Genomic DNA, 115,343 nt, shown 5'->3' on the forward strand with positions numbered 1-115,343 from the left:
TTCGTAAAGAAAAAATGCCATTTATCAGATGCTTGCGAAAGACAGTCTAAAAGGTCAACTGGAAATAGCCGATAAGCTCGGCGTTAAATATGTTTTAATTTTAGGTCAAAAGGAAGTTCTCGAAGGAACAGTGCTGTTACGTGACATGGAAGGTGGCGTGCAGGAAAACGTTGATCTGGATAAAATAATCCCTGAAGTCAAGAAAAGATTGAAGGAAAAATAAACATATGTGTATTTTTTGTCAAATAGCCAATAAAGAAATACCAACCGAAATGCTTTACGAAGATGCAACGATCATGGCTTTTCGTGATATTAAGCCGTCGGCTCCTGTTCATGTTTTAGTGGTGCCAAAAAAGCACATTGTTTCTTTGGCACAAATAGACTCTGGGGACAAAGAACTTTTGGCAAATATTTTTTATCGGGTAAAGGCTTTGGCACAGGAGCTTAGGATTGCTGAAAGTGGTTATAAAACAGTAATAAACACTGGTAAGGATGGGGGTCAGATAATCGAGCATTTACACGTTCATTTGCTCGGTGGCGGCAAGATTATCAGTCAGATTTAAGTGTTTTGACTTTTGGTATTTTTAGTGTTATTATTTAGTCAGTTAGAAGGTATTTGTTAATAATTATTTAAAAATAGAAAGGAAGGTGTATTGTGGCAGAAGTTAAGAAAAAAAAGAATGAATCTTTTGAGTCATTATTACGACGTTTTAACCGTCGATTGATTCAAAGCGGCAAAGTCTTGCAGGCTAAAAAGATTCAATTCCATCGTAAGGATAAAAACAAAAACGCTCAGCAAAAGAGCGCTTTGCGTCGTTTAGAGTTACAGTCCAAGAGAGAATATCTCAAAAAGATTGGTCAACTCAAAGACGAATTTGTGAGAAAATAAATTTTTTAGTCTGTGTCTTTAATAGAAACAATAGAAAAAGACTTTCTCGAAGCTCAAAAAGCCCGCAACGAATCCGTGGTGTCTACTTTGCGTTTGTTAAAGTCGGAAATCCAAAAAAAAGCTAAAGATCCGTCGATGGTAGGTAAGGAGATGAACGACGAGGTAGCGTTGCAAATTCTCAAAATCCAGGTTAAGCAACGCAATGAATCTATCGCTGAGTATCGAAAGGCAAATCGAGAAGATTTAGCTAGTAAAGAAGAACAAGAACTAAAAATTATTGAAAAATATCTTCCCGAGCAAATGTCGGAAGAACAAATAAGAGAAATAGTCAAAAAAGTCGTTGCTAATTCTTCTGCTAATAATTTTGGAGCGGTGATGAAAGAAGTAATGGCGCAAACATCTGGAGCGGCTGACGGTAAAGTGGTCAGCAGTATTGTAAAAGAAGAAATGGGTGCATAAGCAGTCCTTCATTACAAAATTTTATACGTCTTAGAAGCCAAGGGGTAAAATCTAAGCGAATCATAATGGTTAAACGCCATGAAGGGCATAAAACAAAAAAAAGCTTTAAAAGTTGCCAGCCTTATTTTTGCGCTGGCAATTTTTTGTTTGTTGCCAAAGGTTATTTTGGCGCAACAACAGCCGATAAGCGCTGATTCGCTTGGTCTGAATGTTATTGCGGAGAATACGGTTTTGCCGACCACTGATATTCGTTTGATTGTGGCGAGAATAATTCAGGTTTCTCTAGGGCTGGTAGGTCTTGTTTCTGTGGCGATGCTGATTTACGCCGGATTTATCTGGATGACTTCCGGCGGGGAGGAAGAAAAAATAAATCAAGCAAAAGCCACGATGCGAAACTGGGCTATTGGTTTAGCTGTTATTTTGCTTGCCTTCGCTATCGTTAGTTTTGTTATTAACGGCTTAACTAATTCGGCGAAGAATTATCAATTTGGATCGCCTAGTGTGCCGTTTACTTATGGTCGTGGTGCTTTAGGCAACGGCATTATCGAAAGTCATTATCCGCCGCGTGGGGCTCATTGCACGCAGCAACCGCCGTCAATCGAGGGTTGTATTCCTCGAAACACAATGATTATTGTCACTTTTAAGGAAAGAATGGATCTGTCTACTTTTATCAAGGGTAATCCCAATAAAAATAAGGTGACTGGTGTTGCTGACAATGATTGTCCGAATCTCGATGCTGAAAGTTGTATTAAGCAAAACAACGGTCAAACCGGAGCGGATTATAAAGAATGGTGGGAATACCTGCTTGATTATAATGCGGTTAAGATTTATTTACCGTCCAGTATTGAAGCTAATAAAAACAAAGAGTTACCGCTTGGTCCGGAGAATGCTTTGGGTATCGGTGATAATGCCGATAAAAATGTTTATTTTCGTCCAAGCAGTGATAGTAAAACGGTTTTATTTGTTCCTACTGAACCGTTAGGTACGGCTAATGATCGTTATTATTATAGTGTCAATTTGTCTAACAGTATTAGCAAAGCTAACGGCGAACGTGCTTTTAGTGCTAGCGGCGCCGATAGTTATTATGAATGGAGTTTTGAAGTCGGACCTTTTTTAGATATTACCGCGCCGAAAATTGAGAGCGTTTATCCTACTCCCAACAAAACCGAAGCGCGAAACGTGGTGATTCAAATGAATTTTAATGAAGCGGTAAATCCTTTGACTGTTTCGGGTTTAGCCAAAGTGGAAAACAATCAGCTAACAACAGAGAGTTTCAGAGATATTGTCGTTTCCAGGGTTGTGCGTGATAACAGCGGTAATATTACTTCTACCGTACCTTTGGGCGGAACATATACTTTATCCAATCAATATCGCACGGTAGAGTTTACGACGGAGCCGGAAGGTCTTTGCGGCACCAATTCTTGCGGTGACGATGTTTATTGTTTGCCGCAAGATAGTGAGATTGAAGTTAATATCAAATCAGCCACCCTTTCACCTAATCCGCCAACCGCTGCTTACGACGGCAGTTACGACGGCGTAACCGATTTGGCGGCAAATTCTTTTAACGGCAACGGTTTGGAGGGGGGTGTTTGTGAAATAAAGTCTTGCGTTTTTGTCGCGCCAAAAGTGAACGGTTGTGATTGCACTATCGGACCGGTAGAAGATAATTATTTTTGGTATTTTAAAACTAACAACAAAATCATTCTTGATCCTCCGTATATTACCAATATCGATCCGGGTATTTTGTTTAGTGACGTTGCCCCGGATAAAAGAGTGTCGGTTGTTTTTCAACGGTTGTTAATGGGTCGTAGTCTTAATTCTTCCAATATTGCCATTGCGACAAATAATAAGGTGACTTTTAACGGTAGTATTTTAAACGAAAATCTGCCGTTTTGGGTTGGCTTTAGTAATTTAGACAACGCTTCTGATTCTGACAGTGTTCCTGATAACCAGAGTCAGGTATTGATTGATCACGATGATTTTTTGGAAAGCAAAATCGGGGAAAGTCGTTATGATTACTCTTTGCATCTTTCCGCTGGGATAAAAGATATTTATCAAAACTGTTATTATCCGGCCGGCGCCAGTACGGAAGTGAGTGGCGGTTGTAATTATCCTTATCAGTCAGCCGATAAAAACACACCTTCTTGCTGTAACGACATTTTGTATAATACGGCTGACGGCGAAAGTGATGAGTGTCCCAAGCCTTTATGGATTGAATGGCCGGCTTCAGCATCGGCAACGCCATAATAGCTGGTAATATAATTTTAATAAAAATGAAAAAGACAGAAAGGTATAAAAAGATAATATTTACCGCCAGCATCGTTTTGGCGTTGCTAGTGAGTTTGTTTTGGATTAATTCGATCAATGCGGCTAACAGTAATGATTTTGGTTTGAACCAGGTAGGGCAGGTAGTCAATCTTCCGACAGCTGATATTCGAGTGACGGTAGCCAATATTATCCGTTATGCTTTAGGATTTTTGGGTATTATTGCCGTCGGTATTTGTTTATATGCCGGTTTTTTGTGGATGACGTCGGCCGGCGAAGCGGAAAAAATAGAAAAAGCAAAAAGAATTTTAATTGAAGGCGTAATCGGTTTGTTGATTATTGTTTTAGCTTTTGCCATTGTCAGTTTTGTTGTTTCCAAACTTTTAGAAGCTACCGGTACAGGAACGGAACCGGATAAAACTTGTTCGACGGAAAATTCCGGCGAAGTCAATGGCTGCTGGGTTTGTCAATCGTCTTCTTGGACTTACGACAGCAGTATCGCTGGTTGCGGTCGGACTGATGATTTTTGGGTTACCGACATTAAACCAAGAGAAAATGCCGTTGGACCAAAAGATACTGTCGTTAGAATTTATTTTAATAAACAAGTTAATTTTGATTCTATAGATTTGGACGATGGCGATATCACTATCTCTAAAATCGGCGAAATTGATCCAACGACCAAGGAAGTGACCACTACTTATTCTTCGCCACTAGCGGTTGCCGGAACAATACAGTTTAAATCCGGTGATAAAACAGTGGTGGAATTTCGTCCTAACGATTTGTGTGACGCTGCTTGCAGTGAAACTTCTGATAAAAAATGTAAAAAATGTTTTAGCCCCTGGGGTTTATATCAGGTTAATGTCAGGCAGGGATCGATTCAAGATGCCATAAAGGGTAAGTCAAACCAATGCGGTGTGGTTATTGATCATTGCACGAGAAAATTCAAAATAAATGATGTGATGGATGAGGAGTCACCGAAGGTTAGTATTACTTCTCTGGAACCATCACAAGGCAGGTATGTGCCGGAAAATTATGCGGTCGAAGTCAGGATTTCTGCCAAGGATAATTACGAAATTTCCGATGTTCAACTTTATATAGACGACATGAATACGCCGGTAGCAACGTTAACTAGTGAACCGTATGTTTATACTTGGCAAACTCCGGATGGTTTGGGGTTAAAACATACGTTATTGGCTAAAGCAAGTGATACCGACGATAATCCTGCCGGAGTTTCGGCGGAGCGAGAAGCGATTGTTCGCGCTTGGCATTGTTTTAATAATCAGAAAGACACTTTTTCTTCTTCGCCGGAAAAAAACGAGTTTGAAATTGATTGCGGCGGAACCGAATGCGGTGCTTGTGTTGGTGCCGATTGCGATGCGGCTGATAAGGATACTACCACTTGTAAAACTCCGACCAACGACGTTTGTTGGACTAATTATTGCGCGCCGGCTGATTGCAAATGCGAAGGTTGGCCGGAAATTCAGACAGTAGAGCCAGGTAGAGCGCCAAAAGGAAATTTTGTTACTATTAGAGGAAGGTTTTTTGGTAAGACGTCGGGACAGGTGGTGTTTTTGGGCGGGGCAGGAGAGGCTGATGATAAGATCGGTATTAAGCCGTCGCAGATTAACAACCAGTGCGATGACGAAAGTTGCTGGACAGATACTCAGGTGATTGTAGTGTTGCCAGACGGCGCTGTCAGCGGTCCGATAAAAATTATTACCACTGAGAATAAAGAAGATGCTACTAATGATAATCACGGTTCTCAGTTGCTTGATTTTGATGTTTGTACCACTAGCAACGGTAATTGTTATGATTATCCCGGAATTTGTAAATTGAACCCGGCGCAAGGAGCGGCGGATGCTTTGTTTAAAATTTACGGAATCAACTTTGGTACTACTCAAGGTAGCGCTCTGGTAAAATTCGGTGGCAAATACAGCGCGGTGATTAATTCTTGGGCAGATACCGGCAAAGAAGCAGAAGCGCGCGTGCCTAATATTCAAAGCGGGCGTCCGACGGTTACTATCGAACGCGGCGATATAAAGAGCAATCCTTTTGAATTTTTAGTAAAATCAAGTCCTTTAGCTAATCCGATTATTTCAGATGTGCAGCCAAAAAGCGGTGGTTTTGGTCAATATGTTACTATTACCGGTCAAAATTTTGGCAGAGCCGGTGTAGTAGAGTTTATAAATAAAAACGATACCAGTAAAAAATTTCCAGCTGATTTAAACTTCCCTCAGCAGTGTCAGGATAAAATTTGGAATAATAATCAAGTAATAGTAAAAGTGCCAGATACCGGCAGTGCATTACTTGGTGATTATTTTATCGTTATTAGTCGTTCTTCCGACAATGCTTCTTCGGCAGCAGCTGATTTTATCATTAATACCGATACACCCACTCCGGGAATTTGTTTGCTCAAACCAGATAACGGTCCGGAAGCAACCCCTGTTTATGTTTTCGGCGACAGCATGGGGTCACAGAACGGCAGTGTTAATTTTTGGCAAGCAACAGTGACCGCGCCGATTATTTCTTGGAGCGAAGTGGTAAAAGTTCAGGTGCCGAAAAATACTAAAACCGGTCCGGTGGTGTTAGTTAGTGCACAGGGTAAATCCAGTAATCCTTTGAATTTCTCCGTCGGTTCTTGCCGCGCGGATGATGATTGTACTGGTAAGCCGACGGCTGGCGAGTGTGACCAAGATCAGGAACTCGGCGTTTCACCAAAGACCAATTGTTGGGTTTGTAATAAAAGTGTTGCCACGGGGAATTATTATTGGGAATGGAGCGATACATCCTGTGGCGTTATCGACCAGTGTTGTCCTTCAGGCGTTTGTCAAACCAAAGGTACTTGTGTGGGGATCGGCGTGCTTTCTTCTTACGCTTGGGCTTTTTCTACCGGAGAGATTCCCCGCTATCCGAAAGTAGTTGAAGAATGTAATCGCGATGAAACTTGTCCGGAGGGAGCAAATACCCCCAGCCCCAGTCCTTGGACTCCTCGATGGGATATTAATCGCGGTTTTGATCTAGCTTGTCCCAATTCGGTTATTACTGCTCGATTTAATATGGATATGAACCCGGATGATCTCGAAGATGTTAATAATTATAATTTTGAAAAATGCGGATATCAGACCGACGTTAATGGCGACGGTAAAGACGATCATGATCCGTGTGTTTGCAGTCCAACGGCAAACTGCGCTTGTATTAACGGCGGCAATACCAACTGTAATCAAAAAATTAATATTACGGCTGATAATTTAATTACTTTCAACGACGGTTTTATTGTTAATTTTGCCGGAGTTGGCTTGCAGCCGGACAGCTGGTATCGCATGGCTTTACGCAAGGGGGATGCTTTGCCGGGCACAACCGGTTTTCATTCCGCCACCGCACAAGGAGGATATCAGTTATTGGCGGATTATATCTGGCAGTTTAAAACTCGCGTTGACAGCGCTAAATGTAAAATTGGCTGCCCGACAGTGGTGCCGGTTTCTTATACTGCTAATCGTTTGGCAAAGCTTTATTTAAACTGGGATAATCCTGCTTTCCCGCGTAATCCGGTCTATCACACTGCCCAGGCTTCGGCGGAAAATAATCCATGTAATTTGATTGATACTTATGACTATCAGTGGTCCTGGAAGGCTACTGAAGCGGACGGTGCGAATACCAATAAAGCCGCTTTGTACCAGATACCAAGTAATGGCTGTAGCGATAGTCGCGATAATGACAATGACGGAAAAAAAGATTATAAAGCCGGCTGTACCGTTGACAGCGTTGATTGTGATTATAAATGCGTTTCTTCCTATGATCGATCAGAAGAGGCGGGCGAGCAATTAGTTGCTTATTTTGGCAATCTGCGTCATGCCGAAGCAATCAAGCCTACTGGTGGAAACACTTATTCTTGCGATTGTGATATTGCTCCACAATGTTCGGATAGCCTAGAAAATGACGGTGATAATAAAGTTGATTATCCGGCTGATACGGAATGCGATACGCCTGGTGATTATAGTGAATTACTTTCTGGGTTGCAGACTCGCTCCGACGTTATTGTTGTTGCGCAAAAAGGCGTAATCACAAATTCTTCGGAAGAATGTCAGCTTTATTGTAAGGGTTTATCTAATAATACCTGGTCTTGGTATAAAACCGGTGGTTATCAAATAGCCGGTGATCCGGTTTTAATCAGAGCGCAGGAGCTGTCTTCCGGCAAAGAAGGAAGAGCTAATTTGTTTATTAATCTGGAAGACCCTAAGGTTATTGCTAAATGGCCGGATTGTTCACAGGCTTGTGTGAATAGTCAGGTTGGTGCTGCTTTTAATGTACCGATGGCAGAAAATACCTTGGTTGATGCTAAAAATGTCATGCTTTTTTCTTGCGGTGCCGACCTGGAATGTAAGAAAGAAAATATGTCTTCGGTCCCGATTGAAAATATTGATCCGGATTTAAGTATCGATTATCGTTACAGTGAAAGCGTTGATGACGGTCTTTATAATTCCGAGCTGACTTTTTATCCTCGCAGCACTACCCCGGGTGATTATAACGGCGGAAAACTTTTGCCAAATACTTATTATCGCGTGATACTCGGCAGTCCCGATAACGATCCGATACAAAACATCGATGGATTAAAATTGATCGGTTTAAATTACGATAATTATGCCGCTGACAATGTTCCGGATAGTTATAGCTGGATATTTAGCACCAAAAATGACTATAATTTATGTTCAGTTGATCATGTATCGGTTACTCCTAACAAGGCTTTTTTAAGCGCTATACCGGCGTATCAATCTTATTTTAGTCAGGCATTTGGTCGGTCTGACGACTGTAGTCCTTTTGGTCAAAAACTAAACAACAGTTTTTATAGTTGGAAATGGGAGTCGGAAAAACCGACAGTTGCCCAAACCATTGGTTATAGCGTTGGTTGCGGTAATGGTATTATTGACCGCGGCGAAAATTGTGATGACGGGGTTTATCCTCCGGTTTCCGGCGACGGTTGTTCAAATAAATGTTTACGAGAGGGTAGTAGCTATTCTGTTTTCGGCTTATGTGGTAACGGGGTGGTGGAAAGCTGGGAACAATGCGATTACGGGGTAAAAATCGGTAATCCTGCTTGGACGGAAAATAATTGTAATTCAGCGACTTGTCTATTAAATACGACCAGCAGACCGGCGGGTTCTTGCCGCGATGGCGTAATTCAGTCTTGGGAAAGCTGCGATTACGGTCCATTGATCACCGATTATTATACCGATCAAGAAGATAACCATGTTTATAATAATTACGAAGTAAATAGTTGTAATGCCAATACTTGTTTAAATACTGGCAATACAAATCAAGGTTTGGCGGTTTGTGGTAACGGCAGGCTAGAAGGCGGGGAGGCTTGTGATGTTGTTGATGAACCAAATAATAACAACACAGACGGTTGTGCTGACAATTGTGTCAGTTCCGGTTCTGTTGATGGACGGTCTTTGTGCGGTGATGGTCAGGTAGGTACTGGAGAAGAATGTGAATTATGTTGGAATGATGATAAAAGCGTGTTTTCTGTTATTAGAAACGGTAGTTGTTCCGCTAATAGTCTTTATGGTCATGGTGATATCGATTCCGGCACTCCAAGCTTTGCTGGTAAGACTAAAGATCCGGCGTCGGCTGAAGCCGGATGTCAGCGTGCCGGAGCGGATAAGGTTTCTTGTGTAATTTTAAATTCAAGCGGTGGATATAAATACGATAGAAATCGTATTGGCAATTGGTGGAAATCCTCTTGCCAAAACGGTATCGTCGACCGCGGTGAAGAATGTGACCTTGGATCGATAGTGGAAAATTATTATGGCGGTCAGAATAATTATGAAGTCAATAATTGCAATCCGACAAATTGTTTATATAACGGTAGTAGCGAAGCAACGCCGGATTTATTAAATCGCAAGGCTTATCAGCTAGCACAATCGGTTGGAGAGGGTCGGGCTAATATCACTGCCTTTACTGGCGGTGTTTGTACCGGCGATCCTAAATTTACTGCTTGCATTCAGACAAGCGATTGTCCTCTTAATTCCGTCGGTAATAAATACGAGTGTGATTTGTCTGGGACTAAAAAAGGATCCTCCGATCTGACGGTGGTTTGCGGTTGGACAGATGAAGCTTGTGCTCTAAATAACGCCGGATACGGCGCTGATGCCAGCGGTTGCTGTCGAACGCGACCGGTAGTTTATTCTTCTTATCCGCATGGAGATAATGTTTGTCGTAATACTTCTATTAGCGTTCTTTTTGACAGCAATCATCCGATGGATTTTACTACTTTTAATAGTAAAAATATTTCGGTTTCCGTTGATGGTTGTGCCGTGGCGGTAAATAGTGGCGCAAATAGGTGGTGGCATTATTTGGTGAATACTTATCAGAGGGTGAAGGATTGGGTGATTGGTGTTTTTAGTCATCAAGCAAATGCTGCGGAAATAAATGAATGTACGGTAAATTATTCCGTGACTGGAATTGAATATGTCGATAATGGCGTGGGCAGCGATGGTTTGACCCATAGTAAGATGGTAATTAATCTCTCCTCTCCCTTGCCGCCAAATAAAACGATTAAGGTTAAATTTGCCTCAGCGGTTAAAGACAGTCTGGGTGTGTCCGTTTTGCGCGGAGCAAATGTTTACGAATGGACTTTTAATACCGGAGAGGAAATTTGTAGTTTAAATTATGTTCGTCTTAGTCCGACCAGCAAATCTTTTACTCAGACCGATGAAGTAGAAAATTTTGTTGCCTCGACATTTAATGCCAACGGACAGGAAATAGAAATGGTTCCGGGATTTTATTCTTGGAACTGGAGTTGGTCGTTGACACCGGAAATAAATAATACCAGTGCAACTTTAAGCGCGGGAGTAGCTACTTATTGTTCGGTTACCAATAAGGCTTGTAACCCTGAACACGGTAATGCTGATTGTGTCGACCCGAAATATCCTAGTCAGGTTTGCGGCGCGCCGTATAATTATCCTTATGTTAGTCGGGTTACGTCTCAAAAAACTAACGGCGAAGGACAACTGATTGCCACCGCCACCATTACCTCGGATAGTATTATAGATGCCGGAAAAACTTTTGCCGCTCAGGCAGGAGTGGTGGTGTTTGTTTGTGAAAACCCATGGCCACAGGTTTGTAGCGCGACCATTGCTTCTGGTAATTTACTTGCTTGCGAAAAAGATGACGATTGTTATACCGAAGTCGGTCATCAATATGTCGGTCCGTGTAAATTCGATGCTGTTAGTAATTTTAGCGATTCGGATAATACCATAGTTTCGCAATTCAAAAACCCGGAAAATTATACCAATTTCCGTACTTATTATTGTCGTGACGCTGGGTCTGCTGGGTTTGATGACGATTTGCCAGCTTTAGTGTATCCGCCAATATTTACCCAAACTCCCGTTTTGCCTGCACAAAAAGGATTAATTCGCCACATTCTTTTGCCACGTGATAATTTTCGCCGTGGTGGAGAGACCGGTGGATCAAATGATGCTTTGATTATGAGTGTTGAAGCTAACCCGCAGCATATTTCCGCCGCGCAGTGGTTCTCTGACAGGTTTGATGCCAGCGCTACTGCGGCTAAAGCAGTGGGCGGTTATTCGGCGGTTAGCAAAGACAGTACATATTATATTAATGCCGCCAATTGGAGCCGTAGTACTAATACGATGTACACCAATATTTATATTTTGTCCCAAAGCCAGAATTCTAATGTTAATACTAAAAATATTTTTCAGCAGTTGCTGAATAATATGAAATTTAATGTTAATGTAGATGGTCAGGGTGTGGGTACTGATTTGTGCCGTGCTGGAACGGGGCTGGTAACTAAAAAACCTTTTGTTTGCAGCAATAACAAAAAAACCTCCTGTGTCGCTGATACTGACTGTGGCGCGGACGGTAAGTGTGAAATTTTAGGTTGGTGTAATAACGACAACAGTAAATCGTGTTCGACCTTAGATGTTGGTAATACCGTTGATAATGAATGCGGCGACGAGGCAGTGTTGCCAAAGGCTTTTTGCGATACCAACGCTTTCGCCGAGCCGATTTCTTGTTCCAAAGATTTCGATTGCTATCGTTGCAAGGATAATACCAATGTCGTTTGCGAACTAGATTCCGATTGTCCGAACGTCTATTCAGGCGCTTGTGCCAAAGACGTCAGTGGTAATGCCGCTTATTGTGACGCGCCTAGAGCGAAATTGATTCGTAATACGCAACGTTTGGCTGATTTGCATACCATGACCAGTATTTTGAATAATTACTATCAAAAAAATAACAAATATCCAACACTTGATGCCGGTTCTTATGTTTCTGGAAGAAGCTATAGTACCTGGCCTTCTTGGCAGGCAACTCTGGGTAACGATCTTGGTAGTGGTTTGCCCGTTGACCCAATTGATCAGTTTAACGGCTGCTATGACGCTAATTATAACTTTAACCGTCAGACTTGTTGGGATAATAAGGCGTTACTGTTTTCTTGCCCGCAAAATTCTTATACTTATTTCTATTCCAGTAATAATGGCGGTAATGAGGGTAGGGTTTTGGTGCATCTGGAAAAACCAGAAAACGGTGATATTAATGTGTATGAATCAGACTACGAAGATCAAGATTATTTTGATGCTGTATCGGATAATTGTAAAAATTTTTCCGGTTATTCGATCAATGATTCCGATCAAGACGGTGTCCCGGATTTTGGCGATAATTGTCCTTATGAGAAAAACGGATATGTCGGAAGCGATTGTCCGACGAATGCGCCGCAGTGCTGTCCTTTTACCGACAAAAAGAAATGTTGCGCTTGGTATGGTACTGCCGACGAAGAAAAATATTGCGGTCAGGCAAATACTGATGGCGATAATTTAGGCAATTCTTGTGATTGGATTTGTCCGGTCGATGGGAATAACGATTCTGATAATGATTTTGTTTGCGGCGGACAAGACAATTGTTGGTCGGTGTATAATCCTTTGCAGGTAGACAGTGATGGTGATTGCCAGATGATCGGTAAGCCATATTTATTAAATCCGAAATGCGGCGATGCTTGCGATGTTGATTGTTGGGGGACCGACCCAGACGACTGCAAGACAAAATGCAATGCTTTGGCAAATACTTGGTGGACCGGCTTTGGCGGCACTGCTAATTGTTGTGGTGACGACACGACTGATAATAAAGATTATGGCTGTGTAGTACAAAAGAGTTGCGGTAATGGCGTAATCGATCAGCGAAAAGACGGTGTCTGGGAGAAGTGTGATGACGGTGATACAAACACGGCTAATGTATGCAATAATAGCTGTACTTGGAACTGTAAAGATAACAGCAGCCAAGCAACAATTACTTTTACTCCGGAAGAAAAATCATTGGTTACACTGCAACCAAACGCCACCATGGTAAATACCACGGTTAATATTCCGGTTTGTCGTACCGCAAATAAAATAACAATGAAAGTTTATCAAGATGCTGGCGCGGTTGGTGGTAGCTCGGTTGCCTTGGTGTTTGTATCCGATCTATCTGGTAGTATGAATGAAATATTAGAATCACCAAAAACTCGTTTAGACGTTCTCAAAGAATCTCTTAAGACAGCTATTAGCACGTTGATTGATGAGGGCGCTGGTGTGGAAGTTGGGCTGGTTAGTTATGCTCTGACGTCCGGACCAGACACTCCTGGATTTTTACCGGTGCAAGAATCGCAAAATACTTTAAATGGCGTTATAGATAGTTATGTTGCTGGTGTCGGTGGTCTGCGGGGCAGCTCCACGTATCAGGATTTAGGGCTGCAGGAAGCTCAGAAAATGTTTAATGATTATCCCAAGGATTCTTCTGGCAAAGATTTTGACAAGAAGGTGGTTGTATTTATGACTGATGGCAATTTTAGCGGTAGTCACGATGCTATGGCGGAAGCGACCGTATTAAAAAATCCAAACATCGGCGTAGATATGTTTACCGTGGCGTTGACAGCTGATTTGGGTCTTCGTGCCTATATGAATGGGCTCTCTTCCAGTAATTGCATCTGCGGGGATAATAATTGTAAGAATAAAGTCAGCGGTACTAGCGGTGGAGATGGCGTAGTAACTTGTAGAACCGCTAATGATTTATTAGAGGAGTGTGATCTGACGCGAGACAGTATTTATTGTAAACAAGAAACAAATGAATTAAATTGGGTTAGTTCTGGTCGTAATAGGGCTTATAGCGCTACTACCGCCAGTCAGTTGCAGGGTTTATATGAAACGATTGCCGGTGCTATTTCCGATGAAACTGTCGCAGTTACTTTTAATGGCGGTCCGCAGCTGACATTTAATAATTATCAGTATAATCCGGTGAATAATAAATACGAAGGTACTTTGGAAATAACACTAGATTCGACATATTGTTCATCGACCATGCCGACCGAGTCAAGCGATGAGTTTAAGGCTTATAATATTTCTTTCCAAACACCTATTGTCAAACCGGTGGTCTTTAGTGCCGGTAAACTACTTTTCTGTCCTTGGAAAAATGGTTATTATGGAGAGAGCGAAATAATAAAATCAACACTTTAAGATTGTATGATAAAAAATAAGAAAGTAATATTAATATCGTCAGTGTTGCTTTTAGCGGTATTGCTTTTTTTTGGCTGCGCTCAAAAAGATGAAAATGGAACCGATGGTGCGCAAGTGAGAGGTGTGCAAATTGAACTAAAGCCAATCAATATTCAAAACGGTAAAATAATAAGAGACAGCAGCTATTTTGCTAACAAACAGGCAAAATGCGATACTGTATCTGATAATAAAAAAGATAACTGCTTGCAGAAAGTTAAGTTAGAACAGGCAATAGTTTTGAACCAAGTTAATCAATGTGCTGATTTGGGGGACAAAAAAGATGTCTGTTATCGTGAGTTTGCTTTTAAACAAAACAATATTGGTTTGTGTGAATCGATAAGTGATACCACGGGTAAAGATTATTGTAAAAATGCCGTGCTTAATATTTTAGCGGCAAAACAAAAAAAGGCTGATTTTTGTTTGCAGATATCCGACGAGCAAAAAAAGATTAGTTGTTTGAGTCAGTTGATTAATGAAAACACTAAAACTGCTTTTTGCCAAACCAAGATAATAGCCGACAACAACCTTGCGGAAACCTGTGTCAATTTCATTTACTATAAACAAGCCTGGGTGAAGAAAGATCGTAAATTATGTGATAAAATTACAGTAGCGTCAAAAAGAGACGAGTGTTATCAGCTTTTTGATGTTGAGTTGAAAATATCCGCACCTTCGACAACGACAACCACCGTTACAACCAAGAGTAATACCACGGTCAAATAAAATAATTATTATACCTACTATTATGTTCGACGATCTAAAAAATAATCAACAGCCAAATTCTAATCAGCCGGTCAAAGAGCCCGAAGACATTTTTTCGGGAGTAGACTCTTCGGTTAGTCCTCAGGTGAAACGACCGGTTAGTCCTATTATGTCAAATATGGAAGCAATGCCTGATCCGTCGGCTAATTCCATGATGCCATCAACGGAAATACCGATAGCACCTAATTTAAAAATGAAAAAAATTATTGTTATTTTGATCGTGGTTCTAGCTATTGTTTTTGTGGTTTTAGCCGGTTGGTTGGTATATGCCAAGTATTTTAGCGCTAATCAGTCGTCGCTTGGAGAAAATAACCTTAATAATGTTTTGCCGGAATTAAATTTGAATCAAGAGGACGCCAATTTGAACGAAGAAAACAAAAATATTAATCAAGGTACCGGTCTGATTGATCAAGTAAATCAATCACAAAACATCAGCCAACCAACAAAAGATTCTGATTCCGATGGATTGACCGATCAAGAGGAGGTAACTTTAGGCACTGATTCTTTTCTCGCAGATTCCGATTTAGACGGTTTATTTGATAAAGAAGAGGTGTATATTTATAAAACCGATCCTTTAAATTCTGATACTGATGGTGACGGATATAAAGACGGTCAGGAGGTAAAAGGTGGCTATGATCCTAACGGTCCGGGCAGACTGTTTAGTATACCGGAGTAATTATTAAATTATGGCTATATTTGATTTTTTAAAGAAAAAAATAACTGGTGATGTTCTGAAGGTCGCGCAAAAAAAACAGCCGGAAGTAAAAATTAAATCAGAAGACATTCATGTAATGCCGGAAAAATTTTTTATTGCGTCAAAACAAGGAATGAGCAGTAAAACAAAGATAATTATTGCCATCGCAGTGGTTGTTTTATTATTTGTTATTGGAGCTATATTTTTTAGTGTTGATTGGAGTGATACCGGCGGACAAAACGTTTTAATTAGCCCCAATATTAATGTTTTAAACACGAACCAAGATATTATTAATGGCGAAGTTTTTAGCGGATTAACAGAACAAGTCAATTCCAATCTTAACATAAATGAGTTGAATAGTAACATTAATATAAATGCGGAGCAGTCTCGGTCAAACGAAAACATTAATAATGCGCCGAGCGTTAGTAGTCAGTCTGGTAGTGCGGTGAATACTACTGATGATTTTTTGCCGCCGATTGTTTTTATCGCCGGCAAAGACACTGATGCTGACAATTTAACTGATTTAGAGGAAGCTATGTATGGTACTAGTCCCAATAAGCCCGATACTGATTTGGATAGTTATTTAGACGGTCAAGAAGTGGCTGGCGGTTATGATCCAATGTTAATTAATAAAAAGATTACCGATTCTTCGCAGATAAAAAAATATTTTAGTCAGCGTTTTTCCTTTGCTATTTTATATCCCGCCAAATGGACTTATTCTATTTCCGGAGTACGCGAAGATAGAATAATATTTTCTTCTGCCGATAATGAAACAATTAATCTTTCGGTTATTGACGGGCAGACTTCGCTTGAAGAATGGTATCGACAGAATGTAGATAATAAGCAGGTTAATATTCCTTTGCGAGTTTTACCAAACGGTGATCAGGTAATTACCAGTTTGAACGGTTTAGCAATTTACACTAAAAAGTCTGGAATAAATATAATATATTCCCTAGTTTATCAGCCGAATTCAGAGAATGAAGTTAATTATAAAACTACTTTTGAAATGATGGCGGGCAGTATTATGCAAGAAATCGGAGGTTAGAATGATTAACATTGATATTAACAATAAAGTTGTCGGAGTCAAAATTGATAAAAGATTAGTGGAAAAAGTTGCTTCAGCGGTTAGTCGTTCTTTGGTTTTAAAGAAAGAACGTTGTGTCTCTTTGGTATTAGTTGGCGATGCGGTGATTCGTAAACTAAACAAAACCTATCGCAAAAAAGATAAAATTACAGACGTTTTAAGCTTTGAATATTTAGATAAAAATTTTGTTGGTTCAACTGAAGACTATTTGGGCGAGATATTTATTTGTTATCCCCAGATAAAGCGTCAAGCTGTAAAAAATGGAAACTCAATAAAAAAAGAGTTTGCCTTATTACTTATCCATGGATTAGTCCATCTATTTGGCTATGATCATGAAAAAAGCGTCAAAGATGAAAGATTTTTTGATAAACAACAAAAAACTATTTTACAAAAAATTGGTTTGTAAATTAAATTTATATTATTATGAATCACGAAGAAATCATTGCGGGGCTCGATATAGGCTCGTCTGCTGTCAGAATGGTGGTGGGTCAGCGATCTCCTGAACAAAAATTGAATATTATTGCTGCGGCTGAAGTGCCGGCAGAAGGCATCACCAAAGGTACGGTAGTCAGTATTGAGGAGGCGGTAAATAGTATTTCTCGTTGTTTGGAGAAAACCGAAAAAATCGCTGGTGTAAAAATAGAAAGTGCTTGGGTTGGTATTTCCGGAAGCCATATTTTGTGTCAGGAATCAAAAGGAGTAGTAGCGGTTTCTCGCAGTGATGGTGAAATAAGCGAAGATGATGTCGATAGAGCTATTGAGGCAGCGAGAACAGTGGCAACGCCGTCTAATTATGAAATACTACATGTTATTCCCAAAAGTTTTACCATTGACGGTCAAACTAATATTAAAGATCCGGTTGGAATGAGTGGAATTCGTTTGGAGGTTGATTCGCAGATTATTCAAGGATTGTCCCCGCAGATTAAAATATTAACCAAATGTGTTTATCGTACCGGTTTAGATATAGACGATTTAGTCTTATCTATTTTAGCTTCTTCAGAAGCAGTGTTAACTAATCGTCAAAAAGATTTAGGCGTTGTTTTGGTCAATATCGGCGCGGCAACCACCAGTATTATCGTCTTTGAAGAGGGGAATGTGCTTCATACCAGTATTTTACCGCGCGGATCAGAAGATATTACTAAGGATTTGGCTATTATGCTACGGGTTTCCATCGATACTGCGGAAAAAATAAAAATAGATTATGGTACTGCGCTTGCTAAAGATGTTACTAAAAAAGAAGAAATCAATTTAGCTGATTTTGATTCAACGCTTAATGAAGCCGATGCCATAGCTTCTCGCAAGTATGTTGCTGAAATTATTGAAGCAAGGGTGGAAGAAATTTTTGAAAAAATTGATGTTGAGTTAAAAAAGGTTGATCGTTCCGGCAGTTTACCGGCAGGTGTAGTTTTAATCGGCGGTGGAGCTAAGCTGCCGGGAATAGTGGATGTGGCAAAAAGAAAATTGAGATTACCGGCTTGTTTAGGCTTTGCTCAAAATTTGACTGCCGCTATTGATAAGGTCCAAGATCTGGGATTTTTAACCGCTGTTGGTTTGGTGGCATGGGGTGATCAATTGACAAAAGGACAAAAAAAAGGGTTTTCTTTTTCTCGTTTTGGTGGCAGTGTTTCTCAAGTTAGGGAGAAAATTCGTGGTTGGTTTAGGGATATAATGCCCTAGGTTTTTTTCTTTTAGTTTTTTATGATATAATATTACTAGTTTTAAAGACTGTTGATAAATTGAGTAATAATAGTGTTCATGCAATTTTATGGCTGAAGTCAAACCAGATATTGAAACTTTCGCAAAGATTAAGGTGTTGGGCGTCGGAGGTTCTGGCGGTTCTGCACTTAATCGAATGATTGCCGCTAAAATCAAAGGAGTGGAGTTTATTGCCGTCAATACCGATGTGCAGGCTCTTTATTATTGTCAAGCACCGCATAAAATTCATGTTGGCAAATCAGTCACTCGTGGATTGGGGGCGGGCATGGATCCTGATTTAGGGAGGTCAGCAGCAGAAGAGAATCAAAACGATATTCGTGATGCCGTGCGCGATGCTGATATGGTGTTTATTACTTGCGGGCTTGGCGGAGGTACTGGTACTGGCGCAGCGCCGGTGATTGCTGAAATATGTCGCGACACCGGAGCGTTAACGGTTGCCGTAGTAACCAAACCTTTTGCTTTTGAAGGAGCGCAACGGCGGGCAATAGCAGAAAGAGGATTAGAAGAGCTGGCTGCCAGAGTTGATACCATCATTACCATTCCTAACGATCGACTTTTACAAATTATTGATAAAAAAACTTTGCTGCTCGATGCTTTTAATATTGTTGACGATGTTTTACGTCAGGGTGTGCAGGGAATATCCGAGCTAATTACTGTTCCTGGTCTTATCAATGTTGACTTTGCTGACGTGAAGGCGATTATGAAAGATAGCGGTTCGGCTCTTATGGGTATTGGTCAGAGCAAAGGCGAAAATCGTGCTGTTGAAGCGGCTAAATCAGCTATTGCTTCGCCGCTACTCGAACTCTCTATAGAGGGTGCTAAAGGTATATTATTTACTATTGCCGGGTCAAGCAATCTTTCAATGCATGAAGTTAGCGAAGCAGCGAAAATTATTACTAATTCAGCTGATCCTGACGCCAAGGTTATTTTTGGAGCTATTATCAACGAGGATTTGGGCGACGATATTAAAATTACAGTTGTGGCTACTGGATTTGAAAAAAATAAGAAATCCAGCGAGTCTTTGACTCAAGTAAACAGCTATAAACCAAGTAAATTTGTGGCTCGCAAAAAAGAGGAGGAAGAATATGAAAAAGAAGATGAGGAAGATGGCGAAAAAACCAGATTATTTGGCAAAAAGACAATAGATGAGCCAAAATGGGAAGAAGACGAAGAGGGTGAGATACCAGCGTTTATTAGAAAAAAAATAAAAAAATAGATAATAAAAAGACCCGCTAATTAAGCGGGTCTTTTGAAATTGTTACAATTATCTTTTGAAGTAAAAGATATGAACATTGCCATTATCTATCTCTTGCCAGCTATCGGCTTGAGTCATTATTTCGGAAGTTATTTTGTCAAAATCATTCCAATATTTATTGATTACAAAATATCCTTGGTTAACCCCAACCGTATCCATTGCTTGAATCATTTTTTTTCTGGTTGGTTCGCCATAAACCATTTCCAGATAAATTTTATAAAGTGGTCCGGAAGTAGGAATAGGATAGTAAAATATTTCTCCTTTTGTTGTTTTATAATATTTTTTGAAGCCAAAAATTTTTAAGACCGCAGCTGATGTTGACTGGTTGGCTAAGACAATATAATTTCCGGTAGTATTTTGTTCCATATAACTAACGGCGAGAATATCTGATCTAGAAGTTGAGTAAAAATGGCTGATTTGGTAGGCGTCGCTGTGCGGATAAGACAAATAAAGATTGGCGGTGATTAATAGGGCAAATATGATGCCAAAAAATATTTTGACTAACATCTTTTGGCGTAAAATTTTATGAGTGAGTTCGTAGAATGAATAAAGCGCTAGTGGAAAAAGGAAATAAAAAGATAAATTGAAAAGTCGCAAAGCATAGTCGTTTTGTTCATAATTTATTACTGATTGCCAGTCGATAAATATCCTAAGTGAAAAATAATCTGCAAGCAAAAGTAGGAAGAATAACGGGTAAAGATAGTATTTACTTTCTTTATTATCATCTTTTTTCTTATTGATCAGGTAGTAGCCGATTGCACCGAAGACGATAGTCAGCCATTTAACATTATCGCCGAAAAAATGGAAATAGTCGTCAAGTAGACGAAACTTGTTATCAAAAGAAGGTGCAAGAACGGAGAAAGCATTTTTTATTTCAGTCCAATTAATCTTTTCCAGTGTCAAGTTGTTAATAATATGAGGTGAGGAAAAGTTTTGAATAAAAAAAGCTCCAGGTAGCGATATTAATGATGCTAAAATGATAAAAATTATAACAACTTTGCGCCAGTAGTTGTGTTGAAAACGATAGGTGGAAAAAAATAAGATAATAGAAAAAAAGAGAATGGGAATGCCTGTTAGGGGATGAATAGCTACTGTTACAAAAGATAAAAATAGTAGCAGATAACTAAAGCTGTGGTCGACATTTTTACTAATTAATAGCGAGCTACCGATAATAATAATCAAAGCAAAAAAATTAGCCAATCCTTGTGGTGTAGTGGCAATAAAATCTGCTAAAGGGAAAAGTAGAATTACTAATGGTAAGAAGTAATATATACTGCGTTGCCTTATTTCTTCATGGTCAGGATCAATAACGGTTAGATTTTCTCCTGTGACTTTACGGTAGACCAGGTAGATAAATGTTGGAATAAATGCGGAAAAAAGTAATGGTAGTAAAAAAGCATCTACAACAGAGGTGGGCAGTTGCAGTAGGCGGGAAAGGTTTACTACAAGTGAATATTGACCAATGTAATAAACCGTCTTTGGCAAAATAATTCCGGTGACGCTGATAACTTTCTCTGCCGCTTGATGAATAAAAGGATCAAAGCCGTAACCAATTTGATAAATAAATAAAGCCAATCCTACAGTTAAAAAGGCATGGGAGCGAACAAGCATTAGATTTAGCCCTCTTTGTTTTTTTGTTGTAGTTATTATAATCAGGACTAGGGTGCAAAGGAAGTAGCCAGCTAAAAATTTTAGCGGGAGTACTTGCCAGAGACTATTAATAGCCTGATCGGTGATGTTGAGATAAACGATTAACCAACAGTAAATCATCAGTCCGGTATAAGTGGTTAAGAGTAGGCAATAGACTGAAAATTTTTTTAATTCGGTTTTTCTTTCTAAAGAAAAACGCCAGAGAAACCCTTTAATTTTTAGAGAGTATTTTGCGGCTTCTCTTAGCCAGACAGCTATTGCTGGGATCGGTAGTTTGTTGGTTTGTTGAGATATCGCTTTTTGGATGGCATTAATTATAAGAGGGATGATAAATAGAATAATGGCAGTTATTTGGTTTGTTAGTTTGTACGGGTAGTATGCTGCCGTTCCTAGTAGGGAAATAACTGCTAAAATCAGAAAAGAACCAACTAACAGTTGTATTGCTAGCTGTTCTCTTTTAAAAAACGCCTTGCCTAATAGATAACCGTTCCAGAATAAATAGGTGAAGCCAAAGATTATGCCAATCGTTAGAGATTTCCAGGTTAATATGTTAGCAATGACGATTAACGAGATAAAAGTGGATGTGAAAAGCATAGTGTTTTTATTGTACATTTTTTGGCTTAATTTTGCTATAATTATAGCATGAAAAAAATCCACAGTCACCAAATAATTTTGCTAATTTTGGGCATATTTTTTTTGCTGGTGTATAGCTGTGTTTCATTTTTTACGCCGGAGCGTTTTAATTCGCCCGATGAAGCGGCTAATTTTTACTGGTCAGAGAGAGTCGCCTTCGGCAATCGTTTGGCAAGTTTGGTTTTAGAGAATAGGGAGACCGGTAATGCAGTGCATTTACGTAGCGACAATGTTAATAATACAGGAGAGGTTGTTCCCGGTGGTTTTTTGGGTTTGCCGCTAGTTTATGGTTTTTTGGGCAAAGTATTCACACCAACGGCAATAAAATTTTTTACTTCAATATTTGCCGTAGCAGCCGTTTGGTGTTTTTATGGTTTAGTGAAAAAAATATTTAGCAGTAGTCGTGTCGCGATAATTTCCAGCATTTTACTATTTGTAAATCCGGTTTGGTGGTATTACGCTAGCCGAGGGTTATTGCCGAACGTTTTGTTTGTTAGTTTATTATTGATTAGTGCTTGGTTGGTTTTTTGTTGCAGTAAAAATATTTATTGGCGTTACGTTTTGGGCGGATTATTCTTTGGATTGGCGCTGGCTGCTAGAACGGCCGAAATTTTTTGGTTGGCAACAATTATCTTGGCACTTGCTGTCGTTTATCGTAAGCAGATAAATGGGCTAGCTATGATTTTATTTTTAGTTTTTACCGCCGCGCCGCTTTTGGTAGTTTTGTTTATTAATAAAGATATCTATGGCGGGTATTTTGTTACCGGGTATTCCTCTCTTGCTGCTCCCGTGGACACTACTGCTTTTATTACCGGAAACAGTATTAGTGTTTTACCATTTGGTTTTCATCCACGAACCGCTCTGATCAATTGGTGGAACTATCAAGTGCAAATGCTCTGGTGGTATTTTATTCCCATGATAGTTGGTTTGGTTTTTTCGGTACGTGATTTAGTCCGTCAGTATGATGTTAAAAAATGGTTTTATCTGATTATTTTTGTTGTTCTAAGCGATTGGTTGACTGTTTATTATGGCAGCTGGGCAATAAAAGACAATATTTCCGGGCATTATACTATTGGTACTTCTTATTTGCGTTACTGGTTACCGATTGTTGTTTTTGCCGTGCCGTTTGTTGCTTATGCTATCAATTATTTACTAGATTGGTTAAAACAAAAGTGGTCGAAAATTTTAGTCGGGATATTATTTTTTGGAATCATAGTTTCTTTGTCAGCTCAACTTGTTTTAACTTCAGAAGAAGGCCTGATATCGGTAGTGCAAAATATTAATCAGTATCAGAAAACAAATTTGGCAGCGCAGCAGCAATTTTCGTCCAGAGACAAGGTTTTAATTGTCAGCGATCGCAGCGACAAGGTTTTTTGGCCGGAGTTTAAAGTAGTGAAATTTATGGGCGATTTTGGTGTTTTCGAGCGTCTTAGCAGCGTCGTTAGTTCTAATGACGTTTATTACTATTCGCACAACAACTTAACGGCAGAAAATCTGCAGTATTTAAATGATAATATTAAGCAATTGGGCTTAGTGCTCGAAAGGCAAGGGACGCTAAATGGTGGGGATGAGCTGTATAAGCTGAAAGTTTCCGCCCAAGGCGGATCCCTGCCTACTGGACAGGCAGGCGCCTCTGGCGGAATAAAGTTATAAAATTAAAAGCCATATTATGCCACGTTGGTACAAAGTGTTTAAAATTATATTGATACTGGTTCCGGTCATATTTTTTATTTTTTTGGTTTGCCAGGATTTGGTGGTAAGCGGCAGGCTTGAAGCTGCTTATAATTTTTCAGAGCCATCTCCTTTTGTTATGCCATTAGCGCCAAAGGCGAGAATAAGCGAGGTTAAAAAAGAGTCTAGCGACTACTATCAAACTATGTTTGACGATCCGATTTATTTTGATGTTAGGCTGCCACGCAAATTTTCCACAATCACTTTTTGGGCTAAGTTTCGACCGACAGCCGGACAAACTGTTCGTCTGGCTGCTTTTAACAACAAAGACCAGTGGAATTTTGAAGCCAAAGATTTTTTTCAAGTAGAAGACCTGGGCGACGGTTGGTATTTGGGTAGCGTTGATTTCGACATGTCGGCTAAGAGGTTTGCCTTTCAAAAATATCAGTTTATGGTTTCTTTACCAGGGATAAGAGGGAGCGGTCGAACGGTTGATATCAGCGAGATAAAAATGCTATCCCAAAGGGAGCCGATGACATTGGGTATCTTTTGGCAAAAATTAAAAGCAAAGATTTTTAACTAAGGGATATGAAAGTGACGTTTTTAAAAATTTTGTATGACGTCTTCTCTGTCAGCGCCGTGTCTTGGGCTGTTTGTGTCGTCAGTGAAACAATTAAACCGGGTTTTGTGACTAATTATTTAGACATGAATATTTTTTTGCTTTGGACGGTAATTATTGGTATTATTTATACGTTGATGAATAAAAATTGATATGAAAATAGCTATTTGCGGCAGCATGGTTTTTGCGACTAAAATGATGGAGGTAAGAGATTTTTTAACTACAGCGGGACAAGAAGTGGTCTTGCCGGCTAACGTTGATAAGTATGCCAACAACGAAATGACAGTGGAAAACAAATGGGAAAAACTAGAACTGGACGTGATTAAAAGATATTATAATGAGATTAGACAAGCAGATGCGATTTTAGTGGTTAATGAAAGTAAAAATGGAACCGAAAATTATGTTGGTGGAAACAGTTTAATTGAAATGGCGTTCGCCCATGTTTTGGATAAAAAAAATTTTTTTACTCAATTCGATTCCTATTGGGATGAGTTATGCTGACGAGATAGAAGCGATGAAGCCCGTTATTTTAAACGGCGATCTAACAAAAATAGTCTAGTCGCTAGCTGCTAGCCACTAGTTCCTAGTTACTAATCAATATGATTGACGGAGTAGTAATAAAAAAAATAACTCGCTATAATGATAATAGAGGATGGCTTGGTGAGATTTATCGTTCTGATGAATTTGATTTCAAACCAGCTATGTCCTATATCTCTGTGACCAATCCCGGTGTTGTTCGTGGTCCACACGAACACCGAGCCCAAGCAGATCTTTTCGTCTTTGTTGGACCGGGGTCGTTTCGTTTGCACTTATGGGATAATAGAAAAGATAGCCAAACCTATGGCGAAAAGTATGAAGAGGAGTTTGGCGAAAATAATCCAGCGGCAGTGATAGTTCCGGCTGGTGTAGTACATGGTTATAAGTGTTCATCTGCAATTGCTGGTTGGGTGATAAATATGCCAGATAAATTATATAAAGGTGAAGGTAAAAAGGAAGATATAGACGAAATTCGTTGGGAACAAGATGTTAATTCTCCTTTTAAAATTTAATATAGCTAATACTATATGGAACTCTTCAAACCAAAACTTCAGCCGCATGACAAGATAATGAAATATACGGTCTTGCTTTTGATTCCAAAATTTTTGCGTCCGAACCATTTTACTTATTTACGTTTTGTTTTTACGCCGCTTGTTATTTATTTTATTTTAGTTTCTGACTATCGGGCAGCTTTAGTTTCTTTTTTGTTGGTTGCTTTTACCGATGCGATCGATGGATCACTGGCTAGAACCAGGGATCAAATCACTGAGAGAGGAACGGTTTTAGATCCGATAGCGGACAAAATATTAATCAGTTCAACAATTTTTGTTTTAATGCTTAAACATATAAATGTTTTTATTTCTCTAGCAATTATAATCCTGGAATCATTGTTTTTGGTTGGCTGGTATCTTCGTCATAAGTACGGCAAAAAAGAAAAAGTAAATGTTTGGGGCAAAATAAAGATGATTTTGCAGGTGGCGGGAGTGGCGATTTTACTTTTGGGATTATGCACGGGAAATCCGATGATGTTTTACTATTCTCAGACTACTTTGATTTTTGCTATTATTTTTGCCTTAATCAGTTTATTTAGTTACGGCATATAGCTTTATGGCTAGAATTTTGTACTCAGTCCAAGGTGTTGGCATGGGGCATGCGATGCGTAGTTTGGTGGTAATAGAGCATCTGTGTTCCGAAGGGCATGAAGTAATTATCACCGCCAACCACAAAGCTTATGATTTTTTCAAAACTCGCTATCCGCGAGTTTATGAGTTAAAAGGATTTGATTTTGTTTTGGATAAAAACGGAATGATGCTTTGGATACCAACATTTTTGCGATGGGTGGAAAAAATGCCGGTTTATTTTTTGCAGAATACCAGGAGGTTACGAAAAATCATCAATGAGTTTAAGCCGCAAATAGTAGTCACCGACTTCGAACCTTTTGCGCACTATATTGCTAATATTTATCGCTTGCCGCTTGTTAGTATAGACAACCAACAGCGGATAATTTTTTGCCCACTCAAATTATCAAAAGGCTATCGTGACGAAATTTTTCGTGCCAAAGCTGCGATTAAATCTTTTATCGTGAAAGCCGATTATTATATTATTTTGGATTTTGCCGGTTGCAAGTTAAAAAAAGAAAAAAATAATGTTTTTTTGACACCACCGATTTTACGCAAAGAGATAGTACGCGCCCAGCCGACCGATGGGAATAAAATTTTGGTTTACATGTGGGAGCGTTACGCCGATCGGGCGATACAGGTATTAAATAAAATACCAGAGCACAATTTTATTTTATATGGTTTAAATCGTGAAGGCAAAGAGGGGAATGTGGAACTGCGTTTATTTTCTACGGAAAATATGGTAAAAGACTTGGCGGCTTGTCACGCGATAATTGGCAACGCTGGCTTTACTTTGGTTAGCGAAGCGATGTTTTTACAAAAACCGTTTCTGGTTGTGCCGATGGCTGGTCAGTTTGAGCAGATAGTTAATGCCCTGGAGATTAAAGAAAAAAACTACGGTCTGACTGTTGATGAGCTGACGGTCGAAAACGTTAGAGAATTTTTGTCACGGCTACCGGAGTTTAAAAAATCATTACAAGGTAAAGATTTTTGTGGTAACGAAAAAGTTTTTACAATCTTAGACAAAATAATAAAAGATAATAGTAGATAATATGAAACTATTTATTACCGGCGGCGCTGGGTTTATCGGCTCCAATTTTATTCTCTATTGGGCTAAGAAATACCCCAAAGACAAGATCGTTAATTTTGATAAATTAACTTATGCCGGCAATTTGGAAAACCTAAAAACGGTTGAAAAAAATAAAAATTATAAATTTATCAAAGGCGACATCACTGACCCGGTGGCGGTAAACAAGGCTATGGCCGGCGCTGATATCGTAGTGCATTTTGCTGCCGAAACTCACGTTGACCGATCAATACTTGGTCCAGCAGTTTTTGTTACGACCAATGTTATCGGTACTCAAGTGTTACTCGATGCCGCTCTCAAACACAAAATAAAAAGATTTCACCATGTTTCTACCGATGAAGTGTTTGGTGCGCTAAAGCTTGGCAGTAAAGAAAAGTTTAGTGAAAAAACGCCTTACAACCCGCATAGTCCTTATTCTGCGGCTAAGGCTGCGTCAGATCATCTGGTTCGCGCTTACGCCGATACTTTTGGTTTGCCGATTACTATTTCCAATTGTGCCAATAATTACGGCCCCTATATGTTTCCGGAAAAGCTGATTTCTCTAGCCATTACTAATTTAATGGAAGGAAAACCGGTGCCGGTTTACGGTGATGGTAAATATGTTCGTGACTGGCTATATGTCGAAGATCATTGTCGGGCGATTGATTTGATTTTGAAAAAAGGCAAAGTAGGGCAAACTTATTGTATTGGCGGTATGACCCAAGACGTGAATAATTTGGAACTAATAAAAAAATTATTAAAGATTTTGGGTAAAGACGAAAGCAGTATTGTTTTTGTCAAAGACCGTCCTGGTCACGATCGTCGCTATGCTATTGATTGGTCAAAAGCTAAAAAGGAGTTAGGCTACAAACCACGGTATGATTTTAATACTTGCCTGAAGAAAACTGTTGACTGGTATGTAAAAAACGAAAAATGGTGGCGGCGAGTTAAATCAGGCGAGTATCAGAAGTATTATAAAAAGCAGTATGGAAAGTAGTTTGTTATGAAAATATTAGTCATCCACAATTCGGTCGCTGGCAAAAAAAGAAAAGTCGTGCGCACTGCCCGACGGATTTTGCAAAATTTTGATTATGATTGGGTGGAGACGAATAAAAATGGGGACTATCTGGAAAAAATTGACGGCAAAATTTACAATCGAGTAGTTGTTTTTGGCGGTGACGGCACGGTGCACCAAACGGTAAACTGGATTTTGAAAAATAACTACGATTTGGTTTTGGGCGTGGTGCCGGTGGGTAGCGCCAATCTACTCGCTAAAAGTTTTAAAATTCCAAGTAACGTCGGACTAGCTCTTGATCTAGCCTTAACCGGGGAGACAGAAACGATTGATGTCGGGCTGATAAATAAAGAAAAGTATTTTATAATTGCCGCCGGTCTGGGGTATGACGCTTGGGTAATAAAAAATACCAAGCGTGCCTGGAAAAGATTATTTGGTTTTTTTGCCTATACTATTTCCGCTTGGCATGGTTTGTTTCATTTACGGGAAACTAATTTTTCGTTTACTATCGACGGTCAGCGCGTACAACATCATGCTAAAACTGTTTTTATTATGAACTTTGGCAAGTTTCTTGGTTTTGAACTTGGTCCGGATATCTCTTACAACGATGGTTGTTTTTCATTAGCCGTAGTGCGACCGGTTAAGCCAATAGATTACGTTCGAATGCTTGGGCGGCTAATCGGCAGAAAATTTAATTGGGAAAAACGGTTGGATTATTATAAATTTAAAAGATTGCAAATAAATTATGATAAAAATATTTTGTTGCAGGTTGACGGTGAGGGTTGGCAAGCGGGAAGTCCGATTGAGATTGAAGTGGCGAAGCAGAAATTGAAAGTGGTAACGAGATAATGCTAGTGTGCCAATAGTATATAGAAAAAAAACGATTAATTTAATTTATTTAAAAATAGCATCTATGAAAGGTATTATTCTTGCTGGCGGCAAGGCAACTCGGTTACGCCCGTTAACCAAGGTGACTTCCAAGCAGCTTTTGCCGATTTATAATAAACCGATGATTTATTATCCGTTGGAAACACTGCTCCGAGCGGGAATTAAGGATATTTTGATCATTATTTCCCCAGACAATGCCGGGCAATTTTTGCATTTGCTTGGTTCGGGCAAAGAGTTTGGTGAGGACGTGAGATTTAGTTACGAGATACAAGAAGAGCCACGGGGACTTGCCGACGCGTTTATTATCGGTGAAAAGTTTATTGGCGATGATAATGTTACTATGATACTTGGCGATAATATTTTTGAAGACGATCTAGCCAAAGATATTGCCAGTTTTGAATCCGGTGGCCGGATTTTTTGCAAAAAAGTTAATGATCCAGAACGGTTTGGTGTGGCGGTTTTTAGTCAAGATAATCAGGTTATGAAAATTGTGGAAAAACCAAAAGAATGGATTTCTGATTATGCTATTGTTGGTGCTTATGTTTATGACAACCGAGTTATAGAGTTTGCTAAAAACGTTAAACCATCAGCGCGTGGTGAAATTGAGATTACCGATTTGCATAATGCTTATTTGGATTTAGGTGAGCTCGATGTTCGATTTATTGAAGGCGGATATTTTGACGCCGGTACTTTTGATTCGCTTTTGGCTGCTGGAAATTTTATGGCACAAAAAGCAAAAGATTAATCGGATAAAAAAAGAGCCGGAAAAAATATTCGGTTCTTTTTAATTTGAATTTGTTATTTATTCTTGGATGGTTATTTCGAATATGCCTTCTTTGCTATCAAGTTTTCCGTTATAAAATATTTTATTTCCTTTTGGTGTAACCAGAAAATTCTTGATTTTTTCACCGTTAGCAATGTCTATAGAGTTTCTTTTGTCGCGGGCGTCCAGCTCGATAATTTTTACAGCATTATCAGTAGTAGTAATAATATAATCAGTATTTGGTATAAATGAGGTTTGATTAATAATCTGACCATAGCGGTCAACCAACTGATTGGTGTTTTTTTCGTAATCATATATCCAGATTTCAAAATCGTTGTTATATAAGAGGGTTTTTTGGTTTGTTGACCAGGAAAAATTTTTTGCTTCTCCAAAAAGTAATATTTGATTAAAATTATTATTAATCAGATAAAATTTTTGTTTTTCCCTATCAATAAGGGATATGGTTCCGTTTTGATTTTGACGGAAATCGAAATCCGCCATGGAGTCTAACTTTAAAAGCTTAGTCGGATTGGTCTGGCTTATTCCTTGATCCAGGCTGATTTTTTCCAGCCAATTTCCTTGTTCTGACCGGTGAGCGTAGTAAATTTCATTATTTAAATATAAAAAATCTTTGCCGTAATAATTTTCAATATCTGGTTTCTTGGTATAGAGAAGGCGACTTTCTTTTGTTAAAGTGTTTATCTGATAAAGATTGTTGCCAGAGCTGGCGTAAAGCAGATAGTCGACTTGGTCAGACCATTTTAGATGGTCGATCTTTTTGTTGATGATTCCGCCTGGCAATAGTTTTTTATCAGGGTTATCAAAGTTGTAAATAATAAAATTTTTTTCTACGTCTTGAGCAATAAATTGAGTAGAGCTAATAGACCATGATGATAGTTGTAATATTTTTGTTTTTTCTTCAAGAGGAGTGTTTTGCAAATTGTTAATATTAAAAGCAAATAAGTTGTTATCAGTGATATAAGCAAATTTTTTATTATCTGGTGATGGTAGTAACTGACTGGTTGGTTCTTCAAAAATGTTTACAGCCTTTTCTTTTTTAAAAAGCACCACTTTGTTGATAAAAGTGTTGACACTGCTAAAAACTTCTATTTCTTTCTCCCATGAATAATAACCGTCGGCACTAATAGCTATTTTATATTTTCCGGGAAGAAGATTCATGATACGCAGCGTGTTGTCTGAACGCGACTCTGTTCGCAGTTCGTTGTTAAGATAAATTTTAGCAGTCGTTGGAGATGGTTGGACGGAAATCGAGCCAACTTTTTGGATGTCATTTTTTTTGAAATTATAACGATATCCCGCCGTGTAAAAGATCAAAATCGGGGCGACGATAAGAAAGACCGCGACAAAAATGATGGCAATAAATCTCCTGGTTCTTAAAGATAGCATAAGCAGTGTTTTTTGTGATTTTATTATAGTTTATTTTCTTAGTAGTGGCAATTTTATCAATAAGTGTTTAAAATTAAGCCATAAATAATGCCATTTGCCTCAGAGGGCGAGAGTGGGGTATAATCTATACAAGAATTAGCTTCTTTTTTTATGCCAAAATTTATTATCAGTGGTGGCGCAAAAATAGGCGGAGAAATTAAGGTCGGCGGCGCTAAAAACGCGGCTTTAAAAATTTTTCCCGCCGCTATTTTATTTAAAGAAAAAATTAGAATTACCAACGTTCCCGATATTGAAGATGTGCACCGTTGCGAAGAGCTGCTTAAAGATATTGGTGCACTGGTAAACAATTTAGGCAATGGCGTTTATGAGGTAGATGCAAGTAATATAAACAAAACAGATTTAAACCCAGAAATAGTAAAAAAGTTTCGTTCTTCCATAATGTTTGTCGGTCCGCTACTGGCGCGTGCCGGGCAGGCTCGCTTTCCTCATCCCGGTGGTTGTGTAATTGGTGCCGGCGGTCGACCCATCGATTTATTTTTAGATGGTTTTTCTAAAATGGGAGTTGAACTAAAGACTGAAGATAAATTTTATCATTTATTTGCAAAAAATATTTTTGGTACGCAATATTTTTTCTCTAAAGTTACTGTTACCGGTACTGAGAGCATAATGATGACCGCTGTACTAGCAAAGGGCACGACGGTGTTAAAAAATTGTGCTCTAGAGCCGGAGATAACAGCACTTGCCGATTTTTTGAATAGTTGTGGCGCTAAAATATCCGGCGCTGGTACACCGACTATTACTATCGAGGGGGTAGACGGTTTGCGCGGGGGAGAATATAGGGTTATACCAGACAGGATCGAAACCGGCACCTTCGCTATTATGGCTGCGGTTTTAAATAATAAATTAAAAATCACTGATTGCAATCCGGAACACGTAGGAGCGTTGTGGCCGCTGTTTGATAAGATCGGGGTAAATTATGAGTTAGGTCATGATTATGTTGTTGTTCATTCTACTAAGGGTCCGCTCAAAGCTTGTAGTATGCAAACTCATGAATATCCAGGGTTTGCTACCGACCTGCAATCACCATATGTTGTTTTAGCTACTCAATGTCAGGGGCTAAGTTTGATTCATGAAACTATTTATGATCGTCGGTTACTTTTTACCGATATGTTAACGCAAATGGGTGCAAATATTATTATGTGCGATCCGCATCGGGTGGTTGTTAGTGGTCCGACTAAACTTTACGCGAAAAAACTGGTTAGTCCCGATTTGCGTGCCGGTATTACTATGGTTATTGCTGGTATGATTGCCGAAGGGACTACGGAGATAGACAATATTTATCAAATCGAACGTGGTTACGAGAAGATTGTTGAAAGGTTGATTCGTATCGGCGTTAATATTAAAAAAACAGAGGAATAAATATTATTATGAAAAATATTTTTCAGAAATATTTTGTTGTTTATATAGTGGTAATTTTGGTTTGTTTAAGTTTTATCGGCGGATTAACCGTTGGAAGAATAGAAAAAGGTTCGGAGCAAGGAAGGGTAAACAATTTTTTGCAAGATAATAAAGACAATTCTTATTTAGTGAAAAATGTTAATTTTCAGATTTTAGACGAAATTTGGAAGACGATAAAAAGTGATTATCTTTATAAAGACAAGGTGTTAGACACGCAGATGTTTTATGGCGCTTTGCGCGGAGTAGTGGATTCCTTGGGTGATCAGCATTCGATGTTTTTTGATCCCAAAGAAGTAAAAGAGTTTGAAGATGAAATGCGGGGAACGTTTGAGGGTATCGGCGCGGAGCTGGGAATAAAAAATAATCAGGTAGTTATAGTTTCTCCGTTAGCCGATTCACCGGCAAATAAGGCTGGTCTAAAATCGGGAGATAAAATAATGGCGGTTGACGGAAAAATGACAGCGTCGCTTGCTTTAGATGAGGTGGTAAGCATGATTCGTGGACCGAAAGGCACGAAAGTAAGTTTGTTGATTATCCGCGAAGGCTGGGATAGTCCTAAGGAAATAGAAATTATCAGAGATGAAATTCGTATTGACAGTGTTCGTTGGAGTATAAAAGAAGGTAATATTGTTTATATAGAAATGTACAGTTTTAATGATGATACGACAAAATTATTTAATAAAGCAATTAACGAAATATTACTCAAAAATCCTAAAGGAATAATTTTGGATTTGCGTAATAATCCCGGTGGGTATTTTGACGGTGCTGTTAGTGTGGCAAGCGAGTGGATTGACGAAGGTAATGTGGTTGCCAAAGAATCGTTTGATGGTACAAAACAAAACGAATATCGAGCAGAAGGTAAGAGTCGGTTAAAAGGCTACCCCACAGTAGTATTGATTAACGGAGGTTCTGCTTCCGGCGCGGAAATAGTAGCCGGGGCATTACAGGATTATAAAATAGCCACCCTGGTTGGAGAAAAGAGTTTTGGTAAGGGGTCGGTTCAGGAATTCAAAAATATTTCTGACGGTTCGGCGATTAAATTGACTATCGCCAAATGGCTCACCCCCAATAATCGGGATATCGATAAAGAGGGTATTATTCCTGATATTGAGGTTGTGCCGACGGAAGAAGATTATAAAAATAATATAGATTCACAATTGCAAAAAGCCATCGAAATTATTAAAAGTAAATGATTTTAATAAATAATTCAAAATTTTATGGCCGCTGAAAAAGCTATCGGTAAAATAACCCATTATTTTCCCCATATCAACGTCGCGGTTGTTAAAATCGATGACGGCGAGCTAAAGATCGGTGATAAAATTCGTATCAAGGGAGAGAAAACTGATTTTGAGCAGGCGGTAGAATCAATACAGGTGGAACACAAGCCAGTAGACGTCGTCCAGGTTGGTGAAGATGCCGGATTAAAGGTAGAAGGGGTTGCTAAAGAAGGTGATGTAGTTTATTTAATAGAAGAATGATTTATTTAAATGAAAGTTATTTTGACCAAACAGATTAATGGTTTGGGCGGTATTGGAGAAATCAAAGAGGTAGCTGACGGTTATGCTCGAAATTTTTTATTAAATCGTTCTCTGGCCATAGTCGCTACACCGCAAGCAATTAATGAATGGCAGGAAAAAGTAAAAAAACAAGAAGAACAAAAGAGGATAGCCGGCAAAAACGCTTCAGCTATTGCTAAGAAATTAAGCGGTCTAGTCTTGGAATTAAAAGTAAAGACCAATGACGAGAAAAAACTTTTTGGTTCGATTCATAAAAATCAGATAATCATCGCTTTGGCGGAGAAAGAATATTTTTTGAATGCTAAAGACTTGATTTTACCGGATCATATAAAAACCGTTGGTGATTATTTCGTTGGCTATAATTTAAAAGACGGCGGCAGCGGTAAATTTAAACTGCGCGTCATTAGTGATACAGGTAATAAGTAATTTAAATATTATGCAAAAATTTATTTTCGTAGTTGGCGGTGTGATGTCCGGGGTAGGCAAAGGTATTTCCGTTGCCTCGATTGCTAAGATTTTACAAGGTAAAGGTTTTCGCACGACAGCGATCAAGATTGATCCTTATGTTAATGTTGACGCTGGCACAATGAATCCGATAGAGCACGGTGAAGTATTTGTAACTGATGATGGTGATGAGACCGATCAAGACATCGGCAACTATGAACGATTTTTAAATCAAGACATTCTGCGTATCAATTATATGACCACTGGGCGTGTTTATCAGTCAGTGATCGCCCGAGAAAGAAATTTGGAGTATGACGGTCGTTGTGTTCAGGTAGTGCCGCATATCCCAATAGAAGTAATTGACCGTATAAAAAAAGCCGCAGCCAAAGCTAAAGCCGATTTTACCATTATTGAGATTGGTGGTACGGTCGGTGAGTATGAAAACATTTTGTTTTTAGAAGCGGTTCGCATGATGAAACTAAAAAATCCCAAGGATATCGCCATAGTTTTGGTAAGCTATTTACCGATTCCCGGCAAGTTGGGCGAGATGAAAACCAAGCCAACACAGCATGCTTCGCGCGCGCTCAACTCGGTTGGTCTGCAAGCCGATTTTATTTTAGCTCGAGCTTCAGTATCGGTTGATAAGCCTCGTCGAGAAAAGTTGGCAGTATTTTGTGGTGTGCCAGCTACCAATATTATTTCGGCTCCCGACGTTGACTCTATATACGAAGTGCCGCTTAATTTTGAAAAAGAAGGTTTCGGTAATCAAATTCTTAAGCATTTTGGTATTAAAGCGCGTCAACGTGATCTAAAGGATTGGCAAAAAATGGTCAATCAAGTTAAAGCTGCTAAAAAAGAAGTTAATATTGGAATCGTTGGTAAGTATTTTAGCACCGGAAATTTTGTTTTGGCTGATTCTTATATTTCAGTTATTGAAGCAATTAAACACGCTTGTCGGGTAAACAACTGTAAGCCAAAATTGCAATGGCTGAGTACTAAGGACATTGAAGATCGTGGACCGCAAGAAGTTCTAGCCGGTTTAGACGGCGTGATAGTTCCTCAGGGCTGGGGTAAGCGCGGTGCCGAAGGAAAGATCGCCACTATTCGATATTGTCGCGAAAAAAAGGTGCCATATTTTGGTTTATGCTATGGCATGCAAATGGCGGTGATTGAATTTTCTCGCAACGTTTGCGGTTTTAAAGACGCCAATTCGGAAGAAGTTAATCCTAAGACCGAGCATCCGGTAATTCATATTATGCCGGAGCAACAAGAGTATCTCAAAAAACGGCAGTATGGCGGCACGATTCGTCTTGGTGCCTGGCCGTGCAAGCTAAAAAAAGACAGTCATATTGCCAAGGCTTATGCTAATAAATTATCTATTTCTGAACGTCATCGCCATCGTTACGAGTTTAATAATAAATTCCGTCAAATATTAGAAAAAAAAGGATTGATCGTTTGTGGTACCTCACCGGACGGAAAATTAGTTGAAGCCGTGGAAATTGCCGATCATCCATTTTTTATTGGCACTCAGTTTCATCCTGAGTATAAATCACGACCGTTGGCCCCGCATCCATTGTTTGTTGAATTTGTTAGGGTTTGTTCAAAAAAATAGCTAAGTAAGAGATAAAAGCTGAGAGTAAGAATTATGAATCAAAGCTTATTGCTGGAATTAAAACAAAGCGCAGAAAAGACTCTCGCTAAAAATAAAAGATTTCATGACTTTGCTCATGCGATGGAGGTTTTAAATAATGTTGTTGCTATTATTAAAAATGAGGGCGGTGATAAAGACATTCTTTACGCCGCCGCTTTGTTTCATGACGCTTCAAATTTTCAGGAAAAAGGGATGGAGGGCGTCGATGGGGCTAAGATAGCTCGAAAAGCATTAATTAAGATTAAGGTATTTCCTCGAAAGAAAATAAAAGGAGTAAGTGACTTAATTATAAGTCTAGATAGGCAGGCGATGAGTTTGGAAGAAACTATTTTGAGTGACGCTGACGAGCTTGCTAGTTTTAGTAGATTATCCGTTGCTCGTGGTTTTATGATTTATGGCTCGCGGGGTGTGACGGTAAAATCGGCAGTCGAAGATTTTTTACGATATATTGATAAACGTTATTACAGCTTTAAACGAAAGAAATCGCATACCAAAACCGCTAGAAAGTTAGCTGAGGTTAGATATCCAGAAATAAAAAAATTTTTGCAATCTTTATATTTATGTACCCGATCAAAGTAAAATTTAAAAATCAACTAGTGGGTTTGCAATATCGCGATGACGCCGACCAAAGCGTAATTAACGAAATCTATAAATATCAAGAATATCGTTGCGCGGAAGAGGCGATTATAACCGCCGTTGATTCAGTCGTTGATGTTGGAGCTCACGGCGGTTATTTTAGTTTTTATGCTCGTATTTTAAATCCGAAGGTAAAAATTTATGCGTTAGAACCGGAGCGGGAAAATATTAAGTTTTTTGCTCGTCAGATGAAGGATGGCGGTTGGAAAAATATTACTTTAATCGAGGCGGCTCTGGCGGAAAAAACCGGCAAACGTGAGTTAGTCAGAGCAACGGATAGTCATAATCATCGGCTGGCTTTGCCGGGAGAAAAAGTTGATGGCAAGATAAATATAGTACAAGTTTATTCTTTTGCGGATTTTTGTGTTTCTTATAAAATAGATAAAATTTTTTTAATGAAGATTGATATTGAAGGAGGGGAGCACGAGTTGCTTGCTTCATTAAAAGATGACGATTGGAAAAAGATCGAAGCCCTGGTTATTGAATACCATAATAAACGCAAAGATGATTTTTTGCGGCTAGAAAATATTATCCGTCAGCGCGGTTATGGCGTGCAGGTGTTTCCTTCGCGTTTTGACAAGAGTATGGGTATAATATTTGCTAGACGAAAAAAATAAAAACCCCCTGACAGGGGATTTTTTAAAAAAATAAGAATTTTTTAAATTATTTTTTTTCCGGATCAACAGTGACAAAATTTCTCATTTTAAGTTTGCCGTCGTAGCTGCGAGTCTTGCGACTGTAAAATCTGACGATTCCAGTTATTTTGGCAAATAAAGTGTCATCGCCGCCTTTATTGACATTAGCTCCAGCGCGGAATTTTGAGCCGCGTTGACGTACTAAAATAGAACCAATCTTAGCTTTTTGTCCGGCATATAGTTTAACGCCCAGTCTTTTTGCTACCGAATCTCGACCAAGCGATGTAGAGCCACCAGCTTTTTTATGCGACATATATTTTTTAGTAACTGGCAGTAGTCATCTGTCAGTAGTTTGGTATTAATATTAAGTGGCTGTATTTTAACTTATTATTTTTTGCTTGTCAAGGTTCTATGTACCGAGTATAATAAAGGTGTTATGAAAAGATTAATTTGTTTGTTTTTTTGCTTATTTTTGCTGGTTTTGACCGGTTGCGACTCAGAACGAAGTGTTAATATTTCCGATTTTAACAACAATACCGCAGTAAAGGTTGATGAGCAGCCCAGACCAGTTTTAACAGAGATAAAAGACAGCGTAAAAGAGGCAGTGGATGACGGTATTGAAATGGTGGAGGAAAAAGTAGCCGATTTTAATACTGATGAAAAAGAAATTGGACTGCCGGAGATATTTGACCAGAAGATGGCTTTTTCTCGCCAAGCTCCTTTTGGCAATTGGGACACGGTTCATGAAGAAGCTTGCGAAGAAGCATCTTTGATTATGGTTAATAATTTTTTTCAGAAAAAACCACTGGACGAAAAAATAATGGATCAAGAAATAAATAAATTATTACCTTGGGAAAAAGAACGTTTTGGTTTCGTCGAGTCAACCACTATTGAAGAAACGGCTATTATGGCGAGAGAGTATTTCGGTTTAAAAACAGAAGTAGTGGTCGATGTTACGGTTGATCGGATAAAAAAAGAGTTAATCGCTGGCAGATTAATCGTCTTGCCATTAGCTGGTCAAGAGTTGCATAACCCCAACTATACCGGTGCCGGACCGCTTTATCATATGTTGGTGGTTAGGGGTTATGATCGCGATCAGTTTATTACTAACGATCCAGGAACGCGAAAAGGAGGGGGTTATAAATATAAGTACGATGTTTTGCTGAACGCTGTGCATGATTGGAACGGTGGAGACGTACTTAATGGCAAAAAAGCAATGCTTCTCATTCAGTTTGAATAGCGTTATGATCAAAATATAAAATTTAATAAATAATTTAAAATTATGAAAGACCTTTTGTCGGGATTTAAAACAGTCCTTTTAGAGATGATTTGGTTTTTTATCTTGCAGGGAATTTTCTTTTTTGCCTTTGCAATTTTCACATTATTTTATCCGTTTGCTCTGGTAATAGTAGTGGCTTTTTTTCTGGTTTGTATGGCGGTACTTTATATTTATTTTGGCTGCAAGATTTGGTTGATCAGACATAAAATAAACAAATTTCTCAAATAGTTATTATAACGCTTGACAGGTTTTTATCATCTGCTAGTATATAAATACCTACCAATTAAGTAGGTATTTATCTTTTGTCAAAAATATGAAATTTTCTTTGGCTAGTAGCTATGGCTTACGGACGATGATTCGTTTGGCAAGAAATTACGGTAAGGGGAGTATTTCCTTGTCTTTTATCGCTAGAGAAGAAAAAATTTCTCTTGGTTATCTGGAGCGTTTAGCAGTTAGGCTGAAAAGCAGAGGACTGATTTCAAGCGTCAAAGGTGTTAATGGCGGTTATGCCTTGAGCATGGATCCGCGACGAATTTCTGTAAAAAAAATTTTGGAAGCGATAGAGGGGAGTCTTTCACCTTTTTATTGCGCTAGTGAAAATAACGTCTGTAAAACTAGTGACTGCTCGGCAAGAATAGTTTGGCAGAGACTAAATAGGGAAATCGATAAGACTTTAAATAAAATAAAGCTGCAAGACTTAATATAGGGTCTGATCCAAAATTATGGGTCTAACCACTAACCACTAATATGTTATATAATAAAACAATCATTGATCACTTTACTCATCCGCGCAATCAAGGAAAAATAAAAAATGCTGACGGTGTCGGCGAGGCAGGAAATCCTATTTGCGGCGATATCATGAAAATTTATCTCAAGGTAAAAAAACAAGGAAGTAAAGAAATTATTTCCAATATTAAATTTCAAACACTTGGTTGTGCAACGGCGATTGCCAATTCTTCGGTTTTAACCGAGATAGTAAAGGGGAGAGACGTAAAAGACGCCTTAAAAGTTACTAACAAAGATTTGATAAAAAAACTTGGTGGCGACGTGCCAAGGGCTAAAATTCATTGTTCTTTTTTAGCTAAAGAAGCCCTGGAGGCAGCGGTTAAGGATTATCAAAGTAAAAAATAATTATATGATTAAAAACAAGGTTGCGAAAAAGGTTAGAACTAAAACCGGGTCAAAATTGCCGACAAGTGATTTTAAAAAATACGTTCAAGCTGCCTTAGCTGTTGCGCGACCTAGTTTACAAGCCCATGGCGGTAATATTAAGCTAGTTTCTGTAGATGAAAAAAAAGGTTTGGTTAAGGTGAAGTTGCAAGGGATGTGCGTTGGTTGTTCTATGGCGCAAGTAACACTTCAGCAAGGTATTGAAAATTTTTTGAAAGAAAAAGTAAAAGGGGTAAAAAAAGTAGAAGGGGTTTAAATTATTTTAAGGTTTGTAGCTATTATTTATGGTGCAAAAAAATAAAATATATTTTGATCATGCAGCAACTACACCAATCGATCCCGAGGTATTAAGGGCGATGTTGCCGTATATGAAGGAAAATTTTGGTAATGCTTCGTCGCTTCATACTTTTGGTCAAGATGCGGTGAATGGTGTTGATCGTTCGCGTGATGCGTTAGCGCTGTTTTTTGGTTCTTCCGCGCAAGAAGTGATTTTTACTTCTGGCGCAAGCGAAGCTGATAATCTTGCTATTATTGGCATTATTAAAGCAAGTAAATTAGAAAAACCCCATATTATCACTTCCAATATTGAGCATCCGGCTGTTTTGGAAGTGTGTAAAAATCTGGAAAAAGAGGGTAAGGCTGAAATTTCTTATGCTAAGGTAGATAAAAAAGGATTGGTTTCGGTCGAAGCGATAAAAAAATTGTTCAAAGATAATACCGTTTTAGTAACGGTTATGTATGTTAATAATGAAATTGGTACAATCCAGCCAATTCGCGATATCGGAAAGATGATAGAAAAGGAAAATGAAAAAAGAAAAAATAACAAGATTTATTTTCATACTGACGCCGTGCAAGGAGCGAATTATTTAACATGCAATGCGGATTATTTGCATGTTGACATGATTTCTTTGTCTGGGCATAAAATTTATGGTCCGAAGGGAATAGGCGCTTTGTATGTTCGCCGTGGTACGCCAATAAAAGCTTTTCAGTATGGCGGTCATCAAGAGTACGGTTTGCGACCAGGCACACTCAATGTTCCGGCCATTGTTGGTTTTGGCAAGGCAGTAGAACTTCTTGGCGATAAAAAGCATAAAAAAGATAACGAAAAAATAAAAAAACTACGTGATACCCTTTGGCATAAAATAGAGGAAAAAAAACTTAATGCCGTGCTAAATGGAGACGAAGAACAACGCGTACCCAGCAATTTGAATGTTAGTTTTAAAAACATTGAAGGCGAAAGCGCTCTTTTAATGCTTGACATGGAAGGTTTTGCGGTGTCAACTGGATCGGCTTGTGCTTCGGGGTCATTGTTAGCCTCCCACGTTTTGTTGGCCTTGGATCTTTCTCACTTGGATGCACATGGTAGTCTGCGTATTACCCTAGGTAAATATAATACAGAAAAAGATATTGATGATTTTGTCAAAGTTATTCCAAAAATAGTAAGTAAACTGCGGAAGATAGCTTCTCAATAAATTTGGTAAAAACCGTTAATTATGTTAAAATGTCTTTGTAAGGTATAAATGGGTATTTATGATTTCCCAGCTATTTATTTTTTGGTCAAATCTCAAGACCCAACTAAGAGTTATTTATTTACAGGATAAGATAGCAATTTTCCTGTTTTTATTTTCTTTGATTTTAAATCTCGCGCTTTATATTATTTTTATTGTATTTGTCGATTCCGGGACGGATCAGATTATTCTACACTATAATATTTATTTTGGCATCGACTTACTCGGAAGTTGGTACAATCTTTATATTATGCCGGCGGTAGGAAGCTTTTTGCTGCTAACCAATTTTTGCCTCTTATTTTTTGTTTATAAGCGCGAACAGATACTTGGATATTTCTTGGGCGCGGTATCAATTTTGGTCGAGCTGCTGCTTTTAATCGGTGGCAGTCTTTTATTATGGCTTAATTTTTAAACTATTTTATGCAATATTTACCGGTGATAAAAATTGTTGTTCTGACCACTGCCGCTTTTGTTTTTTCTATGCTATGGACGCCGTTACTAACTCATTTTTTGTATAAATATAAATGTTGGAAAAAAACCGTTCGGACTGTCGCGCCGGACGGTAGCGCTACGCCTATTTTTAGTCAGTTGCATAAAGACAAAGAAACTAATGTTCCGCGAATGGGTGGATTACTCGTTTGGGTAACAACTTTAATTTTTTCTTTTGTTTTCATGATTTTTTGTCCGATCTTTTCTACTTGTTCCTGGTTTACTAATTTAAATTTTTTAAATAGGGCGGAAACATGGTTGCCGCTTTTTACTTTAATTAGCGCTTCTTTGATCGGACTGCTGGACGACATTTTGGTGGTTAAGGGTTTCGGTGAAAAAGGAAAAGGTGGCGGTATTCGGTTTCGCCATCGGCTGTTACTGGTAGCTATTATTGGATTCGTAGGCGCCTGGTGGTTTTATTACAAACTGGGTTGGGACGTTTTACATATTCCTTTTGACGGGTCGCTGGTACTGGGTTGGACGTTTATTCCATTTTTTGTGGCGGTGATGCTGGCAATGTTTAGTACCAGTGTTACTGACGGTCTCGATGGTTTGGCTGGGGGATTGTTTGCTACGATGTTTGTGGCCTTTGGCGCGATCGCCTTTGCTTCTGGTAAATTTAACCTGGCAGCGTTTTGCGGGGTAATTGCCGGGACGTTATTGGCTTTTCTTTGGTTTAATATTCCGCCGGCGCGGTTTTATCTAGGCGAAACCGGCATTTTAGGTCTTACGACCACTTTAGCTGTCGTTGCCTTTTTGACTAATTCAGTCTTACTTCTTCCTGTTATTGCGTTCGTTCCCTTACTTGAGTCGGTTTCTGTTATTATTCAATTATTCTCAAAAAGATTGCGCGGTGGGAAAAAAGTTTTTTTCTCTACGCCGATTCATCATCATTTTCAAGCGATTGGTTGGCCGGAATATAAGGTAGTGATGCGTTTTTGGCTGATCGGAGGGGTGACGGCGGTAGTAGGAGTAGTATTGTTTTTGATAGATAAGACGTTTTAAAAATAAAAGAAATTATAAATTGGAAATTAAATGTTCTGGATAATTTTCATTTTTCAATTTTTTTATGAATCTAAAAAATAAAAAAGTATTAGTCATGGGACTCGGGTTGCACGGCGGAGGAGTGGGGGTTGCTAGATGGTTGGTTAAATCCGGAGCTAAAGTTACTATTACCGACCTTAAAAACAAGGAACAGCTTAAATCTTCGATCGCTAAGCTTAAAGGATTACCCGTCAAATATGTTCTAGGTCGGCATAACAAAAATGATTTTATCAAAACAGATTTGATTGTCAAAAATCCTGGAGTTCCTGACGATTCAGAATTTCTTAAAATAGCTGCCAGAAATAAAGTGCCGGTTGATACCGACATTGCTTTGTTTGTCAAAAATTGCCCAGCGCCAATCATTGGTATTACCGGCACTAAGGGTAAAACCACTACCACCACCTTGGTTGGTGAAATTTTTAAAGCAGCAGGTCGTGCGCCAGTGGTGGCAGGAAATATCCGTGTTTCGCCGCTTGATTTTTTATCCAAGATAAAAAAAGACGGTTCGGTGATTCTAGAGCTGTCATCTTGGCAGCTAGAGGGTTTGGATGCTTGTGGTTTTAGTCCCCATGTTAGTTTGATAACTAATATCACTCCTGACCATCTGAATCGTTACCAGTCTTTTGATCATTATGTCGCTGCAAAAGCTATAATTTTTCGTTATCAAAAATCAGATGACGTTTGTATTTTAAATCGAGATAACGCGCCGACTAAAAAATTTGGCGCTATCGTGCCAGGCAAAAGGTTGTGGTTTTCCCTTAAATATTTTAAGGAAGAAAATGGTAGTTATCAAAAAAACGGTTGGATTTGGTTTCGTCATAATGGTAGGGAACAAAGAATTTTACCAATTAAAGAAATTGTTTTACCGGGAAACCACAATTTTTCCAATGTTTTAGCGGCGGTAGCATTGGCATCGATTTGCGGTATTAAACCTGGTGTTATCCGTTTGGTGGTTAAAAAATTTAAAGGCATTCCCTATCGATTGGAATTAATACGTGAATTACGTGGAGTGAAATATTACAACGATACGGCGGCGACGGCGCCAGATGGAGCAATTAACGCCTTACGCACTTTAGGCAAAGGAAAAAATATTGTTTTGATTGCCGGTGGTGCCGATAAAAAACTTTTTTTTAAAGATTTTGCTGCGGCGATAAAAAAGCACGTTAAAGCCACGATTTTGTTTAAAGGGAGCGCCACGCCAAAAATAAAAAGAGAATTACTAAAGGTTAATTATTGGGCAGTGACGGAAGTGGATAGTATGGTGGCGGCGCTTACCGCGGCAAACAAATTAGCTAAAAAGGGGGATATAGTTTTGCTTTCCCCCGGCTGTGCCAGTTTTGGTTTATTTATTAATGAATTTGACCGTGGCGATCAATTTACGGCGCAGGTAAAAAAAATAAAATGAAATCTCTCGGACGCCAGCCAGACTATTTTCTTATCGGTGTTATTGCCATTTTGCTTTTATTTGGTTTAACTATCCTATCTTCAGCCGGCGCGCCTATTTCTTATCAGAAATTTGGCGATCCGTATTATCTGGTGAAACATCAAATATTGGTTGGCTTATTGCCTGGAATTTTTTTCTTTTTTTTCTTTTTACGCCTTGACTATGATAAATTAAAAAAAATTGCTTTTCCCTTGCTGGTTGGCTCAATTATTCTTTTATCCGTAGTTTTTATTCCAGGATTACGTTCGGAATACGGTACGGCGCGAAGCTGGATAAATATATTTGGTTTTTCCCTCCAGCCGGCGGAAATAGTAAAGTTGTCTTTTTTGATTTATTTGGCTGCCTGGCTTGATAGTCGTAGCGAGCGAAAGGTACAAGACCTGAAAAGCGGATTTATTCCTTTTGTCTTGGTTCTAGGCATTATCTCGATATTGATGCTTTTACAACCAGATGTAGGTACGTTGTCGATTATTATTTTGTCTGCTTTGGTGGTTTATTTTGTCGGCGGGGGTAGCTGGCGACATATGATAATTATCGCAGTCGCTGGACTGGCTGGTTTATTAGCGTTAATAAAAATAGCCCCTTATCGTATGGCTCGTTTTACCGCTTTTTTGCATCCAGAAAAAGATCCGCAAGGGCAAGCTTATCATATTTGGCAGTCACTTATTGCCATTGGCTCCGGCGGTTTTTGGGGTGTCGGGCTGGGGCACTCGCGACAAAAATTTTCTTATTTACCCGAGGTAACCGGTGATTCTATTTTTGCCGTGATTAGCGAGGAGTTTGGTTTTATCTTTACAATAATCTTTATCTTTTTACTTTTAGTTTTTGCTTATCGCGGAATACGGTTAGCCAAGTCCGCTCCCGATCGTTTTGCCAGATTGTTAACCATTGGTATTATTTCCTGGCTAGTACTACAGTCTTTTGTGAATATTGCCTCCATGCTTTCGTTGATGCCGATGACTGGTGTCCCACTGCCTTTTGTCAGCTATGGTGGAACGGCGTTGATGACTTCACTTGCAGCAATAGGGATATTGGCAAATATTTCAAAGTTTAGTAAGATGTAATCCTATGAAGATATTACTGACCGGTGGCGGGACTATGGGATCGGTTACGCCGCTGCTAGCAATAGTGGAAAATATGCGTGTTAAATATCCGGAGACGGAGTTTTTTTGGATTGGGACTGTAGATGGTCCGGAAAAGATGGTAGTGGATTCTTACAATATTTCCTTTGCGGCGATAAACAGCGGTAAGCTACGTCGATATTTTTCCTGGCAAAATTTTGTTGACCCGTTTAGAATACTTGCCGGTTATTTTCAGAGCCGCAAGATTATCAAGCAGTGGCAGCCAGATATTATTTTGTCAGCCGGTTCTTTTGTCTCTGTGCCTGTGGTCTATGCTAGCGGAAAAATTCCAGTGTTGATCCATCAGCAGGATATTGTTCCGGGATTAGCTAATAAGTTAATGGCAAAAAGAGCTGAGAAAATTACTGTAACCTTTTCTGAATCAGCGGTAATATATTCTAAAAATAAAACAGAAGTGGTTGGAAATCCGGTGCGACAAAGTCTGATGTCTGGCAGTGTAGAAGCGGCGACAGAAATTTTTAGCCTTGAAGGTGGTTTACCGACTTTGTTGGTAGTCGGTGGCGGTACGGGCTCTTTGGTGTTAAACGAAGCGGTGGTTGGCGCTGTACCGCAACTCACTACATTTTGCCAAGTGATTCATATTACTGGTGATGGTCGCGCTGTAGGGGGAGAAGTGGCGACGCCACGATATCATCATTATGATTTTTTAGTTGATGAAATGAAAGACGCGTTAGCAGTTGCTGATGTAGTCATTTCTCGAGCAGGACTTGGTTTTTTGACTGAACTGGCGGTTTTAGGAAAAGCAACAATATTAGTGCCGATGGCTGATAGTCATCAGGAGACTAATGCCAGTTATTTTGCTAAAAAAAACGCGGCGGTGATATTGCCTCAGGGGCAGCTTGGTCCGGAAAGCATCGTCTCTTTTGTAAAATCTTTATTGGATAATCAATCAGATTTAGCCAACCTGCAACGTAATATCCGGTCATTAGTAAAACCAGATGCTGCCAGCCGGTTAGTCGAGATAATTTTACAGTTGACAGCTTAGTGGTAAAAATGTAGAATAACGCCGTGTTATTAAGTTGAGACGATTAGTTGTTTTTTAGGCGTTATGTGGCTAAAAGCTGTGTAGTTTTTTCTAAAAGTTTTTAATTACTAATTATTAATTAATAATTAGTAATCGTTGTTTGGGTGCTTAGCTCAGTGGTAGAGCGGGCCGATTTATCGGCCGCGTCGAGAGTCTCCGCCTCGGCTTTCGCCGTAGGCGAAATAGGCGATTTTCTAGGTATGTATTTTATTTATATATTGAAAAGTTTGAAAGATTATGGTTATTATGTCGGTAGCACGGCAAATTTGGAAGAAAGACTTAAAAGACATAATCAAGGTCGTTCAGCGGCTACTAAAAGCAGGAGACCGTGGGAGTTGGTTTATTCTAAAAGGTTTAAAAGTAAAAACGAGGCAATAAAATTAGAGTATTATATCAAGAAGCAAAAAAGCAGTAAGTTTATAAAAGAGTTTATTAAAAAATAATATTGTCGTGGGTGCTTAGCTCAGTGGTAGAGCGCCAGCCTTTTAAGCTGGGCGTCGAGAGTTCGATCCTCTCAGCACCCATTTTTTATTTGTTTAAATCTAAGTTAAGGCAGTGGGGCGGATGGATTTTTCGGTAGCGTTGAGAATTTCCGTCTAGGCTTTGCCGTAACTGGGTAGCCAAAGTACCCGGTTTTTTGTTATAATACAAATAATTATGAGCGAAAAACCATGGCACTCTTTGTCGATTTCAGAGGTATTTCGGGTGTTAAAAACCTCAGACGTGGGTTTGTCGGAAAAAGAAGTCAACAAGCGGATTTTTAAATTTGGTAAAAACACACTGCCGGAAGAAAAAAAGACCACGGCTTTTACTATAATTTTTAACCAAGTGAAAAGTCCGCTGGTTTTTATTTTATTTCTGGCAAGTATTGTTTCTGCTGCTTTAGGGCACTGGTTAGACGCTCTGGTAATTTTAGCCGTGGTTATTTTTAACAGCATTATTGGATTTTTTCAGGAGTACAAAGCAAGCCAGGCTATAGCACAGTTGAAAAAAATAGTCAGCTATCAAGCGCTGGTTATCCGTGGTGGAGCTAAAATAATGATTGATGCTAGCTCGATTGTACCTGGAGATATTGTAGTTTTAGAGCCTGGCATGAAGGTGCCGGCTGATTGTCGTTTGATAAAAATAAACGATCTCCAAATGGTGGAGGCGGCTTTGACGGGAGAATCGGAACCAGCCGATAAAAAATTGAGAATTTTATCTATTCAAACAGTGATTTCCGATCGAGATAATATGGTTTTTATGGGAACGGTAGTAGCTCGGGGCAAAGGTCTGGCGGTTGTTTGTGCTACGGGAGGCGCTACCGAGATCGGTAAAATTGCCGAAATGGTGAAAGAAACAGAAGAGGAACAAACACCATTACAGGAAAGTATAAATCGTTTGGCGATTTTTCTTTCTTGGCTCGCGGTTACTGTTTGCGTTATTCTATTTATTGCCGGAGTTTTAGCCGGCAGAGATAAGCTAGAGATGTTTTTGGTCAGCGTGGCGATAGCGGTAGCCGCTATTCCGGAAGGATTAGCGATAGCATTGACGGTTATTTTGGTTATTGGAATGAAAAAGATTTTGAAACAAAAATCATTGGTAAGAAAACTGATAGCGGCAGAGACTCTCGGCGGAACGACGGTGATTTGTAGCGACAAAACTGGTACCTTGACCGAAGGGAAAATGGAGGTGGCAAAGTTAATATTGCCGGGTCATGAAATTTTTTTAGAAAAAAAGAAAATTGAGATTAGTGATAAATCAACCTTGGCTTTCAAAATTGCGGTTTTATGCAACGACAGTTTCATCCAGAAAAACGGTAAAGAAGAGTTGTTGGTGGGTGATTCAACAGAGCAGGCATTATTACGGGCCGGAATTAAAGTAGGCATTAATCCGGAAAAACTGCAGTCTGGTTTTTCTCGTTTGGACGAGGTGCCCTTTTCTTCCGAAAGTATGTTTATGGCAACTCTTAACAAAGGTTTTTTAGCTGATCAGATGACGCTATTAGTTAAAGGAGCGCCAGAAGTCGTATTGTCGCGTTGTACCAATATTTTGGTTGATTCGCAAATAAAATCGATTAATTCTCAAGATAGTCTGGTGTGGAAGAAAAGAATCGCCCAACTTACCGCTCGTGGCTATAGGACTTTGGCGGTGGCTTATAAAGAAGTGGCTAAAGACGGTAAGGTTAAAATAAAAGACAGAGTAAAAGATTTGGTTTTTGTTGGCATTTTTATTTTGCGCGATCCGTTACGCGCCGATGCCAGGGAAACTATCGAAATTTGTCGTCGTGCGGGTATTAGGCCGATACTTATTACCGGTGATCATCGTTTAACCGCTGTTAGGATCGCTCAAGATGTCGGGATTGAAGCAAATGATAAGACAGCGCTAGAGGGTATTGATCTGGATAAAATGGACGAAAAGTCTCTGATTAAAGTAGTTAGTCGAATCAATGTTTATGCGAGAGTTGAGCCGCGGCACAAGATTAGAATTGTCGAAGCGTTACGCGACAGAGGCGAAGTGGTGGCAATGACTGGCGATGGCGTTAATGATGCGCCGGCGATTAAAGCAGCCGATATCGGTATTGCTCTTGGATCCGGTACTGACGTTGCCAAGGAAACGGCGGATTTGATTTTACTTGATGATAATTTTCGTACCATTGTTGATGCTGTCCGTGGCGGACGAGTGATACTTGATAATTTGCGTAAAGTTTTAGTTTATCTTTTGTCTAGTACGGTAACAGAAATGTTTTTGATCGGCGCTTCGATAGTTTTTGGTTTACCCTTACCGTTGATTGCGATCCAGATTTTGTGGGTCAATATCGTCGAAGACGCTTTTCCTGTTTTTGCTCTGACTACCGATCCTGAAGAAAAAGGTATTATGTCTGAGCGCCCACGCGGTCGCGACAAGTCTTTGGTTGATAGAAAGATGAAATCAATTATTATCTCAATGTCGGTTTTAAACAACCTTTTTTTATTTTCAATATTTTATTTTTTCTTACATTTTAGGGTTTATAGTTTGGACGAAATAAGGACAGTGGTGTTTGTTGGTTTGGCTAGCGGTTCGTTATTTTACGTTTTTGCTTGTCGTTCTTTACGTTATCCGATTTGGAAGTATAACCCTTTTGCCAACGGCTATGTCAACCTTTCGGTGGTTGTTGGTTTTTGTTTGATGGCTTTAGCGGTTTATTGGTCTCCGTTACAATTGGTTTTAAAAACCGTACCGCTTCATTTTGAGTTATGGCTGATTTTGCTTGCTTTCGGCGTTTTAGCTTTGCTTTGTATAGAGATGGTAAAATATTTTTTCATTTCAAAAAATAATGGTAAAAAAATATGACAAATGAAAGGTTGATTAGAAATATCGAACTGGCTTCGGATGAGTCGGTGCAGATGATTGTTCGCCGGTATTTATTGATTTATTGGTGGCAAATATTGTTAGTCATAATTTTTCTTTTGCTGCCATTTTTTTTGCTCTATCCTTTGTTGCAATGGGATACGTGGGGACCGGTGATTTTTTCCTTGCTTTTGGCTTTTAGTTTGTATTATCTGTGTCGATTTTATGTTAAATGGTATTTTGGTTGTTTAGTGGTGACAAGTCAACGCTTGATTGATTTTGATCAGCGAGGAATGTTTGATCGAACCGTATCTCCAGCACCGCTTGATCTTATCGAAGACCTTGGTTACCAACGGCGTGGTTTTTTTCAGTCAATATTAAAATATGGAACGGTTCATTATTCCTTGCCCCAAGGACAGGCAAGGATTATTATTTTCGGTATAAAAAACCCGCAAAATATTTGTCAAAAAATAGAATTATTGATAACTGATGCAAGAAATCATCGGTTGTCTCGTGCTTTAAATGTGGATCAGCGCTCTATTGGCGAAGACGACGCGGTTTTGGGGCGCAAAAAAGACGGTCTGGAACAGGAGAATTTTAAAAAGACAATTAATGAAATACGGAGCCTAGACGATGACCAGATTTAATTTTTTTGGCTTAGAAACGTTATATTGATAAAGCCTTATAAGGTAGTTAACCATTTTTTGTTTTTTTGCTATAATAAATGGGTATGAAAAATTGGTCACGCCGCATACTGACATCAAAATGGTTTTTGGTCGTTTGTTTATTATTTTTAATATTTTTATCATATTCCTTTATTAGAGAGTTTTCTCGTCGTTATTATCTTCAAAAACAGGTAAATGCTCTAGAGGAACAAGTAAATAAAATCGAAAAAGAAAATCAGGAATTTTCTCAGTTAATAGAATATTTTGACACACAAAACTTTACCGAAGAAGAGGCAAGGGTAAAAATGGGACTAAAAAAACCGGGAGAAGAGGTTGTGGTCATAAATCAATCAGGTAAAAACGAAGTTAATAATCAAGAACAAGACGGTTTTGCCGGTCTTTCCAATCCGTCAAAATGGTGGTATTATTTTTTTAAACAAAACAAGTCTTAAATCAAATAATAATAAATAAACAATAGTATGATCAAAAAGAAAAATGTCCTTAAAAAAGAGGATATGAAGTCGATAAAATCCGCAGAAACAAAAGATGAGGAGATGACTAGTCCCGAGGTTGTCGGCAGCGACAATGATTTTTCGTTTCGTGGGTTATTTCGTAAGAAATTTATTATCGGTTTGGTTATTGGTTTAGTGGTGGCTTTGGCGATTGTTGTGGCGGCAGCGTCTTTTATGTTCTATGGCAATCCGGGAAAATATTTGGTTTTAGAAAAAATTGCCGCAGCGTTTCATTTTCCTATGGCTAAGGCTAATGGACAATATATCGCTTATTCTGATTTTTATAATGAGTATAAGATTTTAAATCACTATTACAATCAACAAGTGAAGCTTGGAGCTATTTCCGCCAATCAAGTGCCACCAGATAGTCAAAATCGTAAAGATCTTGAAGAGCAGTTAATAAGTAAAACATTAATAGAACAACTAGCTCGTAAATATAAAATAGTTGTTACTGATATAGAAATCGAGCAGAGTTGGACAAAAGATGTATTACCTTACTTTGATAATGATGAGAAGAAGGCAGAAGAAAAAATCAAAGAAGATTATAATATGTCTGTCAGCGAGTTTAAGGAAAAAATGATCAGAGAAAATTTGCTTTATAATAAGGTTGATGAAATAGCGGAGATGGATCCCGATGTTCAGGAATTTACCCGTGTTCGAGCCGAGGGTGTTTTGAAAGAGGTTAAAGATGGTAAGCAGGATTTTGCTGCTTTAGTCAAACAGTACAGCGACGACACCGGCACTAAGGCAAACGGTGGTGATTTGGACTGGTTCGGTAAGGGTCAGATGGTTTCCGGTTTTGAAGAAGCCGCGTTTAAATTGCAGCCAGGTGAAATTAGCGATTTAGTAAAAACCATTTACGGATACCATATTATTAAGGTGGCTGAAAAAAAAGGTTCTGCTGAAGGCGGTGATGAACAAATAAAAGCCAGTCATATTTTGATTAAGCCAAGTCTGGCGACATATCTTCAGGAGGTTAAGGATTCAGATAGTATTAAGCGATATATTGATTTCAAATAAAAATTGTTAATACTAAAAAAGCCGCCTCATTCTATCGAGACGGCTTTCACTGGTTTTGGAGTCACCTATTGGGTTTGAACCCACGACTTGCAGTTTATCCGTCTGCCAAAGCCTCAGCCCACGGCCGGAGTTGAACCGGCAACCTACGGTTTACGATACCGTTGCTCTGCCAATTGAGCTACATGGGCTTAGGTTATGGCGGTCGGGCGATACTGTTACTTTGTCAATCGAATTAAGGTGACCGGCAAAAATAGTGAATTATGGAGCGGGAGACGGGGATCGAACCCGCGACCTTCTGCTTGGGAAGCAGACATTCTACCACTGAACTACTCCCGCGAACAATAGATTGCACCCGTGAAATAGGTGCCTAAATTATATAGATTTAAGATGAAAAAATCAATATCACTTATATTATTAATGATTGTTTTGCTTTGCGGTTTTCCGGGGAAAATATATAGCCAGGACGCATCGGTCGATGTTAGCGAAGACGGAATAAGTATCTATTCATCTATAATTGATCCGATCTTAAAGAAAAGACAACACGTCGTCGCTTTGCCTGACGATGGGTTTTATCTAGAAATTAGCAACAGTGCTTTTAAAAAATCCACCGAGATTGTGATAAAAAAGCGAAAAGAAATTTTGTATCAGTTGCCGGAAAATTTTGTAGCACTAAGCGATTTTTGGGAGTATGATATAGTTGGAAAGAATGAATATGACAAAAAGACAGCTATTTTATTTCGTCTTGATAGTGCCAAAAGTGACTATTTGAAAAAAATTATATTTTGGAACGGAAAAAGCTGGCAGGAATTGCCGAGTAAGATCGTAGATATAGAATCGGGAAAGGTGGAGGCAAAGGCGTATTTACCTTTCCTTCGTTTTTTGGTCGTAGCCGACATGACAAAAATATCTCAGGGACAAGCGAGTTGGTATCGTTATAAAAGTTGTTTATGCGCGGCTTCACCTGATTATCCTAAAGGAAGTATTTTGCGGGTAACTAATATTGAAAATAGTAAATCGGTGGAAGTAAAAGTAAACGATTTTGGTCCGGACAGATCCGTGCATCCAGACAGGGTGATCGATCTTGATCTGGTGGCTTTTGGGAAAATAGCAAAAAAAGGAGCTGGGCTGGTTAGCGTTTTGGTTGAACCGATAAAGGTTAATACAAAAAATAAATTATGATCAAGTTTAAAAATATTAGCAAAAGTTATCCGGGTAACATATTGGCGGTAAAAAACATCAACCTTCATATTAAGCCGAAAGAGTTTGTTTCTATCGTTGGTCAGAGTGGCACCGGTAAAACAACTTTAGTTCGTTTGCTGATAGCCGAAGAAACACCTGATCGAGGAGAGATAACGGTTGGTGGCTGGAACATCACTGATATTAAGCGCAGTGAAGTGCCGTTTTTGCGCCGGCAGATCGGAGTGGTTTTTCAAGACTACAAACTTTTGCCGCAAAAAACCGCTTATGAAAATGTCGCTTTTGCGCTAGAGGTTTGCGGTACTCCAACTAAACGTATTCATACGGTTGTTCCGCAAGTGTTGCGGATAGTGGGATTGGAAGGAAAGGGCGGTCGTTATCCGAAACAATTATCCGGCGGTGAAGCGCAACGCGTGGCGATCGCTCGAGCGTTGGTGCATCGGCCGAAGATTTTAGTTGCTGACGAACCGACGGGCAACCTCGATACGATTAATACTAGGGAAATTGCCGATTTACTTTTAAAAATTAATGAATTTGGTACTACTGTTTTGTTGGTTACTCACGACAGGGAAGTGGTTAACTATGTTAAACGCAGGGTGATAACCATGGAAAACGGGGAAGTGATTGGCGACCAACATAGCGGTAAATACGTATTATAAATTTTTTTATGTCTTTTATCTATCGCATCATCAAATTTGCCGTTCAGGATTTTTACCGCAATATTTGGCTGTCAGTAGTTACTATCAGTATTTTGATTTTGACCCTGCTTTCCATTAATGTTTTAGTGGTTTTTAACAATCTGGCTAACACCGCTGCGGCAATTATCGAAAGCAAGGTTGATGTCAGTATTTATTTTAAACCAAACACTTCCATTGATGACATAAACAAGGTGAAAAGCTATATCATGGATTTGTCGGAGGTGGACAGTGTAGAATTTGTTTCCCAAGACGATGCCTTGGCGAGATTTAAAGAAACTCACAAAGACAATTCAACCATTTTAGAGGCGATTGACGAACTGGGAGATAATCCTTTGGGGGCTACGCTTAAGATCAGGGCTAACAAAATAGAAAATTATCCCGTGATTCTAAGCGCTCTTGATAAGCCGGAGTTTAACCAGTCTATTACCAGTAAAAACTACGAAGATCGGCAGGAAATGATCAGTAAAATTTCTTATTGGACTAAAACCGGAGAAAAAGTGGCGTTTATATTTATATTGATTTTTGTTTTGATTTCGGCGTTGATTGTTTTTAACACAGTCAGGGTGGCGATTTATACTCATCGAGAGGAAATCGGTATCGAAAAACTGGTCGGAGCGACCAACTGGTTTGTTCGTTTGCCGTTTATTTTGGAGAGTGTTATTTTTAGTTTTGTCAGTTGCGTGATTACTATTGTTATTATTTATCCGTTGCTCGGTTTTATTCAGCCGCATTTAGCGCAGTTTTTTTCTTCCAGTAGTTTTGATATTATCGGTTATTTTAATAACAATTTTATTGTTATTTTCGGCGCTGAGTTTTTGGCGATTTGCATGTTGAACACCGCAGCCAGTCTAATGGCGGTAGGAAAGTATTTAAGAGTGTAATCGTTATCTCTTGACTTTAGGTTCTAATCCGTATAAAATAATTACTAATTATTAATTAGTAATTATTAATTAATGCGTTGCAGGCGGGCAAACTGTAAGGTACTATTGTTGATTTGTAATTAATAATTGTTTCGTTGGGGAGTCGCCAAGCGGTAAGGCACCGCCCTTTGGAGGCGGCATTCGAAGGTTCGAATCCTTCCTCCCCAGCCATAAATTATAATTTTAGTTGTAAATAATGATTTTTGATGTTAAACTCTATAGAGACAGTGAAACTTGGTAGGGAATTTAAATTTAGATATGAATTACGTTAGCGTCATAAATAATGTTAAGAATAGTATAGCTTTTATTGCTACCCTTGATGCCAATAACAAACCAATGGGTACGGGTAGCGGTTTTATTTTTTCAAAGAAGGGAATATTAGTCACATGCAACCATGTTATAAAGGGATCAAATACTATATTTATAAAATTTGATGGAGGCGAATTTATTCCTGCTAAGGTTGTGATAAAGGATGAAGAGCACGACTTAGCTTTGTTGAAGTTTGAAGGAACAACTGAACCATTACTACCTTCTAATATAACTAAGGTCGAAGAGGGGTTGGAGGTTTTATTTGCAGGTTACCCTCTGAGCTTGCAGAATTTAACTACACATCAAGGTATAATTTCGGCAATAACAAAAGATCTGTCGGGAATAACGACCTATTTAATAGACGGTACTGTAAATTCTGGTAACAGTGGTTGTCCATTATTGGATATCGACGGTGGGGTGTTGGGTATTGTTAACGCAAAAAGGAGGGAACAGTCTGATCTACTGTCGAAAGTCGAAGATATGAGAGTCGGTGCCGTTTCGCTTCATGGCATAGATCTTGTTAAGATTTATGGGGCGATAATAAATAATTTACAACTAGGAATCGGATATGCTATACCGGTAAAATATATTCCTGAGCATAAAGAGATTGTTGAACCTGTTAATTCTAAAAACGATAAATAATTTAAATTTATGTATATATTTAGATCGGATGGTAATTATGTAGGCTTTATTTACAACAATAATGTTTTTTCCCGTGACGGGGTTTATTTGGGGTGGGTGGAAAATAATTTAGTGTGGGACTATCAAGGGAATTTTAAAGGACAGATATTTAAAATAAACGGCAATGATTATATATTAAAAAACTCCTTCTCTATACCACCAATTCCAAGGATCCCCAAAGTTTCTCCCGTACCGCCCGTTCCTCCGGTGCCCCCAGTTAATATTTTACCCATATCGTTACCTATAGGGTTAGTTGATTCTTTCTAATCTATAGTTTTATAAAAATATCGCCAACCTGGCGATTTTTTGTTATAATAGTTATATTCTAAGAAATAAGATTTTTATTATATGAGAAAGTTTTTTGCCGTGTTTGGTGCGGTTTTTGTAAGTTTTTTGGTCGGGGCGAAGGCTTTGGCTGTCTGCCCTGTTTGTACCGTGACTGTTGGCGTTGGTATTGAGCTTTCGCGTTGGTGCGGAGTGGACGATAGTATTATAGGACTGTGGGTTGGAGGATTGATCGTATCAATGATTTTTTGGACTATTGGTTGGCTGAATAGAAAAAATATTCGTTTTATCGGCAAAAAAATAATCACGGTATTGTTTTATTATCTTATTATTGTTATCCCTCTCTACTACAAAGGTGTTTTTGACAAGCCGTGCAGCGATCTTTGGGGACTAAATAAAATGGTGGTTGGCATTACTCTTGGTAGTATTTTATTTTTTTCCGGAGTAATGCTTTATGAATATTTAAAGAAAAGAAACGGCGGCAAGGCTTATTTTCCTTTTCAGAAGGTAGTGATGCCGATTTTGCCGTTAATTATTTTGAGTGTGGTATTTTATTTTATAATTTCTAGATAAAAATATGATTGAGGGTCAAGAAAACAGTTTGGTAAAAAATCTGAACGAGTTAATCGAAAAAGTCGATACTATGAAAAAGAAAGACAAACTTGATTTGTCCTCGGATCAAGATTTGTCGATAGCGATTATGAATTTGGTTAGTATTGAAGAGCATTTCTTTTTTACCGGCGCTAAATTGGGCAAGCCGGAGTATTTTGACTTGCTGCAAGAGGTCAGGCAGATGAGAGGTGATTTGCTGCGCAAGATTGTCAAAAATCCCGAAGGCGAACAGTGGTGTATTTCCAAACATTTGCTCGCCGCTTCGATGCGTTTGATGGAAGTCGGTACTAAACAGCACAAGATGGGTAATAAAGACGAAGCGCTGGAATTGTTTCAAAAAGCTTACGATTTGTATTCTCTTTTTTGGGGGATTAACATGAACGTGGTTAAGACTGATGATTTACAGAAAATTGACGGCGAAGCTCTGGATAAGCACGATAAAGAACGTAAAGGTTTTATGGGTAAACTCGGCGAACTGGTAAAAAAAGCGATCGATTGTTGTATCGAGTAGTAATATCTATGGTCGATGGAACTAATAGAAAAATTATAAAACCAGGAATAAAAGTTTTGATAGTACTTAAAGAAGATCAGCCAACGGGGAAATTGACTCTTGGCGTGGTTAAAGACATTTTAACTAGTAAAACCATTCATCCTCGAGGCATTAAAGTTCGTCTGACTAACGGTTTAGTGGGTAGGGTGCAGGAAATATTATAAACATATGGCGGTATTATTTAAAATTTGCGGCGTTATTGGTTTAGTAGGAATTATCATCGGTGTTTTGGTGAAAAATGAAAAAAGACAAGACTGGTTTTTTGTTTTTGGCGGAGCCTTTTTACTTGCTTATAGCGGTTATTTGCGTGATGTTATATTTATTGTTTTGCAGATTGTATTTATTTTAGTGGCGCTGGCTGAGCTGGTAAAACTCAGCCGTCATCGTGGTATTTGGAAAAGAGTAAAAGACAAAGTAAGGAGCTGAGCTTTTTTGTTTTATAACTTATAGTGTATGAAGATATCTTTTTATGGTGCTTGCGGCGAGGTAACCGGCTCTTGCTATTTAGTGCAAACTGAGCAGAGCCGTTTTTTAGTTGATTGCGGGATGTTTCAAGGGGGTAAGTTTGCAGAAGACAAAAATTTTGAACCATTCGGCTTTGATCCCAAAAGCATTGATTTTGTCGTTTTGACGCATGTTCATATGGATCATATTGGTCGTCTGCCCCGGCTTTATAAAGAAGGTTTTCGCGGTAAGATTTATAGCACAGAGCCAACGGCTGATTTTGCCAGGATCATGCTGTTAGACTCGGCTAGGGTGATTTTTGAAGAAGCGCTTGCCAATAACGCCCTGCCTCTTTATTTAGATAAATATGTTAATGAGTTAATGAAGCAATTTGTCGCATTGTCGTATCGTAAACAAGAAAATATTTCCGCGGATATTAAAATAACAATGCGTGATGCCGGTCATATTTTAGGATCGGCGATTGTTGAAATAGTTGTCGCTGATAAAGCTGGCGATAAAAAAATTGTTTTCTCTGGAGATTTGGGCAATCCGCCGGCGCCTTTAGTGGAAGATACGGAATTCATCTCTGGTGCTGATTATGTGGTTATGGAGTCGACTTATGGCGGTATTATTCATGAACCGGCAGAAATGCGTATAAAAATGCTTCATAATGCGGTTGTTGAGTCTGTGGGTAAGGGTGGAGTGCTGATGATTCCCGCTTTTGCCCTGGAACGGACGCAGGAAGTCTTGTATGAAATGAATTATTTAGTGGAAAATAAAAAAGTTCCCCCAGTGTCTATGTTTGTTGATAGTCCATTAGCTATTTCCGCGACGGATATCTATAAAAAATATGTCGCGATGTATGATAAAGAGTCGCGAGCGTTAATTGAGGCGGGGGATGATTTATTTAATTTTCGCGGTCTGGTTTATACAAAAACCAGAGAGGAGTCAAAGAAAATCAACCAGATATTAGCGCCAAAAATAATATTGGCCGGCAGCGGCATGTGTACCGGTGGGCGAATAGTTTATCATTTGCAGCGCTATCTGGGAAGTCCGCAAAATCATCTTTTGATTATAGGCTATCAAGTAGAAGGGTCGCTGGGTCGCAAACTTTTAGATGGAGCTAAGGTGGTGGAAATAGGTACGGAAAAAATAGAAGTTAAGGCAAAAGTGTCGGCAATTGGTGCTTATTCTTCTCATGCCGATCAGCCAAAATTATTACACTGGGTGAAAATGATGAGCGCGCCAAAACCCAAAAAGGTATTTGTTGTTCATGGCGAGGAAAAACGCAGATCAATGCTTGTCGACGGGTTGAGGCAGAAACTGGGAATCGACGCGGTAATGCCAAGATACGGAGAGAGTTTTGATTTATAATTTTTTATGCGTCAAGCTTTTATCATTCACTATAACGAGATTGCCCTCAAGGGCGGCAATCGTGATTATTTTGAAAAAAAATTAATTACTAATATCAAAAGGTCTTTAACCGAGGTCGGGGATGTTAAAATCAAAAAACTTTACGGTCGGATTTTGGTACTTTTTGGCGGTGAAATAAACGGAGAAGTTATTGCTCGAAAGTTATCTCAAATTTTTGGCATTGCCAATTACGGGTCAGTATTTATTTCCGATGTTAGTCTTAAACTGGGTAAAGACGTTATTGAGCCGTTAGCCAAAGAAATTATAATTTTAATCAAAGACAAGCAGTTTGAAAATTTTGCCGTAACGGTCAAACGAGGAGATAAAAAATTTCCTTTGCACTCGCCACAAGTCGAAAAAGAAATCGGCGGATATATTTATGAACAAATGCAAAGAGAAAAAAGGGTTAAGCTTAAAAATCCCGAGTTAGAAATTTTTATTGAGATTGTTGAAAAAGATATTTTTATTTATTTTGATAAAATTTCCGGTGCTGGCGGATTGCCGGCTGGATCAAGCGGCAGAGGGCTGTGTTTGATATCTTCCGGGTTTGATTCTCCGGTCGCCGCTTACAAAATGGCTAGGCGCGGAGTGATTGTAGATTTTTTGCACTTTCACAGCTATCCCCATACCAGTCGCGCTTCTTTGGATAATGTTAAACGTATCGTCGAAGTTTTAAATAGTTATCAATATGACGGTCGGTTGTTTACCTCTGCTTTCGGTGATTTTCAGAAAAAAGTAGTGATGTCTGCGCCGGCTAAACTACGGGTAGTACTTTATCGTCGGATGATGTTGCGAGTGGCGCAAGAACTTGCTCGTAAGCTAAAAATAAAAATATTAATTACCGGTGATAGTGTTGGTCAGGTGGCATCTCAGACGATAGATAATATTACGGCTGTTTCTGCTGCGGTTGATATGCCGATATTGCGACCACTCTGCGGAGACGATAAGCAAGATATCGTTAATTTGGCAGTCAAGATAGGCACTCATGATATTTCCGCTCAGCCGTATGATGACTGCTGTTCGATGTTTGTACCGCCAAATCCCGAGACTCACGCGCGAATAGCAGAAGTTGAGGCGGCGGAAAAAGGGCTGGAGATAGAGAAATTAACAAAAGATATTGTCGATAATATCAAAGAAGAAAAAATATAAAAATAAAAAAGGTAACGACGGCACGTTACCTTTTTGATGTTTAGGCGGTGATTTTTTTGACGATGGTCGATCCTTCCTTAAGCGGAGTAAAATACAGAGCAATGTTCCAGCGACGGCAGTTTTCTGCTAGAGCATCAAATTGAACAGCGTCATGATGTCTGTCGTTGGTCCAAATACGGGTTTGCAAATCTTTATCCCATGCTTTTTCCACCAATCCAACTGCTGTTTTACTAAATTTTGGCGTCAATGAAGTCCTGATTATCAAAAATAAAGCATTGGCATTAGCCAAGATTTTGAATTTAGGAAGTATCGGGGCGTCTTTGTCTAGCAGTTGGATGATGTCTTGCGGGCTAAAAGGCTTGAAGTCCATATGGGTGTGAATATTTCCGATTGATTGACGTTTGTGGTTGTTCGCCTGTATTATTATTTCTTCAATTACAGTTAGTCCCGACAGACTATCTTGATACCACGAAAGGGAAACTTCTCTTTCCGATCCCAGGGTGTCTTGATTGTCAATTAGTATTTTTCGTTGCAAAAAATTTCCACCGATATGTATTACCCTGCCTCTTTCGCGGTGGTCTGTTTTTTGTTGTCGCCAGGACATTTCTTGGGCAATTTGACCAATCAGACCAAGGTTGATTTGTCCGGGCAGCGTTTCAACGTTTTTGGGAATCTTTTTACCCCTTAGGTCTTTTAAAAATTTAATGAACTGTTCATATGACCACATTACGTCCTCCTTGTAATGTTTTTGTTGATTTTTAAAGTTATCAAAAAAGACCGATTTGGTCAAATCGTCGGTCTTTTTTTAGATAGGCAGATTTTTAATATTTTTAAACGTCTAGGTTTTTGACACTCTTAGCGTGAGTTTGGATAAAGCGTTTGCGCGGACCGACTTCTGATCCCATTAAAATATCGAAAGTTTCGTCAGCTAAAGCGGCATTATCGATAGTAACTTTTTTCATCACGCGCGTCTCGGGGCTCATAGTGGTTGACCAAAGTTGTTCCGGGTTCATCTCGCCCAAACCTTTGTAGCGCTGGACATTGATTTTGGGCGCGGCTTTAAACTTGCCGCCGGTATTTTCCGTCTGCTCTTCGGCGGTAGTTTCATCTTCATTATTATCTTCCGCGCCTTCTACCACTTCAACTTCTTTGCCCTTGGTTAATTCTTTAATTTTGGCGTCCTTGTCTTCATCGGTAAATACCCAGTGAACATCTTTGCCGACTTTGATCGAGTAGAGCGGCGGTTGAGCGATAAATAGATGACCCTGATTTATAATATCCGGAAAATAGCGATAAAATAATGTTAGCAGCAGCGTGCGGATATGAGCGCCGTCTACGTCAGCATCAGTCATAATAATAATTCTGTTATAGCGAAGCTTTTCTATATCAAACTGTTCGCCAAAATTTGTGCCTATGGCGATAATTAAAGACTTTAGTTCGTTATTAGCCAGCATTTTGTCGATGCGAGCTCGTTCAACGTTTAGAATTTTGCCGCGTAAAGGCAAAATAGCCTGAAATTCGCGATTGCGACCCTGTTTTGCCGAACCGCCGGCGGAATCTCCTTCGACGATGTAAAGCTCTGATTCCGAGGCGTTACGTGAAGAGCAATCAGCGAGTTTTCCCGGCAAGGTCAGACCTTCTAGTGCCCCTTTGCGCAATACCGTTTCTCTGGCGGCGCGAGCAGCCAATCTGGCTCGAGAGGCAAGTAAGCATTTACCCAGGATCGCTTCAGCATCTTTTGGGTTTTCTTCCAAAAAAATGGCGAAATGCTCGTTCATCACTGCTTCAACAGCGGTACGAGCCTCGACGTTTCCCAGCTTGGCTTTCGTTTGTCCTTCAAACTGCGGTTCGGGAAGTTTGATCGATACAACTGCCGTCAGCCCTTCACGAACGTCTTCGCCCGTAAGATTGTCGTCTTTTTCTTTTAAGATACCTTTATTTCTAGCATAGCTGTTGAGTGTCCTGGTGATGGCGGTGCGAAAGCCTACCAGATGCATGCCGCCTTCCGGGTTATAGATGTTGTTGGCAAACGGTAGCACTATTTCTTGAAAATCTTCGGCATAACGCAGCGCCACTTCTACTTGGATTTTATCAACTTCCTTGTCAATATAAAAAATGTTTTCATGTTTTGCTTCTTTGTTGATATTTAGATGTTTAACATAAGAAGCGATGCCGCCTTCGAAATAGAAAGTATAATGTCCCGCAGGGAGCAAAATGTCTTTAGCAAATTTTTTGGAGTAATATTTTATCTGCTCACGATCGTCGATAATGGTAATCATTACGCCTTTGGTCAGGTAGGCTTGTTGACGCAGATGGTCGATGACGGTTTTGAGATCGAATTTGGTTACAGAAAATATTTCCGCATCGGGGCGAAAGGTGATAGTGGTGCCGGTTTCTTTGGTTTTGCCTGTGGGGCGGACGTTTTTTACCGGTTTACCACGACGATATTCTTGTTCCCAGATTTTGCCATCACGTCTTACCTCGGCTTTCATCCATTCAGAAAGGGCGTTAACTACGGAAACGCCGACACCGTGCAAACCGCCGGATACTTTATAGCCACCTTCGCCAAACTTACCTCCGGCATGGAGTTTGGTTAAAACAGTTTCCAAAGCTGATTTTTTTGTTACCTTATGAGTGTCAACTGGGATACCGCGACCATTATCGGTAATAGCAGCTACGTCAGCTCCGTCCTTATCTTTAAAAAGACGCAACGTGATGTGGTTGGCGTATCCACCCATAGCTTCGTCAATAGAGTTGTCGACAACTTCCCAGAGCATGTGATGCAGTCCGGCTTCGGCAGTATTGCCGATATACATGCCTGGTCTTTTTCGTACCGGGTCAAGACCTTCTAGAACGGTAATCTGATCAGCACCATAGGCAGTGCTTTTTGGTTTGTTTTCCTTGGCTTTTTTAGAAATTTTAGTATTTTCCTTTTGCGGCATATGGTAGTGTTTTTATTAAAAATTACGTTATTATTTTAGCATAATTTTATCCTTTTTTCCACTTTTTATGGTGTTTTAATTTATCTAAATTTAGACGAAAAAACAGTGTGGATAAGATGGTATTAATAGTTGGTTAAACAATAGTCGTTTGCAGTGATTCAATTCAAGTGACAGACGGGGGTAAACAAACATTTTAACAAGTTAAGCACTTTACGGGAATAAAGTTTTATACTATATTTTAGTATTACCCATGTTGGGTAAACCCGGGCCTCGGGGAGGGGCAAAATTTCGGGCAACGAGCCTGAAAAAGGAGGAATGATTATGGGTTCTTTAAAAAGAGTTAAAAGTTTTGATGATCTTACACACAAGCAATGGATTGCCTTGGGTACTAAGATGGGTGGAGTGCAAAAAGTGATTGCCGTTCTTCAAGGTGATAAAAATGTTATTCTTGAAGATATTTGTGTGCTCGTGGATAAGAACGGTCGTTGCATTCCCCAGCGGGGAGTAGTAACCGCGAACGTCTGCGATCCGAGCGCTGATTATCGCTTTGAAGGTTTGACTGGCTATGTGAATTACGCAACTATTATTCTGATGTGGGAAGCGCTTTTTGAGCAGAAGGCTGGGATGACTCCGGTCGAGTTTGAACAACGCATTGAGGCAATCAAGCAGCGGGTTGCGACCTGGTCAATGGCGAGCAAACCGCAGATCGCGAATTTATTTGCCGGTCCGCACTTTCCAATAATTTTGCCGCAGTTGCCGGCTGGTGACCACGGCATTATCATCAGAAACCACATTTTACCGGTAGTGGAGCGCGCGTATTTAATGGCGTTCCACAACGGAGAATTTACCAGTAACCGGCATGAAGACCTCGCGGAAAACACGAAGATCGTGGACGAACGGCACGCGAAACTGGTCGCCGATTTGGAGCAAGGCCCGATCCCGGGCATCATGTGCTATCCGCTTCAGGGCTTCGATATTATTGCCCAGCAGCAGATGGCAGCTTTAATGCCGGATTTTATTTCGTTGGCAGGCGCCATTGAGCCGGGTGTGACCCTGGCTCTGTATCCAAAGCTTCTGGCTGGAGCTAAAACGCCCAACCAGGATTGCTCCGCGATTAGATGGCAGCCTGGTTTATTAGATCCTTCAACGCTCTTATACATCAGTCGTAGCTATCCCGATGGTGACGATGAATGCTCTTTTGATGGTCCATACAATCTTAATGATGTTTATGGTCACCATTCAGGTGGGTTCTTCGTCCGTGGATAGTATTGGTTTTTGACTTTACGTTCGCCTGCTTGGTGAACGGTCGCCACAAAAACGGTAATTCGGGGGCGTATTCGTACGCTCCCTTTTCTTTTATAAAAAATTAATACACTTAAAATCGCCAGCAGATAAATTATAAGCGAATCAACCGCAATTTTAGCTTTAATAAATTTTATGTTATAATTTAGGTATTAATCTATTTTATGAATATATCCAACCAGCAGATTAATGATTTTACGGAAAAAGAGCTGAAAATAAGCTATTGGTATGTCGCTCATCAGGCGCAAATGTTGGCGATTGTTAAAATCCTCCTCATTGCTTTATGCGTTATTTTTTGGGGTTATGTTTTTTATGGAACGATTAATTATTTTTTTATAGATCAAGTCAGGTTTGATCGGGCAATGTCGCAGCTGACTGCCGGTTACGGTACGGCGCGACTGCAGGATTTTTGGCGTCCCGTCCAACTAGAGTTGTCCGATATTAAAGTAATGTCGTCCGGCGCTAATCGTTATGATTTTCTTGTTTTTGCTTTTAACGCCAATAAAAATTGGGCGGTAGCATCAATAAAATATTATTTTACTTACAACGGACAGCAAGAGGCGGGGATAGAGCCGAAAATTTACGAAGCCTTTATTTTGCCCGGGCAGGAAAAATATTTATTTGATTTTGGAGTTGAGTTTTCCGCTCGTCCTACTAATGTTGGTTTTGAAGTAGTGAGTATTGGTTGGAAACATATTTCCAATTTTGAACAGTTAGCTGCCGAAAAATCGTTGTTTACGGTAAGTGATATACAATTTGTTGAGCCGAGCAATACTGACTCCGGGATTAACATATCAAAGACAAAATTTAAGGTACGCAATGACTCGGTTTTTAATTATTGGGAAATGGGTTTTTATATTTTACTTTATCGGGGCAGCGATTTGGCGGCGATAAATTATGTTGTTTTGCCGGGTTTGGCGTCTGGCGAAAGTCGGGAGGCGGAAACCTTGTGGTATCAAAATTTATCCACTCCGTCGAAGACAGAGGTGATTCCAGATGTTGATATTTTAAATGAAAAAGTTTTTCGTCAAATAGAGGGCGGATCCGGCGAGAAAAAATAAAATATGATTAATTTTTTTTCCAGACCCCGAGGTTTTGATTGGGTGCTTGCATTAAGCACTTTTTTGCTAATTTGTTTTGGCTTGGTGGCTATATACGGCGTAACTCTGGCGGGTGAAACGCCAAATTGGGATTTACTGACTAAACAGCTCGTGGCTTTTGGATTAGGTTTGATTTTATTTTTCATTTTTTCCAGTATTGATTATCAGATCTTGAAGAGCTATGCCCGATATTTTTATGTTTTTGGGCTGATATTAATGGCTGCCGTATTGCTTTTTGGTTCCACGATCCGCGGTACTAAAGGTTGGTTCTCTTTCGGAGTTTTAAATTTTCAGCCGGTGGAGCTGGTAAAAATAGCTGTAATTGTCATACTGGCTTATTATTTTTCTCACCGACCGCGACCGTTAAATCAATTTAAGTATTTTTTTGTCAGTGGTTTGATTGTTTTGGTACCATTTGTTCTGACTATGTTGCAGCCAGACTTTGGTTCGGCTTTAATTTTATTTTTTATTTGGTTAGGATTGATTTTTTTGATCGGTCCGCGCAAATATCAATGGCTTATTTTTATTATCGGCGGGCTGTTAACATTTGTCGTTTTGTGGGATTTTGTTTTTTTAGATTATCAAAAAGACCGCCTGACTACTTTTCTCAATCCGGCGGCAGATCCTTTGGGGTCGGGCTACAACGTTACCCAGTCGATGATCGCCATCGGTTCCGGTGGTTGGACTGGTATGGGAATTTCTTTTGGTTCTCAGTCGCAGCTGAAATTTTTGCCTGAGGCGCAAACCGATTTTGTCTTTGCGGTTATTGCCGAAGAACTGGGTTTACTAGGCGTGATATTTTTACTCACGATATTTTTATTTTTGTTTTATCGTTTGGGTCAGATCGCTAAAAAATGCCGTGACGATTTTGCTTTGTTTTTAATTTTGGGAATCATGGTTTTACTTTTTATTCAAATGATCATGAATATTGGAATGAACCTGGGTATCGCGCCGGTTACCGGCGTTACGCTACCTTTGGTTAGCTACGGCGGCAGTTCTTTGATTTTTACTTTAATGTTGTTAGGGATAGCAGAAAGCGTGAAAATAAGAAGTTAGGATAAGATGCTGAGGCTAAAAATAACAATTTAAAAATTTTGGTTTGACTGTAAGGAACTAAAATGATATAATTAAAGTATAGAAAATAATTTATTTAGAGATATGTTACCAAATAATTCACATCGTCGGTTGCCGCAGTCTTTTGATGAAAGCCTAAAGCTCGTATCGCATTGTCCGTTGTGTGATAATAGTTATAATTTTATGGAGGCGCGAGTTCTGGAAGAGAAGGAAGGGGCGAGTCTGATATATATTCGTTGTCGTAAGTGCCAGAGCGCTATTTTAGCCTTGCTTTTTAATAATCAAATGGGCATCAGTTCGGTTGGCTTGGTTACCGATCTTAATCCCGAAGAAGTGCAGAAATTTCGGCAATACAAAGAAATAAACGAAGATGATATTTTGGAAAGTCATCAGCTCTTGCAAAAAATTGATAATGTGTTAGAATTGGTAGGCTAATAATAAATAAACTAAAAAAGACTTTAAAATCAGTCTTTTTATATTATCAGATAATATGACTTTATTACTTGAAGCTAAGACCAGAGAGCAAGTCGGAAAAAATATCGGAGAAGTTAGAGACAGCGGTTTTATTCCAGCGGTTTTGTATGGACACGGTATTACTAACCAAAGTTTATCCATTGGTTATTCTCAGTTTGAAAAAATTTATAAAGAAGCGGGCGAAAGTTCTTTGGTGGATTTACAAGTTGATGGCGGAAAGACGGTTAAAGTTTTGGTTGCTGATGTCCAGTATGATGCCGTTAAACATTCTATTATTCATGCCGATCTTTACCAGGTTAAGATGGATGAAAAAATTAATGCCGCTATTCCCTTGGTGTTTTTTGGCGAATCTCCCGTGGTTAAAGAGTTGGGCGGTACTATTGTTAATAGTATTGAAGAAATTGAAGTCAAATGTTTACCAGGGGATTTAGTCAAAGAAATTCGCGTTGACATGCAGGCGCTTAAAACTTTTGAAGATAAAATTTTAGTTAAAGATTTGGAAGCTCCTTCCAATATAGAAGTGTTAACTGATCCAGAGGTTGTAGTAGCTACCGCTGTTGCTGTTCGAGAAGAAAAAGAAGAAACCCCGGTTGCTGCTCCGGCAGAAACCCCGGTTGCTGCTCCGGCAGAAGATAAAAAAACTGAATAATATTTGGCATGAAAATAAAAAGTAAAAAAAATTATTATTTTATTATTATTTTATTAACAGCGGTTGTCTTTATGATAGCCGTTGTTTTGTTTTTTATCCAAACTCCGCCAGAATTAATAACGGAAAACATAGTGCCGATCAAGATCGAACCTTGCAAAAATTTTCGTCTGATTGATGGTATTTGTGTCGAGTCTGGTAAAGAAGATATTAAACCAATTGCCGTGATGATTGAAAATCATTTTGAATCCTGGCCGCAGGCTGGTCTTGCTTCGGCGCAGCTAGTTTATGAAGCAGTAACCGAAGGGGCGATTTCTCGTTTTCTTGCCATTTATACTGACTATGAAAAAATAGAAAAAATAGGTCCAGTACGATCGGCACGTCCATATTTTATCGATTGGGCGGAGGAATACGGTGCTTTGTATTTACATTGTGGCGGCAGTGTGGCAGCGTTGGAACAAGTCAAAAAAAGTGACAGCTTGGATGATGTTAACGAATATTATGCGGGAAAATATTTTTGGCGAGATCCCGGTAAGCCCAGTCCTCATAATATTTTTACTTCAGCAAATTTTTTAAATAAGTATTTGCAAGATTATAAAATAATAAATTACGGAAACTATCAGTCTTGGGTTTTTACTGACGAGGCGTCTTGGGACCAGCGAGGGAATGATTACGGCTATATCAGTTTTAATTATTCGCCGCACAGTACTTATTTGGTAGAGTGGTTTTATGACCGGCAGGATAATATTTATTATCGGGAGCACGCTGGCGAACGTCATCAAGACGATACCGGAAAACAGATTATTGCAAAAAATATAGTTTTTCAGTTTGTTGAGACAAAAACGCTAGACAGTATCGGTCGTAAAGAGATGAAGACCGTTGGCTCGGGCAAGGCTTTGATTTTTCAAAATGGCAAATTAATAGAAGGAAAATGGAAAAAAGAAACACAAAAAGACCGGACTCGTTTTTATGATCCGGCTGAAACAGAGGTTGCTTTTGTTCGCGGCACAACCTGGATAGAAGTGGTGCCAACTGGCTGGCAAATCAACTATTAAATTATTTTTTTTAAAATTAAGACCCTGTCAAAATCACAGAGGTCTTTTTTTATGGTGGTTTTGTACCCGGGTAAATATTTAGTGCAGAGTTTTTGCAGGACTCGACCTTGATTATGTCCTATTTCCAGAAGAACGAAATTTGGTTGTTGTTTTCTTTTTGCCAGTTGGCTGAAGAATTTTTTAAATTTATCGAGTCCCTTGTCTCCGGCGTAAAGAGCGAGTGTTGGTTCAAATTTTAGACCACGAGTTTCGGTAGAGCGTAATAGGTTTTTCATTTTTTTATCAAGGTAGGGGAGGTTGGCAACGATAATATCTAGCTTAATATTTTGCAAGGGACTTAGCAGGCTCCCTCTTTTAAAAATTAGCTGCTTGGTGGTTTTGTGCTCGGCGGAATTTTTTTTGGCGACCGTTAGGGCCAGAGAGGAAATATCCGTGGCATATATTTTGGCATTGGGGGATTTTGTAGCGATAGTAATAGCAACACAACCGGAGCCAGTGCCGATGTCGGCAATAGTAATGGGTGGCTGGTAGTTGGCGTTTATAATTTTTAAGGTTTCCTCAACGAGCAGTTCGGTTTCGGGACGGGGGACCAAGACGTGGCGATTAACAATGAAATCCAGACCGTAAAATTCTTTATGACCGGTTAAATAAGCAATTGGTTCGCCCGTTTTTCTTTTGGAAATTAGAAATTGTAAATTAGAAATTTGTTTTTTGGTGAGAACCGTCTCGGGATGGATCAAGATAAATTCTTTCGGTTTTTTGAGTACATGTGCTAAAAGAATCTCGGCGTCGAGCGTGGGAGAAGATGATTTGGACTTTAGACGCTTAGTTGCGTCGTTGAGTATTTTTGAGATGTTGGACATAGAGACTGGGTATGTAGTATACGGTATACGGTATACAGGAACTTAGTCTATTTCCTATATACTGTATACTTACCCCTGCATACTTTCCTTAGCGGCTTTTTTGAGAGCATTAATTATCTCAGTAATATCGCCATCAAGCATCTTGTCGATCCCGTGCCAGCTCTCTTTGATGCGATGATCAGTGATTCTGTCCTGAGGAAAGTTGTAAGTACGGATTTTTTCACTACGATCACCAGTACCGATTTGGTTTTTGCGAGTGGCGGCTAGCTTTTTTTGTTTCTCTTCTTCTCGGGCGGCGAGTAGGCGAGAGCGCAGTACTTGCATGGCTTTTTCCCTGTTTTGTAGCTGACTGCGTTCATCTTGGCAGGAAACCACTAACCCGGTAGGTATATGAGTGATGCGGACCGCTGAATAAGTGGTGTTAACGCTTTGACCGCCGTGACCGCCGGCACAAAAAGTATCGATACGTAAATCCTTTTGATTTATTTCGACGTCAATTTCTTCGGCTTCTGGCATTACGGCTACGGTTGCAGCCGAGGTATGAATACGACCACTTTTTTCAGTTTCTGGCACACGTTGAACGCGGTGAACACCGCTTTCATATTTGAGATTGCCATAAACATTTTTGCCGTTTACTTCAAAAATTACTTCTTTATATCCGCCAATACCAATACGGCTAGCAGAAACGATCTTGGTTTTCCAAGCGTTTTTTTCAGCATAACGGCTGTACATACGAAAAAGATCAGCGGCAAAGAGAGCTGATTCGTCACCGCCCGTACCGGCACGAATTTCTATAATGATGTTTTTTTTATCCAACGGGTCGGCGGGATTGAGCAGTTCAGTTATTTGTGAATTAATCAATTTTTTTCTTTCCTGCAATTCAAAAAGGTCAGCCTGAGCCAGTTCGCTCATTTCGCTGTCGCCGCTTTTTATCAAATTTTCATTTTCGATAATCTCCCTATCTATTCCTTCTAGCTCGGTAATTTTGCCAACGACCTCTTTGAGTTCGTTGTATTTTTGGGAAATTTTTTTCATTTCTTCACGGTTATTGGCGATCGACGGATTTTGCAACTGCTGTTCTATTTCAGAATATTGGTTTTTAGCTTCTTGTATAGTCATATTATTTTTTTAACTATTTAAAAACCCGCTTCTATTCTATCACAAATAAGTCATGATAAAAACAAAGCGGGAAAATATCAAATTTACTTTTTTGATTTAACCTTCTTTTCGTTAGTTTTTTTAGCGGCGGCTTTTTTGGCGTGTTTTGTTTTTTTACTGCCTCGGGTTTGAGCAGCAGTAACAGCCCTTTCAGCGCGTTGTTTAAACTTATCGACGCGTCTAGCGGTATCGACTAATTTTTGGGTTCCAGTATAGAAGGGATGACACATAGAGCAGAGCTCGGTGTGAATCTCCTCAGTGGTCGAGCCAACGGTAAAAGTATTGCCACAGGCGCAAATTACCTTAGCATTTTTGTGATATTTGGGATGAATATCTTTTTTCATAAATTTTTAATTCTTTTGTGATCCTTGCCTTGCCAGTGGACATCTGGCCGGTCGGATTAACTGTGTTATTTCGTAAGTGGTTAAAAGTATAACACGTGATTTTTAAAAAAGCAATACTTGGTTATTTTTTGCCAGAACGTTTAAGATAAAGACTTTTTATTTCGCGAGTTAGGGCAAAAATGGTTAAAATAGCGATATAAGTGGCTGCCAGGTCGTGATTAACGTAAAGTTGCTTATCGTATGCCGCCATAGCCACAAAAACAAGCATTAATATAGTCCATGTTAAAACATAAAACTCGCCATAGCGAACTGAGCTATGAATATTGTTCCAGCGTTGAAACTCTTTAGTGCCGACATAAATGGTAAGGACCCCAATATAAATAATAGCTAGGTTGGTCGTTAGTTCTGGATGGGGATAAGCGTTTATAAATTCATAGGTAAAAACCACCATTGCAGCCATTGACCACGTATTTACCAGGACTCGCCAAATAGATGCCGGAATGAGTTCGGCAATTGTTTCTGGTAAGCTGTTTATCAAATCGGTAGTTTTTTGTAATTTTCCATTCATATTATTTTTCTTTATATTATAGTAGTAAAATTGGTTAAAAAAATCCAGTTGTCGATCCTTGACAGTGGATAGGAAAGGAGTATAATAAAAAAATACCGACCGATGGTCGGTTTCCGGCAGCAAAATAGTAAATATGGTCAATGTTAAAAAGGTAAAGAAGATAAATAAATCCGAGTTGACTCGTGATGAGCTGCTTAATATTGCCGAAAAATCTTTTGTTAAAAAAGGATATAATCAGACCAGTATTAATGATATTGTTAAGATCGTTAAAGTATCTAAAGGCGGGTTTTATCACCATTTTTCTAGTAAGGAAGAGCTGTTGTCGGGAATTCTCGATCGTCATCTGATTGGACTAAAAAAAAGTATTCAACAAATAGTGGATGATAAAAAAATTAACGGTGCGGAAAAGCTCAAGCTTTATTTTTATCAGAGTTGGGATTTTATGCGTCCCAAAAGAATGTTATTTATAGATTTATTTTACAATACTCGTGACCCATTTATTAACGATGAATTGTGTGCTAAAATCAAAAAAAACCTTGTTCCGCTTTTTATAAAGATTGTAGAGCAGGCAGCGAAGGAGGACGCGTTGGATTGTCCTTATCCGGCGGAAACAGTAGAGCTGATTATTGACGCGAGAACGACTTTGGTTAAATTGCCGCACAAGACGTTGCATGACAAAGAAGTGTTATTTCGTTATTTTGCCGCTTTTAAAAATTTGGTTGATAAATCGCTTGGTATTAAAAAAGAAATATTTGGTAAAAATATCAGTGAGGCGATATTAAAACAGGCTAGTTTTATAAATAAATATCATAAAGATAAAGAGTAAAAAGCTATGAAAAAAAGAAATAAGGTTATTTTAATTATCATTGCCGTTTTGGTTGTTGTTGCTGTTGTTTATTTTGGTTTTCTTAAAAAAGCACCAATGACCGAGTATGTTACGGCTAAGGTAGAAAAAGGAAATCTGGTACAGACCGTGTCGGCTACCGGCTCGGTGAAAAGCACTGAAACAATTGATTTAAATTTTGCGGCAACCGGTCGAATAGTATTTTTGCCGGTTAAGGTTGGCGACAAGGTGGCTGCCGGGCAAGCTTTAGCGCGACTCGATTCTTCTGATTTGTCCAGTCAGCTGCGACAGGCTCAAGCTAGCCTAGCTTCAGCGCAAGCGAATTTAAATAAACTGGTGGCCGGCGCTACAGTCGAAGACGTGAATGTCACTTCGCAGCAGGTAGATTCGGCTCGCGTGGCTTATCTGGCTGCTTTGGTTGATCTGGAAAACGCTAAGAAAGATAAGGATAAAAATTTGGAAGCACTGCGCGCTACCGCCGTTAGCGATTTAAACAATTATTTATTCAAGGCTAAGGCAGCGATGGACACGGTTTATAACACCATAAATGATAATGACGCCAAAGATACTTTTAGTGATAAAAATTCTCAGTTAAAAATTGATCTGGAATTACAGCGGGTAGCTGCTAATCAGGCCGTTGCTGACGCTGAGCCGTATGTTTTGCAAGCAAGTAGCCTTGGCACTATTGTTGCCGCGGAAAACGCTCTGACCAAAGAATTTTATGCACTTAATCAGGTTAATAATGCTTTAGACTTAACTTTTAATGCGTTATTAAACACACCGACTAGTTCGACTTTTACAACAACCGAACTTGATACCCTGAAAACCAGCGTTCGTTCCGATCAAACAATAATTGCTACTGGCATTACTACAATCGGGACGGACAAGTCTAATCTGCAAACCAAAGAAAATTATTATAATAATCAGATTGATTCAGCTCAGTCATTGGCAGATAAAGCTAAAACCGCCCTGGACTTAGCCGAAGCCCAGCTGCTTTTCAAAAAAGCGCCAACTCGTTCGGAGGATATAGAATATCAACATTCGGTGGTAAAACAAGCCGAAGCCCAGGTCGGGTCTATTTCTAGCAGAATTACAGATCGTATTATTACCGCCCCAGTTGACGGTATTATTACGGCGGTTAATAACGCTGTTGGCGAAACCGCTGGTGCTAGCGCTGGATCGGTGATAGTTATGTTGCCCAACAATCCTTACTATATTGAGGTTGATATTTCTGAAGCTGACATTGCTAAACTAAAATTGGGCAATAAAGCTACTTACACTCTTGATTCTTATGGTAGTGATGTGAAATTTAGCGGGCAGATATTAGCTATTGATCCCGCCGAGACGGTAATTTCGGGCGTGGTTTATTATCGGGTTAAAGTTGACCTAGGACAGTCTGATAAAGAAATTAAATCTGGTATGACCGCTAATATTGATATAGTGGCAGCAGAAAAAAATGATGTTTTATATATCCCGCAACGCGCGGTAAAAAATAAAGACGGCAAAAAAGTGGTTGAGGTGATGATCGATAAAACTAAGAATGAGGTTGTCGAAAAGGTTGTTGAGATCGGATTAAAGGCAGACGATGGTTTGATCGAAATCGTTTCGGGGTTAAATCAAGCTGAAGAAATTGTGGTTTACGTAAAAAATGCCAGCAAATAATCTATGGCAATTCCTATAATAAAATTAGTCGATCTCAAGAAAGATTACGTCAGCGAAGAAATTATCACCTCTGTTTTGAGAGGGGTTAGTTTTGAAATACAGGCTGGTGAGTTTGTGGCGATTATGGGTCCGTCAGGGTCTGGCAAATCAACACTGATGCATATTTTAGGCTTTTTGGACCGCGCTAGTGGCGGAGATTATTTTCTTAAAGGTGGAAATGTTAAAGATATTCCTGATGAAGAAATGGCGAGTGTTCGTCTTAACAATATTGGTTTTATTTTTCAGTCATTTAATCTTTTGCCTAGGCTGTCGGCTCTAGATAATGTTATCTTGCCGTTAATTTATAATAAAAAAGTTAAAATATCCGATCGCAAAAAAATCGCTCAAAAAGAGTTAGAAGCGGTTGGTTTGGGACATCGTCTGAATTATTTGGCTAATCAATTGTCCGGTGGTGAAAAACAGCGAGTAGCTATTGCTCGAGCCCTAATCAATGATCCGGAAATAATTTTTGCCGATGAACCGACGGGTAACCTAGATAGTAAATCCGGCGAACAAGTGATGGAGATATTGGAAAAGCTTAATGATGGTGGTAAAACTATTATTTTAGTTACTCATGAAAGCGATACTGCTGATCATGCCAAAAGAGTGATTAAAATCAGGGATGGGTCTATAGTTGGTGACGCTATAGTTAATAACCGCAAATTTGCCAAAGACGGACTCAATAAATAACTATGTATATAAGTGATGCAATAAAGATTGCGGAAAAGGCCCTGCTTACCAATAAAAAGCGGGCTGTTTTGACTATTCTCGGCATTGTTATCGGTATCACCGCCGTGATTGTTATTATGGCGGTTGGCGCTGGCGCCCAAAGTTTGATTGTTAACCAGATCAATAGTTTGGGTTCGAATTTAGTTGGCATACTGCCAGGTGGTGGAGATGAAAAAAGCCCTCCGGCTTTTGCTTTTGGTATTGTTATTACTACTCTAAAAAATGAAGATATTGATGCTATTAGGCGAGAATTGCCAGAAGTAGTAGCTGCTTCTGGTATTGTAACGACCGACGAGGTTGTTTCTTATGAGGAAGAAGCTAATAGTTATACGATTATCGGTGGTTCAGCGGAATTTCCCACGGTTAATGATTTAGAAATTGATGAAGGTCGCTGGTTTTCGGGAGAGGAAGAGAGAGGTCTTGGCAGGGTGGCTATTATTGGCAGTCAGATAAAAGAAGAAATTTTTCCTGACGAGGATCCGATTGGTCATAAGATAAAAATTAAAAAAGAATCTTTTACCATTATCGGCTATACCAAACCAAAGGGGTCGGCGATGGGTCAAAGTTTTGACAAGACTGTTTACTTGCCAGTTTCTTCGGGGCAAAAATTGATAATGGGAATAGATTATCTAAATTACGCTAGGATTAAAATTGATACTGCTGAAAATATCGAACCGACAATTTTGGAAATGGAAAGAATTTTGCGCCAGCGTCATAATATTGATAATCCCGAAGACGACGATTTTAGTGTTCGTAATCAAGCGGCAGCATTAGACACTTTAACCAGCATTACCGACTATTTGAGATTTTTTCTAGCTGCTATTGCCGCGATTGCTTTGCTCGTCGGCGGTATTGGTATTATGAATATCATGCTGGTTTCGGTAACAGAAAGGACCCGTGAAATTGGGTTGCGTAAGGCGGTTGGGGCGGCAGAGGAGCAAATTTTATTACAATTTTTGCTTGAGGCGGTATTTTTGACTTTTATCGCTGGTATTATCGGAATAATTTTAGGCGGTCTGATCTCTTTATTTATTTCGTTTGTTATGAATTACCTTGGTTATAGCTGGAGTTTTGTTATTTCTTTTTCATCGATTATTATCGGCGTGGGTGTGGCTGGGGTAATTGGACTAGTTTTTGGCTACTACCCGGCGCTTCGCGCAGCAAAGTTAGATCCGATAGATTCTTTGAGATAGGTATTGAAAATTAAATAGCAAGGACTATAAAAAGGTTATACGCTAAGTATTATGTATTATATTATCGATCAAATAAAAGCGACGATCGTTACACTACGGGCCAATAAGGGTCGGTCGATTTTGACTTTGCTCGGAATCGTGATTGGTATTACTTCGGTGATTATGGTTTTTTCGGCTGGGCAGGCGTTGCAAGCTTTTATTGATGGTCAAATGGATTCTTTTGGTAGTAATTATATCCAAATAGAGCCGCGGACTCCCGGCAAGAAACAGATGGAAGGGGTTGGTCCGAATGTTGTTACCACGCTTAAGGAAAAAGATCGGATTGATATTTTAAAAATATCAAATATTCGAACAGCTTATAGCGCTGTTATGGGTCAAGAAAAAGCCTCTCGCGAATCTGAGTCGGAGAAACTAATGATTTGGGGGGTGTCTAGCGAATTTTTTGATATTGATACCGGTGAGATAGATATTGGTCGGCCTTTTAGTATCGAGGAGAATGCCAGCCAGGCAAAGGTGGTGTTGTTAGGCAGCGAAGCTAAAGATAAATTTTTTGGTACCAGTGACGCTCTTGGTCAAAGCATTAGGGTTGCTAATCAAAATTTTACAGTCGTCGGCGTTTATAAGCCGCGAGGATCTTTGTCTTTTTTTAACATGGATAAGATGCTGGTAATGCCGGTGAAAACTTTGCAAAAAGAAATTTTGGGTATCGATTATCTGGTTTGGATCACCGCTCAGGTTGAAGATAATTCTCAGAGCGAATATACGGCTTCGCAAATCATTGACGTGTTACGAAACAATCACAATATTACTGATCCGGATCGTGACGATTTTGAAGCAGTGACTCAAGAGCAAGCCAAGCAGATTATCAATACAGTGGTTAACGGTATTACCGCGTTGCTTTTAGTATTGGTAGCGATTTCGCTGCTTGTCGGCGGGGTAGGAATCATGAACATTATGTATGTTTCGGTGACCGAGCGAACCTACGAAATTGGTCTGCGAAAAGCCGTTGGAGCAACACCAGGAAATATCTTAACCCAATTTTTGCTGGAAGCCGTAACTTTAACTTTCACCGGCGGGATAGTGGGAGTGGTTCTTGGTTCGATTTTATCTTTTACCATTTCTTTGGTCGCCACTTATCTTGGATTCAATTGGAGTTTTGACTTGCCAATAAACGGTATTATTATTTCTTGTATTTTTTCTATTGCCGTTGGTTTGATTTTCGGTCTTTATCCGGCAAAAAAGGCAGCGGCGCTGGATCCGGTGGAGGCTTTGAGGAGTGAGTAGGAAGTAGTGGATACTAACTGGTAGGCAACAAATAGTAAGTAGCGAATCGCAGCCTTGAATGGTTGTTTTTTAGTTTGTTTTTTGACCAGATTCAGGCTTGCTAAAACCCTATAATTAGCAGTCTTGACCCCGCCCCTCTCAGACACGGTTTGGTTTTTTTGAGAGTAGGTGGTAGAAGCGGCTTCGCCTTTGGTCGGTGGTTATCAAAATCTTTCACGCTTCAAAGAGGCGGGGCGAGATGTGGTTCTAACCTGGTTTGTTTTTTGACCAGATTTAGGCTTGCTAAAATCCTATAATTAGCAGTCTTGACACGTGAGTGCTAACTGGAGTAAAATGATTTATATGGAAGATCGTACAGAAAAATTACTTACTTCAATAGTCAGAGAACACATAAAAACAGCCCAGCCGGTTGGATCTTCTTTATTGGTGGAAAAGTACCATCTGGACGTTAGTCCGGCTACCGTGCGTAACGAAATGGCTTTGCTGGAAGAAGAGGGTTATATCGCTCAGCCGCATACTTCGGCTGGCCGGGTACCGACGGAAAAGGGTTATCGTTTTTATGTGGAAAACTTTCTTTCGACTCGTGAAATGAAGGAAGTCGATCAGAAGAAACTAAAAGAAATGCTGAAAAGGTTTGCTGATGATCGCCGCTTGATGCTCAAAAATATTGCCAAAGATTTGGCAGAAATGTCGGGCCAACTGGTTTTTGTCGGTTTTGCACCTAATGATGCTTATTATACCGGAGTTTCCAATATTTTTTCTCAGCCCGAGTTTATCGAGAAAGGTTTGGTTTACGACCTCGGTGTAGTGGTTGATCATTTAGACGAAGCAATGAAAAAGATTTTTGACCTGCCGGAAACTGCATCGCAAATCATGATCGGTTCCAAAAACCCTTTTGGCAATATGTGTTCAGCCGTAGTTGCTAAGTATCAAACTAAAGATGGCAATGAGATTTTGGGCTTACTTGGACCGATGCGCATGGATTATGATGCCAATGTCGGCATGGTGAATTTTATTAAAGAAATAATTAAATAGTGCAATATTTATGGATGAAGATAAAAAAGTTAAAGAGGACCTAGATGATCAGGTTCAAGCCGAAGAAACTCAGGATGACGGAGTCGGTGCTGCCGAAGTTGATTTGGTCTTAGACTACAAAAATAAATGGCTGCGGGCCGTGGCCGACTATCAGAATCTAAAAAAAGACACAATCAAGGAAAAAGAGGATTGGATCAAATTTGCCAATGCTGGACTTGTACTAGAATTAATCCCAATTCTTAACAATTTCAAAGAAGCAACCAAACATATTCCGGTTGATCAGCAAAAACTAGATTGGGTAGTAGGAATTTTTCATATTAAAAAGCAGCTGGAAGATGTCCTGAAAAATATCGGTATTGAAGATATGAAAACGGTTGGTGAAAAGTTTAATCCAGAGTTTCACGAAGCGGTTAGTCAGAGAGAAGAAAAAGGAGTCGACCCAGATCAGGTGATTGAAGAAGTACGTCCTGGATACACGATGCACGGTAAGGTGATAGAAGCGGCGAAGGTGGTGGTGAGTAAATAGGAGGATAGGAGGATAGGAGGATAATTTTTTTCTTAACATCCTAACCTTATAACCTCCTGACATTTTAATAAATATAAATAAACCACCTACCGTGATTTTGCCACGGAGGTGAATAAGGAGAATAACAATATGTCACTAATCAAATGGACACCAATGTGGGATCCGTTCGAAGAAATGGATCAAGCTCTCGATTTTCCCACCAGTCGGGGTATGCGGGCTTTTATTCCCGCGATGGACGTTTACCAAGACAAAGACAATGTTTACGTTGAGACTGCTTTAGCCGGAGTTGATCCGGAAAAAGTCGAGGTTTCTATCGAAAACGACGTCCTGACTATCAAAGGTACGACTGAAAAAAAGAGTGAAGTCGAAGACAAGGCTTATTACCGCAAAGAAGTGCAGCAAGGTAGTTTTTACCGCTCGGTAGCCCTACCCACGCATGTTGTCGGCGGTGAAGCCAACGCTGAGTACAAGGATGGTATTCTCAAAATCTCCGTACCGAAAGCCGAAGAAGTCAAGCCAAAGACTATCCAGGTTAAAGTAAATAAAAAATAATTTTCTCCAGACTGTCCGCCCCTTATTCTTTAGAGAGGGGGGCGGTAAGTGTGGAGAAAAAAAGTGGTGCTTTATAGGCACCACTCGGCGATTGATTGATCAGCAAGGGTACGACTTTGCTCCAGCCCATCGACGACTTCTCTGACGGTATTAGCTTGTTTGATAGAATCAATAGCTCCACGAGGCAGGCATATTTCGCCGCAATGTTCTATTGCCGCTTGCAGGTCTTGCCGATTTTTGCCGTTTAGCACTTCCACCAAAGAATCGTCCAAAGAAAATTTACCAATTCCCAGGAAACGTAATGACTTAGCAATCAGCCTTTCGCATTCTTTCATCGTTTCCCCCCCCTTCTGTCAATGTTAATTTGTCTAAGTAAATTATACTAAATAATTAAAATAATTAAAACCATAAACATTATGTCAAAGATTTTAGGAATCGATCTGGGAACCACAAATTCCTGCATGGCTATTATCGAGGGCGGTGAGCCAAAGGTGCTCGAAAACGCCGAAGGCAATCGCACCACTCCTTCAATTGTGGCTATTACCAAAACCGGTGAAAGACTGGTAGGGCAACTGGCCAAGCGCCAAGCTGTTACCAATCCGGAAAACACTATTTATTCGGTTAAACGGCTTATCGGCCGTCATTATGACGATGCTGAAGTGCAGCGCGATCTAAAAGTTTTGCCGTATATGATTGCTCAAGCAGGTACTGGCGTCAAAGTAAAAATGGGGGACAAAGAATATACGCCGCAAGAAGTGTCGGCAATGATACTGCAAAAACTAAAACAAGACGCCGAAAGCAAGATTGGTGAAAAAATTACCGAAGCGGTGATCACTGTACCGGCTTACTTCAACGACGATCAGCGCAAAGCCACTATTGATGCTGGTCAAATCGCCGGTCTGACTGTCAAACGTATTATCAATGAACCGACCGCCGCCGCGCTGGCTTACGGTTTTGATAAGAAAAAAGGCGAACAGATTGCCGTTTACGATCTTGGCGGCGGTACTTTTGATATCTCAATTCTCGATGTATCGGAAAATACCGTCGAGGTTAAATCAACCAACGGCGACACTCATCTGGGCGGTGACGATTTTGACCGCGTGATTATCGATTGGATCAATGCCGAGTTTAAAAAAGATCAAGGTATTGATTTGTCCAAAGACCAAATGGCACTCCAACGTATCAAAGAAGCGGCGGAAAAAGCTAAAATTGAGCTATCCACCGCCGGTGAAACCGAAATCAATCAGCCGTTTATTACTAGCGGTACCGACGGTCCCAAACATTTAGTTTTGAAACTATCTCGCGCTAAACTCGAAGAACTGGTTGGTGGTCTGGTCGAAAAAACTTTTGAGCCAGTGCGCAAAGCTCTAGCTGACGCCGGACTAAAAACTACCGATATTGAAGAGGTGGTGATGGTCGGGGGTATGACTCGTATGCCGCTGGTACAGAAAAAGGTGGAAGAGTTTTTTGGCAAAAAGCCGAATCTCAGCGTCAACCCTGACGAAGTGGTGGCTATTGGCGCTGCGGTTCAAGGCGGCGTGCTACAAGGTGAAGTCCATGACGTGTTGCTACTTGATGTTACTCCGCTGACTCTTGGTATTGAAACTCTTGGTGGTATTCGCACTCCGCTGATCGACCGCAACACTACTGTGCCGACATCCAAGTCTCAAATATTTTCTACTGCTGCTGACAATCAGACTTCGGTAGAAATTAATGTCCTGCAAGGCGAACGCGAAATGGCTGGCGACAACAAATCTCTTGGAAGATTTATTCTTTCCGGTATTCCGCCAGCGCCACGCGGTATGCCACAAGTCGAGGTCACTTTTGACATCGACGCTAACGGTATCCTGAGCGTTAAAGCTCAAGACAAGGCTACTGGCGCGGTACAGTCTATTACTATTACCGGATCGTCTGGTCTATCCAAAGACGAAATTGAAAAAATGAAAAAAGAAGCGGAAAGCCATGCGACCGAAGATAAGCAGAAAAAAGAAGAAATCGAAGTCAAAAATGGCGCCGAGGCTCTCGTCTACACTGCAGAAAAAGCGATCAAAGATGCTGGTGACAAAGTACCGGCTGAGGTGAAAAAAGAAATCGAAGATAAAGTTGACGCTCTAAAGAAAGTTAAAGACGGTACTGACATTGCTGCGATCAAACGCGCTACTGATGAAGTAAATCAGGTGATACAGAAAATCGGTCAAGCCATGTACCAGAATCAACAGCCAAATTCAGGCGCGGCCTCGGCTGGCGCCTCGGCCGAGTCGCAAGCTGGTGAAAAAAAATCCGGCGAAGCCGGACCCGGCTCCGCCGGGGATGAGCCGGTCGAAGGGGAATACGAGGAAGTCAAAAAATAGTATTTAGGTCTTAGTATATGGTATATAGGGCGGGCTCCGATTTATCGGAGCCCGAAACCAAATCAATTATGGATTACGCGACAAAATATCTGGGGAAAGTGGTGACGATCAAAATGGATCGGCCGATCGGTACCGAGCACCCCAAACATCCGGGTTTGATTTATCCGATCAACTACGGCTTTGTGCCGGGCAATTTTTCTCCTGATGGCGAAGAGACGGATGCTTATATTTTGGGTATTACTGAGCCGCTGACAGAGTTTACTGGTGTTTGTATAGCGGTCATCCACCGCACCAACGACGCTGACGACAAACTAATCGTCGTGCCAGAGGGCACCAGCTTTACCGACGAACAAATAAAAGAATTAACATATTTTCAAGAAAAGTATTATCAGTCGGAGATAATTAGGAGCTGGTAGTTGGTAGTTGGGGATTAGAAAATTTTCTAACCACTAACCACTAACGACTAACCACTATTTATGTCTCAACCAAATCAACAACCAACCGAAATTAAACTTGCCGACAATATCCCGGGCGCGGATTACGCCAACTTTATGCAAGTCTCTCACACCAAAGAAGAATTTCTCATGATGTTTGCTAACGTCGCTGGACTTAGTGGTCGAGTTATTGGTAAAATCATTACCAGCCCCGGACATCTGAAACGGATTATCAAAGCGCTGCAAGACAACGTCAAGATGTACGAAGACAAATTTGGCGCGATAACCGAAGCCGAAGCGCCAGCAGGAAAAGAGATCGGGTTTACAGATAAATAAGAAAGCAGGAGGATATGAGGGTAAGAGGATAGGAAATTTCCTAACCTCCTAACCTCCTAACCTCCTAACCTCCTAACCTCCTAACCTCCTATCATGTCAAAAAACTACTACGAAACTCTCGGCGTTCCCAAAACCGCCAGTGCTGATGAAATCAAAAAAGCCTTCCGTGAAAAGGCCCATCTTTATCATCCAGACAAAAAAGGTGGTGATGAGGCTAAGTTTAAAGAAATCAACGAAGCCTATCAGGCGCTGGGTAATCCCGAAAAAAGAAAGCAGTATGATCAATTTGGTCAGACCTTCAATGGCGCGGGTGGTCCCGGTGCCGGCGGATTTAACTGGCAGGATTTTGCGCGACAGGGCGGACACTCCAGCTCGGGCGCCAATTTTGACTTTGGCGATCTAGGTGACATCTTTGGCGGGTTTGGCGATATCTTCGGTTTTGGTGGCGGTGGGGGAAAGCGTTCTAGTCAACCGACTAAAGGCAGAGATATCGAAGCCGAAATCGACATCACTTTTGAAGAAAGTATTTTTGGTGCAGAAAAAACCGTTGATTTGAAAAAAAATATTGTTTGCGATACTTGTGAAGGTTCTGGCGCCAAGCCGGGTAGTAAGATTACTACTTGTCCCACTTGCGGTGGTCGCGGTCAGGTAGAACAAGTTCAGCGGACATTTATTGGTAATATCCGTAGCGTTGGTGTTTGTCCACAGTGCGACGGCGAAGGAAAGGTTTTTGAAAAGCCATGCGAGAGTTGCGGCGGTAAAGGTATTAAGACTGGCAAAGAGCAGATAAAAATAAAAATCCCGGCGGGTATCTCCGACGGGCAAAGCATTCGCTTGTCAGGCAAAGGTGAGGCCGGCGAACGGGGAGTGCCGGCGGGAGATCTTTATATTACCGTTAATGTTTACAAAAATAATCGTTTTGATCGTCGCGGCGATGATATTTGGAATAAAGCAAGTATCACTTTTCGCCAAGCCGCGCTTGGTGACAAAATAGATGTTGATACTGTTCATGGTCCGGTTAAACTCAGTATTCCTGCCGGTACTCAGAGTGGCAAGGTTTTCAAACTTTCCGGCAAAGGCGTGCCACACCTTAATGCTTCGGGACAAGGCGACCATTATGTGGAAGTGACAGTTGTAACGCCGACACGTCTGTCCCGAGCGCAAAAAAAGGCGCTGGAAGAGTTGGACTAGGGGTTGTCATCCTGAGCCTGCGAAGGATCCCTCTTAATTACCCACGGAAGAAAAAGAACATGATAAAACGTAATCATCGACGATTACGTTTTATTTAATATTCATATGTATCTCTTTTTTGGAGGGATTCTTCGCTACCGCTCAGAATGACAGCAGGGTTGGATTTTTCGCAGAGTTTATCTTGAGCGTAGGCGAAGGACTCAGAATGACAAAAAGAAAAACCGTCCGCGAGAAGCGAACGGTTTTTGGTTGATGTTAGGTGGTGGTGGTTTGGTTTTTCTGGGGCAAAACCTTGTACCACAGAAAGAAAAATGGAACCAGGAACCCGGTAAACGGCAGTATCGCCGGGGCGAGCAACACGATAAAGACTACTCCTATCGTGGTTTTTTTGGTCTGATATAGATTCGGAATCAGAAAGAACACGATAGTGATAGCCCAAGCCGCGATGTAGGCGACACCGAGCGGCATCCGGTAAGGAATCGGGTTGTCAAAAACGCCATTTTTCCAGGCGATAATTACCAGTCCGAGATAAATAACCCCGCAGGCAAAGAATATGCCGTAGAAAAGGTTTTGGGTCTTTTTGGACATTCAGCTCTCCTTGTCGCTAGGATGTTAGAAGGTGATTTGCATTTCAGTTAAGATTCGTTGGATTTCTTTGTCAATTGCCAGGTCGGCGTTGGGTAGGTCGGTAGAGTCGCTACCCAGAATGATTTTTGATCGCAAATGAGCGATAAGTAACGCGAAAGCCGCTTCTTTGCCGACATGGCTGCAAGCCAGATCGAAACGCCTGGGATGATCGGAGTCGATAATTTTTAGCGCGGAAATTATGGGGTGATAGCGGTGTTTTTGTGTCAGTGCCGCCGCCAGAACTAGGGCATCTCCTTCGCTTTTTGCAGGAGTATTGCCACCGTGCAACGGACGCACCGTCCAGTCGTCGTCCAGTTTTTGCGGTGGTCGAACTTCTATTTCGGCGTGGGCAATAGCCCGCCAGTGTGGTTTGAAAAATGAATTGCCTTCCATCACCCAAACAAAATGTACACCATCCACGACTCGAGTGACTCTTGGCGCGGTGGTCGTCTGGTAGGCTGGCGAACCTTTTTTGGCCCAATCGGCAGCTAAAAGAAGGGCGGCGGAAAAACCATCTACGGTGGCGCTATCGTAAACATTACAACCGGGCGTCGATTCGTCATAGTGTTTGACGTCGAATCTCGGGGGTTGATTATCCAAAAATTTTCCGGGCGGATCTTGTACGGAATAAGGAATGATGTTTACTCGATGGCCAGTAAGAGTGGCCCAGTAGTAATTAGAGCCAGTATCAGCCGGGATCAGGATAAAATACGCCCCTTCAAAATTAAAAGGAGTCGCATTGTTTTCAAAGATTGCCAGCGATTTAAAAACCGCGGTTATCTTGGAAAGGGGAACGTTCTTGATCCCTAACTGTTTTTCAGGTTGATACGTTTCCAGAATTTCCAGAGTTACGTTTGTTTTCGGCGCCGGATCGTCCGGCTTGCCGGTCATTTTGGCGGATTTAATCCAGGCGAAAAATCGGTGAAGACCGCCATGATCCGTCCACATATTTTCGGAACCGCGAAGGTATCTGGTTAATTCTTCCAATCCTTTTACGTCTAAATCGATTTTAATGAGCATTTCCAGTCTCCTTGCAGGCACCGCCTGCTGTTGTTACACGGCACCGCCGTGGTAAGGTGATGGTCTAGTCTTATCAGGATGTTGATTTTTTGTCAATGTTTTTAGTAACGGTATTTAGAACAAATTGGCATTATCTTCAGAGATTGGGCACTAGGCACTAGACATTAATTATGCTAATATTTTACTGCTATGGCAGTTAGTCTCTATCGTAAATATAGGCCGCAGACTTTTGCCGATGTGGTCGGTCAAAACCATGTCAAAGTCACGCTGCAAAACGAAGTCAAGCAGGGCAATCTAGCCCATGCTTATTTGTTTTCTGGTCCGCGCGGTATTGGCAAAACGTCAATCGCGAGAATTTTGGCCAAAGCCGTGAATTGTATTGATCGTAAAAACGGCGATGAGCCGTGTGACAAATGCGAGGCTTGCGAAGAAGTAAAAAACGGCAACTGTTTGGACGTGATCGAAATCGATGCCGCGTCTCACACCGGTGTTGATAATGTCCGAGAAAATATTATCGAAAACGCTAGGTTCAACCCCAGTCGCTGGAAATATAAAGTTTTTATTATCGACGAAGTCCACATGCTTTCGCTGTCGGCTTTTAACGCGCTGCTCAAAATAATGGAAGAGCCTCCGGCGCACGTTATTTTTATTTTGTGTACTACCGAAATCCACAAAATACCGGCGACGATTATTTCTCGCTGTCAGCGTTTTGATTTCAAAAAAGTTGTGCTGGGTGATATTGTCAACCACCTTAGCTTTATTGCCAAGAAAGAGGGGGTTAGTTGCGATAAAGAAGTACTGATGGCAATCACTCGCCATTCGGAAGGATATTTGCGCGACGCTGTCGGACTGCTCGGGCAAATACTTTCACTTGGTGAAAAAAAAATAACGCTGGAACAAGCCGAGCTAGTAATCCCGCGATCTAATTTTATTTTAGTTTCCGAGCTAGTTGATTATCTGGTGGCGAAAGACACAGCTCGGGCGTTGCAGTTAATAAACCGCCTAGCTAACGAAGGAGTGAATTTGGTGCAGTTTACTATTGACCTGGTAGAATTTTTGCGCAAAATATTACTGGTCAAAATATCGGGTAAACTAGAAGAGTTTGCTCTGGAGTTTGAAGCTGACGAAGAAAAAAAGATTATCGCGCTACTGGATAAACTTGATTTAAAAAAAATCGTTTTATTTATAGATACTTTTGTTGATCGGTTGTCAGCAGTCAAGCAAAGCGCTATCACGCAGCTGCCGCTAGAAATGGCAGTGGTTGAACTTTGTGGCGAGAGCACGTATGCGTCAGCGACATTGGTTAAAGAAATGGTTCATAAAAAAGATGATAATGTTAAGCCGGCTGGCGGGGGCAAAGAAGATAGGTCAGCGACAGTTGTAAATAATGATCCGGAGTCGCAACCGGAAGTTGAAGAAAAAAAGAAAGTGACAAAGAGTAGTGGAGTGCTGAAGATAGAAGATGTATCCAAACAGTGGAATGAAATAATCACTAAAATCAGTGAAGACTATCATTCTTTAGCTTTGACATTAAAAGTCAGTAAACCGTTAGAAGTTGATAATAATGTAGTCAAAATAGGTTTTAAATATAAGTTTCATCAGGAAAGAATAGCTGATAACAAGAACAAATTGACACTTGAGAATATTTTGAGTAAACTACTGGGCGTTGATTTGCTGGTGGAACCGGTGTTTAGTGATGACATAGATATTGAGACGCCGGCGGTTTCATCTGCTCCCAGTATTGACGTTGCTTCTGGTGTGGCGGAAATGTTTGGTGGGAAAGTGGTAGGGTAGCAGGAGACAGGAGACAGGAGACAGGGTCTCTTATTACTCGTGTATTTTTTTATCCTGTATCCAGTATCCTGCATCCTGTATACTATTTAATATTCGGGGATCGTCTAATGGTAGGACGCCAGGTTCTGGCCCTGGTAATTGGGGTTCGACTCCCTGTCCCCGAGCCAATTAAATAGCAGCTAGCGGCTAGTAGTTAGTATATAGGAAATAGATTGTTTTAAAACTGGAGTCGAAGGGCAGGAGCGAGCCGCCGAAGGTGGCTAGTGTCCGACCAAAGCGAGCAAGTGCGAGCTTTGGGCGCTGCCCAGGACGCGACTCCCTGTCCCCGAGCCAATTAAATAGCAGCTAGCGGCTAGTAGTTAGTATATAGGAAATAGTAAATAGGAAGTTTAAATTATGATTGTTAGGTTTGCCTTATTTGTTTGCGTGGTGCTGGCTATCGTAATTGCCGGTCACGTAATCCTTTATCACGCCTTGATTAATTTTTTGGGAATTAGCAACGTTTTCACGCGAAACGTTCTTTTTGCAGTTTTGATTTGCTTATCCCTCAGTTTTGTTATTGCTTCACTTGTCGTCCATTGGTTTGACACCCCGTTTACTCGGGCTATTTATGACGCGGCTGGTTTCTGGCTGGGGCTGATGTTAAATTTATTATTAGCCAGTTTGTTTATTTTGGTTGTGGTGACGATTTTGGGATTAATCGGTTGGAAGTTTAATCTTAGAGATTTTAGCATTATTATATTTGTCTTGACCCTGGTTTATTCGGGATTTTCGGTTTGGACCGCGGCAAATCCGAAGATAAAAAATATTACAGTATCGGCAAAAAATTTGCCAGCTTATTGGACGGATAAAACAATAGTTCAGCTTTCCGATGTTCATTTGGGTTCGGTCCATCGACCTGATTTTTTGTCCAGAGTGGTAAAAAAAGTTAATAGTTTAAATCCCGAGCTGGTGGTGATAACCGGAGATCTTTTTGACGGCATGGACGGAGACCTGGATTCTTTTATCGAACCGTTAAACAAAATCCGGTCCGCTCAAGGAGTTTATTTTGTTACCGGTAACCACGAGGCTTATTTGGGGGTAGAGGATATTTTTAAATTTTTAGAAAAAACTCAAATAAAGGTTTTACACGATGATATCGTCGATATCGATGGTTTGCAGCTTGTCGGTATCAATTACCCTGAGTTTGAAGGTCAAAAAGATATTAGGGAGATTATTCGTCCGGGACAAAATTTTTTTCCGGAAAAACCGACAATACTGCTTTATCATACTCCGACCAATGTCGTCAGCGATAAAGCGCATGCTAAATTTAATACTTACTGGTATCCCGATGTTGATTTTTCTTATGCCAAAGAGATAGGTATTGATCTGCAGCTTTCCGGGCATGTTCACAAGGGTCAGCTCTTTCCTTTTACCTGGATAACAAAACTTATTTATCGCGGTTATGATTATGGTTTGAAAATTGACGGCGGTTTTTCCATTTATGTCAGCAGCGGTACCGGTACCTGGGGTCCGCCGATGCGTACTGGTAATAGCCCGGAAATAGTGGCGGTGCGTTTGAAATAATTTTAAAATATGAAAAAAGTATTTTTATCTTTATGGTTGCTTTTGGCGATTATTTTTTTATTTGCCGGTTGTGCTGGGCGGGGGACGGACAATCAGCAGACAGAAAGGGAGAGAATAATCGTTATTGATGATAGTGGTGCCTCGACTATAGATTTGGAATTGTTTAAAAAAATAATTAATCAAAATTCCGCCGAAGGACTTGGTGAAAAAGAAAAGACGGGACTTGTTTATCTGGCTGGCGAAGAAAAGATGCTGCGGGATTTTTTTGCTAAGATGGCGGAAAAATACCGGGAAAAACCTTTTGGTTATTTGGCAACGGCTGAAAGCGGGCATGTTGCTGCTGTTAAAATTTTATTGGAAAAATACGAACTAGCTGATCAAGCTGGGATGGACCTACCAACCGGTGAGTTTGCTGATAAAAAAATAAAAGAATTTTTTGACAAACAGACAGTAGCCGGAGAAGCTTCTGGCGAAGCGGCTTTAGTTGCTGGTTTAGAAATGATTGAATTTAATATTAAAGATATTGAACAATTTACGTTTTCTACCGCTCGACCGGATTTACGTCAGTCTTATAATTTATTGGCGCAGGTAGCCAGAAATCATCTGCGTGAATTATGGAAATCGTTGCCTGAGAAAGAAGGTGAACTGAAATATAAACCTAAATATATAAGCGAGGAGCAATTCAAGAGTATAGTTGATTCGGCGACTGAAGATATTCCGTCTTTTAGGTTAAATTTGGACTAAAGCTCTATACAAAAGAAAAACGGCCCGAAATAAATCGGGTCGTTTTGTTGATGGTTTATTTTTTGTCGTAGAACTTGATGAACTGCCGGCAGATGCCCCGGAAATAGCTGGTTCTCTCTTCGGGTGCGACCAGGGTATAGAGGGCGCGCCAGCGATCCTTCTGCGGTTTGCCGTTTCCGGTGATATCGAGAATTTCTTGCAGCATTTGTTTTGCTGACAAGTAGACTTCCTCTTCCAGAATGCCAAGCATTTTTTCCAGATTGCCGGACATATATCGCAGCATCAGATATTTGTAGTCAAGTTTGTCAGCTACCATCATGGCGATGTAGGTGGTAAACTTAAACTTGACCCGCAGACCGCTTTTAAACCGGACGACGAAACCCTCACGGTTTTTGACCGTCGGGTCTTTTATCCAGGTCTTTAGCTCCTCAATCGACTGACCATGCCACAGATCGGTCATTTCGATGTGGAATTTTTTGGCCAAAGCGGTAACTATGGGATAGCAATAGTCTTCCAATGTGACTCGATTGGTGGCGCCGATTAGGATGAACTTTTCGGCTCCAGCGTATTCGAGGAATACCTTGGTATCCGGATGGATAATCTCGACAAGCAAGCAAATGTTTCCGTCGTAGATTTTTTTCCAGCCGTGTTTGCGGGCGTACTGGCGCAGCATCTTGTTACCAAGCACCGAGCTAGCGCTGGCAAAATCACCACGGGTGGTCAGGAGCAACTGCTTTTGATACTCAAAGATGATTCCCAGATGACCGTCGTGCTTGGTTGTGGCCTCAAATGATTCATTCGGCAAGTCGGTGGTTTCCGGATGTTCACCGTAGTTGTAAAACTTGACGAAAGGTCGGGCTACCAGATTGCCGTCAGAATCAAAGATGATGCCGCGGCAAAGACGCAATGGATCGGTCCAAGCATCAGGAAAGGCAAATAGGGTGTTGTGCGCCAGGGGGCTGTAGTTTAGACCAACTAGTGGCAGGGTAGGATGAAAAAAGGCGTTGACTAAATTATTAATATTTGGCCAGCCTTTTTGGGGATTGAACCAGAAAAACTTTTCCATATCAGCCAGATGGTCTTTTTTCCACTGGTGATACGACTCTTTATCGTGGACGCCATCGGCGGTCATCTTGCGGATGAATTCGCTTAGAGACCGCACTGCTTTCCGAATTTCCATCTATATACCTCCGTAGAAAATCGGATTTTTAATGTTCGATTAATCAGAAATGTTAACATGTAAAATTATTTTTGTCAATAAAAAAAGACCTTCTTTTGAAGGTCTATGATTATTTATTCGTTAATAATGATGACGGCTCCGCGGGGATTGCCGTGTCGACGATGCGACCAGTAGTAATCGTTTGGGTCACAGACAGTACAGTCTTTACTGACTGTGGTGTGAAGCTGGTTGAAGCCGTTTTGCCATAGAAGGTGTAAGGTTAATTTTTTCAAATCAACATACACTTGGTTTTTTCTGACAGTGGAAAAATACATAGTCAATTTCGGCATGTGCGGCATGATTTTTCCGTGGAACTCGTCGACGGGAAAGGAAAGGCATCTTTTGCATATTCCTGGTAATATAGCAACGCGCGTGGTTTTGGCGTTACCCGGCCAGGCTTTGGCAAAAGATTCAATAATTCCTTTGCCGATAGTGATCCGGCTGATATGAAGTAGTCCGGTGACATTTTCTTTTTCGTCGCGAAATGCCAGGCCCAGACAGTCAGCAAGCAGGCTAACTATTACGCTTGGTCCGGCAGTTATCACCCCATCGAAAAATTTCGGAGCAGGTGATTTGCCAGCTACGTGAATGGTATCAGTATGCTGATGTGCTGGCATAAAAACCAGCGGTGGCAAGTGTTGGTATCTTGGATAGTGAATCGACTGAAGATATTCCTTGATTGATTCATTTAACCCGGCTCGATTTTCCCGAAAAGGAGAAAAATCACCGCCAGATTGTGGGCTTAAGGTTGCCCAGGTACTATTTGCTAGAGCAACCGTCCCGCCTTTTATCTGTTTCAACTTATTAGTTCCTCCGTTTGTCAAGAAACATTTTTATAATCCAGTATATTAGCAGATAGACGGAAAAAATCAAGCCCGGGTGTTTTTGGTAAATTTTCTCAAAATAGACTATAATATTAACGTTTATATTAAACAGCGGTTATGGCTATTAAAAAAATTAGCGGCAAAGTAAATTCATGGGTTTTTATTGACCAGGTCGGGGAAGACGCCGGTGATTATTTGAAAGAAAATTTTAAATTTCATCCGCTTGATCTGGAGGATGTTTTGTCTGCTCGGCAACGTCCCAAGATAGATGTTTACAGATATTATATTTTTTTAATTTGTGTCTTTCCTTATTATGACGCGCAGGAAAAGAACAAAATTAGAGGCAGGGAGGTGGATATATTTTTGACTAAAGATTGTTTAGTCACTGTTTCCAAAAAACCATTCCCTGTTTTACGGGAGATATTCGATAAGATGGATAAAGGCGACAAACTGAAAAAAATATGGCTGGGCAAAAGTCCTAGTTTTCTTTTATATAAAATTTTGGAAATATTGTTGCGCAGCTCTAATTCTTCACTGGATTATTGGTCACAAAAGCTGGCCGAGGTGGAAGACGATGTGTATGATCATGAGTTAAAAAGCGTGGCTCATGATTTAGCTAATATTCGTCGTGGGGTTTTAGCTTTACGTCGCATTCTCGAACCGCAAAAAATGACTATCAACACTTTGGTCGGGACACGCAAAGATTTTATTCCCGTTGAAATGGTAGATTATTTTGATAATATTGACGATTACGTGGAGAAAATGTGCGTGACGGTGGAAAATTTTAAAGACAGTGTCGACGGTTTGCATCTTACTAATGAATCGTTAATCTCCCAGAGAACTAACAGAACGATAAAAATATTGACAGTAATTTCTGTTGCTTTGATGCCATTGACTTTACTTTCCGGTATTTATGGTATGAACTTGTCGCGGCTGCCTTATGCCGAACAACCAGAGATGGTTTTCGGATTTTTTGGCATAGCCATTTTATTTATCATTACTTTAATATTTGTTATTTATAAAAAAGGAAGATTTTAATTATCAAATAAAATATGTTTTTACCAAAATATCAATTCGTTACCATTGGCGGGTCAACCAGAGATTTTATGTTCTATGATCCACAAGCCAATTTTATTTTTACTCCGCAAAATTTGACTCAGCCAAAAAGTTTGTGTTTCGAATATGGTTCCAAGATAGAAATTGAAAAAACCTATTTTACTTTCGGCGGCGGCGCGGCAAACGCGGCAGTCAATTTTTCTTTGCAGGGTTTTAAAACGGCGGTAATAACCGCTGTCGGTAATGATGAAAATGGTTTAGCGGTGTTGAATAATTTTAAAAAATCAGGAGTCGATATATCTTTGATGGAAAAGCATGCTGGTAAAATGACCGGCTTTTCTTTTATTTTAACAGCGGGAAGGGAAAAGGAGCACGTGATTTTTCTTTATCGCGGTGCCAATAATGATTTGGCGGCTGACGTTTTACGGGGAAGGATTAAGAGTAAATGGTATTATCTTGCTTCTTTGTCAGGAAAAAAATGGCTGGCAGTTATTGATAAGATTTTCAAACAAAAAGCGTTAGTTGCCTGGAATCCCGGAGAGCAGCAATTAAAAGCGGGGTATTCTCGGTTAAAAAAATATTTAGAGAAAACTGAAATTTTTGCTGTCAATAAAGATGAGGCTATTGAACTGGTCTTGACAGCTAAAAAATATAAAAACGCCGGCAATAGATTAAACGATATAAAATTTTTATCGAAGGCGATAAAGGCGATGGGACCCAAAATTGTCATTGTTACTAACGGACGCAAAGGTGGTTACGTTTATGATGGTAAAAATTTTTATTACCAAAAGGCTCTCAGTCGGGAGAAAGATGTTGTTGATACTACTGGGGTCGGGGATTGTTTTAATTCTACTTTTGTTGCGGGCTGGGAAAGGTTTGGCGATATCAAAAAAGCGTTGGCAGCAGCCGGTAAAAATTCGGCTTCGTTAACCACTCAGGTGGGAGCGCAGAACGGATTGCTGCGAATTATAAAATAAAAAAGCCATCTATGTTAAAAAAATTTTTTGCGCCTCGTTCAATAGCGGTAATAGGGGCGTCAAGGGAAAGAGGTAAGCTGGGTTATACCATACTTGCTAATATTTTGCGATATAAATATCGCGGTAAAGTTTATCCGGTTAATCCCGAAGCAAAAAATATTTTAGGGTTAAAATGTTATCAGTCGGTCGGCGATATCGCCGGGCAGATTGATTTAGCTGTTGTTGTTGTGCCGGCGGCAGTAGTGCCAAAAGTTTTGGAGGAATGCGGGCAAAAAAATATTTTAAGTGTGATCATCATTTCCGCTGGATTCAAGGAAGTCGGTGGTGCCGGGGCGCAGCTGGAACAAGATATCCAAGAAATAACCAAAAAATATAATATTAATCTTCTAGGACCAAACTGTCTTGGCATCCTTGATTCGGTTGATAATCTCAATGCTTCTTTTGCAGATGGTATGATTGATCGCGGCAGAATAGCTTTTTTTTCGCAGTCCGGAGCGATTTGTACCGCCATGCTTGATTGGGCAAAAAATAACAACATTGGTTTTAGTCGTTTTATCAGTTTGGGTAATAAAGCCGGAATTACCGAAAATGACTTATTGGAATTTTTAGCTAACGATAAAAATACCGATGTGATTTTGGGCTATCTGGAGGGAATCGCTGACGGTCGAAAGTTTTTGGAGATTTGTCGTAAGGTAGCTAAAAGTAAGCCAGTAATTATTTTAAAATCCGGCAGATCAAACGAGGGGCAAAAAGCGATTTCTTCGCATACCGGCAGTTTAGCCGGCAGTGATCAGGTGATTTCCGCTGCTTTTAGTGCGGCGGGAGTAATCAGAGCAAACGACCTACGCGAACTATTTAATTACGCGAAGCTTTTTCAGAGTGAGCCGTTGATAAAAGGTAGAAATATTGCCATTGTTGCCAACGCCGGCGGTCCGAGCGTGATGACCACTGATGCCATAGCGCAAAGTGTTTTACGGATGGCAAGGTTTTCTCCGGCTACGATCAATAAGCTAAAAAAGGGATTACCGGCAGCTGCAGCTTTGCATAATCCGATCGACGTAATTGGTGATGCGCGGGCAGACCGCTACGCCGTGGCGCTGGAAGCTGTTTTACAAGATAAAAATGTTAATGGAGTGATAGTATTGTTGACACCTCAGACAGTAACGGAAATATCGCAGACGGCACAGGTAGTTGTTTCTTTGGGTAAAAAATATAAAAAGCCGTTGTGTGCCAGTTTTATCGGCGGAAAAAAAGTGGCAAGCGGTGTGGATATTCTGAGGCAAGCAAATGTTCCGGTTTACGAATATCCCGAAGAGGCGGTTGATTCTTTGGCGGCGATGGAAAAATACCGACAGTGGCGAGCAAAGCCAAAAAAGATATCAGAATGGCGGGCGATTGATTTTAAAACCTGGAGTCGGATAGAAAAAGATTTGTGGTCAGATAAAGGTCAGTTAGAATGGGGTAAAACGGAAGAAATGTTGAAGGCTTACAAAATTCCTTTAGTAAAATCCGTGGTGGTTGTTGATTCGGCGACAGCGGTTAAAACTGCCAAAAAATTTGGCTATCCGATAGCAATGAAAGTGGTAGCGAAAAAATTAATTCATAAAAGCGATGCGGGAGCAGTATTGGTAAATCTAAAAAATGAAAAGGAGGTCGGCGTTGGTTTTCAAAAACTTTATAAGATTGCCAAAAAATATAAAGGTCAGATACTGGTACAACCAATGTTGCGCGACGCTAAAGAGATTATTATCGGGGTCAAGCGCGACGCGCAGTTTGGTCCAGTGATAATGTTTGGTCTTGGCGGTATTTATGTCGAGATTTTGAAAGACGTTACTTTTAGAGTGGCGCCGATTGGTCATGACGAGGCGTTGGAAATGATTGGTGATATTAAGGCGGCGAAAGTGCTTTTTGGCGTTCGCGGTCAGGGCAGTGTAGACGTTGAAAAGATCGCTGATATTTTGGTAAAATTATCGCGCCTAACGGTTGATTTTCCGCAAATAAGTGAAATTGATATTAATCCGGCGATGGCGATGCGAAAAGGGTGTCTGGTGGTTGACGCTAGGATAATGATTTAAAATGCAGTTTTTCTATGATTAAGCGCTTACTAAGCGGTGAGTCTAAAACTATTACTTCGGCGGCAATAATCATTGGCGCCGCTTCTTTGGTTTCGCGCCTGCTTGGTGTTTTGCGGGACAGAGTGCTGGCTGGAGAGTTCGGCGCGGGAGAAACTTTGGATATATATTATGCTGCCTTTCGTATTCCTGATTTGGTCTATAACCTTTTGATTCTGGGTGCGCTGTCAGCCGGGTTTATTCCGGTGTTTATTCGTTATTTTAAAAAATCTGAAGACGAAGGTTGGCGATTAGCCGCCGCGGTTTTAAATGTTGTGATTATCGGAGTGGCAATTATTTCCGCGGTTTTATTTGTTTTTACGCCTTGGTTGGTATCGCTGCTGGCTCCGGGTTTTTCCGCTGCGGCACAAGCATCTACCGTTACAATGACAAGAATAATGTTTTTATCGCCCTTATTTTTGGGTATTAGTGCGGTTTGGGGCGGAATACTGCAATCGCAAAAGAAATTTTTTGTTTATTCGCTGGCGCCGATTTTTTACAACGTCGGCATTATGATTGGCGCGCTGTTTTTTGTCACTCCGTTCGGGATCGACGCTCTTGCCTGGGGTGTAGTACTTGGCGCTTTTTTGCATATGATTGTGCAACTGCCGTCGATTTTCGGTTGCGGTTTTCGTTATCGTCCGATTCTGTCACTGCGTCATGCCGGTGTGCGGGAAATAATAGTGATGATGGTGCCGCGGGTGCTTGGTCTGGCTGTATCGCAGGTTAATCTTTTTGTCGTTAATATTATTGCTTCAATGCTAGCCGCTGGGTCAATCGCTGTTTTTAATCTGGCTAATAACCTACAGTCTTTTCCTCTAGGGATATTTGGGGTTTCTTTTGCCATTGCTGCTTTTCCGACATTGTCGGCGGCAGTAGCGGGGGAGAGTAAGGAGGAATTTGTCAAAAGTTTTTCGGTAACAGCGCGACAGATTTTGTTTTTTATCATCCCGCTTTCGGCTTTGTTTTTGGTTTTGCGCGCCCAGATTGTTCGTGCAGTACTCGGTGCCGGTTCTTTCGATTGGGAAGACACGATTTTGACTGCTGATGCTTTAGCGTTTTTTAGCGTCAGTCTTTTTGCTCAAGGCTTGATACCATTGCTAGTTAGAGGATTTTTTGCTTGGAGTAACACTATGATCCCGCTTATTGCTGGGCTAATTGGCGCCATGGTTAATATCGCTCTGGCTTGGGTGTTGGCGGCAGATTATGGCGTAGCGGGATTAGCTTTAGCTTTTTCGGTTTCGTCAATTATTCAGGTAATTATTCTTTGGCTGGCGTTACGGCATAAAACCAACGGTCTTGACGAAGTAAATATTATTTTTGCCGTGGTAAAAATTTCTCTTGCTACACTGACAATGAGTTTTACAACCCAGTATTTGAAATATGTTATCGAGCCTTATACCGGCACGGAAACCTTTATCGGTATTTTTTCTCAAGGCTTGCTTGCCGGACTGGGAGGAATACTTGTTTTTATTTTAGTCAGTTTATTTTTGCGTTCGGAGGAAATGTTGGTTTTTGCCGCGTCTTTCAAAAGACGTTTTTTACGCAAAGAGGCGGTAGAAAAGGTGGAAGAGGAGATAGAAAGCTAGGAAGTGGTAGTTGGTAGATGGTAGATGGGGATAATAATTACGAATTAAGGATCAGCGGGTGAAGAAATTAGAAATTGGAAATTAGAAATGATTTTGTTAACAATATTTTGTTTAAAATTAGCCAAATAAGGGCTATTTTTTGTTTTTACTATTGACAAGATTTATAAAATATGCTATTATATTAAGTATAAGATAAAGATTTTTTACAACAAGGGATAACAAAGGAGTCTGGAATGAAAGATGATCGCATGTTTCTCTTCATCCTCGTTGCTGTCGCCATTATTGCCGTTTGCGGGCTTATGGCCTGCGATAGCTACGTTTCCGGTGAAGGGACCGATGACGTCGCAGCCAGCGTCGAAGATTTGTTCATCAACCCCGGCGTTGAAGGCATCGACTACATTGTTCTGTCCGATGACAGCATCCAGGTTATCGGACGCACCAATGGCGACACCGCCGAAGAGTAGTTGAAAAAAATAGCCCTCAAATCCCCATCTAGGGGATGTCCCACCCAAAACCCGACAAGAGCATTCCCCGACCATCAAAGGTCAACGCTCTACCCGTCGGGTTTTTTTTATTTTGTTAAAGCATTGAAAAAGAGGGAGCAATAAGGTAGAATGGTAGCAAATCGGGATTAGCAGCTAGTCACTAGTTACTAGCTGCTAGTTACTATTTTTTATGAATAACATCCGAAATTTTTGTATTATCGCGCATATTGACCACGGTAAGTCAACTCTGGCTGACCGTCTTTTGGAAATCACTGGAACGGTCTCAATGCGGGAAATGAAAGATCAAATACTTGATCAGATGGATCTGGAGCAAGAGCGTGGTATCACTATCAAACTGCAGCCGGTCCGAATGGACTATCAGGGCTATATTTTAAATTTGATCGATACTCCTGGGCACGTGGACTTTAGCTACGAAGTGTCGCGCTCCCTGGCCGCTGTCGAGGGAGCGATATTACTTGTAGATGCTACGCAAGGAATCCAGGCGCAAACTCTAGCCAACCTCTATATGGCGCTCGAACAAAATCTGGTGATTATTCCGGCGATCAACAAAATTGATTTGCCGGCTGCCGATCCAGAGCGGGTAACAAAAGAGATTGTTAACTTGATTGGTTGTAAATCAGAGGAGGTAATCAAGGTTTCGGCTAAAACCGGCGCTGGCGTTACCGAACTTTTAGCCGCGGTGATAAAAGATGTGCCGCCACCGACTATTGTGGAAGATAAAGCGTTGCAAGCTTTGATTTTTGATTCCAAGTTTGACGAATATCGCGGCGTAGTGGCTGATATACGTCTCGTTTCCGGAGAGATTAAGCGCGGTGACAAGGCGCATTTCTTGGCTACTGGAGCGATTAGCGAAGTTTTGGAAGTTGGCGTACTGCGACCAAAGCTGGTGACTAGAGATAAACTGCTAGCCGGAGAAATCGGTTATGTGGTAACAGGATTAAAAGAAGTTGCCGAATGTCGCGTCGGTGACACGATTGGTTTTGGCGACAGCAAACCGCTTCCCGGATATAAAGAAGTAAAGCCGATGGTTTTTGCCGGAATATTTTGTAAAGAAGGTAGCGAATATCAGCAGCTGCGTGAAGGTATAGAAAAACTAAAGTTAAACGACGCGGCGCTGACTTTTGAGCCGGAAAACTCACCGGCGCTAGGGTACGGTTTTCGCTGCGGTTTTCTTGGCATGTTACATCTGGATATTGTTCATGAGCGTTTGCATCGCGAGTATGACCTTGATTTGGTTATTACTGTGCCGTCGGTAGCTTACAAAATTTTTAAAACTAATGGCGACGAGTCAACTATCAAAAGTCCGCAAGAAATGCCGGATCCGTCTTACCTCGATCACGTCGAAGAGCCGGTGATGAAAGTCGATGTGGTGACGCCAAAAGATTATCTAGGACCGATTATGGAAGTCACTCAAGGTAAGCGCGGTATTTATATTAATACAGAGTTTTTGGATGAAAAGATAGCCGTGCTGCATTACGAAATGCCCCTAGCTTCACTAATTATTGATTTTTACGATAAGCTCAAAAGCGTGTCACAAGGTTACGCTTCGTTAAACTACGACTATAAGGGTTACCAAAAAGCTGAAGTAAACAAAATGGATATACTGGTTGCCGGTGACAAGATTGAGGCACTTTCAACCATAGTTTATCACGATGAAGCACACTCAGTTGGTAAAAAAATAGTAGCTGAGCTAAAAAACGTTTTACCGCGACAAATGTTTGAGGTGAAAATTCAGGCGGCGATTGGTAGCACGATAGTTGCTTCAGACAAGATTTCCGCTATGCGTAAAGACGTTACGGCCAAGCTCTATGGCGGTGATGTGACGCGTAAACGTAAGCTACTAGAAAAACAGAAAAAGGGTAAAAAGAAAATGAAAGCTATGGGTAAAGTAGATATTCCGTCCGAGGCTTTTATGGCGGTTTTGAAGAGATAGTTGGTAGGTGGTAGTTAGTAGTTGGTAGTTAGGGAAAAGAAAAAAGAGCCGCGGGTGGCAGCTCCTTTAAATTGTTGATGGTTACATAATGTGTTGTTCGAACAGTTTACGGCGGGGGTTGTCGGGCGGCAGAGCTTCGATCTCTTTCATTGCCTTTTCGTGAGCAATGCAATCGCGCAAAAAAGTTTCGGCACCCCAGCGGTTGACTCGCAGGTGAAATCCTTCGGTTTCAGAGCCCTTTTCGCCCCAACCGAAGCGGTTGCACAGCATTACTCGTGGATCATCGGGCGGCAACAAGTCAAAATCGGCTTGAGTGATTTCTTGCAAACCTTCCTCGGGTTCATACTGGTAAGGGTAGATAGACGTTTTGCTGTCCATGTCCCTGACCACTTGTTTTGCCATCTGCGGGTCGGAGTCAAAAATGATTTCCCGCACCTTTTGCGGGTCGTAGATGGTGCGACAGAGGTCGATGTCGATTTCCAGTTTTTGGCATTCTTTTGCCAGCACCTTGCGCGGATCGTCGGGCGCCAAGGCGTCGAATTCAGTTTGAGTCAGCATTAGTGTTCCTCCTTCAACTCTTCAAGTTCGAGGTTAGATGGCGGCGGATCGACGAATTCCTGAATATGTAGGTTCAGAACGTCGGTGCTACCGCAAGCAGGGCAGGCTTCGGGCGCGGCTTCCATTTTCCTAAGATACAGTGTTTTGCCGCAATGGCGGCGACGCCAATCTGGTTCCGGTGGCGCGATACCTCTTTCTTGCATTTTTATCTCATTTTTTCAAGCTTCTTACTTCACCTTATTATTATATTGTTTATTAGTCAAGAGATATGAAATTAAAAAGAAAAAAGATACAAAAGACGATTTGGATTATAATTAATGTCTTAGTGGCGTTGTCAATGGTTTTGTGGACCGTGGCAATTGCGTTTTAAGAGGATAGGGAGTGTAGGAGAGTAGGAGGATAGGAGGGTAAATTAATGCATTTGTATTTTACCTATCCTCCTATCCTCCTAATATCATAATTTATGTCAAAAATTTGGCAAATAGCACCGCAAATGCCGGTGGAATTTAGAGATAGATTTCCGGAGATAAATCCGGTGGTTTTGCAATTGCTGTATAGTCGCGGTATCGACACTCAGGAAAAAGTAGATGAGTTTTTTAATCCCGATTACGAACAAGATTTGCATGATCCTTTTATTTTTCAAGATATGGCCAAAGCGGTAAAAAGAATATTTGCTGCTATAAAAAAAGGCGAAAAAATCGTGGTCCATGGTGACTATGACGCTGACGGAGTTACTGCCTCTACAGTAATGATGACGACACTGCGGAAAATGGTTGAGATTTTTGGTAAAAAAGAAAAAATCGATACATTGTTTGATGTTTATATTCCTCATCGGGAGAAAGAAGGCTATGGTTTTCAGATTCCCACCGCCCAATATTTTATTGATAACAAAATTGATTTGGTAATTACTGTTGACTGTGGCGTGTCGGACGCGCCGGCAGTGGAATTTTGCTCTAAGGCCGGAATAGATGTGATAGTTACTGATCATCACCAAGAGCCGGTGACCCTGCCAGCAGCTTACGCTATTATCAATCCACAGCTAGCTCGCGAGAAATATCCTTTTCGCCAGTTGGCCGGTGTCGGCGTGGCTTTTAAAGTCGCGCAAGCATTGATTGCTGAGGCTAAGAAAAAAAATGACAAAGAAAATTGGGAAGGTTTTGAAAAATGGCTGCTGGATTTGGTCGCTATCGGAACAGTGGCTGATGTTATGCCGCTGCTCGGTGAAAACCGCACTTTGGTGCGTTACGGTCTAGTGGTACTAAACAAAACGCCAAGGCTGGGGCTAAAGGCTTTGTTCAAACAAGCCGGTATCAGTGGCAACGGCGGTGTGCCGAGCAGCTTTCGTGACGATCTGCCTAAAAAGGGTTTAAATAGTTATTCGATCGCTTTTCAGATATCGCCGCGACTAAACGCCGCTGGTCGTATGGATCATGCCAATAACGCCTATGGACTACTGATGACTACTGACGAACAAGAAGCGGAAAGTATGGCTGAGCAAATCCAGAAAAGCAACTCGGCGCGGCAGACTTTGACTGAAAATATTATTTCTCAAGTGGAAAAGAATTTGGGTCAGCAAGCTTCGGCAGATGAAAAGCTGCTTATCGGTATAGGCGACAATTGGCCAACGGGAATATTGGGGTTGGTGGCCGGTCGACTTTGCGAACGGTTTTATCGACCGGTGGTAATTATTTCGCGTTTTGAAGGTAAGATAGTTGGCTCAGGCAGAGGTATTGATGGTAGTGATATTACCGTACCGCTCAAAGGTCTAGAAAAATATTTATATCGTTATGGTGGTCATGCTCAAGCTAACGGCTTTACTCTAAAACCAGAAGCTTCTCTCGAAGAATTTGTCGTTGAGTACAAAAAAGCTTTAGCTGTGCAGCTAGAAAAAGTTGAACTTATGTCTTTTCTGGAAATCGATAGCGAAGTTGATTTGGCTGATGTGAGCTGGCCGCTTTATGACGAACTGGAAAAAATGGAGCCTTTTGGCGAGGGTAATGTCCGACCTAGATTTTTGGCTACTGGTTTAGAGGTAGACTCAGTAGAGAAAATGGGCAAAGACATGAAACATTTGAAATTGTTGGTCAGGCAGAATAACGGCATGGTGCGTAAACTCATTGGTTTTGGTAAAGTGATTGATTTTGCCAGTATTAAGAAAGGTGATAAAATAGATGCCGTAATCGACGTCGGTATTAATGAATGGAATGGCAGTAGGGAGCTGCAGTTAAAAATAGCCGATTTAAAAATACATTCTTAATTTCCGGCGAAGCCGGACCCGGCTCTGCCGGGCTCGTCTATTGCTTCAGAATAGAGATAAGAAGTAGGAAGTAAGAATAAGATGATTTAAAATGCCTATGGATAAGCTAATCGTTTATACTGATGGTGGCGCTCGCGGTAATCCTGGTCCGGCAGGAATCGGCGTGGTTTTTTATAATAGCAAAAAAGAAATAGTAAAAAAGTTTGGTAAATATGTCGGTGATGATATGACTAATAATCAAGCCGAATATATAGCCGTGATAGAAGCGCTGGCAGCGGCTAAAGAACTGGGGGTTAAAGAGCTGGATTTTTTCTTGGATAGCGAATTGGTGGTCAAACAGTTAAATGGAGAATATAAAGTAAAAAATAAAGAATTAAGTTCACTGTTTGTTAAAATTTGGAACGCAACTCAAAGCTTTAGTAAGGTTAAATATCGTCATGTGCCCAGGGAAGAAAACAAGGAAGCGGATCGGCTGGTAAACGACGCGATTGACAGGGAAAAAAGATAGCCTAAAAGGCTATTTTTTGTTATAATAAAGCAAAACTAAAAACATGGAAAATGTTAACAGAAAAAAACACAATTTTCGGCTGTTTGTGATTGTTTTTATTTTTTTAAATCTTTCGATATCTTTGCTTTATATAAAAAGCGTTTCGGCTTTGCAGTATCATGGGACGAATATTACTGCCAACGAATTCTGGTCAGCGGCACAGTCGCCTCATATTGTAACGAAAGCGATAACAGTGTCTGGCGGCGCCATCCTCACGATTGAAGCCGGTGCCACTGTTTTATTTAACAGCGGTGCTTCTTTGACTATTGATAGCGCCAAACTTATTGCCATAGGCGCATCTGGTCAGGAGATTACGTTTTCCGCAAACAGCGTGTTACCAACTCCGGGAAGCTGGAACGGTATATATTTGCGGTCCGGGACTTATACGCTAGATTCTTCAATTCTTGAGCGTGTAATTATCGAATATGCCACAGACGGGTTGTCGATGGAAAATTATTTTTATGTTATTAACGCCCACGAAATACGCGATTCAGAAGTGAGAAACAACAAAAATAACGGCATTAGAATTTTAGCGGGTTATTTTTGGAATAGCGATACTTTAAACCAAGCCAAGGTTAGTAATGTTTATGTTCATGATAACGGCGATAACGGGATTTACGTTTATGCATCAGGATCGAGTTTTTTATTTAAGAGAGGAAAAATTGACGGAATAATTGAAAACAGTATTATTTCCAATAATGCAAAAAACGGCATTTATCTTAACGACGGACAGTGCAGTTCCGATGTTAAACTAAATATTACCGGTAATGTAATCGAAGACAATAATCAAGGAAATAATAGTCCCGGCACGGTTGCCGGTGTTTATCAGACAGAGAGTCGTTGTACTTCCGAAGAAAATAGCGAAATAACTATTAGTGGTAATACCATCCAAAACAACAATAGTTTAGCCATGCAAATTCATCCGCGGACTATTTTAGTTAATAATAATTTTTTGCAAAACTACACCAAAGCAGTCGATGCTTCTCAAAACGTTGTTAAAGTGATAAAAGGAACTATTTACACTAAAAATTATTCTAGCGTAAATCCCGGATCGGTTTATACCTGGAGTGGCAGCGGAGGGCATGGTAAGGAAGATGTTGTTTATTTTGTGAGCGGTTTGGTGACTATTATTAACGACAATACTTTAAATTTTGTCGAAGCGCCGATGATAAAGCTGGGTAACGGCGCTGGTTTTTTTGTTAATTCCGCAAAAATATACGCCGTAGCTCCGGCCGTTTCTGGAAAAGAAACCATTTTTACCTCAATCAATGATTCGGCGGCAGATTACGGAGGAGACACGCGTTGGGTTATTAGTTCTTCCGCCGCCCCGGCAAAAGGCGATTGGGGCTCAATCACTTTGTCGACTACCAGTTATGGTATCGATTCTTCCGTTATTGATCACGCTATTATAAAATACGGCACTAACGGCGTGGTAATTGATAATTCTTCTTTTGTTTCCAACTCTCATCAGGTTTTAAATTCCATTATCGGTGATAACAGCCAGAACGGGATAACTATCAAATGCAATTATTATTGGAATAGCGCGGTAACAAATGCGGCGGTAATAAAGGGCAATAAGATAAGTAATAACGACAGTAACGGTATTTATACCTATGGCTATGGTGCCGATGGCGGTCGCACTGCCATTATCAACGCTACTATTCAAGATAATAATATCGTCAATAGCGGCGGCAGCGGCATTCAGATTGATGACGGTGGATGCAATACCGCTACCAAGCTTAATATTAAAGGTAATATTATTGAAGGTAGTAATAATAAAAATGGCATCGCTAATGCTAAAAATTATGCGGCGATTTGGCAAGCTTCAACTCGTTGTAACCAAAATTACAGCGAAACAATCGTTGAAGGCAATACTATCCGCGGTAATAATAGTTTGGTCATGCAAATTCATCCGCGGACCGTTTTAAACGGCAACACCATACAGGATAATAATCCGAGCGCTTCCGAGATTTTTTCTCGTAATGTGGTAAAAATATTACCGGGCGGGGTAATAAAAACCACAGAGTCGGCGTTGAATTCTTATTGGTCCGGCAACGGCGACAATTCGTCGACGAATAATGTTGTTTATTTGGTGAGCGGCAATATTGAGTTTACAGGAGGTCATAATTTATATATAAATAACGCCGCGACAGTAAAATTTGTAAAAACTTTTAAATTGTCACTGTATAATAACTCCAAAATTTCTGCTTTCGGACTTGAAGCGGACAGTCAAAAAAACGTTTTCACTTCCGTAAATGATAATAGTAACAGCGCTTCCGGAGATACTACTTGGGCAGTTGATTCCTCGACTTTTCCGGTTTCGGGCGATTGGAATACCATATTTTTAGGTTTTTGTAACACCGGTGATTGTTCGGTTGTCAGTGATGCCATCGTTCGTTATGCCACTAACGGAATAACCTTAGACAGCGATAATACTCACAAGGTTTATCGCTCAGAAATTAGCAACTGTTTGGGAGTGGGAATTTTGGTGAACGCCTCTCCGACAGGAAGTATTTCCGGTATTTCTAATCGTGCGAACATAGATTCGTGTAAAATTCATAATAACAATGGTAGCGGTATAAGCGTGACTGTAAGCGGTTCAACCAAGGTAAGCAGCCTAGTTGCCGATTATACCAACAATGAAATTTATAATAACGCGGCCGACGGCATAAAAGTAAGACCGACTGATAATGGTTCTTTTTTAAGTCTTAATTTAATTAACAATAATATTCATGATAATTCTGCCAATGGTGTCAATTATAATAATACAGGCAGTGTTTCTAACAATTACGTAAACATTACTTCTTCAAAAATTATTAATAACATCGGTCACGGAGTATACGTCATTAGCAGTAAAATGAATATTACCGGCAGTGATCTTTATGGTAACCACGGAGCGGAAATATTCAACGGTTCTAGTAATTTGATTACAGCGGAAAATAATTATTGGGGCGATAACTTTGGTCCTTGGGACGAAGAAGGCGCTACCAATCCGAAAAATAAATGTCGAGTTAATCCAAATACTTTAGTTACCGATTACGTCGGTACCGGCACAACCTATAATGTAGATTATTCGCCGTGGACCGGTTTGGTCGTTCCGTCGGTTCCCGATATTGATAAAATTGACGGCATTGAAAATTTTCCAGCCGCCGGAGTATCGCTTAATCCTACTATTGAGAGTGCTATAACAGTTGATACTTCCATAGAGTATACTGATTGGAATGTTTATGATTCCGCCAATCAATTGATTTGGAGTTCTAATAACACTTTTTGTCCTTATGATGGTACGACGGGCAATGGTTTGTTTATTGTGCATGTCAATTCCAGTGAAGGTAGTTTTGTCGGGTCTTATAGCGGTGAGAGCGCGTTAGTACCAGCTACTGACTATTATGTTCGGGCGAGATACCGCAATCGTTTAGGTATTTCGACGTGGTCGGAAGAAAGACGGTTTAGAACCACTGGCGGCACGGTGGCAATTATCGAAATAGGCGGTGACGCTCCGCAGTCTTCTTATTCTCAATGGCCGCCGACAGAAATACCGCCCAGAGTTAACCAAGTAACGGATTTTCCGCCCGATTTAAAATTTGTTGCCGCCGGTACGGCTGGAGGCAAATGGTCTTTTGCCGAAATTGGCTTTTGGGATGCAGCTGACCCGGAGCAGGGTGTGGTAAATAGATGGGAGGAGACAAGCGCGACGCCAATATTTTATCCGCCGCGCAGTGTTGCTAACAAAAAGTTTATTGACGAAAAAGACTGGTATATGGTCCAATTCACTAATACTTTTGGTCAGTCTAGTCCTTATTATTTTTTCAAAAAAGAGATCTCTTGGCTAAAAACTGGTCAAGCTGATCTTTATTCTGGTAAAAATATCAATCTCAAATCTCCAACTTCAGAAGACTATAATGCCTCTTATTGCGTTTTGGCGTCCCAAGATCTGCAGTTAATTACTTTAGAAGCTAACCCACAACTTGATCCTTGCCGGACGGCGTCTTTTGATGAATTAAAATTACCGTCAAAAAATCAAAACAGAAATTATTATTATAGCGAACAGTTTGGAATTTTGGATATAAATGGAGCGATCAAAAAAGCTAGAGATGACGGTAGGTTGATAGAAGTTAGCGACGGGTGCAGTTTGAGCGGACCGACTACGCTTAATCACCAGATTCGTTATTGTCATGGTGATAGTACGATTAGCGGTTTGATCGTCCGTGACGGTTTAGTGGCTGGAGAGCGTGGCGATGGATTGATTATCGTGGACGGAGATCTGACTGTTGATGGTGATATAACGTACCAGGGCTGGAGTTTGTCTGATACAAAAAAATTAGCGTCGCTGGGCATAATCGTGTTGCGCGACCCGATTACTTCTACGGGAGGTAATATTAATATCAGTTCAAATGTACAAAATTTGGCAGGAGCTTATTATGCCGAAGGCACTGTTGATACTTGTTATAATGGATCTTCTGCCAGTTGTTCTGATAACAGATTAGTGGTTAATGGGCTACTCGCGGCAAATCAGTTTAATTTTAAACGGACTTATTCTGATTCTGGCAATAATCCCGCAGAAGAAGTTAATTATGATGGCAGAATTTTGATTAACACTCCTCCGGGTATGGACAGTTTGATTAAGGGTTTGCCCCTGTGGAGTAATCGTTAGCGGCTTGGTTTGCCAATAAAGGGTAAAATCTGTTATAATTTATACGACTTAAATTGTTTTGGCTAAATTAAAAGGAAAAAAACAAAAACAATAATTATGGCATTGTTTTCTAAGGAAAATAGTTATTTAGGCGTTGATATTGGCGCTCATAATATTAAATTAGTCGAGCTGGAAGACCAACGGGGACGACCGAGATTACTGACTTATGGATATACCGATCAAATCGTGAGTTCAGATGTTCCTGATCTACTAGAAAATGTTGATGAAACGGTTTTAATCATAAAAGAGTTGATTAAAAAAGCTAAAGTGAAATCCAAAAAAGTCGTAGCGGCGTTGCCTGTATCTTCGATTTTTAGTTCGGTTATAAGTTTATCGAATATCAAGGCGGATTCTCCGAAAGATTTAGAAGACGCAATCAAGTGGCAGGCAAAAAAAGTTATTCCCATGCCGTTAGAAGAAATGATTTTATATCATAATGTTTTAAAAAAAGCGGAAGAAAAGGTTGACGGTCGGGCGTTAGTACAAAGGTTTTTGCTGACCGCCGCTCCGCGCAATCTGGTAAAAATTTATTTAGATATTTTTAAAAAAGCTGGTTTGCAAATCATTAGCTTAGAGACAGAAAGTTTTGCCCTTTCGCGTTCTTTGATTGGCAGCGATAAATCGGCAGTGATGGTGGTGGATATGGGAGAGGCAACTACCAATATTTCAGTTGTTCGTGACGGTGTGCCGCTTTTGAATCGCAGTATTGATACTGCCGGGCAGAGTTTTACGAAAATTTTTAGTAAAAATTTAGGTCTTGATAACCTCACCGCCGAAAGATTTAAAAGGGATTTGAGCGGTCTTACCGCGCAAAGCGAGATAGCCGCTATTAAAGAGTTGTTTGATAATTTAGTCCATGAAATTAATTATTGTTTCAATCTTTATCAGCAAGAAAGTAACATGATAGATGGTAAAATAGAAAAAATAATTTTGACCGGTGGGTCTGCGTTGTTGCCGAATTTAGATAAATATTTGTCGCAGAATTTAAATGTTAAAGCCTTTCTCGGAGATCCGTGGGCAAGGATAGTTTATCCGCAAGATCTGCAGCCGATTTTGGACAAGATTGGTCCTCGTTTATCCATTGCTATTGGTTTGGCAATGAGAGAAATCAGCTAGAGATTTTATTTTATGACTGATATAAATCTTTTACCAGAAGAATTGCGTAGTGATGACAAAAAACGCGTTAAAGACCAACGCGAAGAAATTGTTTATACCGATCCGGCAAAACAAAATAAATTTTCAAAAGAAATAAAACCCATAACCAGTAAAGTCGGTTGGTGGAAAAATTTTTTATTTTCTAGAAAAGACAGAAAACAGTTAAAAAAACAAGACTCTCCAGTCATAACATCTTCCAAACCTCAAACCATTAACGATAAAAATATTTTTTCCGTACCGAAACCGCCAGAAATTCCCAAGACAATCTATACCCAGACACCGCGTGAAAACCCTTCGGTTATGCAGGCGCAAAAAATAGAAAAAACTGCGATGCCAAATTTAATACCCCCGATTTCTTATAGAGATTCGGCAACTGAACCTAAAAAAGAGATGAAACAGACTTTGGCGGTAAAAAAATCGTGGTGGTCAAGGTTTTGGCATAAATTCTTTTTTCGAAAAACAACGGTTCAAATTAAACCTAGAGAAATATTGATGCCAGCGGCGCCAAAGGTGGGACCGGCTAGGGATGTTTCCGATATTTCCTTGGTATCTCCAGCAGTAAAAGACTCGTCGGAAAAAATTAATTTGGATTCGACCGTGATGCATGAACCGCAAAATCATCGTTTGCGCGGAGCGCCGGAGGTTGATTTGGCTTCAGATGAGAGTTTTTTATTTACTTGGTCGGAATTTTATCATCGTTTACAAGTCGGCGGTATTGTTTTGTTGTTGGCAATCATTTTTTTGGTAGCCATTTATTTTGCTATCGCTAGAGTAATGTCGCCGTCGAGCGATCAGGGTCAAGCGTTAAGCGCTAATATTGCGGCTTTGGAAAAACAGTTGACGGATTTTGAAAAAAAGAAGGGAGAGGTGGTTTTGCTTGATCGTCGGTTAGCGCAGCTTAATAGTTTAGCAGAGAAACATTTATTTTGGTCACGGCTTTTTGTTTTGCTGGAAAAAGATACTTTAGCCAATGTTTATTATACCAGCATGACTGTTGATCAAAGTGGTAAAATAATTTTTTCCGTCTCTGCTCCCGACTATCCGATATTGGCACAGCAGTTGGCGATCTGGCAATCCGAACCGTTAGTTTCTTCAGTAGAATTTTCTTCAGCTACAATTGATGAAAATACCGTGTTGAGTCAAGACTCTAACGCGCCTAAAATTACCACGGTTAGATTCGATTTGGTTTTAAATCTTAACCCAGAATTTTTAGCGAAATAAGATTATGGATATCAACAGTAACAATATCAACCGTGAGGCAAAAAACGGTAAAAATAAAACCAACCCGATTCTGTTTTTTGTTTTTCGTAATTTTTATTGGATTACCTTTTTGGTTGTCGCGACGCTTGTAATTTTGGTTTATTTATTTATTTTTCGATCGCAGCTTACCGCTGATAACGTGGCTAAAACTTTTTCTTATCGTAGCGAAATAGAGCGCCTTGATTCTTTAAAGAAAAAGACCACTGAAATAAAAAAAGTATTGAGTGATTTTGATAGTTTCTCCCAGGATGAACTAATTAGATTGTCTCAGATACTACCCGCGGAAAAAGATCTGCCTAATTTGATAATTCAACTTGATAGTTTGGCTAAGCAAAGCGGGTTAGCGCTGTCGTCTTTTAGTATTTCCGAACAAGTTTCTACGAAAAAAGTTGTTGATGCGCAGCAGGCGACCGGGTCTGTTAAGGAGTTGATTATCAGTTTAAATTTAAAAGGCGGTGGTTATAATAATCTCAAACAGTTGGTTAGTCTAGTCGAAACTAATATGCGTTTAATGGATATTTCTTCCTTTGTTTTTGCGCCAAACGACAGTGGTTCTTTTACTTTGTCGTTGAAAACATATTTTTATAATTAAAAATTATACGTTGTCTAAAAGGCTATGCTGGTTCAAAAAGAGGTAAAAAGCAAAAAAACTTTAGTCTTAATATTAATAATCATAGCTACTTTGGGTGTTAGCGGTTATCTTTTATATTACAATATTAATTATTCCGTAAACCGCGGCAGTAATAGTCAAATTTTTAGCATGATGGATAACAGTATGAAGAATAGCGTTGGTTCTTCAAGCGGGTATGAAGAAGTAATATGGAAGGTTCTTGGTCTTAAATCTAATGATGTTAAAAATTCTAAACTAGACAAATTGCAACGGCATGTTTTACCACTGAGCTTGGAAGGCTTGGCAATAGGTCATCCGGATATTTTTAGATAATTTTATCAAATATGGAAGACGCTAGTCGTTTAATAAAAATTAAAGAGGTTCTAAAAAAGCGAGGCATTATAAATGAAGAAATGTCTCAATCTATCGAAAGCCAGGATTTTGCCAGTATGGTTGATTTTTTTGATTTTTTAGTTAAGCAGCTTTCCATAGATGAAGATCGTATTTATCCAGAACTTTCCGCAATATGCGGATTACCTTATATTGATTTGCGAACCAAAGAAATTCCTGACCGGGTATTATCTATTGTTCAGCGTTCAGTGGCTCAAAACTATAAATTAATTGCCTTTGATTTGACGGACAGGGAGCTGTCAGTTGGTTTGGTTAACCCTTATGATTTTCAGGCGATACGGGCGGTGGATTTTTTAGCAAAACAAAAGAAAATAAAATCCAAACTTTATTTGATTTCCTCCGAGTCGTTTGAAGCGGGTATGGGTCAATACTCTGATTTTGACAGTGAGGTAAAAGAAGCCATCGCTTTAGTCGAACAAGAAAAAGAGCAAAAAGTATTTAAGGCTTCGGGCGGTAAAAAAGACGAAGAGGCGGAATTCGAAGAAATTATTTCGGAAACTCCGGTTTCTAAAATAGTTTCTATGATTATAAAGAAGGCGGTGGAAAGCCGAGCTTCTGACATCCATATTGAACCAACAGGAGAGGGGAGTCGAGTGCGCTATCGTGTCGACGGCATGCTTCATACTTCTTTGAATTTGCCTGGTCATATTCATCCGTCCGTGATTTCTCGTATTAAAGTTTTGGCCAATCTCAAACTTGATGAAACTCGTATTCCGCAAGATGGTCGTATTACTTTGAATATTGATAAGCAAAAAATAGATTTTCGTGTTTCTACCATGCCCCTTTTAAATAAAGAAAAAGCGGTTTTGCGCATTTTAGAGGGGTCGGAAGCGGTTCCTACTTTAAAGGATTTGGGATTTTCCGATTATCAAATTAGAGTTATGGAGGCAAATATTAAACGTTCCCATGGTTTTTTTCTAGTTACTGGTCCGACCGGATCTGGCAAATCAACGACTATTTACTCAGTTTTAAATATTTTAAACCAAGATCAGGTGAATATAGCCACTTTAGAAGATCCGATAGAGTTTTATTTGGAAGGAGTAAACCAGTCGCAAATTCGTCCGGAGGTAAAATTTACTTTTGCTTCGGGTTTGCGTTCCCTTCTGCGGCAGGATCCAAATATTATCATGGTGGGGGAGATTAGAGACAGCCAAACCGCGGAGATGGCGATCCATGCCAGCCTGACAGGGCATTTAATATTTTCTACTTTACATACCAATGATTCTTTGGGCGCGGTGCCACGTTTGATTGACATGAAAGTGGAACCGTTTTTACTGGCTTCAACTTTAAATATTGTAGTTGCTCAACGTTTGACTCGTAAAATTTGTCAGGCTTGTAAAGAACAGATAGAAATTCCCGATTATCTGTTAAAAAATATCATGAAAGAATTTGACGGTATTGACAAGGACCAACTGCCGCAAGGTTTAGATATTTCTCATCCAGTGTTTTATCATGGTCGAGGTTGTGATTTGTGCCAAGGCAGCGGTTATCATGGTCGCGTAGCTATCGCCGAAATTTTGAGTATTAATGATGAAATAAAGCGACTGATAGTTTCCGGTTATAATATTGATGAAGTAAAAAAAGAAATGCGTAAACAAAAAATGCTAACCCTGATGCAAGCGGGATTGCTTCGTGCCGCGGAAGGACTGACTACCGTGGAAGAAGTTCTTCGTGTCATTCAGGAATAAAAGGTTTATTGGATCAAAATTAATAATTTTAAATTAAAAATAATCATATGGCGGAAGGAGACAAAAAAACCATTCTTTTAGTGGAGGACGATACATTTCTTGCGGGAATGTATAAAACAAAATTTGAAATGGAGAATTTTAATGTGATTTTGGCCGAAGATGGGTTTAAAGGTTTTCAACTGGCAAAAGAAAAGGCGCCGGATATAATTTTACTTGATATTCTTTTACCCAAGATGGATGGTTTTGAGGTGTTGGAGAAAGTCAGGGCCAGCGGTGATACTAAAAAGATACCGGTTATTATGTTAACTAATTTAGGACAGAAAGAAGACGTTAAGAAGGGTTTTGATCTCGGTGCCGATGGTTATTTGATTAAGGCGCATTTTATGCCTTCGGAAGTGGTGGAGAAAATAAAGTCAGTATTAGCCGGTAAGAAAGAGGAAACAGAACAATAGTTTTTATGGCTTTTTTCCAGTACAAAGTACAAGATAGTAGCGGTCGCATTTTTAAAGGATTGGTAGAAACAAGCAGTGAAGCCGACGCAAAAAATATTTTGGAAAACCAAAACTATAATATTTTGTTTATCAGAGAAGCAAAAAAGCGCAGTAAAATTTTGGATATTTTGCCATTTTTAGAAAGAGTTTCACCCAAAGATTTGGTCATATTTTCCAGGCAGTTATCTATTTTAGTTTCCGCCAATTTACCGCTAGTCGAAGCTCTTGATACGTTAGCACGGGAGACGAAAAGAGAAAAAATAAAAATAATTGTTTCTCGTGTTGCCGACTCTGTCGAAGGCGGTAAAAAATTATCCGAAGCCATGGCAGAGTTTCCTGAAGTTTTTAGCAATTTTTTTATAAAGCTTATTGAAACAGGAGAAAGAGTCGGCAAACTCGATGAGGTTTTGGAATATCTGGCAGACGAAGAAGAAAAAAGTTATGATCTCCGGGCGCAGATCAGGGGTATGCTGATTTATCCCGCTTTTATTTTTGTTGTAATGATCGGTATAGTTATTTTTTTGATGGTGTATGTCATGCCAAAAATGTTGAATATTATCAGAGACGCCAAGGCAGCGTTGCCGATTACCACCAGAATATTGATTGCAGTTAGCGATTTTATGCAGAATTATATCATTGTTTTAGCTTTAGGAATTGTTGGTTTGGTCGCTTTATTTTTTGTCTATACCAGGAGTGCCGGAGGGAAGGTTAAATGGGATAAATTTAAGTTAAATTTTCCTGTGGTCGGCAAGGTGATCCAAAATATTTCTATCGTTCGCCTTTCTAATAGCTTGTCAATTTTACTTCAGGGAGGTGTCGACATGGTCAGTTCGCTTAAAACTGTCGCTGGGGTGATGGATAATAGTGAATATAATAAATTAATAGTTAAAGCGTCAAAAGAAGTGGAGGATGGAAGTTTTTTTGCCTTGACATTAGCAGACAGTAAATATATTCCCGACATGGTAACGGAGATGGTTAGAGTAGGGGAGCAAACCGGCAGGTTGGAAAATTCATTATCTCAAATTAGCTCTTTTTATACGCGGGAAGTAAAGCACTCTGTTACTAACCTTGTTGGCTTGATTGAACCACTCGTGATTATTTTGTTGGGTGTCGGTGTTGCTGTTGTCGTTTCGGCGATGATATTGCCAATGTATCAGGTTGCTAGCGGAATTTAAAAATGCTATAATAAATAAGGAAATTAAAATATATAAGTTAACTAATTTAAAGTTTTACGTCGTTTTTCAAAAAAAATAACGATGTATTAAAGAAAGGAGGTAAAACCATAAAATGAAAAACAAAAAAGGTTTTACTTTGATCGAATTACTCGTGGTTATTGCTATTATCGGATTACTGTCTACTTTAGCGGTAGTGTCCCTAAACAGCGCTAGAGTTAAGTCTCGTGATGCTAAAAGGGTTGCTGATGTCAAACAAATCCAGACAGCGTTGGAATTGTTTTATTCTTCAAGATCATCTTATCCGGAAGCAGACTGTGATCTGGGAGCGTCCGGCGGGTGTGTTTGTCTTGACGATGCTGGTTTTGGTAGCAGTACTTGTAGTACGGCGCCTGTTTATATGGGATTGATTCCTGGTGGTCCGTCCGAGAACGAATATTATCACTATACTGGTTCCGACACGTCACCACAGGATTACACCATTACTTTCACTTTAGAGGGCAAAACCGGCACTTTACCTGCTGGAAATTGCACTGCCACTTCGGCTGGTATGACTTGCGCTGCTTTATAAATGTATAGATAGGAAATAATATAAAAAT

The 115,343-nt window shown here is 40.1% G+C and carries 108 protein-coding genes, 5 tRNA genes and 1 pseudogene; 96 read left to right on the plus strand and 18 right to left on the minus strand.

Translation table 11 applies throughout. The annotated features are described in order from the left end of the window. Positions 1 to 28: 28 nt before the first annotated feature. The 12 genes from WC310_03555 to ftsZ all read left to right on the plus strand — a co-directional run bounded on the left by WC310_03555 (position 29) and on the right by ftsZ (position 19,623). Positions 29 to 223: a His/Gly/Thr/Pro-type tRNA ligase C-terminal domain-containing protein gene (locus WC310_03555; protein ID MFA5358867.1), complete on the plus strand. Its 195-nt coding sequence runs from the start codon at positions 29 to 31 to the stop codon at positions 221 to 223. Positions 224 to 227: 4 nt separating this feature from the next. After that, positions 228 to 563 (plus strand): histidine triad nucleotide-binding protein, encoded by a 336-nt coding sequence (locus WC310_03560; protein MFA5358868.1) that lies wholly within the window; start codon positions 228 to 230, stop codon positions 561 to 563. Between the two features lie 92 nt (positions 564 to 655). Further along, complete coding sequence (locus WC310_03565; protein MFA5358869.1) at positions 656 to 889, plus strand: 30S ribosomal protein S21; 234 nt, start codon at positions 656 to 658, stop codon at positions 887 to 889. Between the two features lie 12 nt (positions 890 to 901). Continuing rightward, the gene (locus WC310_03570) at positions 902 to 1,348 is read left to right on the plus strand and encodes a GatB/YqeY domain-containing protein (protein ID MFA5358870.1); all 447 of its coding nucleotides are present in this window, start codon (positions 902 to 904) and stop codon (positions 1,346 to 1,348) included. 78 nt (positions 1,349 to 1,426) lie between these two features. Continuing rightward, positions 1,427 to 3,595 (plus strand): hypothetical protein, encoded by a 2,169-nt coding sequence (locus tag WC310_03575; protein ID MFA5358871.1) that lies wholly within the window; start codon positions 1,427 to 1,429, stop codon positions 3,593 to 3,595. A 26-nt stretch (positions 3,596 to 3,621) separates the two neighbouring features. After that, complete coding sequence (locus WC310_03580) at positions 3,622 to 14,115, plus strand: Ig-like domain-containing protein (protein ID MFA5358872.1); 10,494 nt, start codon at positions 3,622 to 3,624, stop codon at positions 14,113 to 14,115. A 6-nt stretch (positions 14,116 to 14,121) separates the two neighbouring features. Then, positions 14,122 to 14,874, plus strand: a complete 753-nt coding sequence (locus WC310_03585) for a hypothetical protein (protein MFA5358873.1) — start codon at positions 14,122 to 14,124, stop codon at positions 14,872 to 14,874. Positions 14,875 to 14,896: 22 nt separating this feature from the next. Further along, positions 14,897 to 15,589, plus strand: a complete 693-nt coding sequence (locus WC310_03590) for a hypothetical protein (GenBank protein MFA5358874.1) — start codon at positions 14,897 to 14,899, stop codon at positions 15,587 to 15,589. Positions 15,590 to 15,599: 10 nt separating this feature from the next. Further along, positions 15,600 to 16,652: a hypothetical protein gene (locus WC310_03595; protein MFA5358875.1), complete on the plus strand. Its 1,053-nt coding sequence runs from the start codon at positions 15,600 to 15,602 to the stop codon at positions 16,650 to 16,652. Between the two features lies 1 nt (position 16,653). Continuing rightward, positions 16,654 to 17,097, plus strand: coding sequence for an rRNA maturation RNase YbeY (gene ybeY, locus WC310_03600; protein ID MFA5358876.1), 444 nt, complete (start codon positions 16,654 to 16,656; stop codon positions 17,095 to 17,097). Positions 17,098 to 17,114: 17 nt separating this feature from the next. Then, positions 17,115 to 18,368 carry a cell division protein FtsA gene (gene ftsA, locus WC310_03605; GenBank protein MFA5358877.1) on the plus strand — a complete coding sequence of 418 codons (1,254 nt, stop codon included), beginning with the start codon at positions 17,115 to 17,117 and terminating at the stop codon, positions 18,366 to 18,368. 88 nt (positions 18,369 to 18,456) lie between these two features. After that, the gene (gene ftsZ, locus WC310_03610) at positions 18,457 to 19,623 is read left to right on the plus strand and encodes a cell division protein FtsZ (protein MFA5358878.1); all 1,167 of its coding nucleotides are present in this window, start codon (positions 18,457 to 18,459) and stop codon (positions 19,621 to 19,623) included. Positions 19,624 to 19,671: 48 nt separating this feature from the next. Here the strand turns inward: ftsZ and WC310_03615 are convergent, their stop codons facing one another. Next, the gene (locus WC310_03615; GenBank protein ID MFA5358879.1) at positions 19,672 to 21,906 is read right to left on the minus strand and encodes a hypothetical protein; all 2,235 of its coding nucleotides are present in this window, start codon (positions 21,904 to 21,906) and stop codon (positions 19,672 to 19,674) included. A gap of 48 nt (positions 21,907 to 21,954) precedes the next feature. Here WC310_03615 and WC310_03620 point away from each other — a divergent pair, with 48 nt between their 5' ends. From WC310_03620 to WC310_03665, 10 genes are all read left to right on the plus strand, one after another. Beyond that, a complete protein-coding gene (locus WC310_03620; protein MFA5358880.1) occupies positions 21,955 to 23,598 on the plus strand; it encodes a glycosyltransferase family 39 protein in 1,644 nt (547 codons plus the stop codon). 16 nt (positions 23,599 to 23,614) lie between these two features. Continuing rightward, positions 23,615 to 24,199, plus strand: a complete 585-nt coding sequence (locus tag WC310_03625; GenBank protein MFA5358881.1) for a hypothetical protein — start codon at positions 23,615 to 23,617, stop codon at positions 24,197 to 24,199. 5 nt (positions 24,200 to 24,204) lie between these two features. Next, on the plus strand, positions 24,205 to 24,387 hold the full coding sequence (locus WC310_03630) for a hypothetical protein (GenBank protein ID MFA5358882.1): 183 nt from the start codon (positions 24,205 to 24,207) through the stop codon (positions 24,385 to 24,387). 1 nt (position 24,388) lies between these two features. After that, the gene (locus WC310_03635) at positions 24,389 to 24,736 is read left to right on the plus strand and encodes a hypothetical protein (GenBank protein MFA5358883.1); all 348 of its coding nucleotides are present in this window, start codon (positions 24,389 to 24,391) and stop codon (positions 24,734 to 24,736) included. Between the two features lie 98 nt (positions 24,737 to 24,834). Continuing rightward, positions 24,835 to 25,284: a dTDP-4-dehydrorhamnose 3,5-epimerase family protein gene (locus tag WC310_03640; protein ID MFA5358884.1), complete on the plus strand. Its 450-nt coding sequence runs from the start codon at positions 24,835 to 24,837 to the stop codon at positions 25,282 to 25,284. Positions 25,285 to 25,299: 15 nt separating this feature from the next. Continuing rightward, positions 25,300 to 25,875, plus strand: coding sequence for a CDP-alcohol phosphatidyltransferase family protein (locus tag WC310_03645; protein MFA5358885.1), 576 nt, complete (start codon positions 25,300 to 25,302; stop codon positions 25,873 to 25,875). Positions 25,876 to 25,879: 4 nt separating this feature from the next. Further along, positions 25,880 to 26,941 (plus strand): MJ1255/VC2487 family glycosyltransferase, encoded by a 1,062-nt coding sequence (locus WC310_03650; protein ID MFA5358886.1) that lies wholly within the window; start codon positions 25,880 to 25,882, stop codon positions 26,939 to 26,941. Between the two features lies 1 nt (position 26,942). Then, positions 26,943 to 27,953 (plus strand): dTDP-glucose 4,6-dehydratase, encoded by a 1,011-nt coding sequence (rfbB, locus tag WC310_03655; GenBank protein MFA5358887.1) that lies wholly within the window; start codon positions 26,943 to 26,945, stop codon positions 27,951 to 27,953. Positions 27,954 to 27,959: 6 nt separating this feature from the next. Beyond that, the gene (locus WC310_03660) at positions 27,960 to 28,820 is read left to right on the plus strand and encodes a diacylglycerol kinase family protein (GenBank protein MFA5358888.1); all 861 of its coding nucleotides are present in this window, start codon (positions 27,960 to 27,962) and stop codon (positions 28,818 to 28,820) included. A 64-nt stretch (positions 28,821 to 28,884) separates the two neighbouring features. Continuing rightward, entirely contained in the window at positions 28,885 to 29,604 is a 720-nt protein-coding gene (locus WC310_03665) for a sugar phosphate nucleotidyltransferase (protein MFA5358889.1), read from the plus strand. A gap of 57 nt (positions 29,605 to 29,661) precedes the next feature. On the opposite strand, the gene WC310_03670 is transcribed toward WC310_03665, so the two are convergent. Next, positions 29,662 to 31,029, minus strand: coding sequence for a hypothetical protein (locus WC310_03670; GenBank protein ID MFA5358890.1), 1,368 nt, complete (start codon positions 31,027 to 31,029; stop codon positions 29,662 to 29,664). A 150-nt stretch (positions 31,030 to 31,179) separates the two neighbouring features. Here WC310_03670 and murA point away from each other — a divergent pair, with 150 nt between their 5' ends. From murA to WC310_03705, 7 genes are read left to right on the plus strand one after another with little or no spacing between them, the layout of a single operon-like run. Continuing rightward, a complete protein-coding gene (murA, locus tag WC310_03675; protein MFA5358891.1) occupies positions 31,180 to 32,448 on the plus strand; it encodes a UDP-N-acetylglucosamine 1-carboxyvinyltransferase in 1,269 nt (422 codons plus the stop codon). Positions 32,449 to 32,456: 8 nt separating this feature from the next. Further along, positions 32,457 to 33,680 carry a S41 family peptidase gene (locus WC310_03680; protein ID MFA5358892.1) on the plus strand — a complete coding sequence of 408 codons (1,224 nt, stop codon included), beginning with the start codon at positions 32,457 to 32,459 and terminating at the stop codon, positions 33,678 to 33,680. A 24-nt stretch (positions 33,681 to 33,704) separates the two neighbouring features. Next, positions 33,705 to 33,965 (plus strand): EF-Tu/IF-2/RF-3 family GTPase, encoded by a 261-nt coding sequence (locus WC310_03685; protein ID MFA5358893.1) that lies wholly within the window; start codon positions 33,705 to 33,707, stop codon positions 33,963 to 33,965. A 9-nt stretch (positions 33,966 to 33,974) separates the two neighbouring features. Continuing rightward, entirely contained in the window at positions 33,975 to 34,430 is a 456-nt protein-coding gene (gene rplI, locus WC310_03690; protein ID MFA5358894.1) for a 50S ribosomal protein L9, read from the plus strand. A gap of 10 nt (positions 34,431 to 34,440) precedes the next feature. Beyond that, the gene (locus WC310_03695) at positions 34,441 to 36,060 is read left to right on the plus strand and encodes a CTP synthase (protein ID MFA5358895.1); all 1,620 of its coding nucleotides are present in this window, start codon (positions 34,441 to 34,443) and stop codon (positions 36,058 to 36,060) included. Positions 36,061 to 36,093: 33 nt separating this feature from the next. Further along, positions 36,094 to 36,678: an HD domain-containing protein gene (locus tag WC310_03700; GenBank protein MFA5358896.1), complete on the plus strand. Its 585-nt coding sequence runs from the start codon at positions 36,094 to 36,096 to the stop codon at positions 36,676 to 36,678. Continuing rightward, positions 36,660 to 37,352 (plus strand): FkbM family methyltransferase, encoded by a 693-nt coding sequence (locus WC310_03705; GenBank protein MFA5358897.1) that lies wholly within the window; start codon positions 36,660 to 36,662, stop codon positions 37,350 to 37,352. The genes WC310_03700 and WC310_03705 overlap by 19 nt, the downstream gene beginning before the upstream one ends. A gap of 46 nt (positions 37,353 to 37,398) precedes the next feature. Here WC310_03705 and rpmA read toward each other — a convergent pair whose 3' ends face one another. Beyond that, positions 37,399 to 37,683 (minus strand): 50S ribosomal protein L27, encoded by a 285-nt coding sequence (gene rpmA, locus WC310_03710; protein ID MFA5358898.1) that lies wholly within the window; start codon positions 37,681 to 37,683, stop codon positions 37,399 to 37,401. A 123-nt stretch (positions 37,684 to 37,806) separates the two neighbouring features. On the opposite strand from rpmA, the gene WC310_03715 reads away from it, so the two are divergent. From WC310_03715 to WC310_03795, 17 genes are all read left to right on the plus strand, one after another. Beyond that, a complete protein-coding gene (locus tag WC310_03715) occupies positions 37,807 to 38,610 on the plus strand; it encodes a C39 family peptidase (protein MFA5358899.1) in 804 nt (267 codons plus the stop codon). A 42-nt stretch (positions 38,611 to 38,652) separates the two neighbouring features. Next, positions 38,653 to 38,877: a hypothetical protein gene (locus tag WC310_03720; GenBank protein MFA5358900.1), complete on the plus strand. Its 225-nt coding sequence runs from the start codon at positions 38,653 to 38,655 to the stop codon at positions 38,875 to 38,877. 85 nt (positions 38,878 to 38,962) lie between these two features. Further along, positions 38,963 to 39,355, plus strand: coding sequence for an Rrf2 family transcriptional regulator (locus WC310_03725; GenBank protein ID MFA5358901.1), 393 nt, complete (start codon positions 38,963 to 38,965; stop codon positions 39,353 to 39,355). Positions 39,356 to 39,396: 41 nt separating this feature from the next. Next, positions 39,397 to 39,780 carry an iron-sulfur cluster assembly scaffold protein gene (locus WC310_03730; GenBank protein MFA5358902.1) on the plus strand — a complete coding sequence of 128 codons (384 nt, stop codon included), beginning with the start codon at positions 39,397 to 39,399 and terminating at the stop codon, positions 39,778 to 39,780. 4 nt (positions 39,781 to 39,784) lie between these two features. Next, positions 39,785 to 40,075 carry a NifU family protein gene (locus tag WC310_03735; GenBank protein ID MFA5358903.1) on the plus strand — a complete coding sequence of 97 codons (291 nt, stop codon included), beginning with the start codon at positions 39,785 to 39,787 and terminating at the stop codon, positions 40,073 to 40,075. 28 nt (positions 40,076 to 40,103) lie between these two features. Continuing rightward, positions 40,104 to 41,291, plus strand: a complete 1,188-nt coding sequence (locus tag WC310_03740) for an aminotransferase class V-fold PLP-dependent enzyme (GenBank protein ID MFA5358904.1) — start codon at positions 40,104 to 40,106, stop codon at positions 41,289 to 41,291. Positions 41,292 to 41,349: 58 nt separating this feature from the next. Beyond that, complete coding sequence (locus tag WC310_03745; GenBank protein ID MFA5358905.1) at positions 41,350 to 41,739, plus strand: hypothetical protein; 390 nt, start codon at positions 41,350 to 41,352, stop codon at positions 41,737 to 41,739. 8 nt (positions 41,740 to 41,747) lie between these two features. Beyond that, positions 41,748 to 42,821: a hypothetical protein gene (locus WC310_03750; GenBank protein MFA5358906.1), complete on the plus strand. Its 1,074-nt coding sequence runs from the start codon at positions 41,748 to 41,750 to the stop codon at positions 42,819 to 42,821. Between the two features lie 64 nt (positions 42,822 to 42,885). Beyond that, entirely contained in the window at positions 42,886 to 44,265 is a 1,380-nt protein-coding gene (murD, locus tag WC310_03755) for a UDP-N-acetylmuramoyl-L-alanine--D-glutamate ligase (GenBank protein ID MFA5358907.1), read from the plus strand. Then, positions 44,262 to 45,368 carry a putative lipid II flippase FtsW gene (gene ftsW / locus WC310_03760; GenBank protein MFA5358908.1) on the plus strand — a complete coding sequence of 369 codons (1,107 nt, stop codon included), beginning with the start codon at positions 44,262 to 44,264 and terminating at the stop codon, positions 45,366 to 45,368. Before murD ends, ftsW begins: the two co-directional genes overlap by 4 nt. A gap of 4 nt (positions 45,369 to 45,372) precedes the next feature. Beyond that, a complete protein-coding gene (murG, locus tag WC310_03765) occupies positions 45,373 to 46,431 on the plus strand; it encodes an undecaprenyldiphospho-muramoylpentapeptide beta-N-acetylglucosaminyltransferase (GenBank protein ID MFA5358909.1) in 1,059 nt (352 codons plus the stop codon). Positions 46,432 to 46,670: 239 nt separating this feature from the next. Continuing rightward, complete coding sequence (locus tag WC310_03770) at positions 46,671 to 46,913, plus strand: GIY-YIG nuclease family protein (protein ID MFA5358910.1); 243 nt, start codon at positions 46,671 to 46,673, stop codon at positions 46,911 to 46,913. 9 nt (positions 46,914 to 46,922) lie between these two features. Further along, positions 46,923 to 46,994 (plus strand) — tRNA-Lys (locus tag WC310_03775). A 133-nt stretch (positions 46,995 to 47,127) separates the two neighbouring features. After that, positions 47,128 to 49,782 carry an HAD-IC family P-type ATPase gene (locus WC310_03780; protein MFA5358911.1) on the plus strand — a complete coding sequence of 885 codons (2,655 nt, stop codon included), beginning with the start codon at positions 47,128 to 47,130 and terminating at the stop codon, positions 49,780 to 49,782. Then, complete coding sequence (locus WC310_03785) at positions 49,779 to 50,426, plus strand: hypothetical protein (protein ID MFA5358912.1); 648 nt, start codon at positions 49,779 to 49,781, stop codon at positions 50,424 to 50,426. Before WC310_03780 ends, WC310_03785 begins: the two co-directional genes overlap by 4 nt. A gap of 77 nt (positions 50,427 to 50,503) precedes the next feature. Next, on the plus strand, positions 50,504 to 50,896 hold the full coding sequence (locus WC310_03790; protein MFA5358913.1) for a septum formation initiator family protein: 393 nt from the start codon (positions 50,504 to 50,506) through the stop codon (positions 50,894 to 50,896). Between the two features lie 27 nt (positions 50,897 to 50,923). Beyond that, the gene (locus tag WC310_03795) at positions 50,924 to 51,976 is read left to right on the plus strand and encodes a peptidylprolyl isomerase (protein ID MFA5358914.1); all 1,053 of its coding nucleotides are present in this window, start codon (positions 50,924 to 50,926) and stop codon (positions 51,974 to 51,976) included. 115 nt (positions 51,977 to 52,091) lie between these two features. On the opposite strand, the gene WC310_03800 is transcribed toward WC310_03795, so the two are convergent. Beyond that, a tRNA-Thr gene (locus WC310_03800) sits at positions 52,092 to 52,164 on the minus strand. A 73-nt stretch (positions 52,165 to 52,237) separates the two neighbouring features. After that, positions 52,238 to 52,312 (minus strand) — tRNA-Gly (locus tag WC310_03805). Between the two features lie 51 nt (positions 52,313 to 52,363). On the opposite strand from WC310_03805, the gene WC310_03810 reads away from it, so the two are divergent. The 11 genes from WC310_03810 to thiI all read left to right on the plus strand — a co-directional run bounded on the left by WC310_03810 (position 52,364) and on the right by thiI (position 60,234). Further along, the gene (locus tag WC310_03810; protein ID MFA5358915.1) at positions 52,364 to 53,155 is read left to right on the plus strand and encodes a septal ring lytic transglycosylase RlpA family protein; all 792 of its coding nucleotides are present in this window, start codon (positions 52,364 to 52,366) and stop codon (positions 53,153 to 53,155) included. Then, on the plus strand, positions 53,152 to 53,832 hold the full coding sequence (gene ftsE / locus WC310_03815; GenBank protein ID MFA5358916.1) for a cell division ATP-binding protein FtsE: 681 nt from the start codon (positions 53,152 to 53,154) through the stop codon (positions 53,830 to 53,832). The genes WC310_03810 and ftsE overlap by 4 nt, the downstream gene beginning before the upstream one ends. A gap of 8 nt (positions 53,833 to 53,840) precedes the next feature. Beyond that, positions 53,841 to 54,752 carry a permease-like cell division protein FtsX gene (locus tag WC310_03820; protein ID MFA5358917.1) on the plus strand — a complete coding sequence of 304 codons (912 nt, stop codon included), beginning with the start codon at positions 53,841 to 53,843 and terminating at the stop codon, positions 54,750 to 54,752. 135 nt (positions 54,753 to 54,887) lie between these two features. Continuing rightward, positions 54,888 to 54,962: transfer RNA gene (locus tag WC310_03825), tRNA-Gln, on the plus strand. An 87-nt stretch (positions 54,963 to 55,049) separates the two neighbouring features. Next, positions 55,050 to 55,742, plus strand: coding sequence for a trypsin-like peptidase domain-containing protein (locus WC310_03830; GenBank protein ID MFA5358918.1), 693 nt, complete (start codon positions 55,050 to 55,052; stop codon positions 55,740 to 55,742). Positions 55,743 to 56,129: 387 nt separating this feature from the next. Next, on the plus strand, positions 56,130 to 56,639 hold the full coding sequence (locus tag WC310_03835) for a hypothetical protein (GenBank protein ID MFA5358919.1): 510 nt from the start codon (positions 56,130 to 56,132) through the stop codon (positions 56,637 to 56,639). Between the two features lie 4 nt (positions 56,640 to 56,643). Next, a complete protein-coding gene (locus WC310_03840) occupies positions 56,644 to 57,189 on the plus strand; it encodes a hypothetical protein (protein MFA5358920.1) in 546 nt (181 codons plus the stop codon). An 8-nt stretch (positions 57,190 to 57,197) separates the two neighbouring features. Next, positions 57,198 to 57,392 (plus strand): YwbE family protein, encoded by a 195-nt coding sequence (locus tag WC310_03845; protein ID MFA5358921.1) that lies wholly within the window; start codon positions 57,198 to 57,200, stop codon positions 57,390 to 57,392. 4 nt (positions 57,393 to 57,396) lie between these two features. After that, positions 57,397 to 57,654 carry a hypothetical protein gene (locus tag WC310_03850; protein MFA5358922.1) on the plus strand — a complete coding sequence of 86 codons (258 nt, stop codon included), beginning with the start codon at positions 57,397 to 57,399 and terminating at the stop codon, positions 57,652 to 57,654. 27 nt (positions 57,655 to 57,681) lie between these two features. Then, on the plus strand, positions 57,682 to 59,046 hold the full coding sequence (locus WC310_03855; protein ID MFA5358923.1) for an MBL fold metallo-hydrolase: 1,365 nt from the start codon (positions 57,682 to 57,684) through the stop codon (positions 59,044 to 59,046). 6 nt (positions 59,047 to 59,052) lie between these two features. Then, positions 59,053 to 60,234 carry a tRNA uracil 4-sulfurtransferase ThiI gene (thiI, locus tag WC310_03860; GenBank protein MFA5358924.1) on the plus strand — a complete coding sequence of 394 codons (1,182 nt, stop codon included), beginning with the start codon at positions 59,053 to 59,055 and terminating at the stop codon, positions 60,232 to 60,234. 40 nt (positions 60,235 to 60,274) lie between these two features. Here thiI and WC310_03865 read toward each other — a convergent pair whose 3' ends face one another. Together WC310_03865 and gyrB are read right to left on the minus strand one after the other, a co-directional pair. Beyond that, complete coding sequence (locus WC310_03865) at positions 60,275 to 60,961, minus strand: hypothetical protein (protein ID MFA5358925.1); 687 nt, start codon at positions 60,959 to 60,961, stop codon at positions 60,275 to 60,277. A 103-nt stretch (positions 60,962 to 61,064) separates the two neighbouring features. Next, complete coding sequence (gyrB, locus tag WC310_03870; GenBank protein MFA5358926.1) at positions 61,065 to 63,176, minus strand: DNA topoisomerase (ATP-hydrolyzing) subunit B; 2,112 nt, start codon at positions 63,174 to 63,176, stop codon at positions 61,065 to 61,067. Positions 63,177 to 63,497: 321 nt separating this feature from the next. Between gyrB and WC310_03875 the strand changes: the two genes are divergently transcribed. The 6 genes from WC310_03875 (at position 63,498) to WC310_03900 (ending at position 68,827) form a co-directional block, all read left to right on the plus strand. Beyond that, entirely contained in the window at positions 63,498 to 64,442 is a 945-nt protein-coding gene (locus tag WC310_03875; protein ID MFA5358927.1) for a hypothetical protein, read from the plus strand. Positions 64,443 to 64,642: 200 nt separating this feature from the next. After that, complete coding sequence (locus tag WC310_03880; GenBank protein ID MFA5358928.1) at positions 64,643 to 65,539, plus strand: hypothetical protein; 897 nt, start codon at positions 64,643 to 64,645, stop codon at positions 65,537 to 65,539. Positions 65,540 to 65,542: 3 nt separating this feature from the next. Then, positions 65,543 to 66,634, plus strand: a complete 1,092-nt coding sequence (gene rodA / locus WC310_03885; GenBank protein ID MFA5358929.1) for a rod shape-determining protein RodA — start codon at positions 65,543 to 65,545, stop codon at positions 66,632 to 66,634. Positions 66,635 to 66,736: 102 nt separating this feature from the next. Continuing rightward, positions 66,737 to 67,087: a hypothetical protein gene (locus tag WC310_03890; GenBank protein ID MFA5358930.1), complete on the plus strand. Its 351-nt coding sequence runs from the start codon at positions 66,737 to 66,739 to the stop codon at positions 67,085 to 67,087. Positions 67,088 to 67,142: 55 nt separating this feature from the next. Continuing rightward, positions 67,143 to 67,775: a 50S ribosomal protein L25 gene (locus WC310_03895; GenBank protein MFA5358931.1), complete on the plus strand. Its 633-nt coding sequence runs from the start codon at positions 67,143 to 67,145 to the stop codon at positions 67,773 to 67,775. 8 nt (positions 67,776 to 67,783) lie between these two features. Then, positions 67,784 to 68,827: a DUF3048 domain-containing protein gene (locus WC310_03900; GenBank protein ID MFA5358932.1), complete on the plus strand. Its 1,044-nt coding sequence runs from the start codon at positions 67,784 to 67,786 to the stop codon at positions 68,825 to 68,827. Here the strand turns inward: WC310_03900 and prmC are convergent. The 4 genes and pseudogenes from prmC to WC310_03920 form a co-directional block, all read right to left on the minus strand. After that, a complete protein-coding gene (gene prmC, locus WC310_03905; GenBank protein MFA5358933.1) occupies positions 68,824 to 69,690 on the minus strand; it encodes a peptide chain release factor N(5)-glutamine methyltransferase in 867 nt (288 codons plus the stop codon). The genes WC310_03900 and prmC overlap by 4 nt on opposite strands. Before the next feature lie 69 nt (positions 69,691 to 69,759). Beyond that, positions 69,760 to 70,809, minus strand: coding sequence for a peptide chain release factor 1 (gene prfA, locus WC310_03910; protein MFA5358934.1), 1,050 nt, complete (start codon positions 70,807 to 70,809; stop codon positions 69,760 to 69,762). A 194-nt stretch (positions 70,810 to 71,003) separates the two neighbouring features. Continuing rightward, positions 71,004 to 71,192, minus strand: a pseudogene (gene rpmE / locus WC310_03915) (50S ribosomal protein L31). A 121-nt stretch (positions 71,193 to 71,313) separates the two neighbouring features. Then, complete coding sequence (locus WC310_03920; protein ID MFA5358935.1) at positions 71,314 to 71,760, minus strand: hypothetical protein; 447 nt, start codon at positions 71,758 to 71,760, stop codon at positions 71,314 to 71,316. 133 nt (positions 71,761 to 71,893) lie between these two features. Here WC310_03920 and WC310_03925 point away from each other — a divergent pair, with 133 nt between their 5' ends. From WC310_03925 to WC310_03960, 8 genes are all read left to right on the plus strand, one after another. Continuing rightward, a complete protein-coding gene (locus tag WC310_03925; GenBank protein MFA5358936.1) occupies positions 71,894 to 72,586 on the plus strand; it encodes a TetR/AcrR family transcriptional regulator in 693 nt (230 codons plus the stop codon). Positions 72,587 to 72,592: 6 nt separating this feature from the next. After that, entirely contained in the window at positions 72,593 to 74,266 is a 1,674-nt protein-coding gene (locus tag WC310_03930; GenBank protein ID MFA5358937.1) for an efflux RND transporter periplasmic adaptor subunit, read from the plus strand. Positions 74,267 to 74,269: 3 nt separating this feature from the next. Then, positions 74,270 to 74,995 (plus strand): ABC transporter ATP-binding protein, encoded by a 726-nt coding sequence (locus WC310_03935; protein MFA5358938.1) that lies wholly within the window; start codon positions 74,270 to 74,272, stop codon positions 74,993 to 74,995. Positions 74,996 to 74,997: 2 nt separating this feature from the next. Beyond that, positions 74,998 to 76,227 carry an ABC transporter permease gene (locus WC310_03940; protein MFA5358939.1) on the plus strand — a complete coding sequence of 410 codons (1,230 nt, stop codon included), beginning with the start codon at positions 74,998 to 75,000 and terminating at the stop codon, positions 76,225 to 76,227. A 51-nt stretch (positions 76,228 to 76,278) separates the two neighbouring features. Then, on the plus strand, positions 76,279 to 77,511 hold the full coding sequence (locus WC310_03945) for an ABC transporter permease (GenBank protein ID MFA5358940.1): 1,233 nt from the start codon (positions 76,279 to 76,281) through the stop codon (positions 77,509 to 77,511). 342 nt (positions 77,512 to 77,853) lie between these two features. Then, a complete protein-coding gene (locus WC310_03950) occupies positions 77,854 to 78,546 on the plus strand; it encodes a hypothetical protein (GenBank protein MFA5358941.1) in 693 nt (230 codons plus the stop codon). A gap of 10 nt (positions 78,547 to 78,556) precedes the next feature. Beyond that, a complete protein-coding gene (locus WC310_03955) occupies positions 78,557 to 79,072 on the plus strand; it encodes a nucleotide exchange factor GrpE (GenBank protein MFA5358942.1) in 516 nt (171 codons plus the stop codon). Positions 79,073 to 79,201: 129 nt separating this feature from the next. Beyond that, positions 79,202 to 79,624, plus strand: coding sequence for an Hsp20/alpha crystallin family protein (locus WC310_03960; GenBank protein MFA5358943.1), 423 nt, complete (start codon positions 79,202 to 79,204; stop codon positions 79,622 to 79,624). 71 nt (positions 79,625 to 79,695) lie between these two features. Here the strand turns inward: WC310_03960 and WC310_03965 are convergent, their stop codons facing one another. Continuing rightward, positions 79,696 to 79,959, minus strand: coding sequence for a hypothetical protein (locus WC310_03965; GenBank protein MFA5358944.1), 264 nt, complete (start codon positions 79,957 to 79,959; stop codon positions 79,696 to 79,698). 81 nt (positions 79,960 to 80,040) lie between these two features. On the opposite strand from WC310_03965, the gene dnaK reads away from it, so the two are divergent. The 4 genes from dnaK to dnaJ all read left to right on the plus strand — a co-directional run bounded on the left by dnaK (position 80,041) and on the right by dnaJ (position 83,936). Next, positions 80,041 to 81,975 carry a molecular chaperone DnaK gene (gene dnaK / locus WC310_03970; GenBank protein ID MFA5358945.1) on the plus strand — a complete coding sequence of 645 codons (1,935 nt, stop codon included), beginning with the start codon at positions 80,041 to 80,043 and terminating at the stop codon, positions 81,973 to 81,975. Between the two features lie 68 nt (positions 81,976 to 82,043). Then, entirely contained in the window at positions 82,044 to 82,391 is a 348-nt protein-coding gene (locus WC310_03975) for an inorganic diphosphatase (GenBank protein ID MFA5358946.1), read from the plus strand. Between the two features lie 60 nt (positions 82,392 to 82,451). Beyond that, positions 82,452 to 82,745 (plus strand): DUF3467 domain-containing protein, encoded by a 294-nt coding sequence (locus WC310_03980; GenBank protein MFA5358947.1) that lies wholly within the window; start codon positions 82,452 to 82,454, stop codon positions 82,743 to 82,745. 93 nt (positions 82,746 to 82,838) lie between these two features. Further along, positions 82,839 to 83,936 (plus strand): molecular chaperone DnaJ, encoded by a 1,098-nt coding sequence (dnaJ, locus tag WC310_03985; GenBank protein ID MFA5358948.1) that lies wholly within the window; start codon positions 82,839 to 82,841, stop codon positions 83,934 to 83,936. Between the two features lie 255 nt (positions 83,937 to 84,191). On the opposite strand, the gene WC310_03990 is transcribed toward dnaJ, so the two are convergent. Together WC310_03990 and WC310_03995 are read right to left on the minus strand one after the other, a co-directional pair. Beyond that, positions 84,192 to 84,524 (minus strand): hypothetical protein, encoded by a 333-nt coding sequence (locus WC310_03990; protein MFA5358949.1) that lies wholly within the window; start codon positions 84,522 to 84,524, stop codon positions 84,192 to 84,194. Positions 84,525 to 84,548: 24 nt separating this feature from the next. After that, complete coding sequence (locus WC310_03995) at positions 84,549 to 85,583, minus strand: hypothetical protein (GenBank protein ID MFA5358950.1); 1,035 nt, start codon at positions 85,581 to 85,583, stop codon at positions 84,549 to 84,551. Positions 85,584 to 85,772: 189 nt separating this feature from the next. Between WC310_03995 and dnaX the strand changes: the two genes are divergently transcribed. The 4 genes from dnaX (at position 85,773) to WC310_04015 (ending at position 89,687) form a co-directional block, all read left to right on the plus strand. Next, positions 85,773 to 87,377: a DNA polymerase III subunit gamma/tau gene (gene dnaX, locus WC310_04000; GenBank protein MFA5358951.1), complete on the plus strand. Its 1,605-nt coding sequence runs from the start codon at positions 85,773 to 85,775 to the stop codon at positions 87,375 to 87,377. Positions 87,378 to 87,470: 93 nt separating this feature from the next. Further along, a tRNA-Gln gene (locus WC310_04005) sits at positions 87,471 to 87,544 on the plus strand. A 229-nt stretch (positions 87,545 to 87,773) separates the two neighbouring features. Next, positions 87,774 to 88,943, plus strand: a complete 1,170-nt coding sequence (locus WC310_04010) for a metallophosphoesterase (protein ID MFA5358952.1) — start codon at positions 87,774 to 87,776, stop codon at positions 88,941 to 88,943. 9 nt (positions 88,944 to 88,952) lie between these two features. After that, complete coding sequence (locus tag WC310_04015; protein ID MFA5358953.1) at positions 88,953 to 89,687, plus strand: DUF2202 domain-containing protein; 735 nt, start codon at positions 88,953 to 88,955, stop codon at positions 89,685 to 89,687. Between the two features lie 55 nt (positions 89,688 to 89,742). Here WC310_04015 and WC310_04020 read toward each other — a convergent pair whose 3' ends face one another. Both WC310_04020 and WC310_04025 read right to left on the minus strand, forming a co-directional pair. Continuing rightward, positions 89,743 to 90,867 carry a T4 RnlA family RNA ligase gene (locus WC310_04020; GenBank protein MFA5358954.1) on the minus strand — a complete coding sequence of 375 codons (1,125 nt, stop codon included), beginning with the start codon at positions 90,865 to 90,867 and terminating at the stop codon, positions 89,743 to 89,745. A 113-nt stretch (positions 90,868 to 90,980) separates the two neighbouring features. Then, entirely contained in the window at positions 90,981 to 91,706 is a 726-nt protein-coding gene (locus WC310_04025) for a laccase domain-containing protein (GenBank protein MFA5358955.1), read from the minus strand. A 141-nt stretch (positions 91,707 to 91,847) separates the two neighbouring features. Between WC310_04025 and WC310_04030 the strand changes: the two genes are divergently transcribed. The 6 genes from WC310_04030 to lepA all read left to right on the plus strand — a co-directional run bounded on the left by WC310_04030 (position 91,848) and on the right by lepA (position 99,902). Continuing rightward, entirely contained in the window at positions 91,848 to 92,768 is a 921-nt protein-coding gene (locus WC310_04030) for a magnesium transporter CorA family protein (protein ID MFA5358956.1), read from the plus strand. Positions 92,769 to 92,782: 14 nt separating this feature from the next. Next, positions 92,783 to 93,763 carry a PfkB family carbohydrate kinase gene (locus tag WC310_04035; GenBank protein MFA5358957.1) on the plus strand — a complete coding sequence of 327 codons (981 nt, stop codon included), beginning with the start codon at positions 92,783 to 92,785 and terminating at the stop codon, positions 93,761 to 93,763. An 11-nt stretch (positions 93,764 to 93,774) separates the two neighbouring features. After that, positions 93,775 to 95,838: an acetate--CoA ligase family protein gene (locus tag WC310_04040; protein MFA5358958.1), complete on the plus strand. Its 2,064-nt coding sequence runs from the start codon at positions 93,775 to 93,777 to the stop codon at positions 95,836 to 95,838. A 14-nt stretch (positions 95,839 to 95,852) separates the two neighbouring features. Then, a complete protein-coding gene (murJ, locus tag WC310_04045; protein MFA5358959.1) occupies positions 95,853 to 97,463 on the plus strand; it encodes a murein biosynthesis integral membrane protein MurJ in 1,611 nt (536 codons plus the stop codon). Positions 97,464 to 97,696: 233 nt separating this feature from the next. Beyond that, on the plus strand, positions 97,697 to 97,927 hold the full coding sequence (locus WC310_04050) for a hypothetical protein (GenBank protein MFA5358960.1): 231 nt from the start codon (positions 97,697 to 97,699) through the stop codon (positions 97,925 to 97,927). A gap of 211 nt (positions 97,928 to 98,138) precedes the next feature. Next, the gene (gene lepA / locus WC310_04055; protein MFA5358961.1) at positions 98,139 to 99,902 is read left to right on the plus strand and encodes a translation elongation factor 4; all 1,764 of its coding nucleotides are present in this window, start codon (positions 98,139 to 98,141) and stop codon (positions 99,900 to 99,902) included. Between the two features lie 81 nt (positions 99,903 to 99,983). Here the strand turns inward: lepA and WC310_04060 are convergent, their stop codons facing one another. Both WC310_04060 and WC310_04065 read right to left on the minus strand, forming a co-directional pair. Further along, on the minus strand, positions 99,984 to 100,460 hold the full coding sequence (locus WC310_04060; GenBank protein MFA5358962.1) for a hypothetical protein: 477 nt from the start codon (positions 100,458 to 100,460) through the stop codon (positions 99,984 to 99,986). Then, positions 100,460 to 100,663 (minus strand): hypothetical protein, encoded by a 204-nt coding sequence (locus WC310_04065; GenBank protein ID MFA5358963.1) that lies wholly within the window; start codon positions 100,661 to 100,663, stop codon positions 100,460 to 100,462. Before WC310_04065 ends, WC310_04060 begins: the two co-directional genes overlap by 1 nt. A gap of 260 nt (positions 100,664 to 100,923) precedes the next feature. Here WC310_04065 and recJ point away from each other — a divergent pair, with 260 nt between their 5' ends. The 11 genes from recJ (at position 100,924) to WC310_04120 (ending at position 115,315) form a co-directional block, all read left to right on the plus strand. Then, entirely contained in the window at positions 100,924 to 102,717 is a 1,794-nt protein-coding gene (gene recJ, locus WC310_04070; GenBank protein ID MFA5358964.1) for a single-stranded-DNA-specific exonuclease RecJ, read from the plus strand. A gap of 97 nt (positions 102,718 to 102,814) precedes the next feature. Beyond that, a complete protein-coding gene (locus WC310_04075) occupies positions 102,815 to 103,225 on the plus strand; it encodes a ribonuclease HI family protein (GenBank protein ID MFA5358965.1) in 411 nt (136 codons plus the stop codon). Between the two features lie 43 nt (positions 103,226 to 103,268). Next, the gene (locus WC310_04080) at positions 103,269 to 107,918 is read left to right on the plus strand and encodes a right-handed parallel beta-helix repeat-containing protein (protein ID MFA5358966.1); all 4,650 of its coding nucleotides are present in this window, start codon (positions 103,269 to 103,271) and stop codon (positions 107,916 to 107,918) included. A 96-nt stretch (positions 107,919 to 108,014) separates the two neighbouring features. Next, positions 108,015 to 109,073, plus strand: a complete 1,059-nt coding sequence (gene pilM / locus WC310_04085) for a type IV pilus assembly protein PilM (GenBank protein ID MFA5358967.1) — start codon at positions 108,015 to 108,017, stop codon at positions 109,071 to 109,073. A gap of 12 nt (positions 109,074 to 109,085) precedes the next feature. Then, positions 109,086 to 110,333: a hypothetical protein gene (locus WC310_04090; protein ID MFA5358968.1), complete on the plus strand. Its 1,248-nt coding sequence runs from the start codon at positions 109,086 to 109,088 to the stop codon at positions 110,331 to 110,333. Positions 110,334 to 110,337: 4 nt separating this feature from the next. Beyond that, positions 110,338 to 110,964, plus strand: coding sequence for a type 4a pilus biogenesis protein PilO (pilO, locus tag WC310_04095; GenBank protein ID MFA5358969.1), 627 nt, complete (start codon positions 110,338 to 110,340; stop codon positions 110,962 to 110,964). A gap of 24 nt (positions 110,965 to 110,988) precedes the next feature. After that, positions 110,989 to 111,315, plus strand: a complete 327-nt coding sequence (locus WC310_04100) for a hypothetical protein (GenBank protein ID MFA5358970.1) — start codon at positions 110,989 to 110,991, stop codon at positions 111,313 to 111,315. A gap of 11 nt (positions 111,316 to 111,326) precedes the next feature. Continuing rightward, entirely contained in the window at positions 111,327 to 113,081 is a 1,755-nt protein-coding gene (locus tag WC310_04105; GenBank protein ID MFA5358971.1) for a GspE/PulE family protein, read from the plus strand. Positions 113,082 to 113,128: 47 nt separating this feature from the next. Beyond that, entirely contained in the window at positions 113,129 to 113,533 is a 405-nt protein-coding gene (locus WC310_04110; protein MFA5358972.1) for a response regulator, read from the plus strand. A gap of 5 nt (positions 113,534 to 113,538) precedes the next feature. Then, the gene (locus WC310_04115) at positions 113,539 to 114,747 is read left to right on the plus strand and encodes a type II secretion system F family protein (protein ID MFA5358973.1); all 1,209 of its coding nucleotides are present in this window, start codon (positions 113,539 to 113,541) and stop codon (positions 114,745 to 114,747) included. Positions 114,748 to 114,859: 112 nt separating this feature from the next. Continuing rightward, entirely contained in the window at positions 114,860 to 115,315 is a 456-nt protein-coding gene (locus tag WC310_04120; GenBank protein ID MFA5358974.1) for a type II secretion system protein, read from the plus strand. Positions 115,316 to 115,343: the final 28 nt, after the last annotated feature.

The sequence above is a fragment of the Patescibacteria group bacterium genome, from assembly GCA_041653535.1.
Classification (GTDB): domain Bacteria; phylum Patescibacteriota; class Patescibacteriia; order JACRDY01; family JACRDY01; genus JBAZFH01.

Coding starts and splice junctions, on each gene's coding strand:
- WC310_03785 (MFA5358912.1), top strand. CDS start 49,779: ATGACAAATGAAAGGTTGATTAGAAATATCGAACTGGCTTCGGATGAG.
- WC310_03680 (MFA5358892.1), top strand. CDS start 32,457: ATGAAAAATATTTTTCAGAAATATTTTGTTGTTTATATAGTGGTAATT.
- WC310_03695 (MFA5358895.1), top strand. CDS start 34,441: ATGCAAAAATTTATTTTCGTAGTTGGCGGTGTGATGTCCGGGGTAGGC.
- murD (MFA5358907.1), top strand. CDS start 42,886: ATGAATCTAAAAAATAAAAAAGTATTAGTCATGGGACTCGGGTTGCAC.
- WC310_04010 (MFA5358952.1), top strand. CDS start 87,774: ATGATTGTTAGGTTTGCCTTATTTGTTTGCGTGGTGCTGGCTATCGTA.
- WC310_03555 (MFA5358867.1), top strand. CDS start 29: ATGCTTGCGAAAGACAGTCTAAAAGGTCAACTGGAAATAGCCGATAAG.
- WC310_03900 (MFA5358932.1), top strand. CDS start 67,784: ATGAAAATAAAAAGTAAAAAAAATTATTATTTTATTATTATTTTATTA.
- rodA (MFA5358929.1), top strand. CDS start 65,543: ATGATTAATTTTTTTTCCAGACCCCGAGGTTTTGATTGGGTGCTTGCA.
- thiI (MFA5358924.1), top strand. CDS start 59,053: ATGCGTCAAGCTTTTATCATTCACTATAACGAGATTGCCCTCAAGGGC.
- ybeY (MFA5358876.1), top strand. CDS start 16,654: ATGATTAACATTGATATTAACAATAAAGTTGTCGGAGTCAAAATTGAT.
- murJ (MFA5358959.1), top strand. CDS start 95,853: ATGATTAAGCGCTTACTAAGCGGTGAGTCTAAAACTATTACTTCGGCG.
- WC310_03975 (MFA5358946.1), top strand. CDS start 82,044: ATGGATTACGCGACAAAATATCTGGGGAAAGTGGTGACGATCAAAATG.
- murG (MFA5358909.1), top strand. CDS start 45,373: ATGAAGATATTACTGACCGGTGGCGGGACTATGGGATCGGTTACGCCG.
- ftsE (MFA5358916.1), top strand. CDS start 53,152: ATGATCAAGTTTAAAAATATTAGCAAAAGTTATCCGGGTAACATATTG.
- WC310_04060 (MFA5358962.1), bottom strand. CDS start 100,460: ATGCTGACTCAAACTGAATTCGACGCCTTGGCGCCCGACGATCCGCGC.
- WC310_03960 (MFA5358943.1), top strand. CDS start 79,202: ATGTCACTAATCAAATGGACACCAATGTGGGATCCGTTCGAAGAAATG.
- prfA (MFA5358934.1), bottom strand. CDS start 70,809: ATGACTATACAAGAAGCTAAAAACCAATATTCTGAAATAGAACAGCAG.
- lepA (MFA5358961.1), top strand. CDS start 98,139: ATGAATAACATCCGAAATTTTTGTATTATCGCGCATATTGACCACGGT.
- WC310_03670 (MFA5358890.1), bottom strand. CDS start 31,029: ATGCTATCTTTAAGAACCAGGAGATTTATTGCCATCATTTTTGTCGCG.
- WC310_03790 (MFA5358913.1), top strand. CDS start 50,504: ATGGGTATGAAAAATTGGTCACGCCGCATACTGACATCAAAATGGTTT.
- WC310_03835 (MFA5358919.1), top strand. CDS start 56,130: ATGAGAAAGTTTTTTGCCGTGTTTGGTGCGGTTTTTGTAAGTTTTTTG.
- recJ (MFA5358964.1), top strand. CDS start 100,924: ATGTCAAAAATTTGGCAAATAGCACCGCAAATGCCGGTGGAATTTAGA.
- WC310_03880 (MFA5358928.1), top strand. CDS start 64,643: ATGAATATATCCAACCAGCAGATTAATGATTTTACGGAAAAAGAGCTG.
- WC310_03945 (MFA5358940.1), top strand. CDS start 76,279: ATGTATTATATTATCGATCAAATAAAAGCGACGATCGTTACACTACGG.
- WC310_03890 (MFA5358930.1), top strand. CDS start 66,737: ATGTTACCAAATAATTCACATCGTCGGTTGCCGCAGTCTTTTGATGAA.
- WC310_03650 (MFA5358886.1), top strand. CDS start 25,880: ATGGCTAGAATTTTGTACTCAGTCCAAGGTGTTGGCATGGGGCATGCG.
- WC310_04020 (MFA5358954.1), bottom strand. CDS start 90,867: ATGGAAATTCGGAAAGCAGTGCGGTCTCTAAGCGAATTCATCCGCAAG.
- WC310_04105 (MFA5358971.1), top strand. CDS start 111,327: ATGGAAGACGCTAGTCGTTTAATAAAAATTAAAGAGGTTCTAAAAAAG.
- WC310_03720 (MFA5358900.1), top strand. CDS start 38,653: ATGAAAGACCTTTTGTCGGGATTTAAAACAGTCCTTTTAGAGATGATT.
- WC310_03705 (MFA5358897.1), top strand. CDS start 36,660: ATGTACCCGATCAAAGTAAAATTTAAAAATCAACTAGTGGGTTTGCAA.
- WC310_03700 (MFA5358896.1), top strand. CDS start 36,094: ATGAATCAAAGCTTATTGCTGGAATTAAAACAAAGCGCAGAAAAGACT.
- WC310_03560 (MFA5358868.1), top strand. CDS start 228: ATGTGTATTTTTTGTCAAATAGCCAATAAAGAAATACCAACCGAAATG.
- WC310_04030 (MFA5358956.1), top strand. CDS start 91,848: ATGGCTATTAAAAAAATTAGCGGCAAAGTAAATTCATGGGTTTTTATT.
- WC310_03875 (MFA5358927.1), top strand. CDS start 63,498: ATGGGTTCTTTAAAAAGAGTTAAAAGTTTTGATGATCTTACACACAAG.
- WC310_04100 (MFA5358970.1), top strand. CDS start 110,989: ATGCTGGTTCAAAAAGAGGTAAAAAGCAAAAAAACTTTAGTCTTAATA.
- WC310_03950 (MFA5358941.1), top strand. CDS start 77,854: ATGGAAGATCGTACAGAAAAATTACTTACTTCAATAGTCAGAGAACAC.
- WC310_03865 (MFA5358925.1), bottom strand. CDS start 60,961: ATGTGGTCATATGAACAGTTCATTAAATTTTTAAAAGACCTAAGGGGT.
- prmC (MFA5358933.1), bottom strand. CDS start 69,690: ATGTCCAACATCTCAAAAATACTCAACGACGCAACTAAGCGTCTAAAG.
- WC310_03740 (MFA5358904.1), top strand. CDS start 40,104: ATGGTGCAAAAAAATAAAATATATTTTGATCATGCAGCAACTACACCA.
- WC310_03995 (MFA5358950.1), bottom strand. CDS start 85,583: ATGCTCATTAAAATCGATTTAGACGTAAAAGGATTGGAAGAATTAACC.
- WC310_03845 (MFA5358921.1), top strand. CDS start 57,198: ATGGTCGATGGAACTAATAGAAAAATTATAAAACCAGGAATAAAAGTT.
- WC310_04065 (MFA5358963.1), bottom strand. CDS start 100,663: ATGCAAGAAAGAGGTATCGCGCCACCGGAACCAGATTGGCGTCGCCGC.
- WC310_03745 (MFA5358905.1), top strand. CDS start 41,350: ATGATTTCCCAGCTATTTATTTTTTGGTCAAATCTCAAGACCCAACTA.
- WC310_04120 (MFA5358974.1), top strand. CDS start 114,860: ATGAAAAACAAAAAAGGTTTTACTTTGATCGAATTACTCGTGGTTATT.
- WC310_03820 (MFA5358917.1), top strand. CDS start 53,841: ATGTCTTTTATCTATCGCATCATCAAATTTGCCGTTCAGGATTTTTAC.
- WC310_03830 (MFA5358918.1), top strand. CDS start 55,050: ATGAATTACGTTAGCGTCATAAATAATGTTAAGAATAGTATAGCTTTT.
- gyrB (MFA5358926.1), bottom strand. CDS start 63,176: ATGCCGCAAAAGGAAAATACTAAAATTTCTAAAAAAGCCAAGGAAAAC.
- WC310_03665 (MFA5358889.1), top strand. CDS start 28,885: ATGAAAGGTATTATTCTTGCTGGCGGCAAGGCAACTCGGTTACGCCCG.
- WC310_03585 (MFA5358873.1), top strand. CDS start 14,122: ATGATAAAAAATAAGAAAGTAATATTAATATCGTCAGTGTTGCTTTTA.
- WC310_04080 (MFA5358966.1), top strand. CDS start 103,269: ATGGAAAATGTTAACAGAAAAAAACACAATTTTCGGCTGTTTGTGATT.
- rplI (MFA5358894.1), top strand. CDS start 33,975: ATGAAAGTTATTTTGACCAAACAGATTAATGGTTTGGGCGGTATTGGA.
- WC310_03730 (MFA5358902.1), top strand. CDS start 39,397: ATGTTATATAATAAAACAATCATTGATCACTTTACTCATCCGCGCAAT.
- WC310_03645 (MFA5358885.1), top strand. CDS start 25,300: ATGGAACTCTTCAAACCAAAACTTCAGCCGCATGACAAGATAATGAAA.
- WC310_03615 (MFA5358879.1), bottom strand. CDS start 21,906: ATGCTTTTCACATCCACTTTTATCTCGTTAATCGTCATTGCTAACATA.
- ftsW (MFA5358908.1), top strand. CDS start 44,262: ATGAAATCTCTCGGACGCCAGCCAGACTATTTTCTTATCGGTGTTATT.
- WC310_04040 (MFA5358958.1), top strand. CDS start 93,775: ATGTTAAAAAAATTTTTTGCGCCTCGTTCAATAGCGGTAATAGGGGCG.
- WC310_03725 (MFA5358901.1), top strand. CDS start 38,963: ATGAAATTTTCTTTGGCTAGTAGCTATGGCTTACGGACGATGATTCGT.
- WC310_03930 (MFA5358937.1), top strand. CDS start 72,593: ATGAAAAAAAGAAATAAGGTTATTTTAATTATCATTGCCGTTTTGGTT.
- WC310_03750 (MFA5358906.1), top strand. CDS start 41,748: ATGCAATATTTACCGGTGATAAAAATTGTTGTTCTGACCACTGCCGCT.
- WC310_03685 (MFA5358893.1), top strand. CDS start 33,705: ATGGCCGCTGAAAAAGCTATCGGTAAAATAACCCATTATTTTCCCCAT.
- WC310_03925 (MFA5358936.1), top strand. CDS start 71,894: ATGGTCAATGTTAAAAAGGTAAAGAAGATAAATAAATCCGAGTTGACT.
- rfbB (MFA5358887.1), top strand. CDS start 26,943: ATGAAACTATTTATTACCGGCGGCGCTGGGTTTATCGGCTCCAATTTT.
- WC310_03735 (MFA5358903.1), top strand. CDS start 39,785: ATGATTAAAAACAAGGTTGCGAAAAAGGTTAGAACTAAAACCGGGTCA.
- WC310_03640 (MFA5358884.1), top strand. CDS start 24,835: ATGATTGACGGAGTAGTAATAAAAAAAATAACTCGCTATAATGATAAT.
- WC310_03855 (MFA5358923.1), top strand. CDS start 57,682: ATGAAGATATCTTTTTATGGTGCTTGCGGCGAGGTAACCGGCTCTTGC.
- WC310_03715 (MFA5358899.1), top strand. CDS start 37,807: ATGAAAAGATTAATTTGTTTGTTTTTTTGCTTATTTTTGCTGGTTTTG.
- WC310_03965 (MFA5358944.1), bottom strand. CDS start 79,959: ATGAAAGAATGCGAAAGGCTGATTGCTAAGTCATTACGTTTCCTGGGA.
- WC310_03795 (MFA5358914.1), top strand. CDS start 50,924: ATGATCAAAAAGAAAAATGTCCTTAAAAAAGAGGATATGAAGTCGATA.
- murA (MFA5358891.1), top strand. CDS start 31,180: ATGCCAAAATTTATTATCAGTGGTGGCGCAAAAATAGGCGGAGAAATT.
- WC310_03620 (MFA5358880.1), top strand. CDS start 21,955: ATGAAAAAAATCCACAGTCACCAAATAATTTTGCTAATTTTGGGCATA.
- dnaK (MFA5358945.1), top strand. CDS start 80,041: ATGTCAAAGATTTTAGGAATCGATCTGGGAACCACAAATTCCTGCATG.
- WC310_03935 (MFA5358938.1), top strand. CDS start 74,270: ATGGCAATTCCTATAATAAAATTAGTCGATCTCAAGAAAGATTACGTC.
- WC310_03920 (MFA5358935.1), bottom strand. CDS start 71,760: ATGAATGGAAAATTACAAAAAACTACCGATTTGATAAACAGCTTACCA.
- WC310_03955 (MFA5358942.1), top strand. CDS start 78,557: ATGGATGAAGATAAAAAAGTTAAAGAGGACCTAGATGATCAGGTTCAA.
- dnaX (MFA5358951.1), top strand. CDS start 85,773: ATGGCAGTTAGTCTCTATCGTAAATATAGGCCGCAGACTTTTGCCGAT.
- ftsA (MFA5358877.1), top strand. CDS start 17,115: ATGAATCACGAAGAAATCATTGCGGGGCTCGATATAGGCTCGTCTGCT.
- dnaJ (MFA5358948.1), top strand. CDS start 82,839: ATGTCAAAAAACTACTACGAAACTCTCGGCGTTCCCAAAACCGCCAGT.
- WC310_04075 (MFA5358965.1), top strand. CDS start 102,815: ATGGATAAGCTAATCGTTTATACTGATGGTGGCGCTCGCGGTAATCCT.
- WC310_03770 (MFA5358910.1), top strand. CDS start 46,671: ATGTATTTTATTTATATATTGAAAAGTTTGAAAGATTATGGTTATTAT.
- WC310_03575 (MFA5358871.1), top strand. CDS start 1,427: ATGAAGGGCATAAAACAAAAAAAAGCTTTAAAAGTTGCCAGCCTTATT.
- WC310_03780 (MFA5358911.1), top strand. CDS start 47,128: ATGAGCGAAAAACCATGGCACTCTTTGTCGATTTCAGAGGTATTTCGG.
- WC310_03590 (MFA5358874.1), top strand. CDS start 14,897: ATGTTCGACGATCTAAAAAATAATCAACAGCCAAATTCTAATCAGCCG.
- WC310_03595 (MFA5358875.1), top strand. CDS start 15,600: ATGGCTATATTTGATTTTTTAAAGAAAAAAATAACTGGTGATGTTCTG.
- rpmA (MFA5358898.1), bottom strand. CDS start 37,683: ATGTCGCATAAAAAAGCTGGTGGCTCTACATCGCTTGGTCGAGATTCG.
- pilM (MFA5358967.1), top strand. CDS start 108,015: ATGGCATTGTTTTCTAAGGAAAATAGTTATTTAGGCGTTGATATTGGC.
- WC310_04115 (MFA5358973.1), top strand. CDS start 113,539: ATGGCTTTTTTCCAGTACAAAGTACAAGATAGTAGCGGTCGCATTTTT.
- WC310_04110 (MFA5358972.1), top strand. CDS start 113,129: ATGGCGGAAGGAGACAAAAAAACCATTCTTTTAGTGGAGGACGATACA.
- WC310_03895 (MFA5358931.1), top strand. CDS start 67,143: ATGACTTTATTACTTGAAGCTAAGACCAGAGAGCAAGTCGGAAAAAAT.
- WC310_03660 (MFA5358888.1), top strand. CDS start 27,960: ATGAAAATATTAGTCATCCACAATTCGGTCGCTGGCAAAAAAAGAAAA.
- WC310_04050 (MFA5358960.1), top strand. CDS start 97,697: ATGAAAGATGATCGCATGTTTCTCTTCATCCTCGTTGCTGTCGCCATT.
- pilO (MFA5358969.1), top strand. CDS start 110,338: ATGGATATCAACAGTAACAATATCAACCGTGAGGCAAAAAACGGTAAA.
- ftsZ (MFA5358878.1), top strand. CDS start 18,457: ATGGCTGAAGTCAAACCAGATATTGAAACTTTCGCAAAGATTAAGGTG.
- WC310_03625 (MFA5358881.1), top strand. CDS start 23,615: ATGCCACGTTGGTACAAAGTGTTTAAAATTATATTGATACTGGTTCCG.
- WC310_04090 (MFA5358968.1), top strand. CDS start 109,086: ATGACTGATATAAATCTTTTACCAGAAGAATTGCGTAGTGATGACAAA.
- WC310_03630 (MFA5358882.1), top strand. CDS start 24,205: ATGAAAGTGACGTTTTTAAAAATTTTGTATGACGTCTTCTCTGTCAGC.
- WC310_03580 (MFA5358872.1), top strand. CDS start 3,622: ATGAAAAAGACAGAAAGGTATAAAAAGATAATATTTACCGCCAGCATC.
- WC310_03980 (MFA5358947.1), top strand. CDS start 82,452: ATGTCTCAACCAAATCAACAACCAACCGAAATTAAACTTGCCGACAAT.
- WC310_03840 (MFA5358920.1), top strand. CDS start 56,644: ATGATTGAGGGTCAAGAAAACAGTTTGGTAAAAAATCTGAACGAGTTA.
- WC310_03810 (MFA5358915.1), top strand. CDS start 52,364: ATGAAAAAATCAATATCACTTATATTATTAATGATTGTTTTGCTTTGC.
- WC310_03635 (MFA5358883.1), top strand. CDS start 24,389: ATGAAAATAGCTATTTGCGGCAGCATGGTTTTTGCGACTAAAATGATG.
- WC310_03940 (MFA5358939.1), top strand. CDS start 74,998: ATGTATATAAGTGATGCAATAAAGATTGCGGAAAAGGCCCTGCTTACC.
- WC310_03990 (MFA5358949.1), bottom strand. CDS start 84,524: ATGTCCAAAAAGACCCAAAACCTTTTCTACGGCATATTCTTTGCCTGC.
- WC310_04015 (MFA5358953.1), top strand. CDS start 88,953: ATGAAAAAAGTATTTTTATCTTTATGGTTGCTTTTGGCGATTATTTTT.
- WC310_04035 (MFA5358957.1), top strand. CDS start 92,783: ATGTTTTTACCAAAATATCAATTCGTTACCATTGGCGGGTCAACCAGA.
- WC310_03850 (MFA5358922.1), top strand. CDS start 57,397: ATGGCGGTATTATTTAAAATTTGCGGCGTTATTGGTTTAGTAGGAATT.